The sequence below is a fragment of the Marinimicrobium hydrolyticum genome (assembly GCF_030848505.1).
GTDB lineage: Bacteria > Pseudomonadota > Gammaproteobacteria > Pseudomonadales > Cellvibrionaceae > JAVDDU01.
The window spans coordinates 112,206-209,694 of sequence record NZ_JAVDDU010000006.1 but is presented as its reverse complement, the minus strand read 5'-3'; the positions used below and the strand labels follow the sequence as shown (position 1 = coordinate 209,694).

Sequence of the window (97,489 nt, the reverse complement as noted above, 5' to 3'; positions counted from 1 at the left end):
AGCGCGATAACTGAAATTCAGGCAGCACTACCGTCACCTCTGAGCAAGAGGGGATTACAAGTCATGCATACCCTTCTACGCGACGGAAGGACGACAGAAGAGATCATCGCCCACCTGCTGGCAGAGAACTCTTATTTTATTTCATCCTATCTCGTAACTGTCCAGGTGAAAGTGCTGCTGCTCATCCTCTCGGCGATTTGCTATGGAATAGCTGTGGTTGGCCTGATCGGGCACAAACTCAATCCAGGACAAACAGACCTATTCATGGTTTTGATTACTATTTTATGGCCGATTTGTGGAGCCGGGTTATCGACATTAGCTGCCGTACGATTCGGCCGCAATGCACCTGACGAAACTGTAGCTTCTTCTAGTGCCGTCGAGCAGCCTCAAGGCTAGGGGATCATTGGACTATGGCTCGGAGATAAGATATGGGATTCATTAAGTCACCTCACTTCTCAGAATTGTTTGATGCGGCGCCGATTCTGGATATGGGAGATTTCGCACCGGAAATCATTTATGCCCAGAGCATGTACTCCAGTGAACACCATGTCATGCCAGCAATGGATGAAGCCCTGGTGGTTTTTCAGGACATACCCGCTAAACTTATATATGTACCCGTGGATGTGCTTCAGCAAGCGGTAATGGCTACAGACATCGGAGAAACATTTAGCACGTTCCAAGATTACCACGAATGGTACCTTTCAGCCGGCGATACCCCGCAATATGACGACGAGAATCGATGGCCTTGTATTGCGTCCGGCCAAGAAGACGAGGTAATTCAGGATGGTAATCACCGCATGCACTCCTATATCAAATCAGGCGCGAGAGAAATTCCGATTTTAAATTTCGACGTGGACGCCTGGTGGAAGGCGCACGCATCTTGGTTAGCAGCGAGTCATGGAGTGCGAAGCTCACCTCTAAATGATCTGGTTCTTGATGACCTTGCTGAGGTTCTGGATTCGGAGTATGAGAATATTACCCCTGCCGGATCGTCAATGGGACTCTAAAGGGGTTATGCGAAAGGATGGAATTCGACTTCTGTGCTCTCGAAGCTGGCGTTTCCCCTGATCCCACCAATAGGTCGATTAATTGAAGGACATTGGATTATGAAAAGCAGTAAAGCAGGTTTGCGGTCTATCTATCTTGGAATAATTACTCTCGGCGTTCTCTTGATCGTCGTGAAGTTTGCAGATGATCACTACGGGAAAATTGCAATAGAGCGTGATCCTGGACTTTATATTGACTCACCAGCGTTAATTGCTGATAAGCACACTGCGTTCGTTGAACGGTTAGCCGAAACAGACGACTACTGCTCACTCCTTGAGGAGGATGACTTTAAAGGTCTCGGGTTAGCTCATAGATTGTGCATAGACGACGCTTTGGTTAAGGGGGATATACTACAGGTCAGGAGTCATTTTAGAAGTGCGTTCGCGACCATTTCTCCTATCGAACTCGGACTATTCTTCGATCTTAACGTAGAGGCTATTGATGAAAGTAAAGTGGCGGGCCTTGAGGATGAGCTACAATGCCTCCGCTCCCTGAACGATCAAGCGACACAGGCAGTCGAGTTTCCGATGTCTGGATATCTGCCCGGCATTACTGCCTACAGACTGTCTGTAAATCCGGGGGTTAGATTCGGCGAGGAGTGTGATGTGGTGGATCGCTTGAGTGGCCATGACGCTCACCATAGAGCTAGAGCCTTTACCGCACGCCACAGTTCCGAATCGGAGGCAGGCTACTAGCCTGATTGGAGTATGCGCAAAAGTATTCATGACTACGATTTGGGTACATCGCGAGGCCGAGCAGAGCTAGCGGTGGACAAATTCAATAGGTCCTGCCCCGTGGGAACACGAGTAACGTACCTCAAAGGCGAGATGGAGGGAAAACTGGTGACGACTGTGAAGAAGCCCGGCTATGTCCAAGGAGATGACTTCCCAGTAGTTGTTCTGGATGGAGTAGGAACAGCATCTTTAGAAAAAACAGAAAAACTATAAGGTTAAAGGTTGGATTATGTCTACGACTAAAGTTTCACTGGCTATATATGAATCACTACCCTTCCGGGTAAAGTATCACCAAGAGGAAGGCGAGTCAGTCTGCACTGTCCGTCACATGGGCTTGGCACATGGGATCACATTGCCGGAGATTTCTCGTGATAGGTGATGTGCTGATCCGCAGGCGACTCTTTTGGCCCTGATGTCACTGCTCGGCACGTTCTACTGCATTAGGAAAGTGACTCGTAACGTAAGTTTGTTTGCTGTTCATGTTCACAGGCGTGCTGGGTCACCAGCGAGCGACGAACTCTTGGATGACTAACGGTACGGCTTACTCTTGAGTATTTGGGTTATGAACAACGGCCTGGCCGTGCGATTAGATGAGAAACTACATGTGGAACCATTATGAATAGAACCGTCAACCAAGCCGAAGAGGCTCTTGAGTCAGCCAAGTCTGCCTATACGAGCGAACTGAAACGAGATATCGATCGTGGTGAAGGTAGCGAAGCCCAGGAGCGACGCCGTGAAGAACACCAGCGATCGCTGCGTGATAATGTTGCGCAGTGCGAGCGTGACTTAGAGGTAGCGCGTAAAAACGCGATAAACGAACTTACTGAGGTGCTTGTGCGTAAGATGAAGGGCGATATTAGCCTGCTTCAGGAAGATGCTCTCCAAGCCTCAAAGGAAGGTGATTTTCACGCTTGCAAAAGAGCGTTAGAAATGCAGGCTCGGGAGATCAACAACCTAATCACGCTTGCCAACGATGTATCTCAAGGTAATTAGATACGCGGGCGGATGAAAGCGTCGGTCAGCCTGGTGGCTTTAAAAGGATGCCACGAAGGTTTGCTCCTAAGCTGGCGAAACCTACTATCGAATACGTTTGAGATACATTGTTGGCCAGATTGAGACAGCCATGGATTATATGCACAAAATCGTATCACTCGCAGTCGTCGAGCTTCCGACCAATCATAAGGTGCGCTGTCAGGCGCCCGAATGTTTAAAGCCAATCTGGAAAGCTGTTCATGTTGTACGAATAGAGGGTACGCTCCAAGTACTAGGCTCAAGCTGCTTCAAAAAGCTTAACCATGACCTCCCACCAGGGGTTGGTCTATACACGGGCAGCAGTGTCCGCAAGCTGACCGAGGAGGAGCGCCAGCTGTTAATTGCCAACACCGAGACACTTATCCAAAAGCTTGAGCAGGAGTTTCAGGAGGCCGCAAGCCCACTTCAGGCGGACGTAGTTGAGCGCCAGATTGCCGCCGACATTCAGCCTCCCGTGGCTAAAAGGACTGGAGGGCCTCCCCGGACCGTAAAATGTTTTTACTGCAAGCATCCTATGGTGACAGAGCTCACCCATACTCCCGGCATGGGATTTAAATGCGCGACATGCAAGAAGAACAAGGTGCCGCCACCGCCCCGCCCCGGGACACCCAGGAGGGTACCAACACGTCCTATATCAACTCCAAAGGCGGCCAAGCAGCTTGCCAAAGAAAAAACGGCCGAGGATTACAGAAAGGCTAAAGGGAAGGAGTGATAGTGAGTTGGAGTGGTCCGGCATCGACAATAGAGAACTTGAGGATCGAGGGGAGCGTAAAATGCTGAAAGTCTATGTGACTGGAGTCAGTTGGTGCTGGATGGAGGACGGAGAAATTGTAGAAGTAATTGAAACAGATGACGGACGTTGATCCCAGCACGTATTGGCCTGAACCGGTTGCAACAACGGATCGGGATCCAGTCATCGTCACCAGCGATCTGACCGATGGCGAAAAAGCGCTTCTCTGGAGGCACCTGGTCTCCCATCATCCGGAGCTGGCCCGTACAATCGCCCTGCTCTCTAAGGACGATACCGTCAGCGAACTGGTATCCCTTTTGGACGCGGGGTTCCAATTTGAAGCAAAGGCGGCTCCCCCCTCCCTGCAGAACAAGGCCCGGTGACAGCTGCTTCCCTATCCGCCTCAGAGCTTGCGAATTAATGCCCGCAAGGCGTTGATTTTAAGCTCCACCGAATCGAACAGTACAAACTTCCGATCCTTGAATTCGATATAGGGCCCGGGCAGGCTTATCGCCAACTGATGCCCGCAGTGATGGCAGCGCATATTCCATACGGTAGGGTCACAGCGGTACACGACCGGGTTAAGCCAATGCTCGCCGGCTTCCTCTTGTATTGGGTTCAAGCGCAGCACACCTACCGGACACTTAGGGCAGCGCTGTTCGTAAAACTGTGCCGATACGGCAGTCGATACTCTTTCAATCATCCCCTACTCCCATAAGCCTTACCTGCGGCCCCTACTTGGGTCCGGGCCTTTATCGGGGGCGTCAAACAATTCTCCAACGCCTGAAAGATTCAGAGAGTGTAGGCCCCGCTGCCGGCATGGGACAAGTGCGCCGTCGGATAGGGTCATCATACCCTGTTCAAGCCGCTGCAAGGATACAGGATCCATGCCCTCCTGCTGGGCAATGGCCATGGTGTGTTCGACGACTTCGCACGCCTGCTCAATATTTGAAAGCGCCTGCGTTTCACTCAAACCAAAATAGCCAGCTGAGCGTAACAAGGTGGGTAGAGACGCTGTGGCCGACTCGATATCAAGCGCAATGGCATGCACAGTCCCACCAGCGGCGGGAACTACGTCGTAAGCGGGAGAGAGTCGATAGCGTCGATGGTCCGGCTCGATCAAAAAGCCATGGTTTTTGAGGTGATCGTCTCGATTCCCCAGCACGGCGTTCACCACCATGCGCCGGTACAATTCGTGTCGGTCCGGCTGAGCCGTCGCGGATACCTGGCGCGTAAGATTCGCTAGTGCCGGATAGCCGTAGTCTCTGTAAAATGTGGCGCCCCGTGCTCGGTCAGCGCCCAGCAGCGTGTAGGCGGAGAGAAAGTGTCGTGCTGCGCCCTGCTCTCGGTCAAATCTCTTAGTCATAAAAACATTGTGCCTGCCTATGCGCTCAAGGCGCACTTGCGCCGTATCAATCATACGTCTGGCGGCCGTCATGGCGGCATACTCTGCCACGGGGATATCGAAGATGTCATTGGGGGTTGCGAATTTTGCAATCCACTGCTCACCATTATCGTCGGTGACGAGTGCCTTTGGGCGTGCCCCTGGCAGGCTTGTGCCCGGGGCAAGCAGCTGGCGCATTGGTTCGCTGATAGGTTTGTTGCGCTCCAGAAGATCGATCGCCTCGACCAGCTCGTCCAGGCGGGTTGAGTGGAGCAAGCGGGACAGGCCAGGCTTGGACGTATCGTTTGAAAACGACAACGCTCCTATGCTCGCCTGACCGTTATCGGTAAGGTAATCCAGAGGCGAGTCGGGTTTGTGTCCATGCAGCACTTCGTACAGATACCGACCGTAGTCATCGGGACCGGCGTCCTGAAACGCTAGCGGCATGGCTTCGCAGGCCACCACCTTATCCGACAAGGGTAGCTGCCGAGGATCGATGGAGTAGGCGTCTGGGCGTGAGGCATAGGACTTCCCATAAGCGAAAAAATACCGCTCGGCCCGATCCTCCCGTACATGCTGCACCCGGCCGGCCAGTGTTTTCTCGCCATTAATATCGACAAAGACGTACGCATCACGAACGATCATAGGCGCCTCAAAAATCGCGATCCATTGAAAAGCCCACATCAGTTCGTTTGGGCTGCAGCCGTAGAGACTGACCAAGTGAATCACGCTCCGGTGCGGCCACACCACGCAGGTGATCCAGCAGCCCAAGGGCATCCAGAGCGCCCACGAAGGTGCCAAGCGAAACTCCAGGGTCACCATTGACGATCTTGCGCACCGTGGCGCGCGAGACCCCGATCCTGTCAGCAAAATCCTGGTAGTTTTCCCGTACTTTTATGGCGGCGCCAATATCGGCGCCCAGGCGCTGAAGTTCGGCCCCAGCGGTGGGTGATAGCTCGCGTGCGAGAGTCGATGGTCGCGGCATAGTGCCTCCAGCCTGAATAAAACGATATGGAATGGAACTAATAGTACCCATAATGCGGGTAAATGGAAATAATTAAAGCCAATTAGGTTGGGGGGCTGAAAAACCGTAATTGTCGTATCGACACAGGAACCGATCACAGGTAATGTTGCATGTACGCAACACCATCTTGGGGCGACCCCATTCGCTTAACAACTGGAGTACCATCGAAGTGCAGATCTATTCCCCGGGCCCGGACACCCTCGACAACGTGGGGTCATTGATTGCCAGGAGGCGCAATGAGTTGGATTGCTCAGTTAGTGAGATTGCCGATTTAGCGGGAATCAACCGGACGACGCTGTATCGCCTGGAGGCCGGCAAACTTGGGGATGTGGGGGTGATTAAGCTCGAACGTATCTGGCAGGCACTAGGACTACGGTCGGTGCTCCTGGTTGCGCCGCCGAACCTCGACGGCGCACGCGCAACCGAGGGCTCCCCGAATGGATAAGGCACTTCTGTACGTCCAGGGCTCGGGTGATCTGTCCAATCTCATTCGCCGGCGCCGCAAAGCGTTGTCGCTAAGCCGAGAGGAGCTGGCGGCTTTAGCTGGAGTGAGTCGGGCCATGGTGATACGCCTCGAAGACAACCAGGTGGCTAACCCTGGGCTGGGAAATGTCAGCAGCATACTGAGTACACTAGGCTTATCATTGGAAATCAAAGAGGCCGTGGGCTGGGAGCCCCATCCAATGATCACTGAAAAGGCGCGGCGGCAACGACGCAAAACGACCGCTACCGAAGGCTAAGACCGCAGGTTAAGCCCCCCTGGGGGCGTTCTCAGAGCACCGATAGGAAAACTCTGTATTTTCCAACCCGTCAATTTCCGTTTCCCGCGCCTCCTCGCGCATCTTCCGGACTGTCTGAGCCCCAACCGCCTCGCACGAGGACTGGCTTTCGTAGCGGCCGATGTTAACGTGCATGTCCTCGCCGCCGGCGATGCCTGTCACCGAGATATACAAATAAAATACGGCTGTTTCCAGACTCACATTCGACCTCTGCTACTTGAGATATGGTGAAGTTGCGGTATTATAGCGGATTATTATAGTAGTATCATCTTAACCCGCAGCACCGTGTGTGCTGCCGCCGTGGAGGTAAAATGGCGCGCAAAGCGAATTATCCAATGGGTCGGCTGGGGCGAAAGCTGGAGGCCCTGTTTCGCATGACACGGCCCATGGCCTACGAAGAGTTGGCGCAGAAAAACCGTGTTTACTCGGAGTTGAAAATGGCTGAGCGCCATTTTGTGGATCGAATGGCTCAGCATAACTCGGATTTTGTACAACGCCATCCTGAGCCAAGCAACATGACGGCAAAGATGCGTTGGACGATGCGCCGGGAGGCGTACATCAATAGTGAGGTCGCCCGGGAAATGGAAAACTGGGTAACGAACTACCCGAAGGTTAACGCGCAGATTGCCTAATGAGAAATAACCCACAGAAAAACTGGATAACCCTGTGGATAAAATGGCGTAGGAAAACAATGATCAAAGTTGCCGCAATTGGATGTTTTTTGTTCACCGTCTTAACGGTTGGTAGCGTGAGCGCCGTGGCAGTGATCGCCGAATCGCGCCTACAAGACCCTGTAGAGCGTCCGGCCATCCCCACTCGATTACGCAAACCCTACGTGGTTGCAACTGAGGGAGAAAGTGAACGGTTCGTGGTCGGCTCGGCCGATCAGGGGTTTAGAGAGCTGAAGCATCTTTTCCTCGGCGCGATTTCAGGAGCCGAATCGATCTCAGAGTGCTGCGACAAGATCAACCAGTCCAAAATCAGCCTACACCTGGCCAGCGCCCACTTCATTCGCGTGGGCAATGAAGTGGTGATCATCGAAAAGGTGGACATGGTGTGGCCGCGCGGGTGGCGCAACAAAAAAGGCGCGTACCTGGTGCTGAACGATCGTTTGGCGATAACGCCGAATCCGTCCAGTCGGTCATTTAACCTGCTGGCGGAGTGGGCACGGGAAAGAGGATTCGAATAGTACGGCCACGGAATGGCGCAATCAGGGGGATAATAAAAAAGTAGTACACTCGCATTAACCGCTATTGAGCGGTTTTTTTTTGGATAACTATCGGAGTCACACCATGACTGAGACCGTCGAAAATAACGAAGACCAGAACGAAGCCAAAGCCCCCAGTGATGCGGCGCAGGCACAAGCTGCCTCGGGCAATTCGGGACTGAAAGGCTTTAAAGAAAAAGCGGATCCTTTGGTTGCCAAGGCAAAAACCACCAGCCGCTTTGCGCTTGGTGTCGCGGCGGGCATCAGCCGTCGCCTGGTGTCCGTAGCGAAGGAGGAATACGCCAAACAAAAGCAAAAGGATCAGTCTGCGGCAGCGGTCGAAAGTGAGGCGCCGAAAGAGCGAGAATAAAGGGCCGAACATAAAAAAGCCGCCCGAACGGGGCGGCATGCGCGCTTGGAGTCAACCATTAAAGATGGTTTATGATTGTAGTATCATTGTAACATAGTGCGGGCGCGAAAAGCATCACTTTCCCGCCTCCGGCGCAAGGCATCAATTCGCGCGCATTTCCGCCCACGCCACCATTTCCCGATACCGCTGCGGCGGTGGCCGCTTGGCAATCACCGCTTCGACCGTGATGTTCTCCCGTCCCTCCACGTACGCGGCGGCCGCCTTCTTCCACGCCAGCTCATAGCCATGTTTATCGATGGAAATCTGCGTCACGCGCCCATCGGCCTTGAGCACTCGAATATGAGGCGTGAGCCCCGAGCTGCTGGGCCGCGCCCAGAACGACAGACCGGGAAAGCCCGTGCCGGCGTACGGGTTTTTGGGCCGATCCGGGGGTGAATCCGGCTCCGGCGCCTTTGTCTTGGGGGTTAAGTACCACAGGTACCCGCTGAGGCGGTAGACGCGCGTAACGGGCTCATTGCTGATCCGTTTTCGCTCGGCCCGCTCGCTGATACCTTCTCGGGCAAACGGCGTCACCGTCGGATAGATACCGGGCGTATCCAAGAACAACACCGGGCTGGCCCCATACTGACTGCGCACATACTCTTTTACGTTGCCTACGGTGAACGCGCCGCTATACCGGACCCCGATGTTGGTGCCCTGGCGCATCCGATAGGCCACGGCTTTGCGCTGATCGAGCGATCCCAGGCGAGTGATCTCCGAGGCGATCAGGGATTGCTCCTCGTCGCTGGCGTATTGTTTCCCACTCAGTAGCGCCTGCAGATCGCGCACCACATCGGCCAACGTCCGTTTTTGCGTAGGTGGCGCGCTGTAGAAGTGCCAGCGAAGACGCAGCGCCGTGCCCATCATCAGAGGGATTTTCCGCCCGGTCGCGGCCAGATCCATACGCCCGTGCCCGATCCGCTTCAGGCACTGACGCACATGCCGGGACGCATAGCGGGCATCATCGGTACCGCGCGCCTCGGCTAACTCGGCCCGAATTTGTCCGCGCAGCTGCTCGAACGCCTCCTTCTTCCGATTGAGCACTTGGGCCAGGGTCAGTACCGCTGAGGAGACAGCCGCGGCGCCCACCTGTACCCGCTTAGGGCTCTCGCTCTGGTAATCGCTTTGCCGAATTCGGCTCACCACGCTCTGGCGGGCCTGTGCCGGATCGGTCAGCTCCACCGGCGGCTCATTCTCGTCCTGGTACCAGAAGTAGGCCCAGCCTCCGTGCTGCTCAATACCTTGAGCGAGCGCGAGGGTCGCCGACTCGATGGCGTTTACGGCCGCCTCAACGCGGGGGATGTTCAGGGTCAGTAAGTCACTCATTCTGGCTACCTTGGGTAAGGGTGTGGTGGATATCGCCGTCGAGGGTTTTCAGGCGCCCGATGATCGATCGGAGCGCTTGCTGGGGCGCCTGGTCGGCGAACAGATCGCCCTGCTCCCGCGCCGGTGGTGGCGCGCAGCTCAAAGCCGACTCGAAACGCTTCAGATCCTCTATTAACTCCCCAACCGTGGCACTCCAGTGGCACAGCTGGCGATTGGTCGCGCGGCCGCGACGCGATACGGGTTGATCCATGATTTAACTACCTGTGCGATCCGGCGAATCGACCGCCAGGGCCGGATTGAGCCAAAAGCCTTCAAACTGGGAGAACAATTCGGCCTGAGTTTTGATGTACTGCAGGATAATCTCGCTGGCAATCCAGCGGCGGCCGTGACGCTCGGCCGCCATCCCGGTTTTATTCACGCCGCTGAACAGATCCACCACCAGGTCGCCCTCTCGGGTCAAAAAGCGTATGGCGAACTCCGCCAGCGCGGTGGGGAACATGGCCGGGTGCGCGGGCAGACCTAAGCGCTTGGCGGCGGCACGGGCGCGGAGCGAATCACTGCACCGGTGTCCTTTAATCATGACGTTTTTTGGGATACGCCCGTCGGTGGGGGTATCGAATCCGTTGCCCCGTAGCCGATGCGCCCCATCCCCGTAGTGGGTTACACGGGTATCCCCGCCCTGCTCCAGCAAACGACGGTGCCTGTCCGTGTGCGGTTCCAGGACTCGGCGGTTATCCGAGCGCACCTTGAGCGGATCGTTGGTGAACCAGAACACGGGCTCCCAGCCCACACACAGCTGCTGGCGGTTGACGCACGCCCAGTGCGTCGGGCCGGGGGGCTTGGACAGATTGACCCAGGGCCAGCGGTCCATCAGCGACAAGCCCAATCGATCGTGAAGTGCGAGCACCATACGCTCGATGTACAGCGAGCGGGAGGGTTTTTTGACCTCAAAGATATCGTTACTGACATTGAGCACCACGGAGCCGCCGGGGGCGAGCTGCTTAACGATCGGCTCCAGCGACTGGGTAATAAAATCGACCCACTCGTGCTCAGCCACGTTGCCGTAGCGGCGCTGGATGCGCAGCGGATACGGGGGCGAGGTGACACACAGATGAATGGGCTCGTCCAGGTGCGAGAATACGGCGTTATTGTCCCCCCAAATAGCCACCCCCAGGCGGGTCGAGTAGGCGAGCAAGCACACTCGGCCGGGAGCCTGGTGGAGTCCCTTATCGGTGGGCTCGGCCAGCTCCCACACGCCCCGGCGCCCCTCCACCTTTCTCAGCACCCCCATAGCCTTGAGCGTCTGCTGGTACCAGCGGATTTTGCGTTTTAGCGGACTGCGCTTGGCTTTCGCCCGACCGATTTCGCAGCGTTGGTTGAGCGCATCCGAGGCGAGGCCGGCGGCCTCGGCCACGCTTTGGTAGAGCTGGTCGTTGCTCAGCGGTCCCTGGGCCAGACTGTAGGCGCGCTGGACGTGAAACAGATCAAGTTGATTGGACATGATCGGGGCCAAGCTCCTTTACTGAGGTTTTGGGGACGTACCGAATCCGGCTCACGGCCATATTGGTATCGCCACGATAGCCGTAGACGCGGATTTTAAGCCGCCCGTCGGGCATGGTTTTGAGCACAGCGCACGGCATCGCGTAGTGGCGTTTTGAGAGGCTGTTTAGGCTGTGCGTACACAGCACTTTGTGTGTGATCGTGGGTGCAGCCATCGTTTTCTCCTACCGGTATTTCTGCACATCCTCGCCCGCGAACATCCGCCGAAGCAGTGAATGGGCAATGGCGGTTTCGCCCCAGCGGTTGCGCTCAACGTGCGCCCATTCGGGGGCGGCGCCGGGGTATCTTTTGGGCGGCTTTCCGGCCACCACGCGTATCTTGTTCCGACTATGAACCTCGATGAGCCCCCATTTTTCCGGCAGCTCATCGACTGAGATCAATCCCGCCGGGGCCAAAAAATATCGAAACATTCCAATACCTTTCTCGGGATTGATTCGAAAGCGCTTTTTGCGATCTGACAGAAAATCCGCTCGGGAGATTTTGGCCTCCAGCAAGTAGGTTTCTTCGCCGCACGATTTGGCGCCGAAGCAATCCGGGGACTCCTGGGCGTGTGTGACAAACTCCCGTACGGCCCAACAACACCCGAAGCGGGTTTTTAGCAGGCGCACCCCCAGCGCACAAAGCTCGCGGTGGTTAAGCTCACCCACAGTGGCCTTCGTCCCCGATAATCGATCAACGGTATCGCTAGTCATTGGTTGCCCCAACAGTAATGACGGCCTTGATGGACACGGAGGTGTGAAACACAACGTGATCGCCCAATTCGCACTCATTGCCCTCCCGGTCCACGTTTTCGTAGCTATCGGCCGGCAACAAGCCTTGCCAGCTGTACACCTGGTCCAGATGGAGAATGTCACCGGCGCGCGCCGAGAACTTCGCCGCGTGCTTCACCGCTCACCCCCCGGAGCCGGCTGGCTCATTGTCCAACGCGCCATGATCGACCGCTAGGCTCGGGGTCCGAGGACCGATACAAATCCGCCTCCGCCTCTTCGGCCAGCTGGAGCACCCTTCGAGCCCAATCACCACGCTGCCAGTAGCCTGGTTCCTCGGCGCCCTCAACGCTGACGCGATGGTGGCTGGAGAGGTTGATTGTTTTTACCGCTATGATCAGCTCGCGCACCGCATCGGGCACAGCGGCCTGTCGCTGACGAATTTGCGTCTCTCGCTCCGTCAGCAATTTTTCATACACGCCGAGGCGCACCTCCAGCACCTTATTGATTTCCTCCAGCTCCTGGAGCTGGGCGAGCAGGGATTCGTGCTCCGGATCCGCGCACCGCGTCTGATATTCAATCTCGCCCATGGCGGGCCTCCTCGAAGGGTTGTAATAATACAACGATCTTAACACCATATGACACCACGCGCAAGCCATACGCCACCATACCACCCCACCTGGTCAACCTTTGATTCCCTTCTTAATGCACCCGCGTGCCAAGCACTCGCAGTGCGCCCGGCCCCGGCCGAAGGCCGGGCGCAAGCGCCGCTTCGCGGCGCCGGGATCCGCCACTAAGAAGGTGCCAAGTAATCAGAAGGTGGGGTTGGGGGGTGCCCAAGGGGGATGGAGGGGCGGATGGGGAAACCCCCGGTAGCGTATGGACTGCCGATGGTGTCACAGGGGCCGTTTGGGCCACCGCCCACCCACAACTTTGGCTCAGCGCAAGCGGGGATTTCGGGCGTTTGCCCTAAGTTTCACCCTCGCCCCACTCCACAACCCTCCGTTTCATTCTCCCAATCCGTGTTTAGGGGACAGACACGATATCCCCACCCGACAGATTCCGGATCGGACGGGAAAATCGAAGGTGTTTTATTTCGATAAATAAACCGGTGCGGACCCATTAGGGGCGTCCGTACGCCGGGGCCCAGTGCCCCACAAAACGCATCGTGAACACACGTAAGGAGAAATCGATGAACCGAAGAATAAAGACCCTGTTGCGCTACACCCTGGCGATCACCACGCTGGTGCTGATCACCACCCTACCCGCTTGTCTCTGGCTGGCGCTTACCGCGGCGGCCGTACAGATCGGATTGGCCGCGTGGCCGCTGATCAACCGCTGGCGATCCTGCCGCCATTGGCCCCCGGACGATCGCCGGCGGGCTCGTCGCTCGATCGTACTCAAGGCTTTAGTGTTGGTCGTATCGCGGGCGGTAAGAATGGGGCTTGGCGCTGACTGACCGGTCGGCTCCACGCCCCTGGGTGGCGGGATGTTCAGGAGGGGTTAATACCCGAATCGGTTGAGCAGATACGAGCGCAATATCACGTACTCCAGGAACGTGATCGGTCGATCCTGCTCGACAATGCGCTTCATTGCCGTGCCGTACTGCGTCTGGGCGAGTGTACCGAGCGGTTTTAGCCACTGGGTATCTTCCAAAATGGACGCCTCCATGGGCTGCTCCACGGGCTTGGCCCGCAAAAACAGGCACCCCATCAGCGCGGCGACGGCCACCGGTAGAAAAGAAGGCAAGAAAAACACCAGCACCGCCGCCAGGGCGGCGGCCAACAGCAGCGTTTGCTGCAAGCGCTCGTCATACCCGGTGAACTCTCGGTACCCGTGTTCACACATCACCACCTCAGCCGCCTGATCAAGCTCAGCACTCGCCAGGCGTAGGCTCGACGGCTCAAAGACGCAGTAGGTCAGCAACCCCACCGCCCCGGCCAGCCCCAGCAGACCCGGATAAGGCAGCTGCACCAGCGCCAATGAGTCCGAGGCCACAGCGGCCAAGGCCATGACAGCGCTGACGGCGAACACGCCCGCGGCCGTCACCATGAGGGCCAGTTTACAACGATGCACTTTGAGCGCGTGGACGAACGAAGCGTTCTCCACCGTGTTCGCCTCGGTAGTGGCTTTGTCGGACATAAGATCTACCCCTTCTTTAATACAGTCTAGCGCGCGATCGCGCCTTGTCGCATTTTCCCGAACGCCCATCCGCCGGTTTGGCGCCGTTTACGTGTCCGTATAGGAACACTTTTAGGACGTTGACTTGTTAGGATGGTACTACTATTCTAACCCTGATAGGAAGGGATGATAGTATCATCTTAACCCTACGATGGCCTCCCCTAGGGCTGTCCCGAAAATAAGTGATCCCGAAAATGAATGCAGTCGTAGAGCAGCTAAAACAGTTGCCCCAATTCCGACGCATCGAGCCAAGCGACGCCAAAGCCTGGCTTGAGCATGTAATTCAGCGCGACCCGAAACGGGTGCTCTGGCTCCTGGGCCGGCTCGGCGCCGGCTTCGGGGGCAGCGAGGTCGGCACCCTTGTGCTCGACGCCATGGGGCGCCCCGGTGTGTTTGGCTCCGCCGCTGAGCTGGTCAATGAAAAGCTTATGCGCGTTATGCCCTCGCCAAGTAACCACTACATGCGCAAGGGCATCATCCTCGAAGAAGCGGTCCAGCGCGCCACGCTGCGCTTGTACGGCGGCGAGGTGGATGAGTCCGTTTTGCAAAGCTTTCGCGAGCCGCCCAATGAAGGCTTGTTCGGTCTTGGCGGCAACCCCGACTTTCCCTGGCTGCGCCGGGACGGCGTGCGGGCCCTGGTCGATATCAAAGTGCCGGGGGCCGGAGAGGACAAGCTCACCGGCGAGAACAAGCAGCTGCACTACGGCATCCAGCTGCACGTCTATAACCTGTTGAACACCGCTTACGGCAATGAGCCGTTCGATCGGCTGATGAACATTCACCTTGAGCTGCCCCCGGCCATTACCGACGCGTATATGGAACGGCTGAGCAAGGGCGGCCGGGCCGAGCTGCCCGCCGTGGTCGATGAGATGGTGCAGCTGCTCAAGTACGATCGCCCCGGCATGCGCCTGCACATGAACGAGCACCCCATCAACCCCGAGATCGACTTCAACGGGCAAATGCGCCCGCTCAATGATGTGATCCAGGAAGTGGCCGCCGTGAACTGGCAAGCGGTGCTCGATGGCAATGTGCCGGAGCTCCACCGCCGAGCCGATGTGTCGATGACCGACGAGCAGCGAGAAGCGCTGGCTGAGTGTGAGCGCGAGTTGACCGAGCTGCAGGCCGTCTCCAAAGCCACCGAAGGGCTGATGAGTCAGGTCCAAGAGCGCATGCGCGCGATCACCGATCATCTGACCGAAACCGGCAACCTGCAACAAACCCCCCACCAGAACATTAAGCGCTCCCGGGTACTGAACCAGGACGATGCGTTGCAGCTGCTGCAGCGGTACAACATCGATCCGGAGCCGCTGCGTGCCGAGCGCAAGAGTTTGGGCGTGAACGCCTACGACACCCTCGCCATGGTTGACTACCTCAAAGACAAAGAGGTGGATATAAGCCCCTTTATTCGCCCCGCCGCGCTCGATACCAACCGGGTGATCGAGGCGCTGGAAGATCACGGCGAGAACCCCGCCCGCGTGTTGCGCTACGAGACCTCGGTCAATCTCAGCCGCAAGAAGGTCACCGGGGAGTTGGTCAATCGACTGACCGAGCGCTTCACCCCCGCCATCGCCAGCACCCTACAAACGCACCGAGCCTCCGAGCAGCAAGCCGAGACCGAGCAGCCCAGCGCTGAAAAAGACGAGGCACAAGCCCGCTCTACAGCCCCCGCATTAACCCGATAGGATTTCGACAATGGATGAGCTACTGAAACAATTCTCCAGCCGCGCACCGCAGAGCAAGCGCATCGCACTGCAGGTGGTTAACTACATTCTGCCCCAACAAGGCGCGGAAACTGAGCACAACGCTCGCGTGATCGGCATCGATACCAAGAGCGGCCAAATGATTGAAGTCTCCTTGCGGCCCACGGAAGGTGAGCGACCCTCTTTGGCGCAGTTCCAAAACGACAGTGCCAGCCGCACGCCGGTAACCACCCTGCCCGGCGGCAGCTTAATTGTTGAAGGCGCCTACACAACGGATCAACTAAAGCCGCTGTCCGGACAGGACTACCCCGTCTACAGCGCCCGGTGGCTGGTGCGCGCGGCGCAAGATGAAAGTCACGGCCGCGCCGGCGTGTTCACCGCCCGCGTCAATGCACCGCGCCTTAGCCCCACCAACCCGACCCGGGGACCGTACCAAACGGTAACCCTGCTTCGCGATGACGCGCCAAGAAGCATCACCACCTTGGAACAGCTCGATGAGCAGTTGCTAAACGCACTCGATCCACAGCTACACGCCAATGACACTCTTTCCTTTCCGGGCTCACTCGGCGCCGTCGTTCGCCTGGAGTCCCCAAATGGGGCCAGCGCAATCCTGGAGCTGCACGGCGGGTTCTATCTTCCGAGAGATGCCCAGCACAAGGTGGCGAAGAGTCGCGTTATGGTTGCCGAGGATCTGGCCAACAACACGGGCTGGCAAAATAAGCGTGAAACCGTCAAGCAAGCCGCCAAGGCCGGTTATGGCATCACGCTTCTGGAGGCGCGCACTGTCATGATTGGCCCCAAGGCCATGAAGAGCAGAAACATTCAGCCGCTTATAAACGACGACAAAGAACACCTCTTTACCAGTTACACCCTGGGTCTGCGGCATCGCGAAGACGGTTCGGTGTTCGTCGTCGCCGCCAAGCCCGAAGGCTTTGAGCGTGTGCCCAGTCGCACGGGTTTACCCAGTCCTGAAGAGCGTGCGAAAAGCCAAATCAATGAATCGCGCGACCAAGGAAGCGCCGAGAATTCTCAGCCCGCGTCACAGCAAAAGCCCGCCGCTTCGGCAACACCAACCTCAACCCGTCGCCCCGCCCCGGCTCAAAAAGCCCAGGCGAGCGAATCCGCATCCAAGTCCACCATCCGCCGCAACGAGCAAGGCGCACTGGAGGTGATCGGTCGTAGCGCTGCGCACAGCGCCGCGTTCCAGGACATTGCCCAGAAGGTAAACGGGCGCTTTGACCCGGACACGAATGTGCTGAGCATCAACGAAAACGCCCTGCCCACGACGATGCAGAAAATGAAGGAAGCGCAGATCTCTTACGACATCGATCTGAGCGCTCCAGTCGCGCCACAGAGCGCCCCGAGCGAGCCGAACGCCCAAACTCAGCCCAATGTGCCGGATGTCGAACAAGCGCACCCGCAAGAGCAACAAGCCCCCGCTGAGCCGAACAACGAGTCGCCACCCATGGACCTATCTGAACTCGATCTGAGCGGTATCGACCTCGATAGCACACTGGCCCAGGCCTACAACGAGTCCACCCAGAAAGGCCCACAACGCTAACAACGGAGGCTGTCATGCCCTTGCCCACTGATCATCTGAGTCTGAGCGAACGCATCCACCTGGCCGATCAGCCAGAGCTGTTCGAGCATCCCGACGCGGCCGAGCTGGCCGAGGCGCTGGCGGCGGATCCAGATCCGGGCGTGCGCACCACGTTGGCGTTAAACGCAAACTTGTATCGGCTGGACAATGCCGAAGCGCTGGTTGAGAAACTGAGCCAGGACGACCATATCTGGGTTGCCAATGGCATGGCGGAGAACCCCTGCCTGCACCGATTCAACGGCCCCGCTCAGCGCCTGGCGGCGCATCCGGATTATTTTGTGCGCAAGGGTTTGGCGCAGAACCCGAACCTGCATCTGCTTGAGGACTCGATCGAGATCAGCGATTCGCTCAGCCGCGATAGCGATGTGTGGGTACGTGAGTGCGCGGCCAAGAACCCCGCCACCTTGCTCACTCCCAACGCCGATCAGGTAGCCGATCGGCTCAGCCGAGACCGCAGCCCCAAGGTCTGTGAAAAGCTCGCCGGGCAAGCGAATTTGTATGAAGTGCCCGGGGCGGACGCGATCGCCCGACGCTTGTGTGCGCATCGATCGGTACCGGTGCGCAAAGCCTTGGCCAGAAGCCGCACGCTGCCCTTGTTCGACCAAGCGCACGAACTGGCTGACTCGCTCACCCGTGACCCGAACGCCGATGTGCGCGTACTGATAGCGGCCAATCGCAACCTCCACCTGCTCAAAAATGCCGGCTTGCTCAGCGAGCGCTTGATGAATGATCCGGACCCGCATGTGGTTGAAGCCTTGGTGCGCAATGACGCCCTGCTGGCCATCACCCCGGAGGCGGCCGCGCCTGAGCGCGGCGAAACCCTCGCGCAGTATGAGCTTGGCAAGATTGGCGAGGACGTTGTGCATAACCGCGACGGCGCTGGCGCCACGAAGCCTCCCAAAGGACCGAACAGGTAAGCGCTATGAATGCAGCTGATTGGACAGGGCCAATTACAAAGACCGTCGGTACCGGCACAGTGCCGCAGTACCGAGGCGTTCCCGTTAATGCGCTGGACGATAACTCTACCCCTTGGTTGAGAGTCGTCTCCGATGCGGCCCAAGCCCTAACTCGCACGCAACAAACCGTCACGCTAAAGGGGATTTATGACCACTTGAGCGCCCCTGAAAATATGGGCGAAGCGATGAGCCGAGTCCCTGCGAGTGATTACTACGAAGCGCTCAGCCACTTGAATACGATCGTCGCCGCGCATGAAAACCCACACTCGGCCGCACTTTCAGAGCAACAACAAGTTGCGATCGGTGTAAAACGTCGTCGGGCGGATATGGTAGCCCGGGTTAACAAAATTCAAGCCAGCCTGGAGCATGACACCCCCATACGTCTTGCCAACAGTTTCGATGAAATGCCCATTGAAGTGCAGATGGATGCACTGGAAAAAGCGATCCCCATCACGGCCGTAAAAGGGTGTTATGTCGGCGGCGAGGTTTACATCAACCTGGCCGCGATCACGACCCCGGAAGAGCTTGAGCAAACCATCAACGAAGAGCTGTACCAGCACTTTGGTTTTCACACGATGTACGGGCTTGAGAACCGTGCCAATATGGGCGAGCTGTATCGGGCCATTGGGGGTGATGAAGGTTTTGAGCGGCTGTGTCGCGAGCACAACGTAGACTTGTCGGGTTACCAGCGCGCTTTGGGGGCGCTGGATCAAAAAGATCGAGAATCTATTCTCGCCGAAGAGTTGTTAGCCCACTTAGGGGCAACCGAGTCGCCCAAGGTCCACAACCGTGTGCAAGTGCTCTACGGTGGTCTGCGCCAGTGGTGGCGAGAGAACGGGTTTACTCGCCTTCCGCGTTACAACAATGCCGATATCGCCAACTTGTTGCACAAAGCCAACAAGGCGGCACGCCAAGGCCCAGTACAAAAAGCCGAAACGGCGGATCAGATAATTCGCCGTATGGCGGACGCCAAAGTTGTCGATATTGATACAGACCTCGCGACCAGCAGTGCGGTCGCGACCGCTTGGAGTCTGATTGCTTCCGATGACCGTCATTTCAAATTAGGACGCTCGGAGCACAAAGAGTTTGAGGATATCGCCGCGGAGTTGCTGAATCTGCCCGAGCGGCTGGAATTAGGCGATATCACCCCGATTGAAATTGCGCCAGAGGAGCAATCCGAAGCGCAGTTTAGCCCGCAAAAGCAATGGCATGTAGAACTGCACACCCGTCGTGGAGAGGTGCCCATCACCGTCTCCCAGCGTAATAACGCCGTCTGGATAGACGTGCTTAAACTCGAAGAGGGTGAACTCGGGCAAACCGTTTACAATGCGGTTGCCGCGTACGCGCACAACAACGGCCTCAAGTTTATCGGCGACCCTACCGGTCTGAGTGATATCGCCGTACATCGGCGGCTTGAGAACATGATCTCCAGTGCCTTGAAGTTCGGCACCACGGCCCATCTAGCCCCTCATCCACGTCAGCTTGAAGGCTCAGAGGCCGTTCCAGGGCTTGACTGGCGTGAAGGGGAGCATGAGCACAACCTGAACGAGATGATTAAGGCCAGCTATTTAGCCACTCTCGCTCAAGTACCGCACATTAGCGATATGGTCTACAATCCCGAAAGGGACCAATTTATTAATGAGGAAACCGGCTATGTCTACACAGGGCAAGACTTTTACGATATCGCCACGGCCGCCCGGCGAGACTATGGACGATCTATTGCGCAGAGCCCGGAATCATCCGGAGAAAGCGAACTGGGACGAAGAATTACAGTTGGCCGAACAACGCTTGAAAGAGCGGTTCTCACACAAACCGTCCTACGCGCAAAAGGCGAAGAAAGATCCGAATTATTGGCGCAACTTGGCCATGGCCGGACCCAACGCCTAAACGGTATACTCTACAGCCTGTCCGCCGATCCAGAGGATTGGGGACAGCCTTCCCCACCCCCACAAATCCCACGCGAATGGGCGTTCCCCTTACAACAAAGCGTTAACCCCCTTCTTGGAGGCACGGCCGACACAACGGCCACCTCACAACTGACCCCAGAAAACACTACCGCATTCACACCCGTTGGGCGTGCTCAACGCGTGCTGCTCGATCGAGCCGAATCGCTGTCCAAACAATCGAATGAATTGGGTCAAGATCGCCGGCGCCGGATGCGCTCAGCCGAGTTTAACGATCGGGCGGGCTTTCTGGCCCCACTTGGCGGTCGGTTCATTCGCCCCAATGTTAATGCCATACAGTCCCAGGTCGCGACGCTTCGCAACGCGGCACGAGCTTATCGGCTCGCCGCACACACACTCACAGAGCACGCTTTCGATGAGTGGCGGCCGCTTATTGAGAAAGACGATCAAGCCGGTATCGAGGCTTGGTTCGAGCGAGCGCTGGGGGTGGAGCTCCCCCATGGTGCCCAGGCAGTAACCACTGTGCGCCAGGCGTTGGAAGCGGCTGAAGCGCCAGCGCCGGTCGCCGCCAATGAGTTGGACGCCTCAACCCCGGCGGCGGTGGACCCTTCGGAATCGCCAGCGCCTCAATATGAAACTCTGGAAGAGGAAGTTTTGGGTCACATTCAGGCGGTCAATGAGGCGTATGAAGCCGATGACCTTGATCGCGCTGAAGAGCTGGATGTGAAACTCGAAGAGTTGCTGGAGCGCATTGAAACGGGCTTGCAGGAGTACGAAGAAACCCTGGAGCTCGATGAGAGCGACAATGACAGCAATTTCGATCACGCCCAGCTCGACGAGTTACTGGCGACTCTGTACTTGCACCAGTACGTCGATCCAAGCCAAAACACTCGGTATACCCCCCAATTTGACGATGAGGCGCAGTTTGTAGACGCGCTTCGCGACACCATCGATCAGTACGGTAGCGCTGGCGTACACGAGCCCTTTTCCGACGAGCAAGTAATTGACATGGCCCGCGATGCCTACGAAAGCAAGGCGCAGCGGCTGGATTTTTTGCGTGACCGGCTCTACCAAAGCGCGCTTCGCAGTGAACAAGCCACACTGCGTGTACCTGATCCAAAACAGCCCCGCCCCCGTCCGCCCATGTGGGTAGACGAAACACTCAGCGAAGAGGGCGCGCTGTTTCAGTTCGCCGGGCGCCGGGCGGTGACCGCCAACCAGGTGGCGCTCGCAGCGGCTATGCAGTTTACGAACGAAGGGCACGACAGCGAAGCCGTTCGCCAAAAAACCGGTTGGTTTAAAGGCCAGGATGATAAGTGGCGGTTTGAAATCAGCGATGACCAAGCGCGTCTGAAAACCGATCAATTGCGTCTTGTTAGCCGAGATTCGCACGGGTTCGCTGGCCGCCTCGCGGATATATTGGATCACCCGGAGCTGTTCGCGGCCTACCCCGATTTAGCCAACGCCTTAGTCGATGTTCGAGTGGACCCGAATGAGCTGCCCGCAGGCGCTTCTTTTGATCCCGGCACGACACGCAACTACGATCAACTCGGTGACTTCGAGGCTCAAGGCAGGACCGCCGAGGAAGCCACAACGACCTTGCTGCACGAAATCCAACACGCCATTCAATACCGCGAACAGTTTAGCCGTGGCTCGAACGCTAAGTGGATGCACCATGCTTACTTCCAGGCGCTCGAAGAGCGATCCGCAGCGCTCAATAAGCGCCTAATCCACGTTGAGCAGATGTCCGAGGCCTCCGATCGTTACGAAAAAGAGGCGCAGCTGATTCGGCGCGAACTCGGCCATATTGATACGGCTTTTACCCAAAGAGATGACCCTGCCGTAAAAGACTTTGTTAAAGCTCTGTACTTCGACGTGTATGGCGAACGAGAAGCACGCTTGACCGAGCAACGACTGAATATGACCGAACAGCAGCGCTTGGAAACGGCGCCGGAAATGCCCGCCAGGTTTCGCTCGAAGTTGGTGATTCAACCAGACGACGGACATCAGGAACTTGCGGCAAAAATGGCCATGAGTCCCGTGGCCAGCGTAACTCTTTTACCCGGTCAGTCGCTGCTTCGACTCACCCAGGCGGCCGATCGGAGCAGTTTTTTGCACGAAGGGGCGCACCTGTTTTTGGACATGGAGATTAAAACCTCCCGCGATCGCACCCCGGATCGCCTGCAGCGCCAGATCTGTGAGTACCTTGAAGTGGACAATCTTCAGCAAGTCGAACGTGCAGAGCATGAAAAATTTGCGCGCGGTTTTGAGCTGTACATGCGCGAAGTTGAAAACGGTCGCAATACCCCGCAAGGGATGCACGGCGTGTTCAATACCGTTAAGGGCTGGCTGCGAAACACGTACGCGGCGGCGGAAGATCTCGGTGAGCCGCTATCGCCGGCGGCCAAGGAAATGTACGCCGAGCTTCTGGCCGGTTACGAGCAGGCCGACCCCAACAACCTTTATCAGGCCGAGAGACACGAGCGGCTGATCGCCATGCAATTGCATAAAACCGGGCTTTACCGCCCCGGCGAAGCCTACACCAACGCCAAGCTCGTCACCGCCTACGCACTGGCCAAGGCCGAGCGTGACCCTGAATACCCCACCGTGGACCGGGTGTTTGATCGGATGAATCTGCGCATTGAGCGCGCCACCGATGAGCAGATGGCGAGCGATGTGCATTTTGACTGGGACAGCTTTGATCTGCGGGCAATGACCCGCCGAGCCATGGCCACCGATCCCGGCGCCTCTCGCCCGCACGACCCGGATCTGAACAACTACGATTTGAGCCGTGAGGCTCGCCAGCATTCCGCCCAATACCAACAGCAGCCGACTGAGCACAGTCCTGCAATGGTTCGCTAATTGGAGAGCAACACAATGGCAACACTGCCCTGGATTGATTTCACCGCCCACAACGCACGCACACAGGAAAATGTTCGCGCGTTTTCGGTCAACCACCCCCAAGCGGGCCGCCTGGTCGTCATCAAGGGTGTCGAGCCCTCCTATGAAGCGTCGCTGCAGGCGATTGGATTCACACTGACCCGCGACGGCAGTTTTGTTATTCAGGCCTCAAACCTGAATATGCGCCAGCTCCAATCCCAAGTGTTTCCCGGGTTGCAGATGCGCCAAGTGGATTTCGCGCAGATCGATATGACCGAGCAGTTCTTAAACCCCCAACCGATTGTCGCGCCGGCGGAGCGCAACCCCGGCATGGAGTATCTGCTGAACAACCAACAGGCTACCGAGACTGAGGGATTGAATCGCTACGCCGGCCCCATGCCCTCGGCCGTGGCGGTCAGTCTGTGGGACTACCTGGACAACAACGCGCAGGCCGCCAAACAACCGAACGGGCAAATTCACTACCGCGGCGCGTACCGCGATCAGGCGTTCATTGTGCAGCGCCGCCAGCGTCTTTTAAGCGATGTCGAGCGGGTGATTTTCCACGGCGCGCCCAGCGTCGAGCTGCTGCCGGATCTGCAGACCTCCAGCCAAGCGCCGGAGCTGTTTCGGCTCTCGGATATTGTTTCGGCCGAACTGCAGGCCGTCGAGGGTTTTTATGGCGCGGCGGTCAATGGCAATAAGCCCGCTGTTTTCGTTCCCGATCATCGATTGGGTACCGCGCTTGCCCAGCGCTCGATCAACGATGCCGAAGCGCTTGAAGGGCAACTGCTGAGCGCGCAGTTCCCAACCACCAGCACGCTGGCGCTGGCGGATGCGCCGTACGATACCGGTCTGTCCGTGCGCCATTTAACGGAGATTATGGGCGGTGATGAAACCAACGCCTTGTTGATCGATCTGCCTCGTAGCGGTTGGATCACCCTACCCGAGTCCGAGAACAACCCGGCCTCCTCGCCCAACGCGCGAATCAATGCGTCCGTGCTGTCCGAGCTGCCTGGGTTAATGGTTAGCGCTGAGAACCGAGGCTTTACGGCCGTGGCGTACTACCGGGAAGAGCCTCTGAGCGCCGAGCTGCCCGCCTCGACGTACGTCTCCAGCGATTCGGTGGCGCTTTACGTGCGCGCCCTGCCCCGTACAGAGGTTCAGATTCAGCGCCAGGTCGCCCTGGTGAACCAAAACCGTGTCCCCGATGGTTACACGATCGAGTACGGCCAAGGTCAACGCGAGGGGACCATTCGCCTGGTGTTTGATCAAACCGGTGAAGCGGTCAGTGAAAACGGCAACGTCTGGTTTAACTCGCTGGAGCAAGCCGTTGCCGCTTTGTCTCTGCCGCACAACCAGCCTTTCCAAGCGCCGAACGAAGAAGAGATTAACGCGGCTCTGGATGAAGCCTTCGCTTCTGAGCCCAGCAGCTCCGAAATTCCCGCCGAAGCACCCGAAACCACACCAGCTGTAACTGATCCCGCGCTGGATCCGGAGCGTGTTCGTAGGATGGCGCAAGGCGCCAACCAGCGCGAAGAGCGAGAGCGCCAACAGCGCGAAGAGTGGCACAAAGATTCTGAGCAGCGTCTCGAAGCCATAGAAGCTCGCCAGCCCACCTGGCAAGACTTCGAAGGCGTTCAGGTCATGCGTATTGGCGAGGAGCCTTTCGTTGCCGTGCCAGCGACGGGCCGAGTGAACTCGCGTCGTTTCGATATCATCGACATTCGCGATCGCACCGAGCCGGTAACACAGCTTAAAAAATCCGAAGTCTCTGGCTGGCTTTACCAAGCGGGCGCCGATTTTGCCGAAGGCGAAACGACTAGCGCACCTACGGCGAGCCTGACAGCCGAAAGCGCGACCCAGGATATCGAACGCCACCTGCAGACCGTGCGCTTACACGCCGAGACCGCCATTGTAAAAACCCCCGAAGATCGCGCCGCGTACCTGAGCGAGCACCGGGGCCAGATGATTCAGGCTCTGCAGGAGATTCGTCACCTCAGTACCGCCTTGCGCGAGATGGGCGAATCCCCCGATGCACTTCTCAATGGGCGTATTCCGGATCTGGTGGTGCTGGAGGATCCCGTACTGACAGAAGTCATGGACACGGTGCTGGATGAGGACGTGTCTTTGGAGCTGGATACGCTCTCGGCCGATCAGGCCAACCGGGCGGCTCTGGAGGCGACCGAAGATAAACCCGACGCCATCAGCGCACCGGCCACCGAAAGTGTTCTCGGTGAAGACGCGCTGATTGAGCTTAGCCAAAGCGCGGCCTATGACGAGGCTGGTATCAGCTTGGAGACTTCCGCCGGCGGCAAGGGCCTGGATGTCTACTACACGCGCGGCGGCACAAACCTTGTCGGGCACGCGCAACGGTTCCAGCGCAGCTCGATCATCACGGGCATTCTGACTCACCGGGCACACCCGACCGACCCAACCCCGACGCTTATCCAACAATACCGCGAGCGCGACGATCTGCCTTTGGCGCTTCGCCAGGTGATCGATGAGGCCTACGCCGGGCGCATTGACGATGTTATCCAGCTGCTGGGCAAAGCCGGCTACAGCAATATCAACGAAGCCACCGATGGCCAGGGCATAGCCATTACCGTCAACACCCAAACAGGATCCGCCGGCACTGACAAGCTGCTCACCGGTGTCGAATGGGTTGTGGGCGAGACCACTTTTTTCGATGACTTGGAGCTCACCGTTGACGAGCTGGCCGAAAGTATTCGCGATACCGCCGCTGCGATGGAGCAAGCCCAGGCTGATACCGCGCTTGAGGGTGAGGAGAACGCCGTTTTCGACAGCACCTGGCCCAAAAACCCAGAGTCGTACAGCATTGAGCACTTCGACGGCATTGAGCCGGCACAAGAAGCGCTTCTGCGCGGCGATATCATCGACGTGTATGGCGAGGAAGTGTATGTGCGCCCCTCCTCCTTCGGCTGGGTGATTAAGACTCGCAGCGAAGGGGCAACGGTCACCAAAGGGGGCGATCCCCGCGGTGGTGGTCACTCTCGTTCCGAGGCGGTAGAAAGCGCTTCTGAAATGTGGCAATACCTACCCCACTTTCGCAACGCACCGGCGGCCGAAACCGTCGTTGAAACTGAAACCGAAGCGGAAACAGAACAGGCCGAACAAGCCGAATCGACCAATCCGCCGGAAGCCTCCGTTAGCGCGACTGAAAACCGCCTGATTGCCCAGGCGAACGAACAGGTGCCGGTGTTCGCCTTAGCCACGGAGGCGATCGATCTCGCCCAGGCTTCATTGGACAGCCTGGTGAAGCCGACAAACGCCGATCAGGGCACGCTCGATGCGTACCACGCTCGTAAGAACCAATGGCTCGATACCATTGAAGTTTTCGAGAGCACCTTAATCTCGGGCATTGATCCGTTTGAGATGATCGATCGTGGCGATCTGCCAGGTAAAATCCGTACACGATTTGAAGAACGCTTCGCTGAGCTGAGCCCGGAGCAAATGGGCGAGCATGCCCTGCAAGCGCGCCGGGAAATCGTCGAGCGGCTGCGCAGCCAGCCTGTGAGCGATGACGCCGATGCTGTGGCTGAGGCTAAGGCGGAGGCCACAAGCCTTAACGAGCGCGAGACCGACGGCTTCATTCCCTTTGGCAGCATCCGCTCGGCAAGAAACCACATTGAAAACAACGCGCTGCAGGACTCCCATCAAGCGCTGGAAACCGATGAGGGTGCCGTGGTTCGTCCACGGATTCACCCAGGGTTTGATATCAACAGCCCCGCTGAGCTTCCGGGGGACGTTAACTGCAAGTCCCGGAAGGAAGCAGCTCAAGTGCTGGCCACTGAGCCAGAACGCTACAGCCACCTGGTTAAAAGGGGTAGCCAGTGGCTGGTGCGCCAGCACAATACCGGTGTTTTGCTCGTCAGAGACTCGCAAGCAAAGGCTCACCTGTACGATGTCTGGACAACGCCAGAGGGTCTGGTGGTGTCAGGATATCCTGGTGTAACGGATCGTCACGGACCCCCAGAGGTAAAGGTTGAGCGTGAGGACATCCGTTCGCTGATTGAGGCGATGCAAGAAGCTCCGCAGCTTGAACACGAACTTGTTCAAGCGCACCAAGCGCAACAGCAAGAAAACATTGCTCAGCGCACCGACGAACTGGCACAACAACAGCAACAATACGCTGAGCAGGAACAAGCGCTGGGCGGCATCAGGCTACAGGAGCTAGGCGCACTGGATCTGGAAAGCACCAAGCGGCGCTTCCAGCGTTTAAAGAAAGCGGGCGAAGACACACGCCCCGTAGAGCGCACGTTGCGCGCCCTACGCCAGAGTATTTTTGAGGCCGAAGAGGCCATGGTTGCCGCCTTTGAGCAGCGCGACCCCAGCGTGTTCGAGCCGTACAAAGAGCTGTTCCCCCTGGCGGCGAAACGCTTGGCGGATATGCCCGGCGTTGACGAAAAAGCGCCGAGCAACCACGACGAAGCGCAAACCGAGGACGCCCAAGCGGGCGAAGCTCCCGCTTCGGTACCGGCGGCCGAGAACACCGACGAGCCGGAATCCGATGAATTGCCCGTGATGGTTGACGGTATCAATGGTCGTGAAATCGATCTTACGCCCGCGCAACTTGGCACGCTAAAAGAAAGTCTCGCGCTGGCGCAAACCGACGCTATGCAAGGAAAACAGCTGACGTTCTTCCGTATGACGGGCGACAGCTTTTATGTGGGGGTGCGAAGAGAAAACGGCAAGCCGATCAGTGTGACCGAAGTTGAACCGAGCGGTCGCCCGCGTCGTTCCGATCCGGGCTATCTCTTGTTTGGTTTCGATGATCAGCGCCAGGAGCTGATTACACGCGAGCAATTCAATCGTCGGGTGCAAGAGGGTCTGGTACCCGCGCCTTCCGAGGAACCCGAACCGGTAGCTGAGCTGGTCGGTGAAGAAAACGAGACGACCGTCTCCGAGGCTGAGCCGTCCAACGTCGCGCCCGCCCCACTGCCGCCGATGGACGATCTGTTCAGCGCTCCGGCCGCCGAGCCGGCCGCTGAGCCCCAGAACGAACAACCGGCCACTGCTGGCAATACGTTAGTCATTGAGCCCGGCGCGAACGAGAAACAATTTATCGTCTCCGGTAGCGCGCTGGTACAGCCCGGTATCAGAGAGGAGCTGGAAGCGCGCGGCGGACGTTATGTGAAAAAATACGCGGGCTACCGGTTCAATGCCAAAGAGGAAAACTCGGTTCGCTGGTGGCTCAAAGAAAAAATGGAAAACGCTCAGTTGCAACTGGACGAGCGAATCCGCACGCCCTTTGAGCTGAGCGAAGGCGCCAGACTTCCTAGCGGCAAGGTAATCAAGAAGCTGGAGTTCAGCTCTGTACTTGGTACAGTTCGGCTCGAATACGGTGCTCTTAATGATGGAAGCGACATTATAAGAATAGACACCGACATCTCGGGTTTGGAGCTTGCCGAGAAAGTCACTGTTACCAATGCCGAGCAGCTGGAGCGCGAACTCTCCCTGGCGCTTCAGACCGAGCAGTCTGAGCCAACCATCGAACCGGTGGCCACTGTAGAGCCCGTCACCCCCAGTGAGGAGCCCCAAGAGTCCGAGCGTGACGCGCCGGCGTTGCGCGTCATAGCAGGCGATCAAGCCCCCGCTGAGCTGGTCAATGACGCGGCCGGTGAAGCGCCGCGCGAGCACCAAGAGCGCATGCGCACCTTGCGCGGTAAGGCTGTGAGCCCGTTGGGTAAAAACACCGACGGGGTAAGCATCTACGCCGATAAGGACGGGTTGCGCTACAGCCTGGATTCATCCGGGAATCTGCGCGAAGAGACGGCCGTACTCGGGGCAAACGCCCAGGCACTGCCACCGCAAGAGCGAGACGAGCACTTCATGTTGGCGAGCGAACTTGTCAACGACGCCTCTCAGGCAGGCGATAACATCGTGCCGTTGTTCGCAAGCGAGGAACCCGAAGCCGAACCGATCAGCGACGAGGTGCGCGAGCAGGCCTCCAACATATTGCAGCAAATCGGCTACGACAGAGAATTCGCGAAAATGCACCTTCAGGCTTACGTTGCCGTGAAGGACTACGCCGCCGAGCATCCGCAGGAGGATTTAAGCAAGGACTTTACCTTCCGTCGGTTGCAGCAAGAGCTGAACAAAGTTGAACACACCATGGCCGGGCACATGCGGGCGGCCGGCTATCAGCCAAAGCCCCAGGTGTTCGAGTACTTTCGCAACCGACTCGACGAGATGCACGAAAAAGTCTCCTCCGCGGTGGAGGCGATCGTTGAGGTGGCCACGGTTAAGTCCATCAGCGAGCTTCCCGGGCTGACCAGCAGCGATGTGAAACACATCACTCGCGAACAGGCCCAAGCCCTGGCGCCGTCGTGGCTGTACGAGCGACTGAAAAAAATGCCGCAGCCGTACCGCTCACTCATGATTGCCAAAGCGTACGGGGATGAGACCGAAATTGAGGCGATGCTGGAAGTGGTCGATAGTCAAGATGAAGAGGCCCGCGAGGTATTTTCAGAACACTTCGAGCAGAAGTACGCCAAGCATCGGGCACTGGTAGAGCTGCCCGATCGTATTCGGGAGCTGTCTGAATTCATCGAGACCACTCGCGACGATAATTCGCCAATCCCGCGCACAATTGCCGAAAAAGAAGTGAGAGAGCTACGCGCCCGTTTGGCTCAAGCGCAGTTCGATGTCGATGCCGTGCCGATAGATGATGAAGACAAGACCACGTACCGCTCGCACTATTCGTCGGAGGATGCCGCGCAGGCGGCCGCTGAACGCCACGGCATGTCGGTCGAGGCGGCCTACCTCTTCAACGAGCGTGTCTCCGAAGCCATATCCCTGGATGCACGTCGGGCGTACATGGCCACTGAGGAAGTCGCCGTCGGGCAGGATATGCCCGATGCGCTTCGAGCACTGCCCGGCGTATCCGACGACTTGGTGGTGCAGACCAGCATAGAAACCGGACGCAGCAGTCACCGAATCCCTTGGGGAGCGGGCCACGTCACAGTGGGCTTTCCAACGCGCAACGAAGATCGCGAGGGGTACTCCGTTTATTTCAGCTACACGTCCGGACATCGCGATTACGACGTTAATGAGCTACAAGAGTACGCCACCCTGCCCAGCGCCGAGACTCTGGCCCGGGATACGGCTGCGCTGCTCATGCGCTACCAAGTTGCCTCAATCGACATCAACAAAGCCCCAGAATTTGGCGCTAAACGTGATTCATTGGCCGAGGGGGACACCTATTCTCTTACCGAGTGCGCCAAGCGGGTACGCACAGACCTCAAAGAGGCGATCAATGCCGGGGTGCTGCCCAAAGGTCTGAAAGTCAGCGTCAGCAAAGCGAACAACCTGAGCCCGCAAATTACCGCCGTGCCCGAGGGTTTTCCGATCATCAACCCCGACTACGTGGCGTACATTGCCGAAAATCCACACGATCATTTCAATCAGCCGAGCCGATACACTCACGAGGCCATGGCCCTGGTGGAAGCTGTAAAGCGCTACACGAACGCTTACAACTCCGATAAATCCGATATCATGGTGGATATTCACAACCGTTTGTACAGCGGCCACATAAGCATCAGTTATGACCTCACCCAGCAAGCCCAGGCAGAGATCCAGGCGGCGCAAATCCCTGAGTCTCTTGAGCTAAAAAACCGCGTATACCCACTGTTAGCACCCGATGTATTCAAAGACCTGCACCGATTGCACGACATGGGCTTTGTGTATCTGGAGGGGCGCGAAACACCCCTGACGCTCGATCCGCAAGATCCCAGCGAAAACGGCAACGGCTTTTCCGATCACTTGGGTCGTGGCGTTGACGTTGAAGGGCTTGACCCGATGTTTGTCCTGGCCGTCAATCGCCTTCGTGGCGCCTACCAGCAACTAGGGAAGCCCTTCTATCGAGCCGAAATTGAAGCGGCCGAACAACCAGAGGAAGAATCACCAGTTACGGCAAGCGAGGCTGAAGACAACGATTTGTCGTTGGTCCGCGAGGCGATTGAAGCGCTCGAAATCACTGAGAGCATCGAGGCTCGACATTCAGCACAGTTCGAATTAGCGCCTAAGTTTTCCAGCCTGCCGGCACTTGAGCTGCGGATTGATCCAGGTATCGCCACGGTGGTGAACGGACCCACACCCATAGCCACTATCGACACAGATGCCCCGGGCTGGGATGTGCTCTCACTGACCGATGATGCCCGCACTTTACTGCGCGCCGTCGCCGATGACCGTTACAGCGTTCGTAGCAAGCAACGGCGCACGATTGAAACCACCACCGACGGGCAACAAATACAAGCGCAATATCCCGAGGCGGTGCAGGCGCAGCGCATCCACGATGAGCTGTTCCAGGCGGTGGTCAGTGCCAACATGGATCCGACACCTATCCCGAGCGTCACCACCTTTGGGGCGCATTTTGTCGGCGCCAAGCGGGGTGAGGACGGTCTGTGGGACGCGGTACTGGCTACCAGTACCGTCGCGGGTGACCATAAGGGTGTCATCATCGAAGGTTCTGGCTTTGCCAGTTACGAGCAAGCCCTGGCCGGTGTGGCCAAGCGCTATGAAGATCACGCCAAGCACGCCTACCGCCACAATCAGGCGCCCGGCATGTGCGATGCAATCAGTGTGTTGACCTACCTGGAGAAACACATTGAGGAGAATGACGGTCAGTACCAGGCGCAGCTGCTGGACGATCAGTTGCGCGCGATCGCCCGCAAAGGCGGTGTTGCCCTGATACGCCATTATGAACAACTGGTGACCGAGCAGGGCGCCACCCCCAGTGACAGCGATATCCTCAGTCGTCGCACCATCACCTTAATTCCCGCGAGCGAGCGCAACGACTCTACCCAGATCGAGCTGGCGCAGCTGGCCAGCGGGCACTACGTCTTCGGTGCCGATATCGCCCTGCCCGACGGTAAGCGGATCAGTCTGCCGACTTCGGCCGAGAACGAGCTGTACACCGGCCCCGAAAAGGCCGCAGGGGCCTTTCTTACCACCATCAATGATCTAGCTCCATCGATGCTGGATGCGTGCGCCGAAGCGTTGTACAACCAGGTGCCCATTGCCGCGACCGCCGACCACGAGATGCCCGACATCGATCAGTCTAAGGCGTCGAAGCTCGCCGCTGAGTTGACCGAGCGCATTGAGCAGTTGAATGAACAGATCCGCCAGGGCGATTTTCAGGATCCTGCTATCCAGGAATTGGTGGGGATGCGCGACGGCCTGGAGGTCCAACGGGAAGGTTGTTACGCGGTAGAAATACACGCCTTTCTCAGAAACCACCCCGCAGCAACCCTTGAGCTGGCGCCCCAACACATTGCCCAGTCGGTGAGCCAATACCAGCTGGTGCGCCGGGCGTACAACGAGCAGCGCATCGTAGAGGAGCAAGACGGTTCACTGGACAGCCAGCAGCTTCGCCAGCAATGGCTCGAAGCGACGTCCATGGACAGCACTCACGAAGTGACGGCCAAAGGCATTGCGCCACGCGCGGACCTGGCCCTGCCCGAGAACATTGGCGAGCTTCAGGTAATCGAGCGCTACCGCAACAGCGGCTCTGAACCGATTTACCTGATCGATACCGGCGATCTGGATGCGAACCTCGCCCAAGTGCTGGTAAACGCGGCGCGCCTGAGCGGCGGTTTGGAAGTAGACCGGGAGCTGATCTTTAGCGACCTAGACTCGCTGGAAAAATTCGTGGAGCAAAACGCGCTCGAATACCGCATCCAAACCGAAACACTCGACGAGCCGCAGTACAACACTCAGGTGGCCAATGCCAACCTTGAGCCCTGGCAGATTCAGGAGCTGCACACCGCCGGGTACATACAGACTGAGCAGGCCCATGCCTGGGTGATACTGGCCGAAGACGATGTTTCGGTTCGCGTAGAGTTCTACCGCGGCGTCGATGGCACGACGGTCGATGCACAGGTGAAGTTTGCCGGCCCTAATTTCCGACGCGAGGCGTTCCTCTCCGCCCTTCCCGCGCAAATCACCGCCGCCGAGATCACCGATAAGCTCAATGCCGAGCTGCTACCGGCCACCAAAGGCAAAGTGATTGCGCCGGCTCTGGCACCGACCATTTCCACCATCAGTGGAGAAAAAGCCTGTGCCATGGTGCTCGCCGCTGGCATGAACATCGAGCAACGCAGCGACCCGAATATGTGGGTGATTTCCGGCGACACCTTCGCGCGTCGCCACACCCTGTACAACCTCGGCGGTAAGTACTACAGCCCCGAGCGCGGAAAAGCCATCTGGGTTTTCCGGGAAAATCCTGTGCTGCGTTTGGGTGCTGCTCTGGCTGGGCAAGTAACCAGCCAAGAGGCCGTGCAGACTCAGGAAAATGGGTATATACTGCGAGTGGGAACCAATGGGAATGATAATCATTTCGTAACGCGTGCATATCCAGAGGCATTAGGTCCGGACGCCGCGTTGATTGTCACCAGCAGCTCTTCGCTGTCTCAAGCTCGTACCGGTACCCTGACACCGATCCTGGAGCCGGAGCGACTAGATAAACTGTTTGCACAAGCCAATGCGCAACGTGAACAGGCCGTAGAACACCGTGGCGATGCAGAGGCCGCCCCCCAAGCCCCTGCCCAAGAGAACAACACTGTTAACCAAGCGGCGACCGATACGCCCAAGGAGACAAGCAATGCACAAACGAATGATCGACCTGCCGATCGAACCGCAGGGATTCCAGCAGCTGGAAATGCTGCAGGTGCTGGTCAACGCCAACCCCGAATGGACTCAGGCGCAGGAGCCGATGTTCCTGCAGATGTGGCTGGTCAAGGCCGAGGAGCTGATCGAGCAGGCAGCCGACCGAGCGGACGCCCGGTTTCGGGACAGCAAGAGCGCACCGTTGACGATCATGGATCACCAGCAGCTGCAGACACTGTGCCGCGAAGCGCGCAACGAGACGATGGCCGAACTCTCCGAGACGCCGAGCCTCGTGAACTGTTTGATTTCCGAGGATCCCAGCCAGACGGTCAATTAGACGATAACGCCCGGGGCGAGTACACACTCGCCGCCCTGGATACGCTGTTAACACTGCGAGAGCACAAACGCTCCCCGACCCCCGAAGAACGCCAAGCATTGGCCCGTTTTGTGGGCCTTGGGGCGAAGCAGTTCAACGGAAAAAATGATGGTGTATTTGTCGGCCGCTGGAACAATCGCTACGAATCTTTGAACGATCGCATTGCCGGGTGCATGAAGCGTTTTCTCGACTCTGAGCGTAATTCACTGCAATCGACCGTTTTGACCGCGTTTTACACGCCCGCCGACATTCGTCAGTTTATGTGGCAAGGCCTTGAGCGGTTGGGGGTGAATGACCAGCTCAAGCGTCTCGATCTGGTTGAGCCGGCCGCCGGTACCGGGCACTTTCTGGGCGATGCGCCGGATTTTGTGCGCAACGGCGCGCGGATACAGGCCATCGAGATCGATCCGGTTACCGCCGAAATCGCCCAGCACCTTTATCCCGAAGCGCAAATCATCAACAAACCGTTCCAGGATGTACAGTTCCCGGCCAACAGCAAGGATGTGTTCATAGGTAACCCGCCCTACTCCGATGTGCGCACGTACAACCCCGCCTCGGGCAAGCGCGAGGTCATCCATGATCTGTTTTTGCGCGAATCCATAAAAGCCACCCGCCCCGGTGGCATCGTCGCCTTCGTAACCAGCAGCGGCACCATGGATAAAGCCAACGACGAGATGCGGGCATATGTGGCCTCCCACGCCGACCTGGTTCATGCGGTGCGCTTGCCCACCAGTGCTTTTAACGAAGCCGGCACTGAGGTGATGACCGACATCCTGTTCTTTCGCAAGCGCCTGCCCCAGGAGCGGCCCCAGGCGAAAAACTGGGTCAACACCACCAGTCGCGAATTCACCCTGAAGGATGAGACCGTTGAGCTACCCGTAAACCAATACTTTGTGGATAACCCACAAAATGTGATCGGTGAACTCAAGGCGGTCTCCGGGCGTTTCGGGCCTAGTTTGAGCTGCAGCTACAACGGCGATTTATCACGGGCGCTGAGCGACCAGCTCTCGAATCTACCCGAAGGCGTATTTAACCCACAACGCAGCCTCACCGCCCGGGTCGATGCGGGCATTGCCACCGACACCGCTGAGGAAGTCGGCGAAGAGCTGATGGAACAACACCGTATCGGCAGCTGGTATCTCGATGACAGTGATGAGGTACGGCTGATCCAATACGATGGCTCGCAAGCGAAGTACTTCAGCGAGGCCGTTAAGCTCAACTCGAAGCAAGCGGTCATCGCCAAGGACTACATCGGTCTTCGTGATCTGGCGAAGTCACTGGTCGAGGCGGAATCGGCACCCGAAGGGCGCGTTCCGGATGATGAACTGGTGCGACTGCGCGAGCAGGTCAATGAGAGCTACGACCGCTTCGTCCAGGCGCACGGGCCGGTGAACCGTAAAGTCACTCTGCGCCTACTACAGGCCGATCCGGATGCGTACTTTGTCGCCGCATTGGAGAACTACGACAAGGAACTCGACCAGGCCGAGAAGGCGGATATTCTCAAGCATCGCGTTATTCGTCCTGAGATCACCGCCGCCATCCTCACTCCCGAAGATGCGCTGTACGCGTCAATGAGCACGTACGGGCATGTTGATCCGGAATTTGTTGAGCAAGCACTGAGTCGTCCTTGGGACGAAGTCGAAGCTGAGCTGGGCGAGGCAATATTCCTCGACCCAGAAAGCGGCAAGTACACCACCCCATCGGTTTATCTGTCCGGGGACGTGATACACAAGCGTGAAGTGGCCGAGCGAGCGCTGATCGACAATCCCGCGCTTGAGCGGAACATCGAAGCACTAAAAGCCGCGCAGCCGAAAACCATTCCGGTCACGGACATCCATGTAAAACTGGGGGCTACATGGCTACCAGAAGATTTGGTGCAGGACTTTGCCCGCACCTTGGTCAATGCCAAGGCATACCCTCACAACGAACGATTGACGGTTAACTTCAACGATCTGCTCAAAGAATGGCAAGTGAAAGCGACCGATGCGCTGCGCCGAGATCGCTCCACTGAATTTACCATTGAGCACGGCACTGAAGATGTACCGTTCCACAAGCTGCTGCTGCACTCATTGACCCAGACCCGCCCCCGGGTGTACGTCGAGGATATCGATGGCAACCGTGTCGTATCACAGGAGCGTACCCAACAAGCCTGTGACAAGCAGGTCGAGCTCGAAGAGCGTTTCCGTTCCTGGGTACTGGAAGACAACACCCGTGCCCGCAAGATTCAGGATGCCTACAACTACCGACTGAATCGGTTCGTTCGACCCGAACCCGACGGTCGTTACCTGACCTTCCCCGGTGTGACCGAGGAGCTAAAAGGCCGTCCGTTTGCGTTTGATAGTCACCAGTTGGGGGTGATTGAGCGGGCGCTGACCTCTCCCTACGGTACGTTGCTTGCGCATGAGGCCGGTGGTGGTAAGACAATTTCCACCACCGCCATTGCGATCAAACACAAGCAGTTGGGCCTGGCAAAAAAACCCATGATCGCCGTTCCTAACCACATGCTGGTGCAGTACACCAAAGAGGCTCTGGATCTGTATCCCAACGCCCGGATTCTGACGGTGACGCCCGATGATCTAACCAAACAAGGGCGGGCGCTGTTTGCACAAAAATGCCGCCTCAACGACTGGGATCTGGTGATCTGTACTCATAGTCAGTACCAACGCATGTCGATGCCGCCGGAGTACGTCCAGCGCGACATCGACCGTCAGTTGGACGAGCTGGAAACCATGCTGATTGAATCCGATGATCGCATTACCACCAAGGAGCTGGAACGCAAGAAGAAAACCCTCAACGAGAAGTTAAAGGAGATCAATGCGAAGATTGAAGCGGGCAGCGATGATGTGGATTTCACCGAATTAGGTGTTGATTTTGTCGGTTACGACGAGGGTCATTACCTCAAGAACATGGATCTTCCTACCAAGAACCGTGGACTGCCCGGCATCAATTCCCGCGATGCGGTACGTTCCCGTGACTCGCTGATGAAATTCGACTGGATCCGCGAGACTCGTGGCGACGGCAAAGGGGTGTTGCTCGCCACCGGCACCCCCCTTAGCAACACCGTGGGTGAAATCATGGTGATGATGCGCTACCTGGCTCCCGAGCTACTGGAGCGAGCTGGTATCCACAATCTTGACCAGTTCATTGCCAACTACGGGCACATTCAAACTCACCTTGAGCTTACGGCCGACGGTAGCAGCTACCAAACCAAAGAGCGGCTAAGTGGGTTCCGAAATATTCCGGAGCTTATGCGGCTTTTCACCCAGGTCGCTGACATCAAAATGGGCGATCAGCTCAATATAAAGCGCCCCAACGAAAACCGGGTAACACACGTTACCGAGCTAACACCACAGCAGCAGCTCTTCATGGATTGGCTTGGCCACCGAGCCAGAGGGATTAAGAACAAGGTTGTCAAACCTACCGAAGACAACATGCTGAATATTTACACAGACCTTCGCAAAAGTGGCGTGGATATGCGCCTGATCCACCACAAGCTCGACGATCACCCCAAGTCCAAGATTAACGAACTTGTGGAGACCTTTTATCAGCGCTGGAAAGACGGAAGCGATAACCTCGATACACAACTTGTCTTTTTGGACTTCCTACGACAAAGCACAAAAGTGAAAACAGGGACCACCCCCGACGGTCGTCCAAAGTTCAAAACGGTGGAGAACCTTCACCTTTATAAGGATATCAAGAACAAACTCGTAGCCAAGGGTGTTCCCGCCAAGGAAATTGCGTTTATTCACGATGCAAAGACTGACGAGGATAAAGAGCAACTGTTTGAGCGTATGCGCAGTGGCAAGGTACGCCTTACGTTAGCCTCTACAGAGAAAATGGGTGTGGGGACGAATGTCCAAACTCGCCTCAAGGATCTATACCACGTCTCTCTGCCGATGCGCTCGACCGACATGGAGCAGCGCAACAAACGGGCAGTTCGCCAGGGCAATACCCACGATGAGGTCAATCTCCACTTCCCGGTGACCCGTGGATCTGGTGACTTAGTTTCGCTGCAGATGCTCGATCGTAAAGAGAAAATGGTACGCCAGGTCATGGAGTGTGACTTTGAGAACATGCTACGCAGCTTCGATGACGACTGTGACCCGTCCTACGAAGAGCTGATGGCGTTGACCACGAACAATCCGATCATTAAGGAGAAAATCGAAACCGATACGCGTGTCGAGGAGCTGCAACGCAAGCGACGCGGCCACGAACATTCGACCTTCAACGCCCGGTCCAAGCTGGCGCATCTGGAACACAGTGAAATGGTGTATCTGCACGAACAGTTGGAGGGCGTCGAAATTCTGAAAGCCACCGTCGGCGATGTACCGGAGGAGTTCGAAATGACCATCAACGGCGAAACGCTGACCAAGTACGCTCACGTAGGGGCCGAAACACATAGGGCTTGGAACAGAATGAGCGCGTATCAGAACGAGAAGGAACTGGGGGATTTTCACGGCTTGCCGATCAAGTTAATCACTGACAAAGACTATGGGGCCTTCCTTGTGGCGGAGACTCCCGGTAAAGACAAAAACATAGCAGTCAGGGTCACCGAAAGCCTATCTGGGTTCCCCAAGAATTTGGTGGAGAAAATCAAGGAACGCTGCGCCTCGGCCGATCTGTTCCAGGAGCGCATTGATAGCGTGAACCAACAAATCGATCACCTCAAACAGTTGTCGGAGGCGCCTTACCCACACCAGGAGGAATTGGACAAACTGCTCGTACGGCAGAAAGAGCTGAACACGGAGTTTTCTAAATGGGAATCAGAGAACAAGCCAGAGGTTAAGCAGGAAGGATGGATGCACCCGTTCGAGATTTTGCTGAAAAAGCTCAACGGTGAAGATGTCTCACAAGAGGAGTCCATGGGTGCGCTCAACTATGAGCAGATCCAGGAAGCGTTGGCGGCTGAGCATGAAGATGAGCCTAATCAGGAGAAAGAGGATCAGGGACCGAATCTGACGTTGGTGTAGGAGACTCGCCTAGCGGCTCTTGGGGCGACCCAAGAGCCAGGCGTATATCGATGAACTCTCTATCGGGAGGCAGTAAAGACGTGATCACTCTACGGAGCCCGTGTCCGGGGTTTGATTCCTTCGACACGCTGACAAGCCCCAAGGTTTCCAGTGTATCCAGACCAGTCTCTGTAGGCTTTTGGCTGAGCCCGAACGCGTCCATAAGCTCGGCGACGGTGAGCGATCGCCTCTGGTGTATTAGAGCAAGCATGGCGAGACGATTGGGGTTTAACAGCTGTCGGACGGTTTTGATATCCGTCTTTGAAAATACAGGGAGCACCACCCGATTGGTAGTGCTGCAGTACCCCAAAATATCCATATGGAAGCATTCACGCATTCAGCTTTACCTTTTGTGGTAAAGCTGGTTGATTAATTTGACGCCATCTTATACAATCATAAAAAAAAATGCCACCCACAATGGCATTGGTTATGGATGCCCAAAAATGCGCCTGTATATAACGGAAAAACCAAGCGCGGCGCGACAATTAATTGACGCGCTTGGCGAGTGCCGACATGTTCGGTCATCAAACGGAACCAAGTTTGGCGGTCATAAGGCCGGTAACGGTTGGTGCGTGACGTGGCTTAGTGGGTACTTCCATCGGTTGTACGAGCCGCACGATTACGACCCGGCGCTCAAGCGCTGGAGCATGAGTACACTCCCCATCTTACACACTGAGCCAGTGTGGAAAGTCGATGATTCTCCCAATTTCCCCCCAAAACACGAAATAGAAGAGCAAATCGAGCATATTCAGGGGCTCTACGCACAGGCTGACGAGGTGATTCTTGCCACCGACGCCGACCAAGAAGGTCAGGTGATCGGCCAAGTGTTTTTGGAGCAGACCGGCTGGACTGGCCCCGTCAAGCGCCTTTGGAGCGATTTGTGGGAGGTTCAGGGGCTTCGAGAAGCACTGGGTAAGCTGCGCGATAACCGAGAGTTTCGGGGAATGTATGAGGCCGGGCTCAGCCGTATTATTTGTGACCAGATGATCGGCATTAATTTTACTCGTTTGCTGACGCTGAAAGCGGAGCAAGCGGGATACAGCTTTATGGCCAATTCGGGCCGAGTTCGCTCCCCATGTACTAAGTACGTGGTTGACCACCAGGCGAAGGTAGACGCCCACAGCGCCCGCGCCTACTACAATCTGCGCGCCAATCTGCAGCGCGAATCCGAATCCTTTCAGGCCAGGCTTATTCTGCCCTCGTCTTTGCTCGAAGATGGGGAGCATTGCTTTGATCCCGAGCCGATCCGGCGTATTCAGGCTTCCTTGAGCCAGGAGACGCACGGGATCGTCGAGTCAGTCACCCGCTCGCAACAAGAACACAAGCCGCCGCTGCCTTTCAATCAAAATACACTCTCGCAGTACTGCGCGCAGCACCATTCTATGATGCCGGATGAGACAGAAGCTGCCGCCCAGAAGCTCTACGAGCAAGGGTATCTGTCCTACCCTAGGGTAGAGAGCAAAGCCTACGAAACCTCTGTGTTGCTCAAAGTGCCCAGTATCTTTCAGATGCTCGCCGGTTTATCCCCTGAGTTCACTCAGGCCGTGAGCCTGGCCAACATCGAGCACCCCCAGCCGGTGTTCGTGGATGAGGGCGTCGATGCCCACGGCGCGATATTCCCGTCGCCGACAGCCCCCAATATATCGGCGCTAAGCGCCCACCAAAAGGCCGTCTACCTGGCGGTAGCGAACCGGCTTCTGGCGCAGTTCTACCCCAACCATATCACCAGTAACGATAAAGTTATTTTGCTGATCGGCAATCACCGCTTCATGGCCGAGAGCAGCGGCATCGTTCAGCCCGGGTGGACATCACTTGTCCCCACGGAGGATAAAGAAAAAACCCACCTGCCGGCTTTGAATCAGGGCGATCAATGCCCACTTCGGGAACTGCAGTTGCAGGAGCGAAAAACCAAAGCGCCTTCGCGTCTGACCGTTAGCGCTTTTCAGGCCATGCTGGAGGACTGCACACACCTGCTGTCCGAACCGGTACGTCAGCGTATGGGCTCGGCCCGGGGCCAGCTAGGCACCGGCGCAACGCAGAAAACCTATCTGAAGGAATTGGTTGCTCAACGCGTGGCGGTCGTAGAGGACAAAAAGTACGTTGTCCCCACCCGTCGGGGGATCGAGTTGGCGCGGCTGTTGCCAGACACGCTTTCCTCTCCGGATCTGAGCAGCCTCTGGGAGATGCATTTCCGGGCGATCCGTAAAGGACAAAAAACACGTCAAGAGTTCGTTGGTGCCGTCGCTGACTGGGTGCGCACCCAAGTTGAACAGGTTAAGGCTTTGAGCTTCCCCCCGTCTCCAACTATTAACGCCTGCGAGCGCTGTAGCAGCGCAATGATTCGCCGCCCAAGGCGGGGCGAGCCGACACAGTTTTACTGGCAATGCAGTAATGAGGAATGCCGCACCACCACCCCCGATCTGGGCGGCAAACCGCTGGAGCTTCACCCCAAGGATGGCGAACCCTGCCCCAAATGCGAAAGCGCTTTGCGCACAAAAATGCGTCGCAAAGACCGCGCCCGCTTTTTAGGCTGCTCTAACCGCGAGTGTAAACACAATGAGGACTAACAATGGCTATGGATATACAGCAACAGGCGAGGGAGCTTGTTGACCAAATGGATACACGGCACCTTAAAACCTTATACGAGCCCCCGATGTGCCCCCGGTGCGGGGCGGCGTGTGATCGCGCGGCTCGTGAAGGCGTATGGAAGCACTGTGACTACTCGGTATCAATTCCCGTGTGGAAGCTGGTGTGCGTGCAGGCATCCCAATTACGTGAAATGCTAAAAGCTGAAAAAATCACCACGATCTCCTTCCACGGGCACCCAATCCCGGTCGAGGAAGCCGTACAGCCGACGCATTTATTCCCCCTGTTTGTGGCCGCTGCCGAAGAATACGGACGGATCATCAATCAAACCCCCCTGCTGAGTTTAAAGCCCACTGATGAAAGTGCGGATGAGGCCGGGACCACTTTGCTGCCCTTTTATATCACGCTCAATGATGCCGGATGTCAGCCTACTGAATACACCTTGCTACTGATCGGTGCGGCAAAGGAGGCCATCGAGAGGATGCGCAAGACAGATCCTACTGGCTCGGTTATGCCCGCTGAGATCATTATCGATATTGGCCACATATCGGTAGCAGCCTAATGGAAGAGTCCGATCTGCCCGATTTGCTGGACCAATTCGCCGTCGGGGCCGATGTGGCTAACCACAACGCGCCCCTGGTCAAGCTCGCCAACGCCAAATGGCAAGGCGCCCTCATTGGGGCGTTGAGTGAGTGTCGGGAACAAGGTGGCGACCTTGCTCAGCTCGGCGATACTTATCGCGATCTTGCCAAACAATTGTTGGTCAAGCTCGACTGTGATCCGGACGATCAGCGTTTGCACAATACCGCGATGCAGGCACTTATCCGCCCTGTCACGCGCGAGGTGCGCGAACACGGCACACTCAATGGCCAGTGGTTGGATGACTACGCGCAAACTCTGAAACAATTGCCCGCCATGGTTAGAATTATCAGCTATCCGACCACGGCCAGCACGAGTATGGGGATGACTCTGGCGAACCACCATGCGGAGCTGATCAATCTAAGCAATACCTTCAGCTTCCTGCGCGCGCCGGCCGATGTGGCCAGCTGGGCCCACACGCAAATTGATCCGCACGCCTATCAAATGGCCAAGAAGATTGCCCCACACGATGAAACCGGCCCCGCCTATCAGAACCAGCTCAATGTACACCGCAAGCTCTTTATCGGTGCCTACTACGCTGAAGCCCGACAATGGCAAGGCATGCTGGAGGATTCCCCAAGCTCGGCCCGCCTCTACCCGGACGGCATTCCGCTAACCGGAGTGCAGACCCGCTTCCAGGAACAGGCGGAACTGTTGAAACAATTGATCGAGCCTGAGCAACAGCAGACGTTGCAGTCAGGAATTTCGCGCTAAGAGATGTCAGGCCCGACCTGGGCTAAGAAGGAGAATATTGGTGAGTAACCCGAAAACATCCCAAAGCAGCGATCAAAAGCCCAAGCGCTTTCGCTTCGTACGCGCCACAGGCCGTGCTCTGGGAACCTGGTTGACACCGTACGGTGTCCTGCGAGGCGTCTACCAACGACAAGTTAGCGCACACGCGCTCACCCCAGAGACTCCCGTGGAAAACCTAGGGGAGGCACGCGTCAATAACATTGCTGCAATCGTAGCCAGTGTCATGGGGCTTGCCGCGTGCGCGTGGGCGTTTGTATGGTTGAGTGACGAGAACGCCGAACGCTCAACGCTCTCTTTCGTGGGTGTCATCCTCATCGTTATGACGATCATGCTGGGGCTCAAACTTCGCCGGCACATCGCGAACTTAATGGAGCTGCGCCGACGCGGCTTGGAGCAAGAGCCCGGCTACACGGCAGAGCAAAAGCTGTTTCAGCCAGAGCAGGATAAACTGCAGATCGATGACAACGCCCTCGCGGTGCTGCTCTTTCGCTTCACCACCTGGCGCAATATGTTTTTCATATCCGCCACCTTCGCGCTATGCCTGTTCCTCACTCCCAGTAACGTAGCTGGCATTCGTCAGTGGCAAGGGCTGCACAGCGGAGTCAACTTTCCGGCGATTGTCGCTCTGACCTATTTTTTCCTAGTGGCCATTTTGGTGGTCAGTGGCCTTCGGGCACAAAAGGACATCAACGCCGTATTGGCCAAGGGCGCCCAACCCTTGGTCGAAGGGTATGTCACGGCCAATAATCACGTACTGCGGATCATGGGCTTTGTGGCGGCAACATTGCTGGTTGCCGCCGTGGGGGATGCGCTCTTGGTCTGGCTTGGGGATAACAATTTCACGATGGGTTTTGCCGCCGTTTCGCGTATCGCCCTATTCATCTACATGGTCGCCTTCGGCGTGAATATTCTACGCAGCACCTCTACCATTAGTGGACTGGAAACGGCGAGGACAAAAAGCGAGGCGGGGTTTCTAAACGTATTTCTCGCAGGATCGTGCCGCCTGCCGGCTCCGCCGGATAATCAACCTCTCAACCCCTTGCCCATTGGCGCTGTCCGCTTGTGCGCGCTGATACTCTTCGGCGCAGCCTTATGGGTGGCCAGCAATGGCGGTGTCATGGCGCTACTGACCGCGATGGCCAGCATGGGGCCTTTGGCATTGCTGGGTTCAGTGATCCATTTTTATCCTCAGCTTCACGCGGCTGAAAACGAACCGTTCAACGCTGAGGTGCAACGGTGAGCGATTCCGACCTCAGAGAAAAGAATTTCGACCCGATCGGTATGCTCATCATTCTGCTCGTGCTGCTCGCGGGCGCGTATTTTGGCTTCCGTTGGTTTTGGAGCAACTACGATTCAACGGTCAAAGATATTTTCTTATGGACCGCCTACTACCTACGGTACATCCAACTGCCCTTCTCCCCAGTAATGACTGAGACCTACAAGACGGTGCTTTGGAATCTGCCGAACTTGTACAACGAGTACATTGGGACCAACTACGACGATGAGTTTTTGCCTGTGTTTGCGCAAATCGCGATGCGTAACGTGGCGATGCACCTGGCGGTGATCTTTATTCCGTTCGGGATTTATCTCATATCACGGCACGACAAACTCATGTTTGTTCGGCAAATGGGCGTTGATCAACTCATTGAGGTGCAACGCAAATTCTTCCCGAGAATCCGTCCTGCAACCAATCAGAATCTGCTGCATAAAGACCCCCGGTTCGGCAACTGGGCTTCGGCTCAGAACCCCATAGAGATGGCCATTCAACGCGGGTTCATGCGCTTAGAAGATCCAGAGAACATCCCGGAGGGAGAGCTACGCGAGGTTTTCGGGGATAAGCTGCAAGACATAGCGATGGCCGGACTTAAAGATCCGACCGAGTACACAAAGGTTATCCAGGGCGTGTCCGCGCGCGAATACGCCGAATTGCTCTGGCCCACGGCTAACGCACAACCTGAAAGCGACCCGCTGAAAACGCTCTACGATAATATTGATCTGTACCACGGCTTATTGCACTTTGACGTTGATCGGCTCAAAGAGCACTACACCGCCACATTGGGGCCACGCTGCCAGTACGGCGGGAAGTTCATCGATATCCGCCCCCTGCCGCCTTACGAGCGTACGCTCTGGGTGTTGTTTATGGCGTGCATCTCACAGAACAAAGACTTACGAAAACGCGTAGAGACCATGCTCGATCAGCTGTCGGCGAGCTTTGAGGAAGGCCCGTTTAACGCGTTTCAGGACTCCATCGATCTGACCGGTGTGGACGAAATCTATGCTCTCGCCATAAAGAGTCCAAAGGTGAGGAGTCAGCTCGCGCGCATCTCGCGAAGCCACGCCTATTACTACACCGCTTTTTTTGATCTGTACGTCACCGCAAAGAAGTTCTACGGCACCATCAAGTGCACTGATTTTCACTGGTTGCGCGTGACCAATCGCCTGCTTTTTTTAGCGCTGGATTCGGTGGGTATGGATCGTGTGCGCTTTGAAGCCGCCGCCATCAAATCCCACTACCTGGCCGAACGGAAACGTCGCTACGGTCGAGGTATGCGCATACTGGCTCCCCAGGTCGAAAGCGCCGTGCTCAACACAATTTATGAGCTCCAATTCGATGGCTGGCTGGCAATTGAGTTAACGGATATCGACGAGGACGCTGAAAGTCCGACGTTTATGCAAGCACGGTGGAAAAGCACCTCTACCGTGGAGACATCAACCGAACCAAACGCGCCAGAAGCCGAACCGGCCTAAGCGCATCACACATAAGGAGTCTGCAGTGCGTAATCCATTTAGCTCTCGCACCAAAGTTATCGCCACACGGGTCGATGGCACGAGTTTTTGGGTATCGATCGACGACGACCCAGCATTGACGTTCGTCATTAACGATCCAGCAACGATGGCTGACAATGCCACCTTCGCCGCGCTTGGCCCCAAAGTGCAGCGCGAAGTCGTCAAAGCGATTCACCGAACCGGCGGCGACAATCGGCGCCCCGGTGGCAACAATTACGCGTTGATCGCGGCGATTGGTCTGTTGGGGCTTGTGGGATTAGCCAGCGTGGGGCAGCTTTCCGGAAATCAGCCCGGCGCAGCTCAACAGTGCGGCTTCGGAGCGACCGCCTTTGAAGGCGCGTTTACGCCTAATCAGGAAGGCTTGAGCGCCGCCGCGATTGCGCCGGAGAGTCGGGGCATGGAGGACTTAAAGGCCCTTAACCAGCAATTGCAGGCGATGCGTGGGCCACAATCTCAAGAAGCCACAGAGCCCACCGAACGTACCGAGTACGAGTTCGCCTGGTAATCACTATCCGATCCTAGAACGGTTGAAACCCTCTTACGGAATACACCATGTCTATCATCGAAAACCCGGTCAGCGAAGAGAAGTACCGGACAGATATTCTAACCGGCCGCCAACAAATACAGTTGGTGCTGGCGATGCCAAACGTCAAGGGCAGCATTTACCTGTTCGTAGCCGTAACCGGCATTATCTTCCCAAAGGCGTTATTCGGGCTGATCTTTCTGCTGATTTGGATGTGGCTAGCCCGGGATAAGTCCACGTTTCCAGGGCGGGTGCCGGCCGAATCCGGAAAGCTGGATAAATCTGATCTTGGTCCGGGCGGGAAAGGTTTTCGCAAAGGCCGTGGCCAAGTGTATTTCGGTTGGCACCGCGGAACCGGAAAGGAAGCGTGGGGCTCGTTCGATGATCTTCTGACCCACTTGTACATGCTGGCGGCCACCGGTGGTGGTAAGACCGAGGCCATTTGGGCCATATTGTGTAACTTCCTGTGTGCCGGTTCGGGATGGTCCTTTATCGACGGCAAGGGCACGTTGGCGCTGGTGCAAAACGGTCGCATTCTAGCCCGGCGCTTCGGCATGGAAGATCAACTGTTTATCATCAACTACGTCAGTCCCAGCGCCGAGCATGCGCAAAAGCGCATGACCAATACGTTAAATCCCTATACGCATGGCACCGCTGCACAACTTAAAGAGCAATTAGCGTCACTGTCTCTTTCTGGCGATGCGGGACAAAACCAGTTTTTCGAAGACAACGCCTCCGTTATCATTGAAAGTGTGTTTCCGGCTCTTACGGAGCTGCGCGACAAAGGCATTATCAGTCTGGACATCCAAACCATCGGTGCCTACCTGCCGATTGATCGGATCTATAAGCTCACCGTACATCCGCAGGTTTCTCCCAAGAATCAAACCTATATCAGGCACTACCTGGAAACCCTTGGCTTTGACTTTGAGGCGGCCAAGCAGGGTAAGAAGCAAAATTCTGAAGTGATAAAAATGTACGGCCAGTTCGTTACGCACTTCTCCAAAGCAATCTCCTCTCTTTCCATTCAGTACGGCAATATTTACGTGGTGGATCAGGGGGATATCAATATGAAGGATATCCTGGGCAATCGGCGGCTGTTGATAGGCACACTGCCGTCCTTGGAGAAATCCGGCGGGGAGCTGAAGAACCTCGGCAACATTGTCATGACCACCCAGAAAAATGCCATCTCCACCGACCTCGGGGATATCTTGGAAGGCACCAAGGAAGAAACCTTATTGCGCCTGTCCAGCAGCTGGTCTGTACCGTACGCGCTGACATACGACGAATGGGCGTTCTATGCCATTAAGGACATCGCCCTGATACCGGCACAGGTACGGGGCATTAAATACTGCGGCATCTTTGCCGCTCAGGACTACGCCGGTACCGAAGGTGCGGGTGAAAAAGACGCCGAGCAGGTGTTCGCCAACACACGGTATAAATTCTTCGGCGCGCTCGAAGAGGCTGGTAAATCCTGGACTCGAATCCGCGATCTGATGGGCGAGTTTCTGGTGGCCGTCAACTCCAACTACAAATACATTCCCGGCCTTTTTGGCGGACGGCAGATCATCGATCGGGAAAAAACCGAAATCACCCGTCGCGCTCCTGTTGAAATTAAAGATTTGCAGCAGCAGGTGGAAGGTCAATTTATGATGTTCACCCGTGGCCGCTTGAGCCCGATTCAATTTTTCCACACCAATATCGAGGGTATGGAGCAGTCGGCCGCTCCCGGGCACACGTTCAAGATTAACCGTTTATGCCGAGTGTACCCTCCTACCGATTTAGAGATGGAGCGTATTGAGCAAGAAGAGCGGTATCAGGAAATCATGTATTCACCGGGCACTTTGTTCTCTCCGATCGGAATGATTAAGCCTCTCAAGCAGGCTCTCAGTGCCCGTAGGGCCGAGGGGCCGCTTGAGGCGCGTGATTATATTGCGGTGTTGAATGAATACATTGAGCGCAATGCGCTCAAACTGGGGGTTAAACTCAATCAACGACTGACCAGGCCCAAACCAAAGACCGATACCGAAACCCCTACCGACACTGAGGCTACAGCACCTCACACTGAATCCACCGCGCCACCAAGCGCCGGTCCAGAGACAGAGCCCAACTTGGGAAGCCTGGCCGCGTTCGATCCGGGTGATTTACCGCCGTCGGACTCCCCAACCACCAGCGCTGCTCCTCAACAGACTGAGCCTGAATCAGCACCAGAAACAGCCGTGAATACTCGCTCTCCTGAAAGCGAAGCCGCACAAGCCGAGCCGACGCCTGCCCAAACGCCAATGGCGGCGCCGGCACAAGCTCCTGTAGCGCCCCAAGCAACCAAAAACGCACCCGAGAACGGCGAACTGGACCTTCACGCCGCGACCTTAGCCGCGAAAAAAGCCATTATCGACGCTCCGGATGCGCCTGGTGGCGCGCATATTCTCAGCAAGGAAGAAGCGGCCAATGTCCGCAACGATATGACCCAGATCGCTGCACTTATGGGCTATTCCGCGCCCCTTTGCGAAAAAACGGCACAACAGACGCTAGATAATTTAGAGCGGCATTGTTACTATCTGGCCCCACCAAAGCCCCGATCATTGGATATGGACAAAATTAAGAGCCTGGAGGCTAGGGTGAACGCGCTACTGGAGGGAGTGTAAGGATATTCTATGACTCCCACGGGTAGCGCCCTAACGTGAATACGCCAGGAGTCAAATGGATCTTAAAAATAGAATCATCACTGGGGGAGTCATCCTCGAAGTGGCCGAGGCGCTGGATATTGAAACCATGGACTGGTCCTATTTTCTCGGAATGTTCAGCGCTAGCGTTCACCGTATGCAAATTCAGCCAGACAAGCCCGTTGACTTCGCGCGAGCCATCTTGGTGCGGTATATCGCCAAGACCTTTCCCGCGACCGGCCGCTTGGCGGCCACGGCCGGGGGTATGGCCCTACGGGCCAAGAAAAACACCGAAACGGGTCTGCATCTGATCGAAGAGCTACGAGCGGTGTACGAAGAACACCCTTACGGTATTGAGATCGGTGGACAACGCCTTAATTTGAACAAACTAGGAAACATGAGCGTCCTGCTCGCCCGCAACTACACCACCACCCGAACCTATCTCAATGACGGCCGCTCCTTCACCCAGTCGGGGCACCGATGGGTCGATATCGTCCTTTCCCGGTTTGAACACTCGCCGCTGCGAGGCAGCGCTCCCAAAAGCACCAAGGGGGGCAATATCGCTGATCCGGAGGTAGATCTGATTCAGGAGATTCTGCTGGAGGAAGCGGAGGCAAACGACATTAAGCTGAACAAGCTTTTAAGCAAAGGCTGGCAGGGCTGGCAAAAATAAAGGTCGGCGTCTCTTAACGGCTCATGGAGTGCGCCGCCTGGTTTGGCTCACGCTCATGTTCTGCCGCGGCGCTAACCATTAAGCGCTCCAAGTGCTGACCAAACTCCCACAACGCCGCACCGACTGGCGCCAATTCGGCCGCCACATCATCGCCCGGCGCTCCCGAAGCGCAAAGTCGGGGCTCATAGGCATCGGCCCAATGGAGCCGGTACCAAGTGTACCGCGCCACGGCGTAGACGAAAGGCATCACCCGTGAGTCCAGTCCGTAACTCAGAGCCTCCCGGTAAGCGGGGGTGAGCCTACGATAAGGGGCATGTTGTGCGCTCACCAGCGCAATGCCTCGAAGCAGCGACATCAGAGGTGCGCTGGCCTCGCTTTGAACGGCCCCAACAAACCCGGCAATTTGGCTCTCAGCCTCTCGCGAGGGAGCGCCGATGGCCTGGCGAAGTATCGACAATGCCGCCGTACCCAAACGCATCTCTACCTCACGCTGATACTCGGCCAGATCGTCGTACAGGTCATCCTCGATAGAGATATCGAGCTGCGCGTACTGCCAGCTGCCCAGCAGCGGCTCGGCCATCTCGGTAAAAAGCGCCTCATGGTGCTCACTGGCCCAGTGGTACAAGCCTTTTGCCCAGTGCAGTAATAGTGTTCCCGGGTAAACGGTGGAGCGAAAGCCCCCTTCGACACCCAAAACCACCGCATCACCATTGTCCGTAATGGTTAACTCACCAAACATATCCACCATCGACGTAGGCCATTGCAGCGCATTGAAGGCTTCAAGCAAGAGTCTCCGAGCCTCCGCCGCGTTCCAGGCGAGCGGTTTGCGCTCCCACAAAATCGGCTCGCGGTACTGTGACAGGTACGTCATGCGCGATTGCGCGAGGGCCGCCCGGGCCGATTCTTCGTCCTCGAAATCATCGCTCAACCGAACAATATGTCCGGTGGTGGTTGCATAGCCATGGAAACACCGCTTTCCACGCAACTCCACCCGAAAGACGCGCAAGCGAGTCTCGCGAGCCATGTTATAGAGCGCATCGTTCGCATCCCGGGCCGTACGGTACAGTCCGGTACCCACGGGAACGCAATCGCCCTTGTTGGTTACACGGTACAGCTGCCAGTTGTCCGAGCCGGGAATTTGCCCACAGGTAAAACCGGTCCACCACCAACTGTGCCCTTCTTCAGCGCCGGCATCCAACCGGGCGTTGACGAACTCGTGGGCGGACGAAGGGCTGTTCAGCACTCGCATCAGTTGATAGCGGCCCTGGTGTGCCGGCGCCAGAGCATGACCGAGATCGCGCAAGGGCTCCTGGTGTCGGTTCATGTGCTTGGTCAAGCTGTCTCGGTTTAGAACGCCGGCAAAGTGCTGTATGAGAGCTTCGAAATTGGACAAATAAGCAGGCTGCGCTAAGGGGGTTTCACGCTGTGTCAGGACGGTATCGAACAAATGACGGCACAATACGCGCGCGTACGGTACGCGTCGCTCGACCTCCACCGCCAGAGTGACTAGCCGGGCCACCACTTCACTCCAGGGCAGCGAGCGTGAGCTGGTCGTATTGTGAATGGTTGCCGTGTTGCTGCCCTCCACAGGAGTTGTCTCGTCGGCCGCGTTCTCATCGCCCTCCTGCTCGGGCAACTCCATATCGCCAAGCGTCTGCGTCCAATCCGGTTCGGCTTCCTCGGCCTGGCACTGGGAGACACGTTCAGCCCATTCGGCCAGTCTGGCCGGATCCGCTAAGGGTTGAAATTTACCGTCGAGCAAAAACTGCGCGAGGCCGTCGACATCGGAAAACTCCCGGATATCGACCGGTCCCCCATGGCTGGCACCAATGTATGCGCAGCGGCGAGGCCAATCGGCCCAACACAGTGTGGATACAGCTCCGGACGACACATAGCTTACCGGGACAACCCGCTCCATCTGTGCCGTTAAGCGGCGTCGATCAACAATCTTGTCCAGCAACAGCGTGTGGGATATCTCAGAGGGAATGTCTTGCGTGTCGAGGCTATAGGTCTTGGCGGTGCCCCACACATATTCGAACGTCTGGGCATCCTCCGGGTTACGCTCAAGGCGGTCCATGCACGCCGCTTTGATAATGGCCCAAGCACCGCGGCAATTCACCGCGCCGCGCAGCGCATCGTTTTTGGCCGCTCGCTGAGCGTCCCGTCCGAAAATATTAGCGCCTTTGGTCAGGTATTCGACATGCTCATCGCCGTACTGGGTGAGTATGACTTTCACGCTCGCCGGCGGCGGCGCAAATATAATTCGTTCGGGTTCGTAAATTTTGACGGGCTTGCGCTGAACAAAATTGATTGGCCCGAAGATGGCTCGCCACCAACGCTCGGTTTTATCGTGGGCATCGATAAACCAGCCTTCGGGGCGCTGAACGAAGCCGCTGGCATCAAGCACGCTGTGAAACCCTACCGGTACATTCTCAAGATGCACCACGGGACACTCAGCGCCGCCGCCTTTAGGTCGGAACCAAAACGGCGTTACCCGGATCTCCTGGTCAGGGATATCCGGGCACAACACATACGGTAAGCTTTCAATATCCATAGGAAGGTGCTTCGAGTTAGCGGCTCATAGAGGCGCCCTGGGTTTGCTCGTTTTCCTTGCTCCGACCAAGGAGCTTGTCGAGCAATTCTTTGAGTTTTTCAGCCATTTTTTCCATGGCGTCTTGACGTTCAGCCACTTCCTCTGGGCTCAAATCGTTGTCCTGCAGATCAGCCAGCTTCGCTAGGTTCGCATCCTCTTGGGTGCGCTTCTCAAGCCATTCATCAACTGGCGCACCGAACTGTTCAGCGATTTCCTCGTCTGACCAACCTTGCTTGCGTGCATGCTCTACGGTGGACTCCAATGCCTCCGCCACCTCCTGGTACTCACACGACAAAAACTCCATTTCACCGGCTGCATCGAAGTCGGATCGCGCGCTAAAAGCTTTGGCCATAGTCGCTACGGCCGGATCGTCGCTTTCGGTCAGTTCCAAAACACTGCCGAGCTTCATGCCATCGCCAAGGTCCATCTGGGAGTAGCGACCATCTGGAGCGCCCTTGTCGATCTCCTCTATCGTCGAGAGTAACGCATTCGATCTAGCCATCAGATGCTGGTCGCCCATCAGGGCCACGCGATTCTGCACACTCTCCTTATCCATAGAGCCTATGGATTTACCCAGGCGGTCACGAATATCGACGACATTATCCGGCACCGGCTCACCGCGAAGCTGGCTCATGTCATCAGCTCGGATTGGTTCACCCTCCCCACTCACAGCACCTCGCAGTCTGCTGGCCACCGCCGAGCTGGCTGCTGCAGCTGTGCCGGCGGCAGCACCTGCAGCGGCTCCGGCGACGGCGCCGCCGGTGCCGGCCGCGGCACCGAGGGTTGTGGCAGCGACATTTTTAATCGTGTTCAAGAAGCTGCCGCCTGAATCTTCAGACGGACCTCCACCGCCCTCGGCACGGGCTGACAGGGCTGGCCCTAACGCATCGATGAGCTTTAACAGACGTTCATCTTCGTTCTCTGGTGTTTGTGCCGCCTGGGCGGCTTCCGCCTCCAGCTGGGCAGGTTCTTGGAGTTCATCGGCGGAAGCTGTCGTCTCTTGCTCCAGCTCCGGCGCGGGCGCCTCCTCGGCGCTAGGCTCATGCTGTTCAACAGATTGATTACCCACTGCCTCGTTCGCCACCTCGGGCTGATCAAACGCCGGGGGCACTTCCAGATTACTCTCCGGCAGTGGCTCATCCCACGCCGATAGATCAGGCGCGCCTTCCAACTCCTCCGGTGAGGGATGGGCGTTCATGTCCTCGCCAAAATCCCCAAAGGCCGACAGCAGATCATCTTGAGCCTCTGGCGCTAAGCTCGCGCTGTATTCCTCAAAACGCTCCTTGATGACCTCAGCCTGCCAAAGCTCTTGCGCATCGAGTGTGATATCGCCATTGGGGTTATCAACAAATCCCATCAGGTAACTTTTAAGCTCCACGTCCTGGCTGTCTTCAGCAAGGGCATCCAGTAGCATCTGCTCCAGACGCGTCTGCTCTTCCTCGCTGAGCTCCAATGCGTCCAGATTATTGATAGTGGCCATTAAGCGCTCCTAATTACTCTTGATCGTTGTCGGCGAGGGCGGCACCCTCTTTCGTTTCCAGCATTTGATCCAGAAACTCGTCCGCCGGCGGGATGCTGGTCTCGCCTTCGGAAAACGATGCTAAGACCGCATCATCTTGTTGTGCTTCGCCGTCGCTACTTACAGGACCGGTCATTCTCTCATCACCTCCAGTTGTTAGTTGTTATTGGCGTACTTGGTTGTAGCCGTAGTGAGGGTTAAATACTTCATCGTTGTAAACACCGATTTTTGCGGCCTCGATCGTGTTGCCGTAGCTCTCCGCCTCAAGAATCAGCATATCAATTAGATTGCCCATGGCCTCTTGCGCGGCGATGGTGTTAAGCAACGTCCGTTCACCGCTGTTCACGTCGGCCGTTAGTGACTCAGCCGTACTATACGCCTGTTCCACGTTCGACCTGATAAAGTTTAGTAAAGACGTTGCGCCCGCCTCCGTTTCAATCTCGCTGCGCAGTGCCATTTCCCACGCTAAGAACTCTGCTGCCGTACGAGCCCTTGCGCTCACTCGTCGGTACCCGGCAGGATCGTGACCGAATAAATCCTGATCCCTCAAGCCGCGATACACACCAGGTGGTACCGCCATGGCCCGACGTATCGCAATGGCTTCATCCCACATGTCCTCCCGAATCACCCGGTCGGCGAAGCCAGCCTCAATGTTGGACATAAAGGTGGCAATTAGCTGAAAGGCATCCTCGGGCGTTTCCTGTTCGCGCAAAATCTCTCGCAAAAACTCGCTCGCCCGGTTTTGCACTGTTTGCACCATGAAGTCGCTGGTCACAGCGATCGGATCGCGTGGCTCTTCAGTTTCCGCACCGTCCACTCGGGAATGACGCGACAGCGTAACCGCTTGCATGCCGGCAACATCGCGACTGGTGCGGCTAACATTCTCCGGCCCGTAGTCATTCGCGATTCGGTAGGTCTCATTGGCAATCATTCTGCTCTGAGCTAAGGCCTCCATTGAATCCTTCAGCCCCTCGTGCAATCGAAGCTCCACTTCCCGGTTGGCGGTCATCTCCATGGAGACCGTCTGGGCGTGCGCCTGGTGTGCCGCTACAGTTTGCTGTGTTACTAAATCCATTGCTGTTTCCTGGGTCTCAAAACCCAGATCTATTGCATCATCGAGTCGATCCTGAATCATCGACAGAGACTGCGTTAACGCATTCAAAGAGGAGCGCGCCGCGCCGAGCAAAGATCGACCCGCACTGAGCGCCGCATCGGTACACATGAGGCAGATCTGACAGGCTGGGGCGCAAGGGCACGTAAAGGCCTCAGCTCTTTGAGGCGCGGACAATGTGAGCACCGATGCCGCTCCCGCAATGACCGAAGCCCCCACGAAGACTCTGAGCTTACTCACGGCGTCCTCCACGGCTCGATGCACTGGCCCGCTCCCGCGCAAAAAATTCATCCAGATGGCGCATCGCGTTCTCGTTCATGTAACCCAACTGACTCGACCCTAAACGCACCCGCGCCAAAGTTGCCTCTAACTGCTCCATACGAATGCGATTTGAAACACCTCCCCTGTGCGCGATACTGCGCAGCAATGTGGCTCGTGAGGCACTGCCATCTTCGATGTTGCCCTCACCTGAAACCCCTTCACTAACAGCGCTCCACAGATCACTCATAATGCTGACATCGCCCACGCGCAGGCCGTTCTCATCTTGCACGTCCGGTTTTACCCGCTTTGCCACTTGGCCGGCCACATCGGAGCTGGCATTCGCGGTGCGTAACCAAGCCGCCATAACCTGCTGAGTTTGCGGTGTGGCAGAACCAGGATCGAGGGCTTGGAGTGCAATAATATCGGGAGAAACCGGAAAGGATCTCTCCCCGGTGATAATGGAAATCTGCTCCAAGGCTATCTCCGCTTCAACCTCAGAGAAGTCCTGGCTGTTGACCGACACAAGATCCGCCGTAAAGGCATCGCCAAGCGAGACCCGAAACTCGTCCGCCCGGTCTTCGATTTGCTTTTCCCGGTGATCGGCCATAATTCGAGCGGCGGCTTCCTCTGCTTGTTGTCGAGCATCGATGCGACTCCAGGCATTACACAGCGCCGTGGGCACATTCTCCGGGCCATAGGTTTCGGCAATCTCCTGGGCGGAGTCGGCCATCATCGCCGAGCGTTCAAGCGCTTCCATACTTTCTTTGAGGCCATCAAGCAGGCGAAGCTGAGCTTCGCGGGACATGGTTAGCTCCATCCCCAACACGCGAGCATTGGCCTGAATGGCGGCGACGATATCTTGCCCATTGCTGGCTATTTGGTTGGCTGAGCTGGTAAATCCCACGGTAACGGTTTCAATCGTATCGGCGGTGGTTTGCGCTGCTGATCGAAAACCGCCCTGCACATCCGTGCTGTAAGTTCCGATATCGCTATTGAGCGAGCCCGCCGAGCTGCAGGTGCTACACGCATTGGCGCCACTGGTGGAAAAGACGGTAGCCGCGATCGCGGCGCCGAGAAATGTTTTGCGAATACCCCTCACCGCCAGCTCTCCCAGTCGCGATTGTTCCGGTTATCGCCGCGATCCGGCTCCTCGCCTCCTAGGCTACCGCTACCACCGACACCTCTCGTGGTGTTCGTCGAAGTGCCAACACTTGTGCCTCGTCCGCCGACGTTGTGCGAACCACCATCCACGTTCATATCCAGGCCCAACCCGGCGCACTCCTCGACATTAATGTCATCAAAACCGGCGTTCGCATCAAAGCGAACCCCGACGGCCGCGGTACAGGTGAGCAATTTGTTAGCCGAATCCATCGCCATGTCGCTCGCATCACACACGGCGCTCATCAGCCGGTCTTTGGCCCGCTCATAAAGCTGATCCAAAGCGGCATTAAACGGATTGCTTGGCAATCGACCGAAGGGGTCGAACTCAAACTCCCTAAATCCCGCAAAGCACGATCGTTCTTCTAGCGACTCCCCCGCGTCGATCATATCGGCCGCTTGGCGAGCCACGGCGCGTGCGGCCGTCGCCCGGTTTGCGGCCGTCTCCAGCAGCTCTTCACAGCCGGTATCGCCGGGGTTAAGAATCCCGTCGGCCACCGCGATCGAGGGCGATAACAGAATAAAAGGCAATGCAATCAGTGTGTTACGGTTCACGGACAAGCGCCTCCAGCGCGGTAATGGCAGCCAGTCGAACTTCAGGTGAGTACACCCGGTTAATGATTTGTTCGCGAGTGATATGGAAAAGTAGGCGTTCTCGCAACAGCTTTCCGTACATTTGCAGGGGGGTCTGGGTAATGACTTTGCTATAGAGGTGATCGTACAGCTCCGGCTGTTCCTGAATCAGCTCCTTGATAAACCACAGCGAGCCACCGTTCGGGGCGAACGAAAGAATCAGCATGATGGTTTCGGCGTGGTGATCTTGCTCTTGCTCAGTCTTGCCCAGGCCTTCGGCCAGCTGGCCGATGTTCGTCCACATTTTGGCCAGCACTTCCAGCATGGCCTCGGAGATTTCCGCTGTCTCCTCGTGGCCAAGGTTCTCGTGGACATCCATTTGCCGTATGACTTCCTGGTGCTCGTGGCTTAGAGAGCGCCAAAAGGCCTCGTAGGTGGCATGTTGCGTCATAGAGGGTCCGCCGGTGCGAAGATGGCGCATTATCCCCTTTACTGAAAGAGGTGCCAGGCGCCTTAATCGTTTAAAAAGTTTGCTTGAGGGTTATAATAGCACTACTATCCCAACATTTAATAGCCGCCAATCTCTGAGCTAATATGACCAAGCGCACCCCTATACTCCTTATTCTCGCCGGGATTATTGTCCTGGCGATGGCGGGTGCGACGGTAAATGCGCAAGAAACCGGTAACGAAGAGCCTCCACGGCAACTACCCCACCACCTGCAAACCCACGCGCAAGCGGCTGACCAAAACCTACTGATACAAATATTCGGTGATGTCGCCCGTGCCGCCTCCGGGCAGATGACCCTGACTGACCTGGTGCTCCGATCGGAGGACGGTGAAACCGGCCCGATGGACACGGATTCCGTGCTTTCCGGGCTCATGCTGATCTATTTAAGTTTCACAATGGTGATTGCCGGCGTCCTGCTGGTCGTTTTGCTGGTCCTGATGTCAATTCAGGCATCAATAGAAGGGAAGCTTCTAACCCAGCGCTACAACGAATGGGCGATTATCCGGACCTTGTACGCCGTGTTTGCCATCTTGCCAGCGGCAGGTGGATGGTCCATTGGGCAGTACGCCATCCTCCACGCCACCTTTTCGGTTAACTCCGTTGCCAATGAGATGCACACGTTCAGCAACCGATGGGTTTTCGCGCGCGGAACGGTGGGTTCGATCAATATGGATCAGTACCATTTCCGGCGGGTGGTGGAAGCGGCTTACCTAAACGAAGTTTGCGCCGCGACCGTCAACCGGTACTACGAACTAGAAAGAGAGCGGTACTCTTCGGTCATGGAAACGCTAATGCGCCGAAGGGCCAATCCCAATCTTAGCGTCAGCGAAAATCTAACGGACGCCATCGATACGATGACGCGGGCTTTACGGTCCACGGACACAGCGGGCGGAAATGACCCGTACCGGGTGAGCCTAGAAGCGCGCAAACACAAGATGTATCAACCGCCGCCACCACCCAGAATGCAGCAAACACCGGCACTTGCGGAAGAGCAAGCTTCTGCGATTCAGGTTGATAGGCTCTATTCTAATTATCATTGGAGTAGCGAGAAGGCCGGGGAAGGTGCTTGTGGGTCAATCGAGGTTGACTACATTGGTTTTACGAAGGGGGTGACAACCACTCCGAACAGGAGAACACTGGACGCCTACTTCAACGCACACGATGAAGCTGTAAACAACTTAACTCAGGAAATCAGCCGCGAAGTTCAAACGGTGGCGGCGGCGGTCTGGGCCGTCAATGATGCTATCGACCCCCGCCTTAAACAGCTTCGCCGTGAAGAGTTAGATGCGCTAAAGGAGGATGAGCGCTTCCTCGCGTTGGCCGGTCTGCTTGAAACCCTCGCGGGAACATCGATACAAGCGTTGGACGAGCTTGTGGATCGAAAAACGGCCGAATACATGAATACCGTCCGGCAAGCTTACAATCGAATAACCGCAGAGCAAGCGGACGTTTTTGATGAACTGATTTTAGAGATTCAGCGCCGCCAATCCAGCGGCAGTACGGCAAACTATTTGGCCGATATTGAGGTGGGTTCAGAGCTCAACCAATTACCTGAAGAATACCAAGGGTTGGCTGATGACAGCTTGATTCACTTGCTTGAAAACACACGTCACGGCTGGCTCTACAGCGGCTTTAAGTGGTGGGACGTGTCGCGCGCTACAGCGAACACCGAAGCGTTGGCCGCGCACAGGCCTGTTTCGAATACGTTTCGAGACCGCATCCACTACCACCCCGCGAATCTACAGGAGACGCTATCTGAACTAGATAGAAAGTACACTAAAGCAGTCACCCTAAGAGGCTATCAGGGGGATAAGTTCAGCGCGGAGGACGTAGAGAGCGCAAAGCAACAAGCGTCCGGCATGGATTACCAAGAAGCTAGAGGATCTACTCGCAAGAAGTACATGAACTGGTTTTCCGGTGCATTGTTCAGAGCGGCATTCTCCGATCTTGAGAGAGGGGATGCTCTTATGAGCCTACAGCGCGGCGGCCATCGGCTCCTCACTCTGTCCGGCACCGTTCTTACTATAAGCAGCACCATGAAAATCTTATCTGCGGGCTCCGAAACTGGTGGCGGCTGGCTAGCGAGAACTGTCACCGGGGGCGCATCCGAGACGAAAGGAGCCATGCTTGGAGCGGTATTTGAGGGCATCGCCAAGGCGCTGATGTTTTTGGCTTTTATATGCCTCGCGGTGGGCATTCTGTACGCTGTCTATTTACCACTGCTCCCCGCCATGATCTGGACGTTTGGCATCATCGGCTGGCTGGAAAAGCTCATTTCCTTGATTATCGTGCTTCCAATTTGGATGCTTGGCCACTTTATACCGGACGGAGATGGTTTAATTAATGGCGTTGGGCGTCAGGGGTATATCCTCACCGCTAGCGTGCTCGCCCGCCCCCCCGTAATGGTGTTATCGATGCACTTTGCCATGGTAGCACTAGAGGCTGTCACCGGGCTTTTGGCACACTTCTATACCGTATTCATCCCCAATGTACATGCTGACTACAGGTCTGGATTATTTGTGACGATGGGCAGCTTTGTTGTGTTCTCGGCCTTTCTAGTGATTGTCGCGCACATGATCCTCAATTGGACCTACAAGATACCCGACGATATAGGACCTATTCTCGGCGGGGCGGCGGCGAGCTTTGGTGAGGGTGAAGCGAAAGGACAGTCTCAAGGGGTGGCTGGGCTGATGTTCCACCAAACTCAAGGCACTTCGTCGCTGATGGGTGGAGCCGGTGGAAACCACCGACCCAGAATGGGTCGGCGCGGTGTACTAGGCAAAGCCGCCCAAGCCAGGGCGGGCTTCGGGGCCAGATAGAGGCCAGACAAATTTCGTCCAGCCTCTACAACCCGTCCTTAGAAGGAATCCTTAACCTCCCGCCCTGGGATGGGGAAGCTGCGAGTGTTCTTTACCAGAGTCTCACAAAACGCTTTCACCCGGCGGCGCTCACATGAACCGGGAGCCCAATCACCTCGGCTAATGCCGTGAAAAACCTCGTCATTGACAACCGGTACGTCGTAGGGCGTATTGATTCGTCCAAGGAAGTCACGCCAAAACGAAGCTCGGGACGCTTGAGCACTATCTGCTCGGCCTCGAAGTACAATCCTGGTTATTTCCAGCCGATCAGGATCATCTGCCGCTGGCTGTACTTCTAGCGCAAACGTCACAGTCACATGCAGCGGGGCATAGGGGCCTTGAGTCCTAGCCAGCCATTCTTCAGACCAACTCTGCGGGTCAGCAATCATAACCCCATAACCGAGCCAAGCTGGATCCCTAAGAGTACTCGTATTAAGGAAATGCCGATACCAGTCTTGCGGAATCCGATTTTTAACCACATTCGCCCCCCTAACCTGCTCGGTAACCGCATAAATCGGCAGCTTCTTATCGGTAATCAACTCCCACTGGTTATACGTCTCCCGGCCTTGACCCCAAGCACCCGGCACAAGCGGGGTAGTAACAACCATACCCTCAGCCGAAATAGGGATACCGTCTATCTCCGTAATCCCATAGTTATAAAGCACACGCGGTATAAGCTCGAAAGCCCGCTCCCGCAGCACTACATAGTCAGGATGCGCTTCAGGGTGTGTTGGCCAATACTCCATCTCCTCCACACGAAACTCGTCGGAAGAAGTCAGGTTCTTCCACCAAGTACCCGCGCTCTCCTCAATATAAATCGAAGCAGACACCAGTAGACCAATCACTACCAGAATCGGCATACAACCTATTTTTGCAACTCGCTTAGCCATGTCTCTATTTCCTCTGCAGACCTATCCTCACTGTACACCTTAACTATACAGGAATTATTACCCCATGTAAACCCCTTAACGCACTTACACGAACAATCCTTTTTTCTTCCACTCGTAGTACGTCGTTCTGGAAATTCCTTCCTCGCTGCAGGCTTTGCTCACCCCCACTTCACCCACTTTCGTTTGTATTCGTTGCAGCATAGCCCGTCCGGGCTTCACCCAGCCGCGAACGCGGCGGCTCCCCCCCGCTTTAGGATTGTTAATGACTTGTCTTGCTCGCGCCACCTCGGCGCGGTACTCGGCATCGGCTTTTGCGCCCGCATCCAGGATGGCTTTAATATCACTCGGCCCAGCATCCAGTATCAGCTGCTCACGTAACCAAACAATGTGCGTGCCCTTTGCTACCATGGGCGATAACTGTTCCCAGGCTCGCCACCAGTTCGGCCGACTGCGTGTACCGAAATCCATCATCACCCGCATGGATTCAAAAACCAGCGTGTCACCGGCGCCAAGGTGGCGAACCAGATCCCGTGCGGGTACGGCATCTTGACCAAGGCGGTAGGTGGCCGTGGCTTCTTTCCAAAAATTCCGAAACGGCTCGGGAAGGCGTTTCGGGGCGCGCGCCGACCGGCAAATGAGGACAATATTCATGCGAAAAGCTCCATGTAAGTGCGATAACGCGAGAACAGTATAGCACGGCCAGAGATAGGCGCCACGCGGAGCTTATAAGCAACATCAAAGAAAGTACGAAGTGGCGTCAATGGAAGGTCGAACCCGGACCCGGCAAGCACTACCGGCACCGCCGAATTCCGTTCAAAAACGCCCTTTCGTTCGGGCGGCGCTGAAAAACAATAAAAAAAAGGCGCTCCGAAGAGCGCCAAAGGGTCGGTCGGACTATGTAATCTTTGGGGGTGTTAACGGTTGGTGCTGCGAACCTGGATGATCTTGCCATCAATCAGCATGTAACCTTCAGTGCCCGGTGCCACCTCGTGGCCCATGACCTCAATGATCGGCCGATCTGATTCGCTCAAGCCCAGGCGCAGATCGCTGCGATTGACCAAAACCCACTGCTCTTCCCAGTTAACGTCATAGGAGTAGTCGTAGCGCACGCCGATTTGGTACAAGGTGGTGACCCAGTTTTGATCGTCGGATTGCCAGCTGACCTCACGCTGATCGTTTAAGTCCTGGTGCACATAGACTTGCCAGTCGAGCGGTACGATCGCATCAAACGCGGCCACCAGTGGTGCATCGAAGCCTTCTGAGGCGATAGCGGGTAACAATTCGGGCATCGTGCCCTGGTGGTTAACCACTTTCACCGTATGGTCTACGGCCAAGTTGTACTCTTCGCTCAAGCGCTGGCGGTCGTCCCGGCTCCGCCGCTCCCGCTCCTCAGCTTCCTCGCGCTCGCGCTGTTCGCGCTGCAGCTCTTCGAGTGCGGCTTGCTTCTGTGCCAGTGCCTCAGCGGCTCGGGCACGTTCCTGTTCGAGCTTTTCGTGATGTGCGGCCACCATCTCCGCCTCGCGCTGGCGGCGCAGCGCCTCCAGCTCCGCCAGGGAGTCTTCATAGACGTTGCGTAACTCAACAACATTCTCTGTATCCAGCTCGTCTTGTGGGTTGTCACCGTAGACCACCTGGATCGCACCATGGGCGGGCAGCGCGCCCGCTACGGCCAATAAGCCTGCAATTACTTGTACTTTCATTGTGAGGTGTCCGATCGTCCAGTTAAGAATTTATCGCAGTGTCATCAATCCACTCAGTGGCGATTTACCACCTGTCGGCGCTTTTTCGGGTGTAGGCGCGGGTGCCGCCCGAGCAGGCGACGCCGGTGCCGCCTCCGGCGGTGGCTGCGGCGATGGCGCTACCGGCCGGGCCAAGGGCTCACTTGGCGGCACTGATCGCTCCACAGGCGCTTGTGGTGCGATTGGGGCTGTCGCTGCCACCGTGTGCCCTGCCCTTTGCAGTTGCTGGCTCAGAAGCTCGTACAGTCCGCGACGAATCGCCGCCTTACCTTGTTCCGTGTCTTGCTCGTAGAGTTCACGATTGAGCAAAAACAAACTCTTCACCGCATCGGTCAGCCCCATGATGGTCACCACCTCCGCCACTTCCAGACCCTCAAGCACCTTGCCCTTGCGGTCCTTATTCGGTGCCTCATGCACCCGGCTCAGTGCCTGGTTGAGCAAGACACCACGATCGATGCCTCGCTTGACCTGCCCCAAGTAAAGATAAGACGACATGCGCTTTTCCTCAGACGTATGTGACTGTGCTTAGGCCTCTGCCTCTTGAGCGGGCGCATCCTCAGTGCCCGACACTTCGACGGCTTTCGGCGCTGCCAGGTTGTGCTCTTCAAAATACGCGAGCACTTTGGCCAGGATCTGTTCGAGTTCAGTCGTGGTGGCGAATTTTAAGAACCCGCGCGCATTTGCCCCATCGGGGTTTTCCACCATTTTAACGCTTGGGAATTTCGCTCGAATCACTTCCTCGCCCAGAGCCGCACCACCACCAAAGCACACCAACTCTTTGATGGATGGGTGTTTACGACGCATTTTGTCAGCCTCGGCAAAGATTTGGCTGAACACTTCGGTGACCGCCTGCTCCCAGAGGTCGGCCACATCGTGACTCTCATCGAACGCCTCTACAATTCGCTCATTCAGCGCCTGGTCGCGCAGGATCTGATCGAGACGGAATCCCACGCGGTCTTCCACGAGACCGGAAAGAATATCGCGGATGTTACTCACGCCCATATCGATGGTCTGCATCGCGGCGATTTGCATACCATCCCGCCCATTGATGATGACCGCCATATCGGTTGTTTTACCGCCGATATCCAAAGCCATACGCACGGCCGCTGGATCCAAGCCTTCGCGCAGCTGGCCTTTGTTATCAATCAGATAGTCCGCAATACCCGCAATGGCTTCCGGGTAGGTGCCATGGAAGCAGACCCGCGCGCTCGGTTGGCGCGCAGAGCCGACGGTGACGGGCTGCATCATGTTTTTAGCTTTGTCGTCGATCAGGCTTGTGTTGATCTCGCCCATGCGCGGTGCGTATTCCTTCAACGGTAGGCCCGTGACTACGGCGACAGGTGTCGCGTCAGACAAACCGATGCTGTTCAGCCCGGCATGGACCAGAATGCGATTGAGAATGGTCTTGGGGTACTCGTCGCTGCGAGTGTCTTCGTAGTCCAGGCTTTCACTGACCGTGTAATCAACACCTTCACTGGAGAAAAGACCGCTCGCGCCCATATCCAAGGCCGAGGCCTGACGGCCGCGTTTCGCGCGACTTTTAATTTTGTCTTCACCGATGGTCAGCTCACCATCTTTGATCATCCAGTACGCCAAATTTTGCTGATCGTAGCCATCGTCGTTGGCCACCAGTGGTAGCGGCAGTTCGGAGCCAAATTGCTTGGAAAGATCGGCCAGGTAGCGGGACATCTCGATTTGTTTGAAATAACTCATAGTAGTAAACCTCGGGTTAGAAATTCATTACCCCAGCCGACTGGCTAGGCTCGGACAAGGAGAAGGCCTGAACCTTCCTGCGCAACGCGCTTACATCAACCACCCCATTTCTAGCCAGGGGCACTGCGGATTTCTCATACGTCTGGCCGCGCTCAGTGAGCAGCCGCTCAATGGCCGCCTCGCGAGCCAACGGGCTCATGCGGTGAATACAGGTGCTTAGCCGCTCTTGCGTATCTCCGTGAACCGGCAAAAACTCCGAAATGCGCTCTACCCTAGGCTCTGCCAGAGTGGTGTTTCTGTGCATGTAAATCTGGTGAGCCACAACGCTCAATTCGGCCAACACGTCCGCCGTCAAATCCGATCCATACTGGCCGATCCACTCAGCCATAGAACGGGAGTCCACGCCGAGATACAGCGCAAAAGGCAGCGGCATCAACGCCTTGATCAGGCTCACCATCGAGCCTCGCAGCGCAGGCGCCGGGATAAAAACGGCATTTGGCTCCAGCACCGCCAAACACTCGGCGAGCTCCATCAAATTTTCACAGGCCACTAGGGGAGAGGCGCGTCCATTGACCAACCGATGCAGCACCAAGTTGTTATCGATCCCCAGTAGGTCTTGGCCGCGGTGGTTTGCCGCCAGATACGCCAGCTGTGCATCACCCAGCAGACTCTCACCACCAACAACGATTACCCCCCGGCTGGGCCAAAGCGCCCACGTTTGGGGCTCCGGAATCTGCATGTCCATCTCCGGATTTTGCCCGTGGGCGTACAAGGTCAGAAAATCGGTCATGGTGTTATACGCCTCTAAAAAACCGTGCTCGGGTGGCCGAGTGCGAGTAGATTGCTCGATGCCCCCCCACTCGCCACCGGTTCCACCGACGAAACAACCCCGCCAAGGAGTAACCAAAAAACTTGGCGATGAGCAGTAGCGCCGTAAACACCAGCAGCACCTTAAAATACGTCCAGCTCTTGATGTACATCAGCGACATGTACAAAAACAGGATCTCCGCATTAACCCCAAAGAATGTGGGATACATTATGGTGTAATGCCAGACCATGCCGCTGGGCCAATGCGATTTAAGAAAGTCATCCGCTTCATCAGCCATCCGCGTGCTCCAACTTAGTTTCAAGTTCGTGGGTACGGACTATGGACTCGTAGGCCGTCGAGGACAGGTGGCCGCTCTCGTACGCGGCTCGCGCCGAATCCTTATACCAAAGGCCGCTGTGATCCATAATCTCGTTCATTTTTCGGGTTACAGCCGATATACCGCCATCCGATAGCGCCGTTAGCAGCGCGATCCGATCCATCACACTCAGGCTTACCCACTCAACCACAGCCACGACTCCCCCTTTATTGCTTGGGAATAGACGCTGGTAGACAAAAGTCCGACTCGCTTCAATGAAGGTGGCCACCACCGATTCGGCCCGATCCGGTGGCATCTTCTGAGAAACCCGGACGAATACACTGGTCACTGAGTTGGTGTGGAGTGTCGAGTAGACGGTATGACCGGTCTGCGAGGCCTCAATGGCCATGAGCATGGATTCTTCATCGCGCATCTCACCGGTCATAATCACGTCGGGGTTTTCCCGCAGCGCGGCGCGCATGGCGAGATTGAAGTCGGCGACATTGCGCCCGACCTCGCAGTGGGTGATAAACGCCGTCACATCAGGGAGCGCGTGCAGGTTGTACTCCACCGGTTCTTCGACCGTCACAATCACTTTGCCGTCAGGGTCGTAGCACTGCTCGCGCAACGTGGCGGCCAGCGTTGTCGTTTTACCCGATCCCGTTGGACCGCTGAAAAGCACAATGCCCGACTCTGGGAACAAGGCCTCAGTGAGCCCCGGCGGCAGGTTCAATGACTCCAGCTTCATGGGCAGCTGCGGCGTTGGGCGCATGACAATCGCCCGGTTCTCGGCACTGCGGTACGTTTGCACGCTCTTGCTGTTGCAACGGAACCGTAAACTTTTGGTGTGCTCCCCCAACCCCTTCTCCCCATCAATCTGGATGTTGTGACTCCAGCTTTGGGGCTCTCCAGCATCAATCGCCGCTGCTTGGGTGGTCGAGACCATGGCGTTAATAAGTGCCTTCATGGTTTCCATGGACACAGGGTTTTTCGACGCGCGAATGAGTCTCTGACGGTAACGCACCGTGACTGGACGGTCGGGCTGCATAAAAATGTCACTGACTTTCGAGTGCAGACCGATAAATAACAGTTTGTCGAAATCACTCAGCTTCGCGTTGGGCGGTATGTTGATCAGAGGGATATCGTCATGCGTATTCATCGAAGATCATCCTCGCGCATCTGCCACAGCTCGTGGTGCTGGAAAGACGGCGGCAGCTCAATACGGATGACCTCATCGCCAATATTCAGCACCTGGCCGTCGGCCGAGATAATGATCCCAAAGTCCTCACTACTGAGCCTGGGCATGGTAATCAGCCCTCTGGCCACCAGATCTATGTAGCGCAACATGCCGCCAAAGTCGCGGCGCAGCAGCGCCAGGTCAGCCCTAAACTCCTGATCGGCTTGCTCCATACCAATTTTCCATCCCTCGATGACCGCCTCGCGCCACGCGGCTATTTCTGGCGTGTCGCGCTCGGGCAGTCCGAGTCGGTTTACCGGCTCGATGGGATCGGGTACCTGATACAGGTAATTGAGATAGGACGGCGGGGTTGCCACCAGGTGGGGCCGAGACGCCAAACGGAATCCCTGCCGAATAAAGCGAAGACCGCCATCATCCATCTGCTCGACGTGGCCCTCTATCGTATCGACTCTCGGTGGTAGGTAAATGCCGTCAATGAGCACCTGCTCGAAGTTCCAGGTCACGGCCAGCACTTCGTTCAGATCTTCCAGCCAATCGTTGATTTGCTCTTGGCGCCACTTGCGGCCCCTATGGATACCGGCAGCCATGCCCACCTGGCGCACGGCGTTTATCTTGCCGCTTTCCACGCGCTCGCGCTCAAGCTCGTCATCCAGGGAACGAATGCTCATATCCAGCAGCTGTTCCAGCTCGACGATTCGCCCTTGATCATCGCCCGTGCGCTTAGTCTCAAACGAGGTGCACCCGACCATGAGCAGACTCAGAAAGATCGTAGGGAGTCTCACTGAATGCCCCCGCTCAGATCGAGATTAACCAGAGAATCTACAAACACGGCTAAAATCCCTGGTAGATCACTTGCAGGGTGTGGTTCTTCATGTCCAGGACCACCGTGGCGCGACTGCCGGCCTGTATGCCGGCGTCGTAGACATATTCGGCGAGGTATCGGTATTCCTCTGTGAATCGGATGGGTATGGCGCGTACTGGTTTACGCCCAGCCGGTGCCAGATAGTCATAGCCGCTCAATCGCGCCACTTCGAAGATGAGGTTTTCAAGGCTCCCCTGGTAACCTCCAGGAAACGCATAGACCCGGCGCATCGACTGCTCCAGTCGAGAGACATCCAGTGTTTGTTTCTCTTCGGCGAAACTCAGGCTGGTCAGCCGGCTCGTTACGCCCCACTGACGCTGCATGTCCCGAGTGGCGTGTACCAACTCCTCCAACAGGGCGTCATTAGCGTCGTCAATCAACACCGCCTCTTTCTTTGTGGCACAGGCGGCCAAAGACAGGGCGCAGGAAACTACAGCGATGCGAGCAATGGTGGTTTTCACAGGGCTAAGGGTCCGAATCAGTGGTTATTTTTGATGTTAGGATGATAGCACTATTATAACCCAATGGTAAATGTGCCACAGCCCCCGCAAGCCCCGCCAATAGCGAAGCTTCCAAGCCAGTCCCATCCAGGATCGCAGTAACACTGAACTGTAATGGCGCTACAGCGCGCGGTTTTTCCCGCTAATCGCTGTAAGTCGCGTGTGCTGCGGCGCTTCGAAGTAACCTCCAAACAGATTGCAAGCAAAGCGTCTCAAAAGAGGCGAAACTCGATGCCGGCTCCCATCCAATCGCCGTAAGGGGTCTCTACAGGGCACGGGTGGCGCGGTGCTTATAAGTCGCACAAAGGCAACCTGAAGGCGGGCTTGAAGCGCTTCCTTTCAGGTGAGGCGGGTACTCTCGTAAATGGCCCTTTTGCACTTCAAGAAACGCTTGGGGTTTACTTCAAGAAACGTGGGGATACATAATGCAAAGTGAACAATACAAATAGCGGACCTGGAAAATGTTTGATACCTCAAATTTCACGCGCACCACAGAAACTGAGACCGATTACCGGCAAAGGGCCATGAATCTGCTGGAACGATACACCCGGGAGACGGGCAAAGACTGGGATCTACACCCCCATGCCCTCCTCCAGTGGCTCCACGGCTTTCGGGATGGCGTTTCTCCGGCGTACTGGAGGCGCACGAGAGCCGCGTTAGGCTGGTACCTGGATGAACTGGGTCAGGCTGAGCTGAGCGGATCCGTACGCGCCGTGGGCACACAGGGCTGCTCCAAGGCACAACACACCTCCGCGCACAAAAAAAAGTCCGTTACTGACGAGGAGTTGGGAGCGCTGACTAAATACCTACTCTCCCCCGGCGCAAGTGAGATTAATGTCGCGACGTATTATTTTTTTGTGGCATGCCTTATCACCGGAATGCGCCCCGTTGAATGGAGCCGTTGTCAAGTTGAAATTATTACGGACCCGAAAACACAAACGGTTGACGAAATAATTATTGTGATCCAGAATGCTAAGGCAACAAACGGTCGCGCACACGGCGAGACCCGTACCCTTCGCTTTACCAGCTCCCGACTTACCCCCCAAGAGATCCAGGCTTTAATCAACCACTGGAGGTACACTGAGCGCAAGGTGGCCGATGGCTCCTTCCCTCTCTTCCAGCGCGACGCTGGCAAGAAGATGCAGTACGCCGCCCGCAAGCTCTGGCCTCGTAAGAAGCGCCGTATCACCCTCTACAGCACACGCCATCAATCCATGGCCAACGGCAAAGCCTCCGGACTGCCCCGCGCCGTCATCGCCGCAATGCATGGCCATGCCACTGACCGCACTTGCGGTGATCACTACGGACGAAAACAATTTGGCAAAGCCGGACGTGTGTACGCGGAAGTGTCTGAAGAGGAAGTAGCGCGTGTTCGGGTTGTGGCTAAAGACTGGACACCCCCAGACCGGACCCGTATCAATCCTGGTAACAAGACAAACAGTTGACGGTGAAAACTGGACGCAAAATATTTTGGTAGCAATCATCACTGGCCACGAATGCCATCGTAACCAATATGTCTCGTATTCGAAGAACTGTTAACGCGCCCGCCTCAGCCCAGCAGCTCAAGCGCTCGGGCTGGGCACAATGTCTTCCCTATCCTTCACCCCCATAAGAGCGCCTGCCGCCTCCGGCGTACCACTGACCCACTGCCCCACCTGGTGGGGCTCGACAAACAGTGGAAACCGGTCGTGTATGTCAGCGAACCGATCCGGGGCTGGCATCGTCAGGGTAACCAGATGCGTTGACTCCACCCCCAACAGTAGACCGGCCATGTACAGAGGACGGCCATCGACACGCGAGAACAAATATTTTTGCTTGCGAGTCGATTGGGTATCGATCCGCTTCCACTCATAAAAGCCCGTGCACGGGACCACGCATCGAGAATGGGTAAAGGCGGACTTGAACGTCCAGGCTGTGGCCACTCGCTCAACGGTAGCGTTGATTATGATGCGCTTGGCCCAATCGGGCTTGATGCCCCAGTGAGTATCCACCTGGGCAAGACCGCTCTCGCGCTGAGCAATCGTTCCCACGGCCTGTGTAGGGCGAAGGTCTTGGTTATCCGGTACCGCGAATTCCAATCCCAGCTCTTCACTGACCCAGCGGCACAAGGGGTCGTCGGTTACATTCAGTCGTCCACACACAACGCACCCCCATAATGATTGCGCGGGCCATTGGCCCGCTTGCGGTACTACTCGTAGCTAGGAAACCGCTCCAGCTTCATACCATCGCTATCGAACTCAATCATGCGGTAGCCAGAATCGTGGGCCCAGCGGATGATGCCCTTTAGCGTATCGCTATATCCGTCTCGGTAATTGGCGCTTCCGGCCCCGTTAGAATCGTCCTCGTACAGTTTGACAAAAAATCCTGTTTCACTCTCCATAATCATGTTCTGCCCGGCCGACCACTCAAGCACAGCGATATCGTCAAAGCTGAGGTGAGCCTTGCTGAGTGTGACGACTTGGTACACGTCTCTAGGCTGGCTTTGTGACTGTGTGTTTATGCTTTCACACAACGAATCGATCTCATCGACGGACAAGGCGCCAGGGTCAACGATATCCGCATAGGCGGACAGATCATGTCCCTGCTCTATGCTGCGCTGCCAGTGTCTCAGGGCTGCAAGAATAACGGGAATCGAATCATTTATTTGCATGGGGGTGTTCCTCTTTCTAGTCCCGGTTCCGCCGGGTCGGTGGCTGGTGCTCCAGCCTCTAAATCTGCTTGGGTGAAAGCTGGGGAGCGCGAGCTCCCCGGGTGAATCGCGTCCTAATCAGTCCCAGTCCGCAGACGGGTCAGCCTCACGCAGCAGCTCCGGCCACGGGGCGCCGGGCTCTGCCGGTCCAAAGCTTGCCAGGGCCCCACCCCACACAGTTTCCTGAACGTCGAAACCATGGCTTATAACACCCAGCTCTCTGGCAATCGCACTAGCCAGGTCCACTGCCGCGGATTCAACGGCGCTGGCCGCGTGTTCAACAAACTCGGAATCAAGCTGCTGGGCAATCTCCAACATCTGGGATACGTCTGCTTTACTGGTCATAATCTTCTCCTGATCGCGTCCCGGTTCCGCCGGGTCGGCATTGGCTTCTCTCCAGTATGCCTATTGTAGCACAACGCCACTCGTATAAACAACGTCGCGCCTCTTTCCGGGCACCTCACCCCCATGCACAGGGCAATCCTCCCAAGCATAAAAAAGGGGCCGAAGCCCCTGCTGAATCCCTTTTGCCGTTTAGGCCGCACGTTGCTCTGGTGCAAACTCCGGGAACGCCTGGCACGCAAGCTGCTGCACGGGCGCAGGCAGGTCATTCCAATGAACGCGCCGCCCCAGGTGGTGGCCAGGTACGGCCGCGCAATGACCGCTCATGCCTATTGGATCAACACCGCTGGCCACGGCCAGCCAAACACCGGGCTGGCGCTCCTTGTACTGTTTAGCCCAGCGTGGCGGAATCAGGGTGAAGCGGTCCTTCGTCTCCCCGCCGTTGTCGTACAGACGGAGCACAGTGCCGTACCGGTTTACAATGGAATCCGTAGTGCGCATAACTCAATCCTCTTCTTACTCCCGGTTCCGCCGGGTCGGTGGCTGACTACTCAGCCTATCGTGTTCGCTAATCCACCTTTACGAATAATTTGCTATCAACCCAGGATGCCTGGTGCGCGTGATCCAACGGATCGGTTGATACAGCAAGGCCCGCGTTGACCAGCGCTAGCAGAGCGGTGGCGTACTCACGGCGGGTGCCGTAACGAGACTCTGAGGCCAACCAAAATTTAGTACCACTGTTAGTACGGATGCTGTGGGTCTCCCGGGCGTCGAGTGCTTCCAGGAGCGCATCGGTGGTACGTGAAGTGATTTTGGGGGATTTGGCAAAAGTGTACATACTGTTTTCCTCGTTCTGCCCCGGTTCCGCCGGGTCGGTAGCAGCTGCTTATCCAATATGCCTATTGTAGCACAATGCCACTCTTATAAACAAGGGCGCACCTCTTTCCGGGCACCTCACCCCCAACGCCTCAAGCTATCCAAGCGTTCAGTTAATGAACGTCCTACCTCGGCGAGGAAAACAACTCCCTGGCAAACTCCCGGCGCTGGTGCTCATCAGTTGATGAATACAATCCCCAAACACCGACCACAAACAGGATCGCCACAATCGAGCGTACAGAGAAAAGCCCATCCATCAGGAACGCCTCAATTCAGTGATAAAGGGCTATCGTATCGAGAGCGATTGGCGGGCTCGACTGCGAAACGGCCCTTTTGGGGCGACTTCATCATCCAGCACAAAAAAAGGGGCCGAAGCCCCTATGGATAAAGCGCACATTGGATCGCTCATGTGTTTGCGTCCTCCTCCAGGCCCAGAGCTTCGATCAGTGCTACCCGCGCCTCGTTGAGCATCCTGGCCCAGCCCTGGAGAACCAGCTTCTCCTCGTTGCAGTCCCAAAAAACCGTAACAACACTTAGCTCCGTGGCTTTGACGTTGCTAATTTTGTCCCCGCTGGGGGTGTGGGCTGAGCTGATAGCGCCTGAGCGGTACCGGGTGATTCGGTAGCCCGCGATCTCCAACCAGTTATTCAAGTGGATTCGACGGCGAGAGCCGCGCTCCCAAGGCTCTCCGCCTAGATCGATTAACTTGGCTTCAATACTCATCATGCGTGTCTCTCTTGCGTATGCCAGCGCTCAAGCGCTGGCCAGGTCGTAGTGAATGCCACGGTATCCATAGATGCGCGTATGCTCGTGCGCATCCATTGAGCGGGCGGTGAAATCAATACATCCGGTACACAGGCCAAAACCGGTATCCAGATTGTGCCACTGGCGGCCACGGGTCGGCGCACCACAACAGGTGCATCGCTTACACTTTAGGACCGGTAGCGGCGTTCCCAGTGGTTGCCCCAGATCCTGGGTATCGCTGAGTATCACGCGCCCATTAGAGACGCAGAGCACAGCGGCCGTAGTATGATCGGTCATGTAGCGATTTGCAGCCCGGGTGCCCTCTTCGGTATCGGGGAACTCGGCCACAATTCTGAAAGCGCGGGCCATGTGGAAAAAATACGTGGGAATGGCGGTAGACATAATCGGATCGCTCTTGCTCTGCCCCGGTTCCGCCGGGTCGGTGGCTGTTTGTTCAGCCTATATGCCTATAGTAACATATCGCACAATTTAAAAGCAATTAAGGGGGACGCATTAAGATAATGTTGGTTCACCACGCGCCGCAGTCCATGTTGCACACTCCGTCAGAGCTGAAGGCAACATGCTGCTGCCTGGAGCTTATAGAAGAGCCCTGGCTAGGCGAGTCATCTCCAGCCATCAAGTGGAACTGCCCTTCTGCTTCATAGAAGAGCTTTGCGTCTCTTCCATAGCGACGTGTCGCTTCCTGGTCGAGTTCGTTGGCGATTTTCACCAGCTGGTTTAGCTTTCTCTGTACCGTCTTATCATCCATCCCAGCATCCTGTATGTATCCGCCTGTGAAAACAGAATTCCCTTTCTGTTTCATAGGTTAGCTCTACCAAAGTATTCGGTTTTGCCAAGGTAACTAGAACTGGCTCACTGGCAAGCGTCGCAATCAGGCTCATCTATGCTACAAGCCTTTGGCACCTCCTTGGGGGCTTTCACACCCCCAAGAATCTCGTCTTCCTTGGTTTCATCGGTTTTTGCATCGTCTTCGTAATCATCCCAACTTAACATAGCGGTCTCTCCTCGGTTTCATGGTAAAATCTTCTGCAACATATATTTCACTTCGGAAGTATCGCGGGATTATGTTGCTAACATAATTGTTGCAATGTGCGCTAAAGCTTATTTATAAAGGGATACGTGAGTTAAATATTCCATTTATACAAATATATGTTGCAAAAAATGTAGTTTGTATACCTCTTCCTGCCAATTCTGGTGGGCAATGCAACAACGATATACATGGCTCTCGGTCGGCGAAATGCAACGAAATTAGAGTTAATCTCGGATACCAACACATTGAAATGGCAGTGGCAGGCTAGGAGCAGCCCTCAGCTTTCGTTTTTGCTTCATCCATGGCCGACGCATTGTGGCCTTAGAAACGGTCATTGCGTCAGATCGGCTCAGTCATGTTTTTCCCGAGGGCGACCTTCTGTTCCGTTGGGCCATAGTACGTCTTTGTGCCACAGACCACCTCGTAATCAGGCGCCTAAGTTCCCGGCGTGCCCGGCAAGACGAATACTGACGGTATCAATTTAAGCGGCAAGCTCATGGCGAGCGAGCGTTGGGGCGCGTCGGTTTGAACCTGTTTATGGCGGCACGGCACACGTCGGCTACTAGCCTTACAGCATCATTAAACGTTGGCAGCGACGCTCAAATGACAACTAGGCTGACAGGGAGGGGGGCTTGTAAGTGGCGTTCCTGATAAAACGTTTTTCTACAGCCTCGGTTATGAGCAGCTTCAGTTAGCCCCTTCGTGTTCCTCGCAGGAATGTGTGGTTGATGCTAAGGAATGTTTGTGTAAAAATCTCTCTATTGGCTCGCGTGGAGGTTTTCTAATGGTAGGCAATGACAGCAAGGTAACTACCTTTTCAAGCATATCTTTAATTTTGCTAAAAGAACTGCGTTTAGAAAGGGGGATACATCAGGCGCAAGTGGCAGATATGTGCGACAAAACGCCGAGTGCTTGGACAAAAATTGAGACTGGTAAAAGTCCACTTTCGATGGAAATTTTTTTCAGAGTTTGCAATGGGATTCAGATAGCACCTTCGGCGGTATTAGCAGCAATGGAACGATATGCGACGCTTCTAAGCCAAAATGGCTGGGCAGTCATGTCCAAGCAACTCGATTTCAGTGAAGATTTGCTGCTCAAGGAAGCCCAAGAATACTATTCGTCCCCTGGCTTTCGGGCTCAAAACTCATTTCATAGATGGAATTTTAACTCGGTCTTGAATGGGCCTACTTATAACCAAGACGGAACAGTCACTCCGAATCCTGTTTTTTGGTTCGCGCTAGATCCCACGTTCAGGAATGAACAGTTGCGGAAAGTAGTGGATGGAGGGCGTAAAGAGACGCTGCCATAAACGGCGAGAGCTAGTGAGCGCCCGGCGACCAAAGGAGCGAATTCGTGGCCTTGATAGCAAAGTTATTGCAAGCGATTGGTGAGCTGAGGAAAAAGCTTATGCCAAAGCTACGTCGCTCTAAGAGCGAAATGAATGACGAAGGCTGATACATTTAAGGAATTGGCGAAAGTGCGATCAGGCGAGGCCACACCTACATTTCTATCTCAGCAATGCTTCAAAAACAATGATTCATTTGGCAAATTGAGGAAATTGATTTGGACGAGGTCCAGAATTACATGTTGCTCATCAAAGAGTTGGTCGTGGGGTTGGTGGCGGTCTTCGCCACATACATTGCGTGGAGGGGACTAGGAGCATGGAGGTCTCAGCTTTACGGAAGCTATCACCACGAAGTCGCGAGGAGGGTAGCCGTCGCTACGCTAGAGCTACGCGACGAAATTAAAGCTTTTAGAGCTTGGTTACTCGCCTATACGATGCTAATTCCGGCTAAGGATTTCTTTAACGAAATAAGAAACGACAACATTGCCAAACTGTTATTCGAAAGATGTCACGAATGGGTATATCGCATTGAGGAAAAGCGACTTAAACTCAATGAAGCAATGGCTGAGGCGGAAATTATATGGGGCGACAATTTGACCCCGGCAGTTTCGGAATTGAACTATCTACAAAATGAACTAAAAAGTGAAATTGAGTACGCAAAACTCGTGTCTGAAGATAAGATCTTGGGTGACGGGGGACGGATCCAAGGCTTCCTCCGGGAATCGCGAGCGATAAGAAGATTATCCGACGAGAATGATAATGACTTCTTCAACACAGAGCTCAACCTCGCCGTAAGTAAAATTAAAAGTGCCCTAAAGCCAAGCTTGATGCCCGTCAGTTAGTGACGTCCCCCAACCGTATTCATAGGTTCGGGCCAATCTAGCGATTTGAAAGTAATTAGTACTGTAACTTACGTTTTCGATAGGGGCTGACAAGAAAAACATAATTGACCTGTCTTAGGCCGGTTATTTAGCGTGCTTATATGCTGTAATGCTAGTTATATTTCCGGGAAGATTTATTTCTTCAAAAAGGGGGAGCAATGAATTTTCCGTTTGAGTAAGGTTTGTGAGAAATTCAGTTTTCACCCCTAGCTCACTTAATAGGCCACCAAACGTTTTACCGTAGGTTTCTAATAACAGAGCTAAGCTGGAGGGTAACAATTCGGGCAAGTCGAGTGAGACTTTATCGTCATGAAACTCCTCTTTAGTTTGGCCTGTCTTGCTAAAATGGATATTGGCCGTCCGATATTGTGATGGTGTGATTAAGCCATGCTGATTAAGTCTATAAACGATCGCTCTGGCGCTAATCCCCCATTTAACCTTCATCGAATAGATAGCGTTCCAGTCTATCCTTGTTTTGCTTCTACTCGTGTATTCACGGATTAGTGCGGCGCGAGGAAGCAGGAAATGACTAGCAAACTGGTCCGCCTGTGACTCCGTATCTCTGTCGCCTGTTTCGATGCCATTATGACCAATTATGTGTAGCATTTCGTGCCCAATATCCATTCTGATTCGAGCCGAACTCTTCGTTGTATTAAGAATTATGATAGGTCGCCCTCTGTTTAACGAGAGTGCGTCAATCTTTTCCGAAATGCTCCCGAATGTAGAAACAATGGCTCCTGCATTTTCCGCCACACGGATCATGTTTTTAATTGGTCCGTCGCCAAGCTTCCAATATTTCCTGGCTTCAACGCTCGCAAGCTCAGAGTCAGACAGCGTGGAAACTTCAATTTGAGGGAAGTTCACGGGCGGCAGCTCAAGGTATTCTTCCAGCCTCTCAACAAGCTTGTTCATTAGGGTAGCGCGGGCGGCGCTTTCCCTTCTTGATGAGACCAGAGTCGTCTTGAGTTTCCTAAAGTGACACTCCTCCTCTTTGACTTGGTTTCCTAATGAATAACAGAAAAAACGCGAATCGACGCCTAGCTCATATGCGAGCGCTTCCACCAACTCTCTTGTCGGCACCTTTTTATCGCTGGTTTCAAGCTGATGAATATACTGCCGAGTGTTGCCTACACGCTCGCCTAGTTCATTCAAAGAAATGCCCGACATAAGCCGGGCAATTCTTAAGTTGTCACCGTTAAATTTAACTTTATCCGTCATTCGTCGCGCTCTACTGAACCCGATACTTTGCCTTTTTTGATTTTTGGAAGAGATGGAGATGCGGGTGGAAGCTCTACCGCTTCGCTTTCGCTGTTGCTGATCGCTATCAAGTTATTGGATACATTGAAGATCGGCACTGTGCGAGATGCTATCACTTCGCCTGACTCACTCATTCCAAAAAATTCGATGTTAGTTGTAACGCCCTCCAGGTCAGTTTCTACCGCATATGCCCATACAAGCCTCTTAGGAACTGGTAGATCAAACAATGATGTTTGACGTAATTCCGGATACGATTGAGCCCGAGTAAAAATATTCTTCTTAGGCTTCTCCGCCATGCCTTTGTAAAAGCTGAACTCTACATCACCAATTTTTGAAATAAAGCGGAGTGATGAATCAACTACACTTAACCAAGGAATACTTTCTTCCTGCTGCAAAATTTCGCTGCAAACCCACGCATGAGCCCTACAGCCGATACTCCAACCATTGTCTCGGTCTTCAATTGCATCCAGATTTTCCGCTCTTACACGAGCTATGATCTGACCGATATGATCAATCCGGTCATTGGTGAGGCAGGCGTGTACCTCTGATGGGTTCTTGATCATGCGTCGCTATCCTGGGAGAGTGTGACAATTATTGTATCCGCTATAATCATGTTTTGTCAACCAAAAATAGATTTGTAAATCTTTTTTGGTCCTGTCAACCTTGCAGCCGCGTGTTAGCGTGGGGCGGGGCAATCGGACTGACCAGCATAGCCACTTCCCGTGCAGAGAAGCATCCGTAGCTTTGGCACTCGAAGGGGGCTGGGATGATTGTTAGCTACAGATAGCCAAAGTTTGTGCCAAACGCTAGCCCAGCCAGTGTCTCATAGCCAGTCAACGTCAATAGGTGAGCGCTGACATCTATTGGCCAACCATAGTGTCATGAGCACATGACATGATTGAGTCCAGTTGAAGCCCTAAATGGGCTCTAAGAACGTGGAAGTGAGGTAGTTAGGCAAAGTGCTTTAAGACTGAGGACCATCCAGGAAACTCATGAGATCCAAAAAGGATCAGTGTGCCCTCAAAGTGATCCTGCCCCTTGCCGGTTGCACAGTCATCAATCAAGTAGTCACCGCGATATAGGTCCTTATGAGGACTGATAATGAGCCGGTTAACAGCTGCAAACCCCAAATGCTCCTCTACCCAGATTCGTTTTTCGCTGTAGCAATGTGGATTCTTTTCAGATGGTGCGGTAAGAATGAATATTTCCAGGTCAGGTTGCGCACACAGCCACTTAAACGCTTCTATCGCGCCCTGCATCGGCCTTAGGCTTTGGTAAAGCCCTGGCTTGCTTTGCGGAAATGCCAAATCAGGATACTTGGACTGATGGGCTTTGAAGCCCGCGTCATAGTCGCATAGCACGTGATCCATATCGATGTAGACGATTTTCTTATCTTTGAAACGCATGAATATGCCCGCTAGAGTTCCAGGTTACGAATAAAGGTATGCTGCCCCGCCAGGGACTTTAACTTGTATAGTGTGGCCGGACGACCTGTTTCGGATCGCTTCTCGCCAGTATCGACCAGCAAATCCGCCTGCTCGATACGGCGACGGAAGGATTTTTTTTGGATTGGCTTTCCCAGCAGGACTTCATGCACATGTTGTAAATCGGAAAGCGTGAACCTTTCAGGAAGAGAGTAGGCTGGAATAATCGAGTAAAGAGCCTTCTGCTTTAGCCGCTCACGGCCAGCCTGGACAATGCTCGCATGGTCGAATGCCAAATCCAGTGAAGGCAGCTGTTCCAGGCTCACCCACTGAGTATCAGATACAGAGTCGATGTGTGTTTCGCACTCTTGACGTGCGATAAGTGCGGTATAACACACCGTTACAGACCAGCCCCTCTTGTCCCGTTGATTGTTTCCAATGGTGGACAGCTGTTCAATGTAAGGAGGTATTACACCGGTTTTTTCCTTGAGCTTACGAATTACCGTATCTTCCAGGCATGTATCGGCACCTAAATCGACAAACCCTCCGGGAAGCCCCCACTTCGCCTTGTCCGGGTGATTGGAGCGCTCAACCAGAAGCACCTTCAACTGACCTTCATGGTAGGTGAACAAGACCGCGTCCACGCTTAACAGGGGTGATTCAAAGCCCTTGGGGTCATATGTCCGCAGATACTCTTCTTCGTTCATGGGGGCCCCTTTAGTGTCGATTTGACACTTATTCTACACCGGCACCCTCGGACCGACAAACTATTTGTCTGAAAGACACAAAAGCGCTTAACATCTATAGTGACTATAGGATGCTATCGTATCAGTAAGTGACCAATAGACACTGTCGGAGGAGAAGCGGTATGTTTGGTTTCCGATACTACAAGGCGGATTCGGCGATCTACGTCATCTTGACATTGGGCGGGACGACTAGGAGTTCGGATTCACTCGCTGAAATCATTATTCCAGTAGCTCGGAGAGGAGCATTTTAGCTAACTCTTGCTCCCGATATTTCCCAAGTCTCATCACATCTACTAAGGCTAGGAGTCGATAGGCTCGCTTATTGGCTTTGGCGAGATTGACGGCACTGTTATGCAAGGGGGTGATTTGCTCTCCTCGGTCTAAGCCGCCAGCATTCGCCCAGACATAAGGAGTTTCTGGTAGAACCATGGGAGATTTCCCTGCGAGCGGTGGGGCTGACCATCCGGTTGCCACGCCACGGCCTACGCCTACCACCTCGGGGTAACTGTAATACTTGACACCATGGACAAGGAACTCGCGTAAACCTGTGTTGTTGGCCTTATTTGAATATGGACTGTTTCCAGTTCGCGTGGCGCTAACGATTAGACCGAGCTTCCGAAGCCGACAATACGATTGAGAAATGGCTCCTAGGGATAACCCGAGTCGGGCGGCGATTTCCCGGACAGAAAGAGCTGAATTACTGGGTGATCCTAGCACTGGTGCAGCGTCGGTCGTTGCCAGGTCAATGGCGACCACAATGTCTTGAGGTTTAAGCTCCATCAATAGCTCCAGATTGCAGCAATCTATCCACAGTACATGAATTGTGTGCGCGCTGGATCGTATTAGCAAGAAGTAACAGAGCGCTATTTCTCTGGAACATGCTCTCAATGGTTAAGACAAAAGCTAATTTTAGGTTGGCGCATCGCATCAATCGAAGTCGCGTTCGGCTATTCTGTTGGATGTTAAATACGGTTGAGTAGAACCAGATATGGATGTGAAAATACCATTTGCAGTACGCCGAGAAACCGGAGAGTTGGTGGAAGTGGGGGATGTGCCGAGAGGTCGGACATGTAGGTGTCTGTGTCCAAGCTGTAGCCAAAGCGTTGTGGCGCGGCACGGGGAGGTGAATGTTTGGCACTTCGCACACGATTCCAGTGCTGAAGATAAACCTCTGAAGGAATGCGATATCTCGTTTGATAGCTGTTGTCGGCAGTTCGCTATGAATATGATAATCGCCGGCGCTATTACTAAACTTCAGACACCAGGTTGGGTGCTTCATGACTGGGATGCGGGAGGTCATCCCATCTCGGCAACTGTGACCCGGGCCCGAGTCTTGGAGGGCGTTGTGTTTCACGCCGACAGGCACTTCGATTTAGCCAGTACAGTAGCTGGCAGAGAGCTCTACATCCATTTCGACTACCCGGGTAGGCGTGTCCCAGACCTCGCGGGGGTAGATTCAGGCGTCTTGAAGATAGATCTTGGGGTAATTAGGCTGCAATACTACTCGCTAAAGAGTGAGTCCGGATTATTACATCGCCTTATAAAAGAGCTTATCGAGAAGAGTACGGATTACAAAGAATGGCTCCAGCATCCCTCACAAGAGCGCGCAAGAACTGAGCTGCGCCAGAGAAGAACTAAGGGCGAAACAGTTTGCGAACCGCCACTATCTCAAGTTGGAGTTAAGCGCGGTGAACGACTCACTGAACCTGCGTCGCGGCCCATGAATGAGGCGTATCGATCAGAGGTAACGGGGGGCTTCACTTGCGTCATGTGCGGCGAAAGCTGGAGGGGGAAGAGTGGCAAAGACCGAGACTGCCCCACTTGCAATACTCACCTCTACGCAAAGTTCGAGCCGGATTAGAGCTAGCACGTCGCTGTAGAATGTTGTGGGTGGGACTAATACCGAAGCTCTATATGTCAACGGAAAGAGAGTGAGTGAATGTATCTAGTGAACTTAAAGGACATTACGCTATACACTCGGCCCTGCTCAGCTGCCACGTGGGATTGAACGTTAGCTGCGACGGCCTCTCGACAATATTACTTATGAAGAACCCATCGAATTCAACTTGTTAGCCTGGATTATTGGATTTTGCCAGTACTACGTGAGTAGATCAGATACCCAGTGAGTAGATCAGATACCCAGTCTATACTGCTTGCGCTTCTCCGGCAGACTTGTATGCAGGTCTACATCCTTAAAGGAGCACAGCCATGCCTGATGAAATCGGGTCTTATGAAGCCAAGACAAAGTTGCCAGAAATACTACGACGGGTCGAGGCTGGCGAGGCCTTCACCATTACCAACCGGGGAAAGCCCATCGCTGACGTGATACCCAGCCGCACCAGCGAGCGGCTGAAAGCCGAGGCGGCTATCGCAAATATCCTCAAAGCTAAAAGACACAAGCTCTCTGATGCTGAGCGTGACGAACTCAAGAATAGTGGCCGTAAATGACGGATTTTGTATTGGATAACTCCGTGGCTATGCGCTGGCACCTGGAAAGCGAAAAGGCTGCCGATCAGAGTTACGCGGAAGCGGTGTTAACTAGCTTAGTTGATGCAGATACGCTAGTGCCTAGTCTTTGGCTAGAGGCCACAAACCTCCTGGATGGCGCTGAAAGGCGTGGTGATACGACTACTGGCGAAGTAGAACGCTTCATAGCTCAGCTAGAGAATCTACCGATCCTGTAGATCGGCTAACGGCTAACCAGGCATTCAGCCGGATGCTGGCTCTATCTAGGGCCTACAAGCTCAGTAGCTATGACGCTGCCTACTTCGAGTTGGCCATTCGCAAAGGCATGCCGCTGGCAACACTGGACAAAAAACTACTGAACGCAGCAAAAAAGGCGGATGTTGCAATCTACCTGAAAGACAAATAAGAATCGCCTTAGCCAGAGGAATAATTGGAAAATGGTAAAGATCGTGCAACAGGGCGTTTCGATGAGCGAAAACGAAAACTTACCACCCTTTGTCGACCGCGAAGACTTGTACAAGGAGGTCTGGTTCGAACCCATGGTCAAAGTAAGCGCCCGGTATGGAGTTTCTTCCAGCTACCTGGCACGAGTTTGCCGAAATTTGATCATCCCTACGCCGCCTCCGGGGTATTGGGCTAAAGTGGCTGCCGGAAAAGCTGTACGTAAAGCTGCGCTGCCTGAGATTTCGCCTGACCAGTCCAGCCAATGGATCAGGGACCCGTCATATATTTCTCCAGAGACGAAACCTACTCACACATCTGATACTCTGCGTTTGACATACTCGCCGATGCTTCCTTTTGTGTCACGAACCCATCATATCCTCAATGGCGCGAAACCACTGTTCCTGGAAACACGCAAGAATTGGACGCCAGAAAGGGGGCTAAGGGAAGACAACGTTCTTCTGTGCCCTCGAAAACGCAACCTGCCGGATATCAGAGCAACAAGAAAGCACCTGAACTCAGCAATGTCATTTGCGAATGCGGTTTATTTATTGTTTGAAGCATGCGATCTGCGTGTATCACTTAATTCTACAAATGTTCATCTCCATCTAATTCACCTCGATAAGGCTGACGATTTCTACGATGATGGGTATCGCTCGATCTGGGCGCCGGGCAAGGAGACAGTAGTGCATATGAATGGCCTGGCTATCGGATTGTGCATATACGAAGCCTTCGAACAACGGAAAGTTGAGCTGGTTAACAATTACTACCAACCTGTGAAGCCCACATCTTCCAAGAGGCGTAAAATAGTCGGATCGTCAAGTTGGACTACCACAAAATCTTGGCCAACAGGTAGATTTAACCTGGCGATCTATTCCCCTTATTCTGAGACGAGTTGGCGAAAGATACTATCGTCCTTAGACATGGAGACTGACGACTCTCGCCGCCTGGTTATCGACGCGGTAAATACAGCGCTCGAAGAAATCCCGTTGCTAGTCCGAGAGCGTGACGAGATGAGGGTAAAGCGGGATCGGGAATGGAGGGAGATGCAGCGTAAATGGGAGGAAGAGAGGATTAGAGCTGCCCGTGAAAGTGCTAAGAAAGAGGCTAAAGAGGAGATTGAAGCTGCATTCGAACAATGGTACTCAGTGAAGGCGAGGGTTGAATTTTTAGACGAATGCGAAGTTGAAATCGGTAGATTACCCCATGGTGCAGACCGCGACCATCTTTCTGAGAAGCTGGGCGCTATCCGGAAGCTCTACAAAGCGCGCTCTCTGCTGGACACTGTTAGAAAGTGGGAGACTCCTGAGGAACGCTTTAAATCGAAATAGAGTAAAGTAAGACGGCGAAGCTTATAAGGCGGTAGATGCGTCTGCCGACTGAAAGCTGGTGGCAGTGCGGTGAAGTTAGGGCTTACGGTTCAAAATAGTTCAGCAAGGCCTGAAATTCCGATGCACAACCGCGGTGATAACCGATTTTCCTGTCCCGTATTTCTGGGCAATAGACGAACGCATTCGAAACATCGAAATCATATGGCGATGAGAGTACATATCTCCGTTAACGACCGTTTGCTCTCTGGATCCAATACATATTGCTGTCGAATCCGCGCCACCTCCCGTTCGACTTGACCTCTCGCACCGCTAACGTGCGCCAGCGTCATCACATAAAACATCTGTAAGTCGAGATCATCAGGGTGTTCTTTTGCTAGCCGATGGGCCGCGATAGCGGCCAGCTGATAAAATTTCAGCGCAAATAGGCAACAAATAGCATGTCTAATGGAACCGGAATGACCCGCCGGGACTATAAGGTGATCCCGCACGCCCCCAAGCAATATTTCTGAAGAACGGTCGCTGTCTGGCAACATCAATTCCGTGCAAACTAAAAGGCACACCCCAGGATAATCGCGAGTCGCCACCAAGTGTTTCAAATTTCCATATCCAACATCTTGGAGACTGAGACCGCATAGTCTTTGAACCTGTGACAGGACATTATTCTGGAGTAATTCATTGACACCAGAATATGCCTTTTCAAAAACCGCTTGCTCCTCCACACAAAATTGGCTTGCCAATGCAAGAGTGCAAAGCAGTTTATGTGGCTGCTCTAGGCTTTCCACTAGCGGCTCGATCACATCAGCGAATGGTGTTACCTGCGTCCTGTAATTGAGATTAGCTAGGCCCTCTGAGCGCACATAAATTTGAAACAAAGCGATGATGGCGATAACCCTCGTCGACGGATAATTCACGTCCGCCAGACTACGAAGGAATTCAAAAGTTCTCGTGTGAGGCCATCCCGCCACTAGTCCTAAGTACCTGGCGGCTACAGTCTTGTTGTGGAGCAACGCTTGGCTGTCGGCGTAATTTACGAGAACCTCAGCGAGAGGGTAAGGATCACCACGCTTGATCGCCTCTATGAGCAGTAGAGCCTGTTTTACGGCGGCAAGATCCGCTCCCTGCAACCGATCTTGCAAGTACACATGTGCCTCGCGAAATGACTTGCGGTGATACCGTGCGCTGCCGCCGAGACTTTCAGTCTCCCTAAGTTGTTTCACAACCTTAGAATGTAACGAAGCTTCAGTGAAGAAGCGCCTGGCGATTTCGCGAGCATAGTCGTCCCCCGTCGACCACATTTTGAAATACTTGTGGTATTCGGCTATGGAATTGACGTCTGCTCGATCAACCGCTATTTGCGACGGCCGTCTTTGTACGGCTTCGTCGAAAGGGGTATGTGGCGCGGCTGGACGAAATTCAGTCCCTGGCGGACTATATCCGTCGCCGACGTATGGCATCAGCAGCGGCGAACACTGGTTTTTACAGGTTTTGGTAAAGACGTTGAGGAGCAGTTCGTAGAAATTGAACGTCTGTTCGCCACCAAGCTCTTCGAGGCTTCTCAATATATCGTGCAAGGGCTCACTAGAGTTGTTGCTAACATGTGCACCTATTCTATTTCTGAGATCCCTAAGCTGCTCAAGCAGAGGGCCATGATTCGAAGCTGCCAGATAATCGTTGATAACATTGGCATCTAGACCTTCTTCGCGTTGAAGTAGTTGGTCAAGTCCACCTAGTCGCTGAGGCGCATCTACCGCAATTGGTCGGGTGATTAAGCAGTCGCTGAAGCTCACCACGTCAGTCACTATGCGAGCTTTAAGGATCCGGCGTATCAGCAGGTGGCCCCCCAGAAACTTTAGAAGTTGGCGCTGCTCTTTCACCCACCGACGGATAACGCTCAACTGGCTGGCCCTGGTGTGAATCGGGTGCCCGCCCAGTATTGATGTTGTATTTGGGCGAGTGAGCGAAAGCCAATCTGAGCAGAATTCGCCGTGGGGGCGGGCATTGACTTCGGCTGTGTACTTCTCGAGAGCCACTTTGACGGCCTCCGAACTCACTACCCCCGGGGTTGTATAGATCATATACCCAGGGATATCCATCTCGTACAAGTCATGCTCATAGATCCGTTTGGCCATTTGGACAAAGTTGTTTAAGGTTATGACCTCAATGTTATTCCACACCGCTATAGCATGAGCCAACTCCAGATCCTGTACATGGGCGCTAAACTTGTGCCTTGCCGTCCCTTGATGTACTCCGAACTCGTTGGCCAATGCCTCCTTATGTTGGTTAAACTGCCGGTCTTGGTAACCCGCTTGGCGCAACGGCCGACGCAACCTGCGTAAATGCTCTATCAAATTTTCGGTCCGGATGATCACATGCCGGGCCAGACAGCGGGCGATGAAGTCGTCCGGTGCATGTCGGGCGAGAAATAGCCCGATCTCCATCTCTTCAATTATGAATCGCAACTTGTCTAAGCTGGTTGAAAGTGACATAGAATCCTCTGGAAAATCGGCAGCGTGCGCTCGGGCACAATCAGAGTTGTCTTGGGGCGATGGCTTCGTGCTGTAATAGCCTCACAGGCGAAAGTGGCATGATTTCGACGCTACAGCCTCCTTTTCACTGGGCAGATCGTCATCGGAATATCACCTTCGGCCCCTTTTGGGGCTTAGCACTCGCTGAGCTAACAATCAAAGCTTTTTGAAAAAAAGCGCTGGCGATATACCGAACCGTTGACTTAGCGAAGCAATATGCTTTCTTGTAAGCTGTTTTCCGCCGGTCTGATTGAGGAGCTTGCTGACGTTGGCCTTTGAGCCCAGCTCTGGCAGATCCGCGACGCCCAGATTGTGTTGTGACATTAGCGTTCGCAACACGGCGATTCCGCTATCCAGTTCAGCCAACGCTGCATTGAAACCAGTGAATTCATCCGATCGCTCTTCCCAGCGCTCAATGCTCAATGAGAGGATATCGACCAACGCCTTATTGGTGTCGTAATCCTCCATCAATTCATCCATCAGCGCCAAGGCCTGCTCGTAGTCACCCTGATTGCTGATATTAGTCAGAATCGGTACTTGACTCAGTGCGTCGCGAATTTTAAGGCATGGTTCTGGCAACATAGCTATGTCCCCCCGGATTTTCGGTATTTGTCCGGCAGTTTGTCATAGTCTGCGTGTGTTTCAATATGTTTGACGTACAGTTCAGATTCTATAAAGAGACAATCAGCGTTAAATTGCTCACCTCTATATCAAGCACCCGCCATTTGTCTCTGTGCTTTAAATTGTCCAAAGAAGGAACGATTCGCCGGAACTCCTCTGGGGTACTATTAAATCTCCCGAAGCGCAGGGTAATGTACGTTTGTCTCGGTGCATCCCTGTCGTTGGGATGCATTCAGCGTTGCTGAATGGCTTTCTTGAGATTCCGTGCTCGGGGCGCCATGATTTCCATTTAGGAAACTTTAAGAACGGTCTAAGTGGAAATATCGGAACTAGGAAGGCATAGAAGTCCGACAGAGGGATGCAGTCCATCGAATTCCGAATGGATCGCCTGAAGGAGTTGCGTACAATAAGGCGCACAACCAACTTCGCAATCACATTAATGCGCACCATAATGCGCAAAAAGTGCAAATAATCTGCTTCAATGCGCATTATAATGCCCATTAGGCCTTAACGGTTCAGCTATGCAATTGACCCTACAAAGATGCCTAACCGCTTACTGACCCACACTGGGACTGAATGGGCTCGATGGGAGACTGAGAGAATGGGAGCTGATCTGATGAAATCCAGAGCCACTGCGATCAAGTCCAGAACCGGAGCCGAGCGTGAAGCGTTGGTGAACAGCCTGTTAGCGGAGCAGATTCAAGGGCGGATCACCTATGGTGACATGTTGCGCCAGTTACGGATTGAACTGACCGGAATGACTCAAGCGGAGTTTGCAAGCTTGGCAGGTATCAGCCGACGCTCGCTCACCCAGCTGGAGAATGATGGCTCAAACCCTACCGTGGCGGTATTCGGTCGTGCTTTCCGTCCATTTGGACTCAGGGTAGGCTTCACTCCCATGGGGAGTACCAAGGAGCGACTTGAGGCAATTGCACAGACTTTGGACATCGCGTCACCCTAGGCTATCCAGGAGGTCGACGCCCAACGCCGCATGGGCGGATTATTGTCTAATGAAACATACACCTGCCACGTATTACCCATCACGGAGGCAATGATGAAAACAGTCGATAACGCACGTCGGAACCGCTGGGGGTATAACGGACGCTTGCTGAACGTTGTTAAGACCGATAGTAAAGTCATCAGTCCTGGGTTGATTGAAGCCAGTGAACGTTCAGATAGGCGGCTTTCGGATGGCCCCAACACGGAGGCCGCCGTGAACAACGTCGAAATCGAATCACGAAGCCGCTGGGGGTATAGCGGACGCTTGCTGAACGTTATTAAGACCGACAGTAAAGTCATCAGTCCTGGGTTGATTGAAGCTAGTAACCGTTCAGACAAGCGGCTTTCGGATGACAAGGGGCCCCGTGTGGTGGCTTGGTAACGGTGCCAAGCTTCTAAAGCTGAACTGGGCAATTAAACGCCTATGGGTATTACCCATAACGGAGGAAATCATGAAACCGGTTGTCACCACACCTCGGCGTCGCTCGGTTCGCACCGGACGTCTGATGAAAATCAGGAATACCGAGAGCAAGGTTATTAGCCCTGATTTGATTGAAGCAAACAGGAAGGCTAGAAAGCGGCTTTCAGATATTCATGGGCCCCAAGTGATGGCTTGGTAGACGATTCCAGCGCGGAAGCAGCGTCCGGGTCCGAGTCCTGCACGAGAGCACTACGCTAAAAATCCTCCTCTGGGCAAGAGGGTGCGCTCGCGGGGTCCGCATCTTCTGAAATAGCGCATTGCTCAATTAACCCGTTCGTCGCCCGGCAGTCCGATGAGATGGAGCGGTATGCAACCCTCCACACAAGGCAAAGAGAGGCCGATATGCGAAGTAAAATCAAGCGTTGGGGCAGTAGCGCCGCAGTACGCCTTTCCAGCAAGATTTTAGCTCAAGCCGAGCTGGACGTTTCCAGTCCAATCAACATTGATGTGAAGGCTGGTAAAATCGTGATTGAGGCCGCCGTTAAAGCGCCCGGGGTTCGCCTTCCCTTCTCAGAACAAGACCTGCTCAAGGGGCTCGACGCCCATGGCGCACACGCAGACGAGCGCGCTCATCCCTCTAACACTGAAATGGGGGGTACCGGCTCAATATCCCATCGAATGAGGCGAACGTGACTATGCATTAGAGGCCACACTAGTGCACCAACAAGCCATAAATTGGTCAAAACGGGCAATCCAGGGTATCAACAACACGATATGTTGGTATGACATGTGGAGTAATAGGCTATGACCTGTATCAGGTACGACAACATTTTCTGCGCGGTCACAGACAGTCAAGAAGAAGCCAGCGAACTACACAATCGCGCCCAACTGATGATCGCAATTAGGAATATTGTGAATGACAATGCCTGGAGCCAGGCTGAAGCAGCAAAGAAGCTGGGTTTTAATCAACGGAGAATCTGTGACTTGCTTGACGGAAAGATGCACACGTTTTCGATTGATGTGCTCGTGGCTAGCCTTCACCAACTTGAAGCCCACTACAAATGAATTTTACCTCATCGCAAGAGCGCTAAGGGGCGGTCAGATCATGTGATCGGAAGCCTACTGGTTGGTACTGCGCACGCGCGGTGTTCAGGATGCATGAACAGTGAACACCTTAGAACGCCTCTTGATGGAACTGTCAACTGTAACTAGCCAATGCGTAGCCATAGGGGCCGCCGATTTTCGCCCCGGAAACTTATCACCATCAGGGCGAACCCTGGGCCGTGACTACCTATCCACGACCGGCATCAAATACCAGCCTATCAATGGTAACTGGCTCCATTAACCTACCGGTAGGTTAATGGAGCTGGTTCCGTACAAACCTACACATGAATCGGGCCTCGCCAACCGGCTCCCTAACGATTTCATCAACCGGCTCCTAATACCTACCGGCCTCTCATAATAACAACACCCTGCAGATGGCATTCACCCCTGAGCTAGAGTCCAATCTGTATTAATGCAAACGCATGCGAAGAGAGGGATTGGCGAGTGTTTTCAAGGTTGGAAGGAATATCACAGCCCAGACCCTGAGTGCGAACTTCAATGAGTCCGTGATGAAAACCGTGCCAGAGCCCAGCGCACCAAGGCAGGATGTCAAGCGCCTTGCTGGGATATACCATTGACATAACCCAGCTGCTTGCTACGATGGATATACGTGACGTATATCCCCGAGAGGTTCTTAGAAATGGAACAATCAAAACTGTTTAAAAGTAACCAAAGTCAAGCGGTACGCTTGCCAAAGCCGGTTGCGCTTCCGGCGACAGTTAAGAAAGTGGACATTATTGCGCTAGGACGGTCGCGCCTGATAGCGCCGGCTGGTGAAGCGTGGGAGAGTTGGTTTGAGGCCGATGGCGTTAATGCCGATTTTATGCCGGAACGCGAACAGCCCCAGGATCAGGAGCGCGACCCCCTCTAATGCTGAAATACATGCTGGATACCAACATTGTGATTTACACAATAAAACACCGTCCCACGGCTGTTAAAGAGGAGTTTCAAGCCCATTACGGCCAAATGTGTATATCTACGGTCACATTGATGGAGTTGATGTGCGGGGCGGAAAAGTCGTCAGCACCAGGGCGCAACGTGCTGGACGTTGAAGGCTTTGCCGCGCGCCTTGACGTGCTGGATTACGACAGTGAAGCCGCAGCTCATTCCGGTCAGCTTCGCGCCGAGCTTGCGAAATCCGGCCAACCCATAGGTCCGTATGACCAGATGATAGCGGGCCACGCTCGATCACGCGGACTGGTGCTTGTCACAAACAATGAGCGGGAATTTGAGCGAGTCCCAGGTTTACGTCTTGAGAATTGGGTTAACGGGAACTGAGGACGCCTACCTATCAGAGTGGTAACTGGCTCCATAAACCTACCGGTAGGTGGAGCTGGTTCAGTAATCCAACACAACTGGCTCCACAAACCTACACATGAATCGGGCCTCGATTTGGTTTGTCGAAAGATTGTTCTCCATCTTTGTCAACGGCGCCAACCGGCTTCCAAACCTACCGATTTCATCAACCGGCTCCTAATACCTACCGGCCTCTCATAATAACAACACCCTGCAGATGGCATTCACTTCGCCTGGACGCGCTGATGAATAAAGCCATTGAGCTGGGAATATAGGAGGGAGTTTCTGTTCAGAGACAAACGTGCCGAGGCGAGCCGGCGCTACAAGCGACTGCCTAAGCGGGTAAAGCCAATTCATTGAGTTTATTGACAAAAAGGGCCTCAAAGGGCCCTTCCCGGTAGTTACACGCTTGGCATGCTACGAAAGTGTTTTACGACACTCTCCCAGCGACCAAAACGGAAACGCTGGTACTCACGCACCGGCACCACCTTAGGTCTACTAGATATGTACATGACATACCTCCTATCATCAGGGGGCAATTGTTACAACCTAGTAAACCTGTTATCCTGAAGTTTCCACGCTACAGGAAGGACCTGTTTACCAGGTGGCGTTTGGCTTGCCCGTTTAGCCAAACACCTTCCGAAAAAAGAAAAGGGTGGTTATGAGTTGGCGCTCGTAACTACCCTTTTTTACTGAATCCCTTTCACCTTCTTGAACCGCACTTCTGCCGCCTTAGACGAAACACCATAAAGATAGGCGACCGCCATGGCTGACGAACACTGAAGAACCTCTTTATACGGCATCAAAAGCTCAGCAGCGAAGGCGTCTGCCTGCCACTCAGAATCTTCATAAGGCTTATGATTAGATGAGGCTGCGGCGCGAGCATAAGCCGTAACGCCACGGTGAAGACGTAGGTGACCCAGCTCATGGGCCAAGGTGAACCGGTCGCGACCCTGACCACGACAGGCCCCCTCATAGACTGATTCCTGCACCTGGATCAGGTTTTTGTCCGGGTAGGTGCGGGCATGGTCACTCCCCATTGATCCGTCGGGGACAATGTCAAGGCGAAAATCGTCCATGAGCTTCGGGAGATAGAGATCAGTAACCTCTACAACATCGATCGCCCCATTAATAGGGGCCCCAACAACCGAAAGCAGCTCCCTCATTTGGCTGGCTATAGCTCTGATCTTTTCTACAGACAATGGGCGAACCCTATGACCCCGCTTGCGCAACATACCCGACCTCTCTTATTTGCTATTTAGGATTTTCATGATCTTTTCCGCCTGTTCTCTACTCAAATTTGACGACTCAATGCTCCTTGCGAACATCGCTGCCGTCTCCTTGGCAAATTCATCCTTTTCTGCCACATTGATCCTGTACTCAGATCGCGAAGCAGCTGATGCTAGGTGAAGCTCCTCAGCTGCCTCGCCATTGAGACCCAGCACGTCCGCAATCTTGTCGACCAGCTCCGCCGAGGGATTCTTCTTCCCGTTCTCTGCAGAGGAAAGAAACGCGGGGCTGACCCCGACCGACAACGCCATTTCACCAAGCTTCATATGGGCGTCAATTCGATATTTACGAACCAACTTTCCAAACTTAGTCAACATACCTACCACCTCAGTTATCTAGTTAGAGCCATAGAATAGTTTTTATAGGACTTCAGAAGTAATATTAACCTACAAGGTTAATACAGTCAACCTGGATCACATATATTTATATACTGGAATTTGAGGATTTTGTCTACGGAAATGGTTCAAAAATAGCTCAAGAAGCCCCTTAGAGGCCCTATAGACGATCTAGACCCCTTTAAAATCAATAACGTACGGAAGGCCGCTATTGGAGAAAACAAAGCGATGGCTGATTTTGCTAGGAGGGGTATCGACTGTTAATCATTGGGCGGCTGCTGGTTCGAGCCCGGCAAGGGGAGCCAAACTGTAGAAGATGGGGAGGTGGTTTAGGCGTTTCAAAGGATTTGCTATATACAGAGTTCCGTATGTGCTACAGTTATGCATTCTATGCATCACATGTATTACTCCTATGTCTAAGCACAGAACCGGTAAGCTCATGAAGCGTGTGACCCTGACGGTCGATCCTGACGATTATAGCGAGATCGACGCACTGGCGCGGCGGAGTAATGTCAGCGCTTCGTGGCTGATTAGGCGATCCATGAGAGAATTTCTGGAACGGCATGCGGGCAATGACTGCCTTGAAATTCCTCTGGCCAAGGAGGAGCGCTGATGCCTATTGATGCCCTACCGACTCAACGCTCTTTACCAACACTCTGTCCGATCACCGAAGCGGTATCCGCGATGTCGGGTTCTGGTGCAGAAGAGCGCGGAGCAATCTATACCCGTCGTGAGGTCGTTGACTTTATCCTTGATCTTGCCGGATACACAAGTGATCGCCCTTTATATAAATTCCGATTGCTGGAGCCTTCTTTTGGGGAAGGGGATTTCCTTTTGCCTGCCATCGAGCGCCTTCTAGAAAGTTGGAAGCAGGCTGGCAAAGGCGAAGATGTCCTGTCAGGATTGTCGAGCAGTGTGCGCGCCGTAGAGCTCCATAAGGATACGTTCGAGGCCACATCTGAGAAAGTTCTCTTGCTTTTACGAAAGCACAAGATTCAAGCTGCGACGGCCCGGAAACTTCTAGACCAATGGTTAATTCAGGGAGATTTTTTGCTCTTCGATCTCCCGCACCAGTTCGATTGCGTGGTCGGTAACCCGCCCTATGTGCGGCAGGAACGGATCCCCGACATTCTGGTAGCTGAATACCGGCGTCGCTTCACCACGCTCTTTGACCGGGCCGACCTCTATATCCCCTTTATAGAACATTCTCTGAATTCCCTGGCAAAGGCGGGCTCGCTTGGGTTTATCTGTTCTGACCGTTGGATGAAAAACAAATACGGCGGTCCGCTCAGAGCCATGGTCGCTCAAAATTTTCATCTTAAAGCCTATGTGGACATGGTCGATACCGATGCTTTCCACTCAGAGGTGATCGCTTATCCGGCCATTACCATCATCTCCCGCAAAAAGGGTGGGAAGACACGAATTGCTCACAAGCCTGAAATTAAACGGGAAGCACTGGCCGTCCTTTCTAAGGGACTGACATCCAAAAAGCTGCCCGTATCTGAGACTCGAATTAAGGAAATTGCAGGGGTCGCCTCGGGGGCTGATCCCTGGATATTGGAATCAACCGATCAACTTGCGATTATGCGCCGCCTTGAGAGCACCCTCCCTCTACTGGAGGATGCAGGCTGTAAGGTCGGTATCGGCGTGGCTACAGGCGCGGATAAAGCATTCATTGGCCCTTTTGAAAGTTTAGATGTTGAGCCCGACCGGAAACTTCCTCTGGCTCGAACATACGACATCCTCGGCGGTCAGGTTGAATGGCGGGGGGACGGAATCATCAATCCCTTCGCGAAAAGCGGTGGGCTGGTCGATCTTGAGCAGTACCCGAAGCTCAAAGCTTATCTTGAAGATCGCCGAGACTTAATAGCGGGCAGGTATGTCGCCAAAAAATCTCCGGCACGATGGTATCGAACTATCGACCGAATTTATCCTGAACTGGCTGCTCAGGAAAAGCTTCTGATTCCCGACATCAAGGGCGATGCTCACATCGTCTACGAGTCAGGAGAGCTATATCCTCATCACAACCTCTATTATATCACTGCAAAAGAGTGGGATTTGCGGGCCTTGCAGACGGTTTTAATGTCCGGAATTGCCCGTCTGTTTGTATCGATCTATTCCACAAAGATGCGCGGCGGTTACCTACGGTTCCAGGCGCAGTATCTTCGCCGGATTAGAGTACCGTACTGGAATGATGTACCTGTCGACCTGCGCGAACAACTGCGGGACGCAGCTATAAACGGTGATACCACAATGGGGAATGAAGCTGTTTATCAGCTATACGACTTGAATAAAGATGAGCGAGCGGCGCTCGGTGGCAACGGTTTACAAAATTAAAGGATAACCTGTGGCAATTGATTTAGCGAATTACGATACAAAGGCAAAAGAGGCCGTTAAGGCATTCTGGGGAAACCGTCACGAGGCGCGGAAAAAGCAGATTGAGTCGGGAAAGGCCGATCAGGGCGAGCGCGCCGGAGTAACCGCCGGTAAGAACATGGACGGGTTTGTGGCTTTGGTTAAAGATATCGTCCATGCGAACGGTCTGGAACATGCTGATATTCATCTTGAGCGGCGTGCTCTCACTCTGCCGGGATATTTCCGTCCGACGAAACTATGGGATCTCCTGGTCATGAACAAGGGCCGGCTAATAGCGGCTCTCGAATTCAAAAGCCAGGTGGGACCATCTTTCGGTAACAACTTTAACAACCGGACGGAAGAGGCCATCGGGACCGCTCATGACTTATGGACAGGATACCGAGAAGGCGCTTTCGGAGAGCAAACTAGGCCGTTTGTGGGTTGGCTGATGCTGGTTGAGGATGCGCCGAAATCCCGGTCCCCAGTCAAAGATCAATCACCGCATTTTGACGTTTTTAAAGAATTCAAGAATGCGAGCTATGTTGACCGGTATAACATTCTTTGCCGTAAACTTATGCAAGAGCAACTCTATACGGTTGCCTCAGTCATTGCGTCTCCGCGTGATGCGGTGGATACCGGGGTGTATGAGGAGCTATCGGATATGACTGGGTTGCGAACCTTTGTCAGTGAGCTGGCCGGGCATATAGCGTCGGAGGCTGCGAGACAGTAGGCTGGACTAGTAAACAACCACCGCTAATAGACCTAATCCCTATTGTCTTCAATCTTGAGTTCCCACAGCGACACCAAGTCTTTAGGGGTGCAAACTAGCGTTGGAAACCTATGCTCTAGTCATACGACATTGGATTGTCTTCTATAAATCTGTCACTTAAGGCCAGGATGTGCATCCCTCCAAAATGGGTTGACTGTAGTGTAACGGCAGCCAATGTCAGGAAATCATCCCTAGAGACGTTGTAGCCCATGGCCTTGCACTTAGCCAAGAGGTCAGAACTGCTTAAAAACCAAAACAGCTCACTGATCTCACCTACATTTCGTCCAGTTCGGCTAACACCTCCGGGGACATCGGTCCAAATCTCCGGGCAATAGTTGTTGATTAAAAAGCTGTCATCATTCTTCTCTACAGCACCAACCAGGCCGAAATCTTTGTAGATCAAAAACCTGTCCAGCGATAGCTCTTCTACCTCTTCGCAAGCTGGGTGTTGCTCAATATCACCAGATCGCCTCAAGAAAAACTCTGGATCGAAGGGAAGATCCCTATACTTGTTGCTGTCGAACGCTTCGGTGGCCAATCTAAGAACGAGATCCTCCCTTTCTCGCTCCATCCTCTGCAACCGCCGCATCTCCGGCAATGATTTGTTGCCAAGATACTCAAGCCGATCGATCATGATCAGTAGCTCATCATCTCTGAGAAAAGAGTCGTCTCTAACTTCAAAAGAAGGAATTTTTATCACATGACTTGCTTGAAGGTGTATATCGTCACGATCATCGATAACTACAATATCCTCCTGCTTATATCCAGCTGATACAAGCGGGCGCACATCTTTAACTTTCTGCAATCCCCGCCTACTTAATTCCTCCCGGCACACTACGGATACAAACCTTTCTAGGCTTACGCCACAAAGAGGCAATACTGTGTCAATGTATTGCTTTGTAGCGGTTGTGCATAATGCAAGGTCGTATCCCAGGCTTTCAGCCTTGTCTAGAAACTCGGTGAGATGAGGCCTAGGATAGACTTTCAGGTGAGGGTCGCCATCGATGGAGTCTCCCCCGTCCGGCAGATTCCGATAAAACTCCTCCTCGGAGATATTGAGATCAGCCAGCAGGTACAGCAGGGGATCATACACTGGAACATGCAGAAGAGTATTGTCTACATCAAGTACCAATAAACGTTTTTTGGCTCTTATTGCTTGCACACATTTCACCTAATAGTTCGGAGCGGCGATAGCTTGTTATGGTGATACCAGAGAACCTTGGTTCTGGGATATCCCTATCGTCAATATACAGCCAGAATTAAACGATATGTAGTCCTGTTCTACTCCATCTGAGAATACGACGCCATTTTCGGGCATCAAGGACTCAAGCGTAAGTGGCTTACTCTCGGTAACTTCCCCAAACACCAGTGACGTGCCCGTGTTTTGGCTTGGGAAAGGTTCTCGAACCGCAAACTGCAACCAGCGGTCATCCCAAGCGAATCCCTTTTTCAAGGGATGGGACGCTTCGCCGGTGACCCCCATGGCGCCAGCCAGTATCGACTGAAACCATCCGCTCGACCCCATGCCTGTCGACACAATAATGCCCGATGAGGAATGATTTTCAGTTTGTCCGTTCCAACTCAGACGGTACCGAGCGGAGGTATGGCTTTTGGGGCCAATAAACAGGTCATTAACCGCTAGCATAGTCTGGCCATCGTTCGTGGAGGCTTCCGCAAAGGTCACGGATTTTATCCTGGCTCTATTCGCTTCAACTTGAGCCAAAATCTCTTCCAGATCACCCACTTTGAAAGGCAGTAATTGTCCATCCCACCTGGCAGGAT

General features: G+C 54.9%; 93 protein-coding genes (1 of these 93 running past the window's edge). 43 read left to right on the top strand and 50 right to left on the bottom strand.

From position 1 onward, the window contains the following. The 6 genes from RBH33_RS12685 to RBH33_RS12660 all read left to right on the top strand — a co-directional run. Positions 1-396, top strand: a 396-nt coding sequence (locus tag RBH33_RS12685) for a hypothetical protein (RefSeq protein WP_306732576.1), incomplete at its 5' end; no start/stop codon positions are given. 32 nt (positions 397-428) lie between these two features. Continuing rightward, positions 429-1,007: a hypothetical protein gene (locus RBH33_RS12680; RefSeq protein ID WP_306732575.1), complete on the top strand. Its 579-nt coding sequence runs from the start codon at positions 429-431 to the stop codon at positions 1,005-1,007. 99 nt (positions 1,008-1,106) lie between these two features. Beyond that, positions 1,107-1,742: a hypothetical protein gene (locus RBH33_RS12675; RefSeq protein WP_306732574.1), complete on the top strand. Its 636-nt coding sequence runs from the start codon at positions 1,107-1,109 to the stop codon at positions 1,740-1,742. Positions 1,743-2,396: 654 nt separating this feature from the next. Then, positions 2,397-2,774: a hypothetical protein gene (locus tag RBH33_RS12670; protein ID WP_306732573.1), complete on the top strand. Its 378-nt coding sequence runs from the start codon at positions 2,397-2,399 to the stop codon at positions 2,772-2,774. A 130-nt stretch (positions 2,775-2,904) separates the two neighbouring features. Further along, positions 2,905-3,525 carry a hypothetical protein gene (locus RBH33_RS12665; RefSeq protein ID WP_306732572.1) on the top strand — a complete coding sequence of 207 codons (621 nt, stop codon included), beginning with the start codon at positions 2,905-2,907 and terminating at the stop codon, positions 3,523-3,525. Positions 3,526-3,662: 137 nt separating this feature from the next. Continuing rightward, entirely contained in the window at positions 3,663-3,926 is a 264-nt protein-coding gene (locus tag RBH33_RS12660; protein WP_306732571.1) for a hypothetical protein, read from the top strand. A gap of 20 nt (positions 3,927-3,946) precedes the next feature. Here the strand turns inward: RBH33_RS12660 and RBH33_RS12655 are convergent, their stop codons facing one another. The 3 genes from RBH33_RS12655 to RBH33_RS12645 are packed head-to-tail and all read right to left on the bottom strand — an operon-like array spanning position 3,947 to position 5,912. Next, positions 3,947-4,246 carry a hypothetical protein gene (locus RBH33_RS12655; protein WP_306732570.1) on the bottom strand — a complete coding sequence of 100 codons (300 nt, stop codon included), beginning with the start codon at positions 4,244-4,246 and terminating at the stop codon, positions 3,947-3,949. A gap of 18 nt (positions 4,247-4,264) precedes the next feature. Further along, complete coding sequence (locus RBH33_RS12650) at positions 4,265-5,572, bottom strand: type II toxin-antitoxin system HipA family toxin (protein ID WP_306732569.1); 1,308 nt, start codon at positions 5,570-5,572, stop codon at positions 4,265-4,267. Between the two features lie 7 nt (positions 5,573-5,579). Then, positions 5,580-5,912, bottom strand: a complete 333-nt coding sequence (locus RBH33_RS12645) for a helix-turn-helix domain-containing protein (RefSeq protein ID WP_306732568.1) — start codon at positions 5,910-5,912, stop codon at positions 5,580-5,582. Positions 5,913-6,054: 142 nt separating this feature from the next. Between RBH33_RS12645 and RBH33_RS12640 the strand changes: the two genes are divergently transcribed. Next, on the top strand, positions 6,055-6,396 hold the full coding sequence (locus tag RBH33_RS12640) for a helix-turn-helix domain-containing protein (protein WP_306732567.1): 342 nt from the start codon (positions 6,055-6,057) through the stop codon (positions 6,394-6,396). Continuing rightward, complete coding sequence (locus RBH33_RS12635) at positions 6,389-6,691, top strand: helix-turn-helix domain-containing protein (RefSeq protein ID WP_306732566.1); 303 nt, start codon at positions 6,389-6,391, stop codon at positions 6,689-6,691. Before RBH33_RS12640 ends, RBH33_RS12635 begins: the two co-directional genes overlap by 8 nt. 9 nt (positions 6,692-6,700) lie before the next feature. On the opposite strand, the gene RBH33_RS12630 is transcribed toward RBH33_RS12635, so the two are convergent. After that, the gene (locus RBH33_RS12630) at positions 6,701-6,931 is read right to left on the bottom strand and encodes a hypothetical protein (RefSeq protein ID WP_306732565.1); all 231 of its coding nucleotides are present in this window, start codon (positions 6,929-6,931) and stop codon (positions 6,701-6,703) included. 110 nt (positions 6,932-7,041) lie between these two features. Between RBH33_RS12630 and RBH33_RS12625 the strand changes: the two genes are divergently transcribed. The 3 genes from RBH33_RS12625 (at position 7,042) to RBH33_RS12615 (ending at position 8,307) form a co-directional block, all read left to right on the top strand. After that, entirely contained in the window at positions 7,042-7,362 is a 321-nt protein-coding gene (locus RBH33_RS12625; protein ID WP_306732564.1) for a hypothetical protein, read from the top strand. Between the two features lie 59 nt (positions 7,363-7,421). Continuing rightward, positions 7,422-7,919, top strand: a complete 498-nt coding sequence (locus RBH33_RS12620) for a hypothetical protein (protein WP_306732563.1) — start codon at positions 7,422-7,424, stop codon at positions 7,917-7,919. 103 nt (positions 7,920-8,022) lie between these two features. Further along, positions 8,023-8,307, top strand: coding sequence for a hypothetical protein (locus RBH33_RS12615; protein WP_306732562.1), 285 nt, complete (start codon positions 8,023-8,025; stop codon positions 8,305-8,307). 141 nt (positions 8,308-8,448) lie between these two features. Here the strand turns inward: RBH33_RS12615 and RBH33_RS12610 are convergent, their stop codons facing one another. From RBH33_RS12610 to RBH33_RS12580, 7 genes are read right to left on the bottom strand one after another with little or no spacing between them, the layout of a single operon-like run. Next, positions 8,449-9,672: a hypothetical protein gene (locus tag RBH33_RS12610; RefSeq protein WP_306732561.1), complete on the bottom strand. Its 1,224-nt coding sequence runs from the start codon at positions 9,670-9,672 to the stop codon at positions 8,449-8,451. Further along, positions 9,665-9,922 carry a hypothetical protein gene (locus RBH33_RS12605; RefSeq protein ID WP_306732560.1) on the bottom strand — a complete coding sequence of 86 codons (258 nt, stop codon included), beginning with the start codon at positions 9,920-9,922 and terminating at the stop codon, positions 9,665-9,667. Before RBH33_RS12605 ends, RBH33_RS12610 begins: the two co-directional genes overlap by 8 nt. Positions 9,923-9,925: 3 nt before the next feature. Further along, positions 9,926-11,173, bottom strand: coding sequence for a DNA-methyltransferase (locus tag RBH33_RS12600; RefSeq protein ID WP_306732559.1), 1,248 nt, complete (start codon positions 11,171-11,173; stop codon positions 9,926-9,928). Next, on the bottom strand, positions 11,157-11,387 hold the full coding sequence (locus RBH33_RS12595) for a hypothetical protein (protein ID WP_306732558.1): 231 nt from the start codon (positions 11,385-11,387) through the stop codon (positions 11,157-11,159). Before RBH33_RS12595 ends, RBH33_RS12600 begins: the two co-directional genes overlap by 17 nt. Before the next feature lie 9 nt (positions 11,388-11,396). Next, a complete protein-coding gene (locus RBH33_RS12590) occupies positions 11,397-11,924 on the bottom strand; it encodes a hypothetical protein (protein ID WP_306732557.1) in 528 nt (175 codons plus the stop codon). Then, the gene (locus RBH33_RS12585) at positions 11,917-12,120 is read right to left on the bottom strand and encodes a hypothetical protein (protein ID WP_306732556.1); all 204 of its coding nucleotides are present in this window, start codon (positions 12,118-12,120) and stop codon (positions 11,917-11,919) included. The genes RBH33_RS12590 and RBH33_RS12585 overlap by 8 nt, the downstream gene beginning before the upstream one ends. 25 nt (positions 12,121-12,145) lie before the next feature. Continuing rightward, positions 12,146-12,529, bottom strand: coding sequence for a hypothetical protein (locus tag RBH33_RS12580; RefSeq protein WP_306732555.1), 384 nt, complete (start codon positions 12,527-12,529; stop codon positions 12,146-12,148). A 602-nt stretch (positions 12,530-13,131) separates the two neighbouring features. On the opposite strand from RBH33_RS12580, the gene RBH33_RS12575 reads away from it, so the two are divergent. Then, on the top strand, positions 13,132-13,398 hold the full coding sequence (locus RBH33_RS12575; protein WP_306732554.1) for a hypothetical protein: 267 nt from the start codon (positions 13,132-13,134) through the stop codon (positions 13,396-13,398). A 44-nt stretch (positions 13,399-13,442) separates the two neighbouring features. Here the strand turns inward: RBH33_RS12575 and RBH33_RS12570 are convergent, their stop codons facing one another. After that, positions 13,443-14,081: a hypothetical protein gene (locus RBH33_RS12570; protein ID WP_306732553.1), complete on the bottom strand. Its 639-nt coding sequence runs from the start codon at positions 14,079-14,081 to the stop codon at positions 13,443-13,445. Between the two features lie 233 nt (positions 14,082-14,314). On the opposite strand from RBH33_RS12570, the gene RBH33_RS12565 reads away from it, so the two are divergent. Genes RBH33_RS12565 through RBH33_RS12545 form a run of 5 tightly spaced genes read left to right on the top strand, consistent with a single transcriptional unit; the run spans position 14,315 to position 39,132 of the window. Continuing rightward, on the top strand, positions 14,315-15,802 hold the full coding sequence (locus tag RBH33_RS12565) for a hypothetical protein (protein ID WP_306732552.1): 1,488 nt from the start codon (positions 14,315-14,317) through the stop codon (positions 15,800-15,802). A gap of 10 nt (positions 15,803-15,812) precedes the next feature. Beyond that, on the top strand, positions 15,813-17,381 hold the full coding sequence (locus RBH33_RS12560; RefSeq protein WP_306732551.1) for a hypothetical protein: 1,569 nt from the start codon (positions 15,813-15,815) through the stop codon (positions 17,379-17,381). A 14-nt stretch (positions 17,382-17,395) separates the two neighbouring features. Continuing rightward, positions 17,396-18,337, top strand: coding sequence for a hypothetical protein (locus tag RBH33_RS12555; RefSeq protein ID WP_306732550.1), 942 nt, complete (start codon positions 17,396-17,398; stop codon positions 18,335-18,337). 5 nt (positions 18,338-18,342) lie between these two features. Then, positions 18,343-23,142: an LPD23 domain-containing protein gene (locus RBH33_RS12550; protein WP_306732549.1), complete on the top strand. Its 4,800-nt coding sequence runs from the start codon at positions 18,343-18,345 to the stop codon at positions 23,140-23,142. A 15-nt stretch (positions 23,143-23,157) separates the two neighbouring features. Continuing rightward, the gene (locus tag RBH33_RS12545; protein ID WP_306732548.1) at positions 23,158-39,132 is read left to right on the top strand and encodes an N-6 DNA methylase; all 15,975 of its coding nucleotides are present in this window, start codon (positions 23,158-23,160) and stop codon (positions 39,130-39,132) included. Here RBH33_RS12545 and RBH33_RS17770 read toward each other — a convergent pair. Beyond that, complete coding sequence (locus tag RBH33_RS17770) at positions 39,086-39,490, bottom strand: winged helix-turn-helix domain-containing protein (RefSeq protein WP_373568266.1); 405 nt, start codon at positions 39,488-39,490, stop codon at positions 39,086-39,088. The genes RBH33_RS12545 and RBH33_RS17770 overlap by 47 nt on opposite strands. 124 nt (positions 39,491-39,614) lie before the next feature. On the opposite strand from RBH33_RS17770, the gene RBH33_RS12540 reads away from it, so the two are divergent. Genes RBH33_RS12540 through RBH33_RS12505 form a run of 8 tightly spaced genes read left to right on the top strand, consistent with a single transcriptional unit; the run spans position 39,615 to position 49,792 of the window. Then, positions 39,615-41,738: a DNA topoisomerase gene (locus RBH33_RS12540; RefSeq protein WP_306732547.1), complete on the top strand. Its 2,124-nt coding sequence runs from the start codon at positions 39,615-39,617 to the stop codon at positions 41,736-41,738. A 2-nt stretch (positions 41,739-41,740) separates the two neighbouring features. Continuing rightward, positions 41,741-42,319, top strand: a complete 579-nt coding sequence (locus RBH33_RS12535; RefSeq protein ID WP_306732546.1) for a hypothetical protein — start codon at positions 41,741-41,743, stop codon at positions 42,317-42,319. Next, positions 42,319-43,110: a hypothetical protein gene (locus tag RBH33_RS12530; protein ID WP_306732545.1), complete on the top strand. Its 792-nt coding sequence runs from the start codon at positions 42,319-42,321 to the stop codon at positions 43,108-43,110. Before RBH33_RS12535 ends, RBH33_RS12530 begins: the two co-directional genes overlap by 1 nt. Before the next feature lie 40 nt (positions 43,111-43,150). Next, entirely contained in the window at positions 43,151-44,389 is a 1,239-nt protein-coding gene (locus RBH33_RS12525; protein ID WP_306732544.1) for a hypothetical protein, read from the top strand. Then, positions 44,386-45,897, top strand: coding sequence for a secretion/conjugation apparatus DotM-related subunit (locus RBH33_RS12520; RefSeq protein WP_306732543.1), 1,512 nt, complete (start codon positions 44,386-44,388; stop codon positions 45,895-45,897). Before RBH33_RS12525 ends, RBH33_RS12520 begins: the two co-directional genes overlap by 4 nt. A 25-nt stretch (positions 45,898-45,922) precedes the next feature. Then, positions 45,923-46,441 carry a hypothetical protein gene (locus RBH33_RS12515; protein WP_306732542.1) on the top strand — a complete coding sequence of 173 codons (519 nt, stop codon included), beginning with the start codon at positions 45,923-45,925 and terminating at the stop codon, positions 46,439-46,441. Positions 46,442-46,488: 47 nt separating this feature from the next. After that, positions 46,489-49,101, top strand: coding sequence for a hypothetical protein (locus RBH33_RS12510; RefSeq protein WP_306732541.1), 2,613 nt, complete (start codon positions 46,489-46,491; stop codon positions 49,099-49,101). 55 nt (positions 49,102-49,156) lie between these two features. Beyond that, a complete protein-coding gene (locus RBH33_RS12505) occupies positions 49,157-49,792 on the top strand; it encodes a hypothetical protein (RefSeq protein ID WP_306732540.1) in 636 nt (211 codons plus the stop codon). Positions 49,793-49,805: 13 nt separating this feature from the next. On the opposite strand, the gene RBH33_RS12500 is transcribed toward RBH33_RS12505, so the two are convergent. Genes RBH33_RS12500 through RBH33_RS12470 form a run of 7 tightly spaced genes read right to left on the bottom strand, consistent with a single transcriptional unit; the run spans position 49,806 to position 57,458 of the window. Beyond that, on the bottom strand, positions 49,806-52,346 hold the full coding sequence (locus tag RBH33_RS12500) for a hypothetical protein (RefSeq protein WP_306732539.1): 2,541 nt from the start codon (positions 52,344-52,346) through the stop codon (positions 49,806-49,808). Between the two features lie 16 nt (positions 52,347-52,362). Beyond that, positions 52,363-53,865, bottom strand: coding sequence for a hypothetical protein (locus tag RBH33_RS12495; protein ID WP_306732538.1), 1,503 nt, complete (start codon positions 53,863-53,865; stop codon positions 52,363-52,365). A gap of 13 nt (positions 53,866-53,878) precedes the next feature. Beyond that, a complete protein-coding gene (locus RBH33_RS12490; protein ID WP_306732537.1) occupies positions 53,879-54,040 on the bottom strand; it encodes a hypothetical protein in 162 nt (53 codons plus the stop codon). Positions 54,041-54,067: 27 nt separating this feature from the next. After that, a complete protein-coding gene (locus RBH33_RS12485) occupies positions 54,068-55,255 on the bottom strand; it encodes a hypothetical protein (RefSeq protein WP_306732536.1) in 1,188 nt (395 codons plus the stop codon). After that, complete coding sequence (locus RBH33_RS12480; RefSeq protein WP_306732535.1) at positions 55,248-56,375, bottom strand: hypothetical protein; 1,128 nt, start codon at positions 56,373-56,375, stop codon at positions 55,248-55,250. The genes RBH33_RS12485 and RBH33_RS12480 overlap by 8 nt, the downstream gene beginning before the upstream one ends. Further along, complete coding sequence (locus RBH33_RS12475) at positions 56,372-56,989, bottom strand: hypothetical protein (protein WP_306732534.1); 618 nt, start codon at positions 56,987-56,989, stop codon at positions 56,372-56,374. Before RBH33_RS12475 ends, RBH33_RS12480 begins: the two co-directional genes overlap by 4 nt. After that, on the bottom strand, positions 56,979-57,458 hold the full coding sequence (locus RBH33_RS12470) for a type IVB secretion system protein IcmW (protein WP_306732533.1): 480 nt from the start codon (positions 57,456-57,458) through the stop codon (positions 56,979-56,981). Before RBH33_RS12470 ends, RBH33_RS12475 begins: the two co-directional genes overlap by 11 nt. A gap of 143 nt (positions 57,459-57,601) precedes the next feature. On the opposite strand from RBH33_RS12470, the gene RBH33_RS12465 reads away from it, so the two are divergent. Then, the gene (locus tag RBH33_RS12465; RefSeq protein WP_306732532.1) at positions 57,602-60,334 is read left to right on the top strand and encodes a DotA/TraY family protein; all 2,733 of its coding nucleotides are present in this window, start codon (positions 57,602-57,604) and stop codon (positions 60,332-60,334) included. A 38-nt stretch (positions 60,335-60,372) separates the two neighbouring features. On the opposite strand, the gene RBH33_RS12460 is transcribed toward RBH33_RS12465, so the two are convergent. The 10 genes from RBH33_RS12460 to RBH33_RS12415 all read right to left on the bottom strand — a co-directional run bounded on the left by RBH33_RS12460 (position 60,373) and on the right by RBH33_RS12415 (position 68,360). Further along, positions 60,373-61,263 carry a hypothetical protein gene (locus tag RBH33_RS12460; protein WP_306732531.1) on the bottom strand — a complete coding sequence of 297 codons (891 nt, stop codon included), beginning with the start codon at positions 61,261-61,263 and terminating at the stop codon, positions 60,373-60,375. Between the two features lie 84 nt (positions 61,264-61,347). Next, complete coding sequence (locus RBH33_RS12455; protein WP_306732530.1) at positions 61,348-61,914, bottom strand: hypothetical protein; 567 nt, start codon at positions 61,912-61,914, stop codon at positions 61,348-61,350. Between the two features lie 263 nt (positions 61,915-62,177). Next, positions 62,178-62,963 (bottom strand): hypothetical protein, encoded by a 786-nt coding sequence (locus tag RBH33_RS12450; protein WP_306732529.1) that lies wholly within the window; start codon positions 62,961-62,963, stop codon positions 62,178-62,180. 30 nt (positions 62,964-62,993) lie between these two features. After that, positions 62,994-63,497: a hypothetical protein gene (locus tag RBH33_RS12445; RefSeq protein ID WP_306732528.1), complete on the bottom strand. Its 504-nt coding sequence runs from the start codon at positions 63,495-63,497 to the stop codon at positions 62,994-62,996. A gap of 30 nt (positions 63,498-63,527) precedes the next feature. Beyond that, on the bottom strand, positions 63,528-64,715 hold the full coding sequence (parM, locus tag RBH33_RS12440; RefSeq protein ID WP_306732527.1) for a ParM/StbA family protein: 1,188 nt from the start codon (positions 64,713-64,715) through the stop codon (positions 63,528-63,530). Positions 64,716-64,731: 16 nt separating this feature from the next. Continuing rightward, positions 64,732-65,505: a hypothetical protein gene (locus tag RBH33_RS12435; RefSeq protein WP_306732526.1), complete on the bottom strand. Its 774-nt coding sequence runs from the start codon at positions 65,503-65,505 to the stop codon at positions 64,732-64,734. Between the two features lie 4 nt (positions 65,506-65,509). Next, positions 65,510-65,821, bottom strand: a complete 312-nt coding sequence (locus RBH33_RS12430) for a hypothetical protein (RefSeq protein ID WP_306732525.1) — start codon at positions 65,819-65,821, stop codon at positions 65,510-65,512. Then, positions 65,814-66,998: a type IV pilus twitching motility protein PilT gene (locus tag RBH33_RS12425; RefSeq protein WP_306732524.1), complete on the bottom strand. Its 1,185-nt coding sequence runs from the start codon at positions 66,996-66,998 to the stop codon at positions 65,814-65,816. The genes RBH33_RS12430 and RBH33_RS12425 overlap by 8 nt, the downstream gene beginning before the upstream one ends. Next, complete coding sequence (locus tag RBH33_RS12420) at positions 66,995-67,786, bottom strand: type IV secretory system conjugative DNA transfer family protein (protein WP_306732523.1); 792 nt, start codon at positions 67,784-67,786, stop codon at positions 66,995-66,997. The genes RBH33_RS12425 and RBH33_RS12420 overlap by 4 nt, the downstream gene beginning before the upstream one ends. An 82-nt stretch (positions 67,787-67,868) precedes the next feature. After that, on the bottom strand, positions 67,869-68,360 hold the full coding sequence (locus RBH33_RS12415; protein WP_306732522.1) for a DotD/TraH family lipoprotein: 492 nt from the start codon (positions 68,358-68,360) through the stop codon (positions 67,869-67,871). A gap of 500 nt (positions 68,361-68,860) precedes the next feature. On the opposite strand from RBH33_RS12415, the gene RBH33_RS12410 reads away from it, so the two are divergent. Then, on the top strand, positions 68,861-69,844 hold the full coding sequence (locus RBH33_RS12410; RefSeq protein ID WP_306732521.1) for a site-specific integrase: 984 nt from the start codon (positions 68,861-68,863) through the stop codon (positions 69,842-69,844). 117 nt (positions 69,845-69,961) lie between these two features. Here the strand turns inward: RBH33_RS12410 and RBH33_RS12405 are convergent, their stop codons facing one another. The 9 genes from RBH33_RS12405 to RBH33_RS12365 all read right to left on the bottom strand — a co-directional run bounded on the left by RBH33_RS12405 (position 69,962) and on the right by RBH33_RS12365 (position 74,064). Next, positions 69,962-70,540: an SOS response-associated peptidase gene (locus RBH33_RS12405; protein ID WP_306732520.1), complete on the bottom strand. Its 579-nt coding sequence runs from the start codon at positions 70,538-70,540 to the stop codon at positions 69,962-69,964. Between the two features lie 47 nt (positions 70,541-70,587). Next, complete coding sequence (locus RBH33_RS12400; RefSeq protein ID WP_306732519.1) at positions 70,588-71,049, bottom strand: DUF5983 family protein; 462 nt, start codon at positions 71,047-71,049, stop codon at positions 70,588-70,590. Between the two features lie 117 nt (positions 71,050-71,166). Continuing rightward, a complete protein-coding gene (locus RBH33_RS12395) occupies positions 71,167-71,433 on the bottom strand; it encodes a hypothetical protein (protein ID WP_306732518.1) in 267 nt (88 codons plus the stop codon). Between the two features lie 189 nt (positions 71,434-71,622). Further along, on the bottom strand, positions 71,623-71,931 hold the full coding sequence (locus RBH33_RS12390; RefSeq protein WP_306732517.1) for a hypothetical protein: 309 nt from the start codon (positions 71,929-71,931) through the stop codon (positions 71,623-71,625). Positions 71,932-71,998: 67 nt separating this feature from the next. Further along, a complete protein-coding gene (locus RBH33_RS12385) occupies positions 71,999-72,268 on the bottom strand; it encodes a hypothetical protein (protein WP_306732516.1) in 270 nt (89 codons plus the stop codon). 443 nt (positions 72,269-72,711) lie between these two features. Further along, the gene (locus tag RBH33_RS12380; RefSeq protein ID WP_306732515.1) at positions 72,712-73,032 is read right to left on the bottom strand and encodes a hypothetical protein; all 321 of its coding nucleotides are present in this window, start codon (positions 73,030-73,032) and stop codon (positions 72,712-72,714) included. 27 nt (positions 73,033-73,059) lie between these two features. Then, complete coding sequence (locus tag RBH33_RS12375) at positions 73,060-73,452, bottom strand: hypothetical protein (RefSeq protein ID WP_306732514.1); 393 nt, start codon at positions 73,450-73,452, stop codon at positions 73,060-73,062. 127 nt (positions 73,453-73,579) lie between these two features. Continuing rightward, positions 73,580-73,873: a hypothetical protein gene (locus tag RBH33_RS12370; RefSeq protein ID WP_306732513.1), complete on the bottom strand. Its 294-nt coding sequence runs from the start codon at positions 73,871-73,873 to the stop codon at positions 73,580-73,582. Between the two features lie 50 nt (positions 73,874-73,923). Next, positions 73,924-74,064 (bottom strand): hypothetical protein, encoded by a 141-nt coding sequence (locus tag RBH33_RS12365; RefSeq protein WP_306732512.1) that lies wholly within the window; start codon positions 74,062-74,064, stop codon positions 73,924-73,926. Positions 74,065-74,885: 821 nt separating this feature from the next. Between RBH33_RS12365 and RBH33_RS12360 the strand changes: the two genes are divergently transcribed. Both RBH33_RS12360 and RBH33_RS12355 read left to right on the top strand, forming a co-directional pair. After that, positions 74,886-75,410: a helix-turn-helix domain-containing protein gene (locus RBH33_RS12360; RefSeq protein WP_306732511.1), complete on the top strand. Its 525-nt coding sequence runs from the start codon at positions 74,886-74,888 to the stop codon at positions 75,408-75,410. 254 nt (positions 75,411-75,664) lie between these two features. Then, positions 75,665-76,288 (top strand): hypothetical protein, encoded by a 624-nt coding sequence (locus RBH33_RS12355; protein WP_306732510.1) that lies wholly within the window; start codon positions 75,665-75,667, stop codon positions 76,286-76,288. A gap of 123 nt (positions 76,289-76,411) precedes the next feature. On the opposite strand, the gene RBH33_RS12350 is transcribed toward RBH33_RS12355, so the two are convergent. From RBH33_RS12350 to RBH33_RS12330, 5 genes are all read right to left on the bottom strand, one after another. Continuing rightward, positions 76,412-77,545, bottom strand: coding sequence for a helix-turn-helix domain-containing protein (locus RBH33_RS12350; protein WP_306732509.1), 1,134 nt, complete (start codon positions 77,543-77,545; stop codon positions 76,412-76,414). Then, positions 77,542-78,147, bottom strand: coding sequence for a hypothetical protein (locus tag RBH33_RS12345; RefSeq protein WP_306732508.1), 606 nt, complete (start codon positions 78,145-78,147; stop codon positions 77,542-77,544). The genes RBH33_RS12350 and RBH33_RS12345 overlap by 4 nt, the downstream gene beginning before the upstream one ends. A gap of 387 nt (positions 78,148-78,534) precedes the next feature. Then, positions 78,535-78,990: a 5' nucleotidase, NT5C type gene (locus tag RBH33_RS12340; RefSeq protein ID WP_306732507.1), complete on the bottom strand. Its 456-nt coding sequence runs from the start codon at positions 78,988-78,990 to the stop codon at positions 78,535-78,537. A gap of 11 nt (positions 78,991-79,001) precedes the next feature. Then, on the bottom strand, positions 79,002-79,715 hold the full coding sequence (locus RBH33_RS12335; RefSeq protein WP_306732506.1) for an NUDIX hydrolase: 714 nt from the start codon (positions 79,713-79,715) through the stop codon (positions 79,002-79,004). 258 nt (positions 79,716-79,973) lie between these two features. Next, on the bottom strand, positions 79,974-80,183 hold the full coding sequence (locus RBH33_RS12330) for a hypothetical protein (protein WP_306732505.1): 210 nt from the start codon (positions 80,181-80,183) through the stop codon (positions 79,974-79,976). Between the two features lie 559 nt (positions 80,184-80,742). On the opposite strand from RBH33_RS12330, the gene RBH33_RS17795 reads away from it, so the two are divergent. The 5 genes from RBH33_RS17795 to RBH33_RS12310 all read left to right on the top strand — a co-directional run bounded on the left by RBH33_RS17795 (position 80,743) and on the right by RBH33_RS12310 (position 83,992). Beyond that, the gene (locus tag RBH33_RS17795; RefSeq protein ID WP_473752980.1) at positions 80,743-81,615 is read left to right on the top strand and encodes a competence protein CoiA family protein; all 873 of its coding nucleotides are present in this window, start codon (positions 80,743-80,745) and stop codon (positions 81,613-81,615) included. Between the two features lie 347 nt (positions 81,616-81,962). Next, a complete protein-coding gene (locus RBH33_RS12325; protein ID WP_306732504.1) occupies positions 81,963-82,202 on the top strand; it encodes a type II toxin-antitoxin system Phd/YefM family antitoxin in 240 nt (79 codons plus the stop codon). Beyond that, on the top strand, positions 82,199-82,438 hold the full coding sequence (locus RBH33_RS12320; protein ID WP_306732503.1) for a type II toxin-antitoxin system VapC family toxin: 240 nt from the start codon (positions 82,199-82,201) through the stop codon (positions 82,436-82,438). Before RBH33_RS12325 ends, RBH33_RS12320 begins: the two co-directional genes overlap by 4 nt. 32 nt (positions 82,439-82,470) lie before the next feature. After that, positions 82,471-82,626, top strand: coding sequence for a type II toxin-antitoxin system VapC family toxin (locus RBH33_RS12315; protein WP_306732502.1), 156 nt, complete (start codon positions 82,471-82,473; stop codon positions 82,624-82,626). Positions 82,627-82,657: 31 nt separating this feature from the next. Beyond that, positions 82,658-83,992, top strand: coding sequence for a hypothetical protein (locus RBH33_RS12310; RefSeq protein WP_306732501.1), 1,335 nt, complete (start codon positions 82,658-82,660; stop codon positions 83,990-83,992). 197 nt (positions 83,993-84,189) lie between these two features. On the opposite strand, the gene RBH33_RS12305 is transcribed toward RBH33_RS12310, so the two are convergent. Both RBH33_RS12305 and RBH33_RS12300 read right to left on the bottom strand, forming a co-directional pair. Further along, entirely contained in the window at positions 84,190-86,478 is a 2,289-nt protein-coding gene (locus RBH33_RS12305; protein ID WP_306732500.1) for a hypothetical protein, read from the bottom strand. A 195-nt stretch (positions 86,479-86,673) separates the two neighbouring features. Further along, the gene (locus RBH33_RS12300) at positions 86,674-87,099 is read right to left on the bottom strand and encodes a helix-turn-helix domain-containing protein (RefSeq protein ID WP_306732499.1); all 426 of its coding nucleotides are present in this window, start codon (positions 87,097-87,099) and stop codon (positions 86,674-86,676) included. 655 nt (positions 87,100-87,754) lie between these two features. On the opposite strand from RBH33_RS12300, the gene RBH33_RS12295 reads away from it, so the two are divergent. From RBH33_RS12295 to vapC, 6 genes are all read left to right on the top strand, one after another. After that, entirely contained in the window at positions 87,755-88,099 is a 345-nt protein-coding gene (locus RBH33_RS12295; protein WP_306732498.1) for a helix-turn-helix transcriptional regulator, read from the top strand. Between the two features lie 93 nt (positions 88,100-88,192). Continuing rightward, the gene (locus tag RBH33_RS12290) at positions 88,193-88,519 is read left to right on the top strand and encodes a hypothetical protein (RefSeq protein ID WP_306732497.1); all 327 of its coding nucleotides are present in this window, start codon (positions 88,193-88,195) and stop codon (positions 88,517-88,519) included. A 441-nt stretch (positions 88,520-88,960) separates the two neighbouring features. Further along, on the top strand, positions 88,961-89,251 hold the full coding sequence (locus RBH33_RS12285; RefSeq protein ID WP_306732496.1) for an AbrB/MazE/SpoVT family DNA-binding domain-containing protein: 291 nt from the start codon (positions 88,961-88,963) through the stop codon (positions 89,249-89,251). A gap of 111 nt (positions 89,252-89,362) precedes the next feature. Next, complete coding sequence (locus RBH33_RS12280; RefSeq protein ID WP_306732495.1) at positions 89,363-89,623, top strand: helix-turn-helix domain-containing protein; 261 nt, start codon at positions 89,363-89,365, stop codon at positions 89,621-89,623. Positions 89,624-90,302: 679 nt separating this feature from the next. After that, positions 90,303-90,533: a type II toxin-antitoxin system VapB family antitoxin gene (vapB, locus tag RBH33_RS12275; protein WP_306732494.1), complete on the top strand. Its 231-nt coding sequence runs from the start codon at positions 90,303-90,305 to the stop codon at positions 90,531-90,533. Then, on the top strand, positions 90,533-90,940 hold the full coding sequence (vapC, locus tag RBH33_RS12270; RefSeq protein ID WP_306732493.1) for a type II toxin-antitoxin system tRNA(fMet)-specific endonuclease VapC: 408 nt from the start codon (positions 90,533-90,535) through the stop codon (positions 90,938-90,940). Before vapB ends, vapC begins: the two co-directional genes overlap by 1 nt. Positions 90,941-91,647: 707 nt before the next feature. Here the strand turns inward: vapC and RBH33_RS12265 are convergent. Then, positions 91,648-92,193, bottom strand: coding sequence for an ImmA/IrrE family metallo-endopeptidase (locus RBH33_RS12265; protein ID WP_306732492.1), 546 nt, complete (start codon positions 92,191-92,193; stop codon positions 91,648-91,650). Positions 92,194-92,205: 12 nt separating this feature from the next. Then, on the bottom strand, positions 92,206-92,565 hold the full coding sequence (locus RBH33_RS12260) for a helix-turn-helix transcriptional regulator (protein WP_306732491.1): 360 nt from the start codon (positions 92,563-92,565) through the stop codon (positions 92,206-92,208). Between the two features lie 430 nt (positions 92,566-92,995). Between RBH33_RS12260 and RBH33_RS12255 the strand changes: the two genes are divergently transcribed. From RBH33_RS12255 to RBH33_RS12245, 3 genes are read left to right on the top strand one after another with little or no spacing between them, the layout of a single operon-like run. Then, the gene (locus RBH33_RS12255) at positions 92,996-93,196 is read left to right on the top strand and encodes a ribbon-helix-helix domain-containing protein (protein ID WP_306732490.1); all 201 of its coding nucleotides are present in this window, start codon (positions 92,996-92,998) and stop codon (positions 93,194-93,196) included. Then, a complete protein-coding gene (locus tag RBH33_RS12250) occupies positions 93,196-94,920 on the top strand; it encodes an Eco57I restriction-modification methylase domain-containing protein (RefSeq protein ID WP_306732489.1) in 1,725 nt (574 codons plus the stop codon). Before RBH33_RS12255 ends, RBH33_RS12250 begins: the two co-directional genes overlap by 1 nt. 10 nt (positions 94,921-94,930) lie before the next feature. Next, entirely contained in the window at positions 94,931-95,668 is a 738-nt protein-coding gene (locus tag RBH33_RS12245) for a PaeR7I family type II restriction endonuclease (protein ID WP_306732488.1), read from the top strand. A gap of 115 nt (positions 95,669-95,783) precedes the next feature. Here the strand turns inward: RBH33_RS12245 and RBH33_RS12240 are convergent, their stop codons facing one another. Beyond that, positions 95,784-96,869 carry an NIF family HAD-type phosphatase gene (locus RBH33_RS12240; RefSeq protein WP_306732487.1) on the bottom strand — a complete coding sequence of 362 codons (1,086 nt, stop codon included), beginning with the start codon at positions 96,867-96,869 and terminating at the stop codon, positions 95,784-95,786. 36 nt (positions 96,870-96,905) lie between these two features. Beyond that, on the bottom strand, positions 96,906-97,489 hold the 3' portion of the coding sequence (locus tag RBH33_RS12235) for a diacylglycerol kinase catalytic domain-containing protein (RefSeq protein ID WP_306732486.1). Its footprint extends 343 nt past the window's final position; the window shows 584 of its 927 coding nt (coding positions 344-927); its start codon lies beyond the right edge, outside the window — the gene reads right to left on this strand; its stop codon occupies positions 96,906-96,908.

Bases quoted from the DNA above. Each gene is read 5' to 3' on its own strand.
- RBH33_RS12680 (WP_306732575.1), top strand. From the start codon at position 429: ATGGGATTCATTAAGTCACCTCACTTCTCAGAATTGTTTGATGCGGCG.
- RBH33_RS12675 (WP_306732574.1), top strand. From the start codon at position 1,107: ATGAAAAGCAGTAAAGCAGGTTTGCGGTCTATCTATCTTGGAATAATT.
- RBH33_RS12670 (WP_306732573.1), top strand. From the start codon at position 2,397: ATGAATAGAACCGTCAACCAAGCCGAAGAGGCTCTTGAGTCAGCCAAG.
- RBH33_RS12665 (WP_306732572.1), top strand. From the start codon at position 2,905: ATGGATTATATGCACAAAATCGTATCACTCGCAGTCGTCGAGCTTCCG.
- RBH33_RS12660 (WP_306732571.1), top strand. From the start codon at position 3,663: ATGACGGACGTTGATCCCAGCACGTATTGGCCTGAACCGGTTGCAACA.
- RBH33_RS12655 (WP_306732570.1), bottom strand. From the start codon at position 4,246: ATGATTGAAAGAGTATCGACTGCCGTATCGGCACAGTTTTACGAACAG.
- RBH33_RS12650 (WP_306732569.1), bottom strand. From the start codon at position 5,572: ATGATCGTTCGTGATGCGTACGTCTTTGTCGATATTAATGGCGAGAAA.
- RBH33_RS12645 (WP_306732568.1), bottom strand. From the start codon at position 5,912: ATGCCGCGACCATCGACTCTCGCACGCGAGCTATCACCCACCGCTGGG.
- RBH33_RS12640 (WP_306732567.1), top strand. From the start codon at position 6,055: ATGTTGCATGTACGCAACACCATCTTGGGGCGACCCCATTCGCTTAAC.
- RBH33_RS12635 (WP_306732566.1), top strand. From the start codon at position 6,389: ATGGATAAGGCACTTCTGTACGTCCAGGGCTCGGGTGATCTGTCCAAT.
- RBH33_RS12625 (WP_306732564.1), top strand. From the start codon at position 7,042: ATGGCGCGCAAAGCGAATTATCCAATGGGTCGGCTGGGGCGAAAGCTG.
- RBH33_RS12620 (WP_306732563.1), top strand. From the start codon at position 7,422: ATGATCAAAGTTGCCGCAATTGGATGTTTTTTGTTCACCGTCTTAACG.
- RBH33_RS12615 (WP_306732562.1), top strand. From the start codon at position 8,023: ATGACTGAGACCGTCGAAAATAACGAAGACCAGAACGAAGCCAAAGCC.
- RBH33_RS12610 (WP_306732561.1), bottom strand. From the start codon at position 9,672: ATGAGTGACTTACTGACCCTGAACATCCCCCGCGTTGAGGCGGCCGTA.
- RBH33_RS12605 (WP_306732560.1), bottom strand. From the start codon at position 9,922: ATGGATCAACCCGTATCGCGTCGCGGCCGCGCGACCAATCGCCAGCTG.
- RBH33_RS12600 (WP_306732559.1), bottom strand. From the start codon at position 11,173: ATGTCCAATCAACTTGATCTGTTTCACGTCCAGCGCGCCTACAGTCTG.
- RBH33_RS12595 (WP_306732558.1), bottom strand. From the start codon at position 11,387: ATGGCTGCACCCACGATCACACACAAAGTGCTGTGTACGCACAGCCTA.
- RBH33_RS12590 (WP_306732557.1), bottom strand. From the start codon at position 11,924: ATGACTAGCGATACCGTTGATCGATTATCGGGGACGAAGGCCACTGTG.
- RBH33_RS12580 (WP_306732555.1), bottom strand. From the start codon at position 12,529: ATGGGCGAGATTGAATATCAGACGCGGTGCGCGGATCCGGAGCACGAA.
- RBH33_RS12575 (WP_306732554.1), top strand. From the start codon at position 13,132: ATGAACCGAAGAATAAAGACCCTGTTGCGCTACACCCTGGCGATCACC.
- RBH33_RS12570 (WP_306732553.1), bottom strand. From the start codon at position 14,081: ATGTCCGACAAAGCCACTACCGAGGCGAACACGGTGGAGAACGCTTCG.
- RBH33_RS12565 (WP_306732552.1), top strand. From the start codon at position 14,315: ATGAATGCAGTCGTAGAGCAGCTAAAACAGTTGCCCCAATTCCGACGC.
- RBH33_RS12560 (WP_306732551.1), top strand. From the start codon at position 15,813: ATGGATGAGCTACTGAAACAATTCTCCAGCCGCGCACCGCAGAGCAAG.
- RBH33_RS12555 (WP_306732550.1), top strand. From the start codon at position 17,396: ATGCCCTTGCCCACTGATCATCTGAGTCTGAGCGAACGCATCCACCTG.
- RBH33_RS12550 (WP_306732549.1), top strand. From the start codon at position 18,343: ATGAATGCAGCTGATTGGACAGGGCCAATTACAAAGACCGTCGGTACC.
- RBH33_RS12545 (WP_306732548.1), top strand. From the start codon at position 23,158: ATGGCAACACTGCCCTGGATTGATTTCACCGCCCACAACGCACGCACA.
- RBH33_RS17770 (WP_373568266.1), bottom strand. From the start codon at position 39,490: ATGGATATTTTGGGGTACTGCAGCACTACCAATCGGGTGGTGCTCCCT.
- RBH33_RS12540 (WP_306732547.1), top strand. From the start codon at position 39,615: ATGCGCCTGTATATAACGGAAAAACCAAGCGCGGCGCGACAATTAATT.
- RBH33_RS12535 (WP_306732546.1), top strand. From the start codon at position 41,741: ATGGCTATGGATATACAGCAACAGGCGAGGGAGCTTGTTGACCAAATG.
- RBH33_RS12530 (WP_306732545.1), top strand. From the start codon at position 42,319: ATGGAAGAGTCCGATCTGCCCGATTTGCTGGACCAATTCGCCGTCGGG.
- RBH33_RS12510 (WP_306732541.1), top strand. From the start codon at position 46,489: ATGTCTATCATCGAAAACCCGGTCAGCGAAGAGAAGTACCGGACAGAT.
- RBH33_RS12505 (WP_306732540.1), top strand. From the start codon at position 49,157: ATGGATCTTAAAAATAGAATCATCACTGGGGGAGTCATCCTCGAAGTG.
- RBH33_RS12500 (WP_306732539.1), bottom strand. From the start codon at position 52,346: ATGGATATTGAAAGCTTACCGTATGTGTTGTGCCCGGATATCCCTGAC.
- RBH33_RS12495 (WP_306732538.1), bottom strand. From the start codon at position 53,865: ATGGCCACTATCAATAATCTGGACGCATTGGAGCTCAGCGAGGAAGAG.
- RBH33_RS12490 (WP_306732537.1), bottom strand. From the start codon at position 54,040: ATGACCGGTCCTGTAAGTAGCGACGGCGAAGCACAACAAGATGATGCG.
- RBH33_RS12470 (WP_306732533.1), bottom strand. From the start codon at position 57,458: ATGACGCAACATGCCACCTACGAGGCCTTTTGGCGCTCTCTAAGCCAC.
- RBH33_RS12465 (WP_306732532.1), top strand. From the start codon at position 57,602: ATGACCAAGCGCACCCCTATACTCCTTATTCTCGCCGGGATTATTGTC.
- RBH33_RS12460 (WP_306732531.1), bottom strand. From the start codon at position 61,263: ATGGCTAAGCGAGTTGCAAAAATAGGTTGTATGCCGATTCTGGTAGTG.
- RBH33_RS12455 (WP_306732530.1), bottom strand. From the start codon at position 61,914: ATGAATATTGTCCTCATTTGCCGGTCGGCGCGCGCCCCGAAACGCCTT.
- RBH33_RS12450 (WP_306732529.1), bottom strand. From the start codon at position 62,963: ATGAAAGTACAAGTAATTGCAGGCTTATTGGCCGTAGCGGGCGCGCTG.
- RBH33_RS12445 (WP_306732528.1), bottom strand. From the start codon at position 63,497: ATGTCGTCTTATCTTTACTTGGGGCAGGTCAAGCGAGGCATCGATCGT.
- parM (WP_306732527.1), bottom strand. From the start codon at position 64,715: ATGAGTTATTTCAAACAAATCGAGATGTCCCGCTACCTGGCCGATCTT.
- RBH33_RS12435 (WP_306732526.1), bottom strand. From the start codon at position 65,505: ATGACCGATTTTCTGACCTTGTACGCCCACGGGCAAAATCCGGAGATG.
- RBH33_RS12430 (WP_306732525.1), bottom strand. From the start codon at position 65,821: ATGGCTGATGAAGCGGATGACTTTCTTAAATCGCATTGGCCCAGCGGC.
- RBH33_RS12425 (WP_306732524.1), bottom strand. From the start codon at position 66,998: ATGAATACGCATGACGATATCCCTCTGATCAACATACCGCCCAACGCG.
- RBH33_RS12420 (WP_306732523.1), bottom strand. From the start codon at position 67,786: ATGGTCGGGTGCACCTCGTTTGAGACTAAGCGCACGGGCGATGATCAA.
- RBH33_RS12410 (WP_306732521.1), top strand. From the start codon at position 68,861: ATGTTTGATACCTCAAATTTCACGCGCACCACAGAAACTGAGACCGAT.
- RBH33_RS12400 (WP_306732519.1), bottom strand. From the start codon at position 71,049: ATGCAAATAAATGATTCGATTCCCGTTATTCTTGCAGCCCTGAGACAC.
- RBH33_RS12395 (WP_306732518.1), bottom strand. From the start codon at position 71,433: ATGACCAGTAAAGCAGACGTATCCCAGATGTTGGAGATTGCCCAGCAG.
- RBH33_RS12390 (WP_306732517.1), bottom strand. From the start codon at position 71,931: ATGCGCACTACGGATTCCATTGTAAACCGGTACGGCACTGTGCTCCGT.
- RBH33_RS12385 (WP_306732516.1), bottom strand. From the start codon at position 72,268: ATGTACACTTTTGCCAAATCCCCCAAAATCACTTCACGTACCACCGAT.
- RBH33_RS12380 (WP_306732515.1), bottom strand. From the start codon at position 73,032: ATGATGAGTATTGAAGCCAAGTTAATCGATCTAGGCGGAGAGCCTTGG.
- RBH33_RS12375 (WP_306732514.1), bottom strand. From the start codon at position 73,452: ATGTCTACCGCCATTCCCACGTATTTTTTCCACATGGCCCGCGCTTTC.
- RBH33_RS12370 (WP_306732513.1), bottom strand. From the start codon at position 73,873: ATGAAACAGAAAGGGAATTCTGTTTTCACAGGCGGATACATACAGGAT.
- RBH33_RS12365 (WP_306732512.1), bottom strand. From the start codon at position 74,064: ATGTTAAGTTGGGATGATTACGAAGACGATGCAAAAACCGATGAAACC.
- RBH33_RS12360 (WP_306732511.1), top strand. From the start codon at position 74,886: ATGGTAGGCAATGACAGCAAGGTAACTACCTTTTCAAGCATATCTTTA.
- RBH33_RS12350 (WP_306732509.1), bottom strand. From the start codon at position 77,545: ATGACGGATAAAGTTAAATTTAACGGTGACAACTTAAGAATTGCCCGG.
- RBH33_RS12345 (WP_306732508.1), bottom strand. From the start codon at position 78,147: ATGATCAAGAACCCATCAGAGGTACACGCCTGCCTCACCAATGACCGG.
- RBH33_RS12340 (WP_306732507.1), bottom strand. From the start codon at position 78,990: ATGCGTTTCAAAGATAAGAAAATCGTCTACATCGATATGGATCACGTG.
- RBH33_RS12335 (WP_306732506.1), bottom strand. From the start codon at position 79,715: ATGAACGAAGAAGAGTATCTGCGGACATATGACCCCAAGGGCTTTGAA.
- RBH33_RS12330 (WP_306732505.1), bottom strand. From the start codon at position 80,183: ATGGTTCTACCAGAAACTCCTTATGTCTGGGCGAATGCTGGCGGCTTA.
- RBH33_RS17795 (WP_473752980.1), top strand. From the start codon at position 80,743: ATGGATGTGAAAATACCATTTGCAGTACGCCGAGAAACCGGAGAGTTG.
- RBH33_RS12325 (WP_306732504.1), top strand. From the start codon at position 81,963: ATGCCTGATGAAATCGGGTCTTATGAAGCCAAGACAAAGTTGCCAGAA.
- RBH33_RS12320 (WP_306732503.1), top strand. From the start codon at position 82,199: ATGACGGATTTTGTATTGGATAACTCCGTGGCTATGCGCTGGCACCTG.
- RBH33_RS12315 (WP_306732502.1), top strand. From the start codon at position 82,471: ATGCTGGCTCTATCTAGGGCCTACAAGCTCAGTAGCTATGACGCTGCC.
- RBH33_RS12310 (WP_306732501.1), top strand. From the start codon at position 82,658: ATGGTAAAGATCGTGCAACAGGGCGTTTCGATGAGCGAAAACGAAAAC.
- RBH33_RS12305 (WP_306732500.1), bottom strand. From the start codon at position 86,478: ATGTCACTTTCAACCAGCTTAGACAAGTTGCGATTCATAATTGAAGAG.
- RBH33_RS12300 (WP_306732499.1), bottom strand. From the start codon at position 87,099: ATGTTGCCAGAACCATGCCTTAAAATTCGCGACGCACTGAGTCAAGTA.
- RBH33_RS12295 (WP_306732498.1), top strand. From the start codon at position 87,755: ATGAAATCCAGAGCCACTGCGATCAAGTCCAGAACCGGAGCCGAGCGT.
- RBH33_RS12290 (WP_306732497.1), top strand. From the start codon at position 88,193: ATGAAAACAGTCGATAACGCACGTCGGAACCGCTGGGGGTATAACGGA.
- RBH33_RS12285 (WP_306732496.1), top strand. From the start codon at position 88,961: ATGCGAAGTAAAATCAAGCGTTGGGGCAGTAGCGCCGCAGTACGCCTT.
- RBH33_RS12280 (WP_306732495.1), top strand. From the start codon at position 89,363: ATGACCTGTATCAGGTACGACAACATTTTCTGCGCGGTCACAGACAGT.
- vapB (WP_306732494.1), top strand. From the start codon at position 90,303: ATGGAACAATCAAAACTGTTTAAAAGTAACCAAAGTCAAGCGGTACGC.
- vapC (WP_306732493.1), top strand. From the start codon at position 90,533: ATGCTGAAATACATGCTGGATACCAACATTGTGATTTACACAATAAAA.
- RBH33_RS12265 (WP_306732492.1), bottom strand. From the start codon at position 92,193: ATGTTGCGCAAGCGGGGTCATAGGGTTCGCCCATTGTCTGTAGAAAAG.
- RBH33_RS12260 (WP_306732491.1), bottom strand. From the start codon at position 92,565: ATGTTGACTAAGTTTGGAAAGTTGGTTCGTAAATATCGAATTGACGCC.
- RBH33_RS12255 (WP_306732490.1), top strand. From the start codon at position 92,996: ATGTCTAAGCACAGAACCGGTAAGCTCATGAAGCGTGTGACCCTGACG.
- RBH33_RS12250 (WP_306732489.1), top strand. From the start codon at position 93,196: ATGCCTATTGATGCCCTACCGACTCAACGCTCTTTACCAACACTCTGT.